This window comes from Actinomadura oligospora ATCC 43269 (genome assembly GCF_000518265.1).
Classification (GTDB): domain Bacteria; phylum Actinomycetota; class Actinomycetes; order Streptosporangiales; family Streptosporangiaceae; genus Spirillospora; species Spirillospora oligospora.
In genome coordinates this window covers 283,398-398,740 of sequence record NZ_JADG01000011.1, presented here as the reverse complement: position 1 = coordinate 398,740, position 115,343 = coordinate 283,398, and the positions used below count along the sequence as shown (strand labels likewise).

The following is a 115,343-nucleotide window of genomic DNA, read 5'->3' as shown; positions in this document are numbered from 1 at the left end:
CTGGCCGCGAACCCGACCGTCCTGGAGTGCCTCTGGTCGCCGCTGGTCGAGAAGGTCACCCCGCTCGGCCAGGAGCTCCTGGCCGCCCGCACGGCCTTCGTCTCGCTGCGCGCCCACCGGTCGTTCCTGGGCTACGCCGACTCCCAGTTCCGCAAGATGGAGAACCACGGGGCCCGCAACCCCAAACACGTCATGCACATGCTGCGGCTCCTGCTCAGCGGCCTCCACCTGCTGGAACACGGCGAGCCGCTGGTCCGGATGGACCAGCACCGGGACCGGCTGATGGCCGTCCGGGCCGGTGACTTGCCCCTGGAGGAGGTCGCCGCCTGGCGCGCGTCCCTCACCGCCCGCATGGACGAGGCGCTCGCCCGCACCCCCCTCCCCGCCGAGCCCGACCGCGCCCGCGTCGACGCCCTCCTCCACTCCGCCCGCCGCAAAAGCCTCACCGAACCCTGACCCGCCTTCGCCTGCGCCACTCCCGTGGGCGGGCGGTGCGTGGGGCGGGCGGCGCGCCGGTTTCGTGGAGGGCGGGGGGAACGTCGGTGGTGTCCCGTAGCGTGGGGCGCGTTCGTCACGTGTGTCACGGAGGGCTTCGCATGGCCTTGCCAGACCGTCCGCTCCTGCCCGGCCAGACCCGTGCGATCCCGCGCACGGTCAGCGCGGTCGCCGCCGCGCTCGAGCCGGGCAAGCGCGAACGCTTCCTGGCCGAGACGGGGAAGGCCGAGGGCCGCGCGCTGGACGCCGTCCTGGACCACTGGTGGATGGACGCCATGCTCGACCGCGTTCCCGGCCGCGAGCGGCGCGTGACCGACGCGCTCGCCGGGCGCGGCCTGCTCTCCCTCGAGGAACTGGCCGCCCGCAGGCCCCGGTGACCGACCCCGGGCGCGGGTGGACCGTCTTCTGCCAGGAGGAGGCCGCCGCCGATCTGCACGCCATGCCGCGCGTCCTCTTCGAGGACGTCCTGCGCTACTTCGTCCGGTTCGCCGCCGAGGCGGGCGACGCCGTCGACCTCGGCGCGCCCCCGCCCGGCTCCCCGCTGGACGGCACCGGCCTCCGCTTCGAGCTCTGCGTCCCCGGCCACCAGGTGATCGTCGAGTACCTCGTCGTCCACGACATCCGCGAGTTCCGCGTCACCGCCGTCCTCTGGCTCGGCTGAGAACGGGCCGATAAGTCCGTTTCGCGGACGCGGATGGTCGATCCACGCCACAATGTCGGCCGTTCGAGTCGATCATGAATGAGCGAGGAGGACAGTATGCGCAAGGTGTTTCCGCTGGTGGTGGCCGCTGTTGCGGTAGGCGCGGCCGCCTGCTCCTCAGGCGGGAGCGATGGCGCGCGGCTCAGTTCGTCGGACGCGAGCGACGCGGCGGCGACGAGTCCGTTCTATGTGGATCCGGGGACCCAGGCCGCGGCCTGGGTGAAGGCTCACCCGAGGGACGCGCGGGCGGCGAAGATCAAGTCGTCGATCGTCGCGCGGTCCAGCGCGAAATGGTTCGGGAACTGGAGCGGGGACATCACCCGCGCCGTTTCCGGATATGTGGGCGCGGCGAAGGCCAAGGGCAAGACGCCCATCCTCGTCGCCTACAACATCACCGACCGGGACTGCGGTGGGGCGTCGCACGGCGGGGCCGGTTCGTCGGCCGCCTACAGGACGTGGATCTCCAAGTTCGCGGGCGCGGTCGGCGCCCGTTCGGCGATCGTGGTGATCGAGCCGGACGCGGTCGCGCAGCTCGACTGCCTGAAGGGTGACGCGGCGAAGAATCGCACCGCATTGCTCAAGTACGCGACGCAGCAGTTCAAGAGCAGGGCGCCGAAGGCGAAGGTCTACCTGGACGGCGGAAACGCCCACTGGGTGGCCCCCGCGACCATGGCGAGCCGTTTGAACGCGGCCGGTGCGAAGAACGTCCGCGGCTTTTCGGTGAACGTCTCCAATTTCTTCACGACGGCCGAGTCGTCGGCGTACGCGCAGAAGATCAACGCGTCGTTGTCGTCGAAATACCATTACACCCGCGGCTTCGTCATCGACACCAGTCGCAACGGTCACGGCGGCACGCCCGGCAAGTGGTGCAACCCGGCGGGGGCCAAGCTCGGGACCGCGCCGCAGGCGGGCGGGTCCGGCTCGGACTACCTGCTCTGGGTCAAGGTCCCCGGTGAGTCGGACGGCCCGTGCGGCACCGGCCCCGGCGTCCAGGCGGGGACGTTCAGCCCCGACCTCGCGATGCGGCTGATCAACGGGCGCTAGCGCCGATGCCGAGGGCCCTGCTGGTCGAGGACGACCGCCGGTTCGCGGCGGCGCTGGTCAAGGCGCTGGAGCGGTGCGGGTACGACGTGGAGCACGCCGCCGACGCCGCGTCCGCGCTCGCCGCGCCGCCGTGCGACATCGTCCTGCTCGACCTCGGGCTTCCCGACCTGGACGGCCTGGAGGTCTGCCGGAGGCTGCGCGATCGCGGCGAGGTGGGGATCATCGTGCTGACCGCGCGCAGCACCGAGCGCGACCGGGTCACCGGCCTGCGCGCGGGGGCGGACGACTACCTCGTCAAGCCGTTCGGCATGGCGGAACTCCAGGCGCGCATGGAGGCGGTGCTGCGGCGGGCCCGGCCGCGGCACCACGACGGCGTGCGGGCGCTCGGGCGGCTCCTGGTCGACCCGGCCGCCCGCACGCTCACCCTGGACGGCGCGCCGGTCCGGCTGACGCCCAAGGAGTTCACGCTGCTCGCGCGGCTGATCCGCGAGCCCGGCGCGGTGGTGGAGCGCGAGACCCTGCTGCGCGAGGTGTGGGGGACGTCCTGGCAGGGACGGTCCCGCACCCTCGACGTGCACGTCTCGACGCTGCGCGCCAAGCTCGGCGACGCTGCGCGGATCGAGACCGCGCACGGCGTCGGGTACCGGCTCGCAGCGGGCGCAGCGGGCGGCGGGGACTGAGCGGGGATGCGGCGGCGGCTCTACCTGACCTACCTGCCCCTGCTCGCCGCGGCCCTGCTCGCCCTGGCCGTCCCGCTGGCGACCGGGACCGCCGCCCGCGACACCCAGGACATGTACATGGACCGCGCCGGGGACACCGCGCGGTTCGCCTCGCTCGCCGAGACCGCGCTGCGCACCGGGCGCACGTCCGCGCTGCACGGCGAGCTGGAGCAGTACGACGCGCTGTTCGGCATCCGGGCCGTGGTCGTGGACCGGGACGGCGCGGTCGCGATCAGCTCCCGTCCGGACCTGGACCTCGGCCCGGGGGACGTCCGGGAACGGGTGGCCGCTGCGCTGTCCGGCGAGGCCGCCCGCACCACCCCGACCGTCTGGCCCTGGCGGGACGCGCCGATGGTGGTCGTCGAGCCCGTCGTCAGCGGCGGCGAGGTCATCGGCGTCGCGGTGACCGTGTCGCCGACCGATCCGCTGCGGCGGGGCCTGCTGGACGCCTGGACGCGGCTGTGCGCGGGCCTGCTGCTGGTCGTCCTCGTCGGCGTCGTGGTGGTGGCGCTGGTCGCGCGGTGGGTGCTGCGTCCGGTCGCGGAGCTGGACCTCGCCGCGCACGCGCTCAGCGAGGGCCGGTTCGAGAAGCGCGTCGCGAGCGGCGCGGGACCGTCCGAGCTGCGCCGCCTCGCCGAGTCGTTCAACGCGATGGCCGGGCAGACCGCCGCGCTGGTGGAACGGCAGCGGTCGTTCGTGTCCTACGCCAGTCACCAGATGCGCACGCCGCTCGCCGCGCTGCGGCTGTGGCTGGAGAACCTCGAACCCGAGGTCGGCCCGGACGGCCGGACCGACCACGCGATGGCCCTCGAGGAGGTCGACCGGATGGCGCACCTCTACGACGCGCTGCTCGCCTACGCCTCCGCCGAGGCCGGCCCGGTGAAGGCGGACGACGTGGACCTCACCGCGCTGGCCCGCGCCCGCGCGGGCGGCTGGCGGGACGTCGCGGACCGTCGCGGCGTCCGGCTGCTCGGCCCCGGCCCCGCGTCCGCCGGGGTGCTCGCGCGCGCGGCGCCGGACGCGCTGGAGCAGGCGCTCGACGCCATCATCGACAACGCGGTGAAGTTCTCCGGGGACGGCGGCGAGGTGCGGATCGCGACCGAGGCCGTCCCGCCGGACCGCGCCGCCGTCATCGTCACCGACAGCGGCCCCGGCATGACCGAGGCGGAGGCCCGGGACGCCCTCCAGCCGTTCTGGCGACGCCCCGCCGACCAGAACATCGAGGGCTCCGGCCTCGGCCTCACCATCGCGAACGCCCTGGTCACAGCCTCGGGCGGCCGTCTCTCCCTGTCCGCCGCCGACCCGTGCGGCCTCCGCGTCCGCATCGAACTCCCGTCCGTCGCGGAGCCCGGCGCATGAGGCGAGCGCGCGTGGTGCGGCCGATGTTCGCGGAGCCCCGGCCTATGAGGCGGCGACTCGCGTACCGCGGGGGAGCGCACGTGGTGCGGCCGAAGTCCGCGGAGCCGGGCGCATGAGGCGGCGGGTGGTGCTGGCGGGGTTGCTCGCGGGGGTGCCGCTGGGGGCGTCCGGGTGCCGGTCGGACGAGACGGCGCTGCCGCCGGTGGTGATCGCGACCGGCGGGCGGGGCGGCGTGTACCACGCGCTCGGCGAGGCGTTCGCGGCCACGCTGCACGACCGGTGGAAGGTCCGCGCGACCGTGCTGACCACGGCCGCGTCCATCGAGAACCTGCGCCTGCTCGCCGCCGGACGCGCCGACCTCGCCTTCAGCACCGTGGACTCGGCGGACCTCGCCGCGCGCGGCGCCGGGCCGTTCGCGACCCCCTTCCCAGGCGGCGGCGTCGATGGCCGGGTCGCGGCGCTGTCGGGGTTGTACGACGACTACCTGCACGTCGTGGTGCGGGCGGACTCGCCGATCCGGAGGGTCGCCGACCTGCGCGGACGCCGGGTCTCGACGGGCGCGGCCGGGTCGGGGACGGAGGTCGTCGCGGGCCGGGTGCTGGCCGCGGCGGGGCTGCGCGGGCCCGACGCGATCGTCCGGTCCCGGCTGTCGGCGAGCGGTTCGGGGGACGCGCTGCGCGCCGGGCGCATCGACGCGTTCTTCTTCACCGGCGGCCTGCCGACGCCCGCCGTCGCCGACCTCGCCCGGACGGTCCGGGTGCGGTTGCTGCCGGTCGGGGCGCTGGTCACGGGCCTGCAGCGGTCCTTCGGGGAGGTGTACCTGGCCCGGTCGATCCCGGCCGGGACGTACGGCATGGGACGGGAGGTCCCGACGCTCGCGATCCCGAACGTGCTGGTCGTGCGGGCCGACATGCCGTCCGCGGTGGCCCGGGAGCTGACCGCGCTGCTGTTCGCGAGCAAGGCCCGGCTCGCCGCCGTCCACGCGCAGGCGCGCCGCCTGGACCGCCGGGCCGCCCTGGCCACCTACCCGCTGCCGCTGCATCCGGGCGCGGCCCGCTACTTCCGTGAGACCAAGGTCTGGGCGGCGTCCGGGCCCTGAACGTTCCCGGAGCGGGACGGCGAACGCGCCACGGCCGGGCGGGGCGAGAAGGAAGCCGGTGGCCGGGAGGCGTCCTGGGGGGAGACGCCTCCCGGCCGTCGGGCTCGTCGCGGGGGCGTGGACGGGCCCGTGGGGCGGGGGACGGCCGGGGGGATTGGCCGTTCCCGCCCGCCGGTGGCGCTTGACCGCTGTGCGCCGCCGGCTCAGGTCGGCACCGAACGAGAGTGTGCCGTAGCTGCACCCCAACGCTAGGAAGCACGGGCCGATCGGGCGAGCCTCCGCGGGTTTCCCTTACAAATCATTTACATGTTCGCGCCAGCTGATGCGGAAGTGAAATATCCACGTCGGCACGCCACCGCGCGCGGCGGCGTGATGTGGCGTGGCGTGGTGTGGCCTCGTCAGCGGGACGCGGCGAGGATGCGGACGGCCTCCACGACTGCGGCGCGGCGGCGCGCGAGGGCGGCCTTGTCGTCCGACTCGTCCAGGACCATGCGGCGCAGCTGCGGGACGGCGTAGTTCCACGCGACCAGGCCGAGCAGGGTGAACAGCCAGTCCTGCGCGGCGCGGACGCGGGACGCGTCGTCCGGGGCGTCCGCGGCGACGCCCGCGGCGACCAGGGCCTGGGCGTGGTCGCGGTAGGCCCCGCGGCGCTCGTCCTCGCCGGTGGCCTCCGCTGTGCAGGACTCCAGCGCCTCCCACATCAGCAGCCGGACGAACTCGGGGTGCTCCCCGTACCAGTCGAACAGGTGGCCCACGGTGTCGGCGACCGCGTTCGGGTCGAGCGGGCCCTGATGGCAGATCTCGTCCATCTTGCCCCGGATGACCGCTCCGAACAGCGCTTCCTTGTTGCCGAAGTAGAGGTAGATCGCCTGCTTGTTGGCCTGTGCGGCGACGGCGATCCGCTCGATCCGGGCGCCGGCGAGGCCGCGCTCGGTGAACTCGGCGGAGGCCGCCTCGAAGATCCGCTTCCGGGTGGCGGCGGCGTCGTAGCTCATGCCCGAAATTAAACCACCCGGTTGACAAGCCCCGCCGGGCGCGATCATGATCTAAAACAACCGGATGGTTTATTTCGAACGGGAGACCCCTCATGAACCACGTGTCCGACGCCCCCGCCCCGGTCCGCTCGCCGCTGCCCGGCGGCCTGGCCGGATCCACCGCGCTCGTCATCGGCGGCTCGTCCGGCATCGGTCTCGGCGCCGCCCGGCTGCTGCACGACCTGGGCGTCCGCGTCGTCCTCGCCGGACGCGACAAGGCCCGGCTGGACGCCGCGGTCGAGTCCGTCGCCACTGAGGGCGGCGCCGAGGTGCTTGGCGCGGTCGCCGACGCCGCCGACGAGGACGCCGTCCGCGCCGCGTTCGACCTGGCGGGCCCGGTGGAGCACGTGCTGCTCACCGCGGGCGGTTACACCGGGGCGGGCCCGCTGACCGAGATCACCTCCGAGGCCGTCCACGAGGCGTACGACCAGCGGGTCTGGGCCGCGCTGGTCGCCGCCCGCCTCGCCGCCGAGCGGCTGCCCGCCGGGGGCTCGCTCACCCTCACCTCCGGGACCCTCGTCCTGCGCCCGATGCCCGGCGCCGCCGGTGCGATGGCCCCGGTCGGCGGGGTCGAGGCGCTGACCCGCGCGCTCGCGGTCGAGCTCGCGCCGCGGCGGCTGCGCGTCAACGCCGTCCGCTACGGGATGTTCGACACCCCGCTGCTGCGCTCGGTCGGCGGGCTCCCCACGGACGAGGCCGTCCGGGACGCTGGGGCGGGCTTCCCGCTCGGACGGGTCGGAACCGCGGAGGAGGCGGGCGCGGCACCGGTGTTCCTCATGGCCAACACCTACATCACGGGCCAGGTCGTCACCGTGGACGGCGGCCAGATCCTCGCCTGACCATGTCGGCCCCATCTCGTTTACAAGCGGTTGTCATGGGAATGCAAAGCGTGATGACATGCCCGGCGGAAGGGGCCGACATGCTGACGCCGTCCGAGGTCGCCCGGAAGGTGTTCACCACCGTGCGGCTGCGGGAGGGGTACGACCTGGTCGAGGTGAACGACTTCCTCACCGACGTCGAGACCACCCTGACCGCGCTGCACCGGGAGCTCGACGCACTGCGGTCCCGGCCGCCCGAGTCGCCGGAGACCGCGGCGGGTGTCATGCGCCTCGCGCAGGAGACCTCCGACCGGCTGCTCGAGGCGGCCAGGCGTGAGGCGGGCGAGATCGTCGAGCGGGCGCGCGACCGCGCGTCCGCGCTGGAGAAGGAGGCCCGCGCGTCGGCGGCCGAACTGCTCCACGACGCGCGCGCCCGCCACACCGAGGCCGTCCACTCGGCCGAGGAGGTCGTCCGCTACGAGGCCGAGCTGCGCGTCGGGCTGGACGACCAGGTCAACGGCATCCGCGAGATCCTGCGCGGCCTGGAACGCCAGCGCCGGGCCCTCCCCGGGGGCAACGGCCGCCCGCGCCAGCTCCTGATCCCCGTCCCGCCGCCGCAGCCCGAGGCCGGGGACGAGCCCGTCCAGCCCCAGGCCCAACCCCCGGCTGTGGCTCCGGCGAAGCCGCAGCCACAGATGCACGGGCCGGTGGAGGTCAAGGTTCCGGGTGCCCTGGCCAAGGGGCTGAGCCCGGCCAAGCCCCCGGCTCAGCCGCAGCCACAGCCGCCGGGGCTGGACGTGGAAGCGGAACGGACCTCGGCCTAGATCCCTCTGGGGGCCAGGCGTCGGAGGGTCATGCCTTCCGGCGGGCCTTGACGGTGCAGTCGAGGCGGGTCACGACGGTGCCGTCCGGGGCGCTCTGCTGCCGGTCGTGCTCGGCGGCGCGCTGCACCTCCCACTCGGCGGGGTCCAGGTCCAGGGTGACGACGACCTCGGCGGCCGTCGGCAGGAAGTTGTGGGCGTCCGGGGCCCACGGCGGCGGGCCCGCGTGGCCTTCGACCAGCAGCGTCCCGCCGGGGGCCACGGCGTCGCGCGCAGCGCGCAGGATCCGCTCCGAGATCGGCTCGGCGGGGGAGTGCAGGAACTGCGAGGTCACCAGGTCGAAGACGCCCTCGGGGAACGACTCGGACAGGTCCCGGCGCTGGAACTCGATAGCGTCCGCCGTCCCGGTGTCGACGGCGTGCTGCTCGGCGCGTCCGATCGCGACGCCCGAGACGTCCACGGCCGTGACCTTCCAGCCCTGGCGGGCGAGCCAGACGGCGTCCGCGCCCTCGCCGCAGCCGAGGTCGAGCGCCGTCCCGGGAGTCAGGCCGGAGATCTCCTCGACCAGGGCGGCGTTGGGGTTGCCGCTCCAGATGTGCCCGTGGCCGTGCCCGTGTCCGTGGCCGCCGTAGCGCTCGTCCCAGAATTCTTCGTTGGTCAGTTCCTCTGCCATGCGCACAGCATCGCCAGCCACCGCTCAGAAGCGCAAACCCCGTTGCCGATTCAGCAACGGGGTTCGCGGACGAGCAGGTCAGGCCGTGGCCTCCTCGTCCACGTAGGCCATCGGGTCGGACCCGCTGGCCCGCATGACCGCGGCCCGGACGGTTCCGACGATGCGCTCGTGGTCCGGGCCGAGGCTCCACGTCCGGCACGTCCGGCCGGACGTGTCGCGCACGAGCAGCTTCGGCCACTGCGGTCCGAGTCCGCCGGGACGGTTCTCCTGGAGGAAGGCGATCTCGGCGAGCGGGAAGGTGTGCGTGCCGAACGTCCGGTGGACGGTCAGCTCGTCCGGGCCCAGCACGATCCGGCGGTGCAACGCCGCGCGCAAGGGGAGCCCGACCAGCAGCACCAGGCCGACGAGCGCCGGGACGAGCACGGCGGGCTCGGCCGCCCGGCCGGGGCTCCCGCCCACGGCCGCGCCCATCACGACGACGTACACCACCGGGAGCAGGAGCGGCGCGGACCGGAAGCCCTTCCAGGTCTCAGACACCGAGGTTCAGCTTCCGGTTGATCTCGCCGGGCGGCGGGACGTTGCTCTGGTCGTCCTCCTCGCTCTGACCCAGCCCCGTGCCGATCTTGGTGCCCGCGGCGACGGCGCCGTCCTTCGGATCGTAGGAGAACGGCGTCCGCGCGCCGTTGGCGCCGCCGAGGGCGGTGCGCGCGTCCCGGCCGTCCGAGACCAGGTCGCGGCCGAGGCCGCCGGGGCCGAGGCTGGTGTTGCCGCCCTTGCCGGTCAGCTTCCACACCGCCGAGTTCCGCAGCGCCTTGAGCTTGGTGATGACCTTGCGGACGACGTCGGCCATCTTCCTGAAGACGGCCAGCACCTTCTGGACGATCCGGGCCCCGCGGCCGGTCGCGATCGCGGCCTCGGCGGTGGTCGCGCCCGCGGCGGCGACCTCGCTGGCGCCGAGCGTCGGGATCGCGGCGGCCTGCGCGGCCAGCCAGGTGATGATCAGCCACTCGACGAACTGCGAGATCAGGTCCTTGATCAGGGACATCGCGGTGTCGCAGAGCGAGGCGGTGAGGGCGAGCAGCCCCTTGATGTCGCCGATCGCGTTGGCGGTGTCCCGGGTGCCCTGGATGAACTCGCTGATCCTGGTCTTCCCCGCCTCGCTGGCCGGGCCCGTCCAGGTCTCCAGGTCCTTGGCGAGGTCCTTCTCCATCTGGTCGGCGAGCGAGACGAGGTTCTTGGCGACGCCGTCCCACTCCCCGCGGTGCTCGCCGATCGCGCCGTCGTCGCCGGTGACCCAGGTCAGCATGTCGTGCAGCGGCTTGATCACGTCGACCAGGAAGCCGACGCCCGCGCCCACCAGCGCGCCGAGCGGGTCCATCCAGGCGGTGAACCCGGTGTAGCCGAGGTCGGCGATGTCACCGGCGATCGAGGTGTAGTCCTCGCTCTGGTAGTGCTGGACGCCCTTGGAGACCTGGCTCCAGCCGGGGACGTTGCCCTCGCCCGCCTTGTACGGGTCATCGAAGATCTCCACCATCGCGCGCTCAGTCCTTCCCCGCCGGGCCCGGCCTGATCTCCGGGCGGTCGGCCTCCAGCGCGGAGATCTTGGCGAGGATCGACTGGTTCGCGCCCGCGTAGTTGCGCGCGGTCTGCTCGATCCCGCTCTCGATGCCCTGCAGCGACTTGACCAGCAGGTCCAGGTGCTCGTTGACGTCCTTGGCCGCCTGGTCGTAGTGGACGCTGAAGGCGATCCCGACCGCGCCCCACTCGTGGCCGGAGACGTTGATGTCCTTCGCGGTGCTCTGGATGGACACGGCCGCGTCGCTCATCCGGTCGGCGCTCTCGGCGGCCGACAGCAGCTTGTCGACGTCGTGCGTGGTCTCGGTCATCGGCGTCCGCCCAGGTCGTCCCGCGGCGGGGCGGGGAGCCGGGAGTTCACGAGCGCCTCGACGTCCATCCCGGCCGGGGCGAGCGGCGCGACGGCCGCGGCCATCCGGCGGGAGACGTCGGCGCTGGCCGCCGCGATGGTGCTCATCAGCGTCGCCGAGAGCTGGGCCGCGCCCTGCCGGAGCGCGCGCTCGCTGAGGTTGATGTCGGTGATGGCGCCGCCGGGGGCGACGGTGACCGTGACGTTGCCGTCGGCGGACTGCGCGGTGCTGCGCATCGCGGCGATCTGCCGGCGCATCTCCGCGTAGCGTTCCAGCTTCTCGTTCGCGTCCTTGGTCAGGTTCTCCAAAGCCTTCTCCATGGCTTCGGGAGACTGATCGAGCACAGTTTCGCCCCCGTGACGAAATAAAGGGATGGGGCGTGAGAGCGTAAACGATGCGTTAAGCGCGCCGCAAGATCGCGCACAGGTCCGGGGGACGCCTGGACACAGGGGTTCCCGGCGTTCGGATTACGTCATTCTCCGCGTCGCCGGTCGCTATTTCGCGCCGGGCGCGAACGGGCCGGAATGCCCCAGGGAGTGGGTCGGGGGCCGTCAGCCGGAAGCCAGGACGGCGTCGATCGCCTCGGGCGCGAGCGTGTGGTCGAGGACCATCGCGGCGCAGCCGGTGAGGCCCGCCAGCTCGCCGAGGCGGCTCGGCTCGATCCGCAGGGTGCGGGTGGCGAGCGCGGTCGCGCGCCGGTAGACGACCTCGCGGACGCCCGCGACGAGCGGCTCGTACGCGGCGGTGAGGTCGCCGCCGAGGATCACGACGGCCGGGTTCAGGATGTTCACGGCGGCGGCGATGACCTCGCCGAGGCGGCGGCCCGCGTCCCGGACGATCAGGACGGCCTCGGCGTCCCCCTCCTGCGCGCGCGACACGAGCGTGGGCAGGTCGGGCGCGCTGGACAGGGCGACGAGGGCGGCGCCCCCGGCGACCGCCTCCACGCAGTCGAGGTTGCCGCAGCGGCACGTGATGCCCGGACCGTTCGCGACGGGGACGTGCCCGATCTCTCCGGCCGCGCCCTGCGCGCCGCGCTGGACACGTCCACCGGAGACCAGGCCCGCGCCGATGCCGGTGGAGACCTTCACGAACAGCAGGTCCGCGACGTCCGCGTGGTGGGCGCGGTGCTCGCCGAGCGCGGCGACGTTGACCTCGTTGTCCAGCAGGACGGGCGCGCCGAGGCGCTCGGCGACCGGGGCGGTGTCCCACAGGTCGAAGTCGGCCGGGTCGGGCGCGCCGATCCCCGCGCCGCGCACGGACGACGCGGGAAGGCCGCAGGCGTCGAGCAGGGCCGTCCACTGCCGGACGAGCGCGGGCAGCGCCACCTCGGGCAGCCGTCCGGGCGGCAGGTCGGCGTCGGCGCGGCGCAGGATCGTCCCGGCCAGGTCGCAGACCGCGAGCTGGCCGCGGGACTGGCCGAGGTTGGCGACCAGGATCGCGCCGCCCGCCGCGTCGAAGGCCAGCCGCGCGGGCGGCCGTCCGCCGGTGGACGGCCCGTCGGCGTGCTCGACCAGCAGCCCGTGCGCGATCAGCTCGGTCACCCGGGCGGCGACCGCGGGGCGGGACAGCCCGGTGACGCGGGCCAGCTCGGCGCGGGTGGCGACGCCGTCCTCGCGGACGAGTCGCAGCACGTCCCCGCAGGTGGCGGGGCGTCGCGCGGGCGGATAGACGGGCCGGTGGGGCATCGGATCATCCAAGCATGTGGACGGGGTGGCCGAAACTTATGTAAAGATTACTGCGTAAGTCTGATGACTTGTATGACTTATGTCCGCTAGGTTGCGTGTGTCGTTGTCCGTCCCCTTCGGCTTGGAGTGTCCGATGAGCGCCGTTCCGGTCTCCCCACACCCCGTCGTCGCACGGGTCACCGAGCGGATCGCCGCGCGCAGCGCCGACCGCCGCGCCGCCTACCTGGGCCGTATCGCCGACGCGCGCACGCGGGGACCCGCCCGCGGCGGGCTCGGCTGCGCCAACCTCGCGCACGGCTTCGCCGCCTGCGCGCCCGACGTGAAGCTCCAGCTCCGCGGGGCCGTCACGCCCAACATCGCGATCGTGTCGTCCTACAACGACATGCTGTCCGCGCACGCGCCGCTGAAGGACTACCCGGACGTGCTCAAGGCCGCCGTCGCCGAGGCGGGCGGCACCGCGCAGTTCGCCGGGGGCGTGCCCGCGATGTGCGACGGCATCACGCAGGGCCGCGCCGGGATGGAGCTGTCGCTGTTCAGCCGGGACGTCATCGCGATGGCCACGGCGGTCGCGCTGTCCCACGACATGTTCGACGGCGCGCTGCTGCTCGGCGTGTGCGACAAGATCGTCCCGGGCCTGGTGATCGGCGCGCTCGCGTTCGGGCACCTGCCCGCGATCCTGGTCCCGGCCGGGCCGATGGCCTCCGGGCTGCCGAACGCGCAGAAGGCCGCGATCCGCAAGCGGTTCGCCGCCGGGGAGATCGACCGGGACGAGCTGCTCGCCGCCGAGGCCGACTCCTACCACTCGTCCGGGACCTGCACGTTCTACGGCACGGCGAACTCCAACCAGCTGCTCATGGAGGTCATGGGCCTGCACCTGCCGGGCGCGAGCTTCGTCCCGCCGCACACCGAGCTGCGGGACGGGCTGACCCGCGCGGCCGGACGCCGCGTCGTCGAGATCACCGACCTGCGCGGCGAGGCGTACACGCCGGTCGGCGAGCTGCTGGACGAGCGCGCGTTCGTCAACGGCGTCGTCGCGCTGCTCGCGACGGGCGGCTCCACCAACCACACGCTGCACCTGGTCGCCATGGCCGCCGCCGCCGGGATCGAGCTGACCTGGGACGACTTCGACGAGCTGTCCCGCGTCACGCCGCTGCTGACCCGGCTGTACCCGAACGGCACCGCCGACGTGAACCACTTCCACGCGGCGGGCGGCACCGGCTTCCTCATCCGCGAGCTGATCGGCGCGGGCCTCGTGCACGGCGACGCCCGGACGGTCGGCGGCGCGTCCCTGGCCGAGTACGCCGTCGTCCCGGCGCTCGATGGCGGCGAGCTGACCTGGACGGACGCGCCCGCGACGTCCGGTGACGCCGAGGTGCTGCGTCCGGCCGCCGAGCCGTTCGACGAGCACGGCGGCCTCCACACCGTCGACGGCAACCTCGGCCGCGCGGTCGTGAAGGTGTCGGCGGTCCCGGCCGAGCGCCGCACGATCGAGGCACCCGCGCGGGTGTTCGGCTCGCAGGACGAGCTCCAGGCCGCGTTCGCCGCCGGGGAGCTGGACGGCCGGGACGTCGTCGCGGTCGTCCGGTTCCAGGGACCCGCCGCGAACGGGATGCCCGAACTGCACAAGCTCACCCCGCCGCTCGGCGTCCTCCAGGACCGCGGGCACCGTGTGGCTCTCGTCACGGACGGCCGGATGTCCGGCGCGTCCGGGGCCGTCCCCGCCGCGATCCACGTGTCTCCCGAGGCCGCGGCCGGTGGTCCGCTCGCGCGCGTGCGCGATGGGGACGTGGTACGGCTGGATGCGGACAAGGGGCTCCTGGAAGTGCTGGTCCCCGACGACGAGTTCGCCGCGCGCGAGCCCGTCGCGCCGCCCTCCGAGCTGACGGGCGGAGCGGTGTACGGGACCGGCCGCGAGCTGTTCGGGGCGTTCCGCCGGGCCGTCGGCCCGGCCGAGCGCGGCGCGGGCGTGTTCGGCGGCGTGGCCGGCTGAGCGTCCGCAGGCGAGGAGGAAAGACGACATGACGACGCCGTGGCTGGTCGCGGACGTGGGCGGCACCAACGCGCGGTTCGCGCTGGTGGACGGCCCGGGAGCCGCGCCCGAGCGGGTGGCCGCGCTGCCCACCCGGGACCACCGGGGCCTGGCCGAGGCCGCGGCCGCCTACCTCGCCGAGCACGGCGGGGGAGCGCGGCCCGCCGCGGCCTGCCTCGCGGTCGCCGGGCCGGTCGTGGACGGCCGGATCCGGCTGACCAACGCGGGCTGGGCGAACGACACGGTCGAGCGCACCCGCGCCCACCTCGGCATCGAGGACCTCACGGTCATCAACGACTTCGAGGCACTGGCCTGGTCGCTGCCCGGACTCGGGGCAGGCGACCTGATGACCGTCGGCGGGGCGCTTCCGCCCGCCGGCGGTCCGCGCGCGGTACTGGGACCCGGCACCGGCATGGGGGTGGCGGGCCTGGTCCCAGTACCGGACGGCGCGGGAGGCGGCTGGATCCCGGTCGCCGGCGAGGGCGGCCACGTGGACGTCCCTGCGGGCACCGACCGGGAGATCGAGGTCATGCGGCTGCTGCGCGCCGAGCTCGGCGTCGCCAACGCCGAGTACCTGCTCTCCGGTGACGGCCTCGCCCGGCTGTACCGGCTGCTGGCGATGCTGGACGGCGTCCGCGTGCAGCCGCTGACCGCCGCGATGATCGTCGACCGGCGGGACGAGCCCGCCTGCGCCGAGGCCCTCGAGGTCTTCTGCGGGCTGCTCGGCTCGTTCGCCGGGAACGTCGCGCTCACGATCGGCGCGACCGGCGGCGTGTACCTGGCGGGCGGCATCCTGCCGCGCGTCCCCGGCGTGCTCCAGGCGAGCGACTTCCGCCGCCGGTTCGAGGACAAGCCGCCGGTCACCGACTACCTCAAGGGCATCCCCACCGCCCTGATCGTCCACCCGCACCCGGCGCTGGTCGGCGCCGCCGTCCGGCTCACGAAGACGAACGCATGACCCTCCTGGAGCAGGCATGAACGCCCACGAACTGCTGGACCTCGCCCCGGTCGTCCCCGTCGTCGTGCTGGACGACGCGGAGGCCGCCGTCCCGCTCGCCCGCGCTCTGGTCGCGGGCGGGCTGCGCGCGATCGAGGTGACGCTGCGCACGGACGCGGCGATCGGCGCGATCGAGCGGATCGCGGCCGAGGTGCCGGACGCCGTGGTCGGCGCGGGCACGGTCGTCACGCCGTCCGACGCCGAGCGGTCGCTCGAGGCGGGCGCGACGTTCCTGGTCAGCCCCGGCTGCACGCCCGCGCTCCGGGACGCGATGACCGCGACCGGGCTGCCCTTCCTGCCCGGGGTGTCCAGCGCGTCCGAGGCGATGGCGCTGCTGGAGCACGGCGTCACCGCGATGAAGTTCTTCCCGGCCGAGGCGGCCGGGGGCGTGCCCTTCCTGAAGGCGCTCGGCGGGCCGCTGCCGCAGGTGCGGTTCTGCCCGACCGGCGGCATCACGCCCGAGTCGGCGCCGCGCTACCTCGCGCTTCCGAACGTCGGCTGCGTCGGCGGGAGCTGGCTCACCCCGGCGGATGCCGTCCGCGCGGGCGACTGGGACCGCGTCACTTCCCTCGCGAAGCAGGCCGCCGCACTGGCGTCCTGACCCAGGGCTCGCGGCCTCCCCGTCCCATGGGGGTGAGGACGGGGAGGCCGCGATATCACCCCGCGCGCCACACCGGGCCGGGCGTCACCGGACCGGACGTCGCGGGACCAGGCGTCACCGGGGCGGGTGTTGCCGGGCGGGGTGTCAGCGGGGCGCTCCGCGGTGTCGTCGCGCGTGGACGAGCAGCGCCAGCGCGCGGACGACCCACAGGACCAGCACGACCTGGAACACGGTCAGCAGGGCCGTGCCCACGCCCGCGCTCAGCGTGACCGCGACGAGCAGCACGGCGAGGACCGGGAAGATCGCGCGCCGCCGGTGGTGGCCGCGCCACGCCGGATGCCCGCCGTCCGCCCACGGGGGCGGACGTCCCGGCGCCCACATCGGCGCCTGCCCCGGCTCGCGCCACCCGCGCGGTCCGTGCGGACGCCGTCCGTACGGCCCGGGGCCGAAGGGCCCGAAGGGGGCGAGAACGGGCTCCCGCTCGGGGGCGGGGAGCCCGTTCGGCTCCGGCAGGTCGCGGACGACGCCGCGCAGGTCGCCGAGCGTTCTGGCGGCGAGCGCCGCGCCGAGCCGTTCGTCCAGCTCGGCCCGGTCGAGGCGGCCCGCCGCGAAGTGCTCGTGCAGCGCCAGCGCGACCGCGTCCCGCTCGGCGTCCCCCACGCGCAGGTCGTCGGGTGTGCCGGGGGCTCTGGGGTTCGTCATGGCTACTCCTCCCGTTCGGTTCGGCCCGCCTCGGCCCGGCCGCCCTGCGCGGCCCGGCCGCCCGCCTCGGGGGCGTCCTCGGCCAGGATGCGGTACAGGTCGCGGCGGGCGTCGGTGAGGATCGCGACCGCGCGCTCGACGCCGTCCGGGGTGCCGGAGCGCAGCACCTCCACGGCCGCCGCGCCGGTGCCCGCGATCGCCTTGAACAGCTCCGGGACGCCCTCGGGGACCCCTTCGTTCATCCGCGCCCACGGCTCGGCCAGCTCGTCGGCGTGCTCCTCGGCGTAGGCGCGGCCCTCGTCGGTGAGCCGGAAGACGCGGCGGCCCGCGTCCTCCTCGGACGCGACCAGGCCCTCGTCGGCCAGCTGCTGGAGCGCGGGGTAGACGGCGCCGGGGCTCGGCCGCCACGCGCCGCCGCTGCGCTCGGCGATCTCCTGGATCACCTGGTAGCCGTTGCGGGGCCGCTCGGCGAGCAGCGCAAGGATCGCGGCCCGGACGTCGCCCTTACGCGCCCGTCCGCCGGAACCGCCCCAGCGTCCTCGCTTCCACGGCGGCCCGCCCGGCCCGAAGGGGCCCGGTCCGCCCCAGGGACCGGCGTTGGCCCACGAGCGGGGATCGCCGAACGGCCAGCCGCCGTGACCGTGACCGTGGCCGCCGGGTCCGCCGTCCGTCCGGAAAGCGTGTCCCCATCCCATCTTCACCACCGCCTTCTGAGAGATCTCTTTGATCCCTCGCGATACGACAACGATATATCGAAGACGTACGGCGGTCCAGGGTGGTTCCCGTTCCGGGGGCCGTCCCGAGGTATGTTGATGTCGAGATAAATTCCAGATAGCTTGATGTCGAGAGAAAATCGGCGGAAGTTGGGTGGGGCCGGGTCCCGAGCAGCCAGCCGGGTGCGGGAGGATTCAGGTGGGGCGAGTGACAGCGTCCGCCCGGCCCTGACCGGCCCGGGTCGCACTCCACGACCGGCCGCCGCCGGGCGGGACGGCCCGCCTCGACAAGACGACCAGAGATTTCGCCGCGCAGTCGTGTCCCGGACCGGACGCGCGGCGGTGACGGAGGAGGAGTCCGTGTCCGCGAACAGCTTCGGCGCCCGCAGTGAGCTGCGGGTTGGCGAGAAGTCCTACGAGATCTACCGGCTGGACGCCGTCGAGGGCTCGGCCCGTCTCCCGTACAGCCTGAAGGTGCTGCTCGAGAACCTGCTGCGCACCGAGGACGGCGCGAACGTCACCGCCGACCACGTCCGCACCCTCGCCGGCTGGGACAGCAAGGCCCAGCCGAGCCACGAGATCCAGTTCACCCCGGCCCGCGTGATCATGCAGGACTTCACCGGCGTGCCCTGCGTGGTGGACCTGGCGACGATGCGCGAGGCCGTCCGCGACCTCGGCGGCGACCCGACCAGGATCAACCCGCTCGCGCCCGCCGAGATGGTCATCGACCACTCGGTCATCGTCGACTACTTCGGCAGCCCCGAGGCGTTCGAGCGCAACGTCCAGGTCGAGTACGAGCGCAACAAGGAGCGCTACCAGTTCCTGCGCTGGGGCCAGACCGCCTTCGACCAGTTCAAGGTCGTCCCGCCGGGCACCGGCATCGTGCACCAGGTGAACATCGAGCACCTGGCCCGCGTGGTGTTCGACAACGAGGGCGTCGCCTACCCCGACACCTGCGTCGGCACCGACTCGCACACCACGATGGAGAACGGCATCGGCGTCCTCGGCTGGGGCGTCGGCGGCATCGAGGCCGAGGCCGCGATGCTCGGCCAGCCGATCTCCATGCTGATCCCGCGGGTCGTCGGCTTCAAGCTGACCGGCCAGCTCCCGGCGGGCACCACCGCCACCGACCTGGTGCTGACCGTCACCGAGATGCTGCGCAAGCACGGCGTCGTCGGCAAGTTCGTGGAGTTCTACGGCGAGGGCGTGGCCGAGCTGCCGCTGGCCAACCGCGCCACGATCGGCAACATGAGCCCCGAGTTCGGCTCCACCTGCGCGATCTTCCCGATCGACGACCAGACCCTGTCCTACCTGCGCCTGACCGGCCGCTCCGAGGAGCAGATCGCGCTCGTCGAGACGTACGCCAAGGAGCAGGGCATGTGGCTCGACCCGTCGGTCGAGCCGGAGTTCTCCGAGTACCTCGAGCTGGACCTGTCGACGGTCGTCCCGTCGCTGGCCGGCCCGAAGCGCCCGCAGGACCGCATCTCCCTGTCCGACGCCAAGGACACCTGGCGCCGCGACGTCCAGAACTACGTCAAGGACGGCGACGAGGCGGGCATCGAGTCCTTCCCGGCGTCCGACGCCCCGGCCGAGCACGCCAACGGCGACCGTCCGCACCGTCCGACCGTCGTGAAGATGGACGACGGCAGCGAGTTCACGATCGACCACGGCGTCGTCGCGGTCGCGGCCATCACGTCCTGCACCAACACGTCCAACCCGTACGTGATGGTCGGCGCGGGCCTGCTCGCCAAGAAGGCCGTCGAGAAGGGCCTGACCCGCAAGCCGTGGGTCAAGACCTCCCTCGCCCCCGGCTCCCAGGCCGTCACCGACTACCTCGAGCGCGCGGGCCTGTCCGCCTACCTCGACAAGATCGGCTACAACCTGGTCGGCTACGGCTGCACCACCTGCATCGGCAACACCGGACCGCTGCAGCCGGAGATCTCCAAGGCGATCAACGACAACGACCTCGCGGTCACCGCGGTGCTGTCGGGCAACCGCAACTTCGAGGGCCGCATCAGCCCCGACGTGAAGATGAACTACCTGGCCTCGCCGCCGCTGGTCATCGCCTACGCGCTCGCGGGCACGATGGACATCGACATCCTCAACGACGCGATCGCCGAGGACGCCGAGGGCAACCCGGTCCACCTCAGGGACCTCTGGCCCTCGACCGAGGAGGTCGCCGAGATCGTCGAGTCGACCATCGGCCAGGAGATGTACCTGAGCACCTACGCCGACGTCTTCAAGGGCGACGAGCGCTGGCGCGGCCTGGACATCCCGACCGGCAACACCTTCGAGTGGGACGGCGACTCCACCTACGTCCGCAAGGCCCCGTACTTCGAGGGCATGGAGATGGAGCCCGCCCCGGTCTCCGACATCTCCGGCGCGCGCGTGCTCGCCAAGCTGGGCGACTCGGTCACCACCGACCACATCTCCCCGGCGGGCTCGATCAAGGTCGGCACCCCGGCCGCGCAGTACCTGCAGCAGAACGGCGTCGAGGTCCGCGACTTCAACAGCTACGGCTCGCGCCGCGGCAACCACGAGGTCATGATCCGCGGCACGTTCGCCAACATCCGGCTGCGCAACCAGCTGCTGGACGGCGTGGAGGGCGGCTACACCCGCGACTTCACCAAGGAGGACGCGCCGCAGTCCTTCATCTACGACGCCGCGCAGAACTACGCGGCGCAGGGCACCCCGCTCGTGGTCATCGCGGGCAAGGAGTACGGCTCCGGCTCGTCCCGCGACTGGGCCGCCAAGGGCACCGCGCTGCTCGGCGTCCGCGCCGTCATCGCCGAGTCCTACGAGCGCATCCACCGCTCGAACCTGATCGGCATGGGCGTCCTGCCCCTGCAGTTCAAGGACGGCGAGTCCGCCGCGTCCCTGGGCCTGACCGGCACCGAGACCTTCGCGATCACCGGTGTGGAGAAGCTCAACGAGGGCGGGACCCCGCGCGAGGTGACCGTGAAGGCCGACGGCAGGGAGTTCCAGGCCGTCGTCCGGATCGACACCCCCGGCGAGGCCGACTACTACCGCAACGGCGGCATCATGCAGTACGTCCTGCGCAACCTGCTCCGCAAGTAGGCAGGCCACGCGTCACAGGCGCACGGCACGACGGACGGGCCGTCCCCTTCACGGGGGCGGCCCGTTCCGCTTGTCACGGGGCAGCGTGCTCCCTCCCGCGCGGCGCGCCGGCTCGAGGGCCCGGCCGCGCAGCCCCAGGCGCACGTGGGACGGACGGTCCGAGCGACGCGCGCCGAGCAGGTGGCCGAGCCCCAGCGGCGCCGCGACACCACCACCACGCGTGCGGGGGCACGCGTCGGAGGGGCCGCCACTTACGGACGGAGGCGCGACAGGGTACTTTTCTTTTGAGGCCAAACGAGAACTATGTGGCCTCTCAGCATGTTTGCGGCCTTTGTAGGCAGTTGTTGTCAGCGTGTCAGCGTGTCAGCGTGTCAGCGATGGAGGTGGCATGGGCGGCGGTATGGACCAGGCCCTGGGTTCGCCGTGGGGCGACGAGACGGCCGTGGTGGACGCGCTCCTGGAGTGGGCGAAGCGCCGGGTGGTCCGGTCGGGCGACCCGAAGACCACGGCGCGGCCCGCGTCCGAGCTGCGGAACGAGGCCGGGAAGACCGTCACCCCGTCCGGGATCGGCGCCGCCGAGGCGATGCGCGTCTTCGAGGAGGTGCTGCTCCCCGCCACCCGCTCGATGGACGACCCGCTGAACCTGGCCTACATCGCGGCCGCGCCGTCCCGCACGTCCATGGCATTCGACTGCGTGGTCGGCGCCGCGAACGTGTTCGGCGGGCTCTGGGAGACCGGCGCGGGCGCGATCCACGCCGAGAACGAGGCCATCGCCTGGCTCGTCGAGCTGCTCGGCTGGCCGTCCGGCGCGGGCGGGACGTTCGTCTCCGGCGGCACGGTGGGCAACCTGTCCGCGCTCGCGACCGCCCGCGAGACCGCCCGGCACCGGCTCGGCGGACGTCCCGAGGGCGGCTGGCGGCTCGCCTGCACCGCCGAGGCGCACTCGTCGATCAAGTCGGCGGTCCGGCTGCTGGACGCCGACGTCGTCGAGGTCCCGGGCGTCCAGGGACGCCTCACCGGCGACGCCCTGCGCGCCGTCCTCGCGGCCGAGCGCGAGGCGGGACGCGCGGTCTTCGCCGTCGTCGCGACCGCCGGGACGACCAACGGCGGCCTGATCGACGACCTCGACGGCGTCGCCGAGGCGTGCCGCGAGTTCGGCGCCTGGATGCACGTGGACGGCGCGTACGGCGGAGCCGGGCTCGCCGCCCCCTCCGTCCGGGACCGGTACCGCGGCATCGAGAAGGCCGACAGCTTCATCGTGGACCCGCACAAGTGGCTGTTCTCCACCTACGACTGCTGCGCGCTGATCTACCGCGAGCCGCGCCTCGCCCGCGCCGCGCACACCCAGCACGCCGGGTACCTGGACGAGATCGACCGCGAGCAGTGGAACCCGGCCGACCTGGCCGTCCAGCTCACCCGCCGCACCCGCGGCCTGCCGTTCTGGTTCGGCCTCGCCACGCACGGCACCGCCCGGTACTCCGAGGCCGTCGAGACGACACTCGCCACCGCCCGCCGCGTCGCCGACCACATCCGGGCGTCCGGGCACCTGCGGCTGCTCCAGGAGCCGACCCTGTCGGTCCTGCTGTTCGAGCGGGTCGGCTGGACCGAGGAGCAGTACTCGGCCTGGTCGCGGCGGAACGCCGTGGACGGCGTGATCCTCTGCGTCCCCACCAAGTTCGAGGGACGCACCGTCCTGCGCCTGGCCTTCGTCAACCCGATGACCCGGGCCGACAAGGTCATCCCCATCCTGGACACCCTCGTCTGACCGCCGCGGCCCGCGGAGGGGTCAGCCTTCCCGGACGCCGCGTCCGCGGAAGGTCAGCCCTCCCGGACGCCGCCGCCCGGCAGGCCGGTCAGCCCCGTGCGGGACGCGGGGTTGCGGCGTCCGACGACGAAGTACAGCACGATCAGCCCGCTCAGCGTGAGCGCGCCGAGCGGGCTGACCAGGGCGACCAGGGCCGCGACGAGGTAGCCGACCGGGCCGACCAGCGACTGCCGCCGCGCCCGGGCGGCCGTCGCGCGCACCGCCTCGTGCATCAGCTCGGGGTGGCGCGTCAGGTGGTGCCAGAACAGCGTGAACCAGGCCGACGACATCGCCATGGACAGCGCGTAGAAGACCGCCGCGTCCGCCGCGTGCGGACGGGTCAGGTGCTCGCCCAGCGTGGCCGTCGGCAGCGGCAGGAAGCTGATCGTCGCGAGCAGCCCGAGGTTGAGGAACAGCAGCGTCCGGTCCACCCGGGCGACGCGGTGGAACAGGTTGTGGTGGTGGATCCAGGCGATCCCGATCACCAGGAACGTCACCGCGTAGGAGTCCAGCGCGGGCCACTCGTGCCGCAGGGCGGACCAGACCGGCTCGTCCCGGCCGGGCCGGTGCACGTCCAGGATCAGCAGCGTCGCGGCGATCGCGATCACGCCGTCGCTGAACGCCTGGAGCCGTCCGGGGCTGATCGCGAGGTCGGACACGGCCGGGTCGGTGAGGTCGGACACGGCCGGGGCGCCGAGGCCGGTGGCGGCCTGGCCTGGGGGAGGGGGCGGGGACTCGGGCATGGGGGGCTCCCGGAGACGATCAGGTTCGAGTGATTGGATCAAAATATGGCTGACACCAACAGAATCGGATCCCTGGACGTCTTCCCGCTGTCGCTCGGCGGCAACGTGTTCGGCTGGACGGCCGACCAGGACGCCTCGTACGCCGTGCTGGACGCCTTCACCGCGGGCGGCGGCAACTTCGTCGACACCGCCGACGGCTACTCGGCGTGGGTGCCGGGCAACCACGGCGGCGAGTCCGAGACGATCATCGGCGACTGGATGGCGTCCCGGCGCAACCGCGACGCCGTGGTCGTCGCGACCAAGGTCGGCGCGCACCCCGAGCGCAAGGGGCTGTCCGCCGCCAACATCCGAGCCGCGGCCGAGGACTCGCTGCGCCGCCTCCGCACCGACCACATCGACCTCTACTACACCCACTTCGACGACGAGTCGGTGCCGGTGGAGGAGATCATCGGCGCGATGGACGAGCTGAAGCGCGCGGGCAAGGTCCGCGAGATCGCCGTCTCCAACATCTCGCCCGAGCGGCTCGAGGCGTCCCTGGCCGTCAGCGACCGGGAGGGCCTGGCCAAGTACGTCGCGATCCAGCCGCACTACAACCTCGTCCACCGGGACGAGTACGAGGGCGAGCGGCTGGAGATCGCGCGGCGGCACGGCCTGGCGTCCGTGCCGTACTACGCGCTCGCGTCCGGGTTCCTGACCGGCAAGTACCGTCCCGGGCAGACCGTGGACAGCCCGCGCGCGGGGAGCGCGGGCAAGTACCTGGAGAGCGAGCGCGGGCGGCGGGTGCTCGACGCCCTGGACGCGATCGCCGTCGAGCGGGAGGTCCCGGTCGCCACGGTCGCGCTCGCCTGGCTCGCGGGCCGTCCGACCGTGGCCGCGCCGATCGCGAGCGCCCGTTCGGTCGACCAGCTCCCGGCCCTTCTCGCGGTCGGCGACCTCACCCTGACCGCCGCCGAGGAGGAGCGGCTCACCGAGGCCTCCGCGTAGCGGCCGGTCAGGCCTCGCACAGCGGATCTTGGTGGATGTAACGTTCCAGAACGTGCATTCGAGCGCGTTTCCCTCCACCATGTTCCTCCTCGTCGGCGGCCTCGCCGTGCTCGTGGGGGCCCTCGTGCAGAGCAGCATCGGGTTCGGGGTCGGCGTCGTCGCGACGCCCGTCGTCGCGCTGCTGTTCCCCGACCTGATGCCCGGCGCGCTGCTCATCGCGGCCACCGTGACGCCGATGTTCACGCTGGCCCGCGAGGTGCGGCACGCCGACCTGCGGGGCCTCGGCTGGGCCTTCGCCGGGCGGATCGCCGGGACGCCCCTCGGGGTGTGGGTCGTCGCCGTCCTGTCCGTGCGGGGCATGGGCCTGGCGGCGGGCGGCCTGGTGCTCGTCGCGCTCGCGGTCAGCGCCTACTCCGGGGTCGTCCCGCGCAACCGGACGACCCTCGCCGCCGCCGGGATGTTCGCCGGGCTCGGCGGCACCGCGACCGCCATCGGCGGCCCGCCGATCGCGCTGCTCTACCAGCGCGAGACGGGCCCGATGGTGCGCGCCACCCTCTCGATCTTCTTCACCCTCGGGACGCTGCTCTCGGCGCTCACCCTCGCCGTCCTGCACCAGTTCCCCGAGCGGCAGTTCGTCGCCGGGCTCGCGCTCACCCCGTTCGTCGCGGCCGGGTTCTTCGCCGCCGGGCCCCTGCGCAGCTACCTGGACGGCGGCCGGACGCGACTCGCCGTCCTCACACTCGTCGGCGTGTCCGCGACCGCCCTCATCGTGCGCAACCTGATCTGAACCCCGCGCAACCCGACCCGCCTCGTGCGCAACCTGCCCGCCTCGTGCGCAACCCTGCCCGGACCCTGCGCAACGCTGCGCGACCGGGTCGCGCGCGACCTGATCCGGATCGTGCGTAGCCTGGTCTGATGCCGATCCCTGCCCGCCCGACGAAGGCCGATCTGGAAGCCGCCCGGGACCGGCTCATCCCGGACGTCCTGCCGCCCGAGGACGTCCCGCTCCGCGTGCTGTTCACCGGCATCAACCCGGGCCTCTACTCGGGCGCGACCGGCCACCACTTCGCCCGCCCGGGCAACCGGTTCTGGCCCGCGCTGCACCGCTCCGGCTTCACCCCGCGCCTGCTGCACCCCTCCGAGCAGGACGAACTGGGCGCGCTCGGCCTCGGCATCACCAACCTCGCCGCCCGCACCACCGCCCGCGCCGACGAGCTCACCGCCGACGAGCTGCGCGAGGGTGGACGACGCCTCGCCGCACTGGTCGAGCGCCGCCGCCCGCGCTTCCTCGCCGTCCAGGGCGTCACCGCGTACCGCACCGCGTTCGGCCACCCGAAGGCCCGGATCGGCCTCCAGGACGACATGCTCGGCCCGGCCCGGATCTGGGTGCTGCCGAACCCCAGCGGCCTCAACGCGAGCTGGCCCCTCGACCGCATCGCCGCCGAACTGACCCGCCTCCGCGAGGCCGCCGAATCCTGAGCCCCGCCCCGGCGCCAGCCCAGGCCCGCGCGTGGCCGTCCTGCGCGCGCCTCAGCCCGTGCTGGACGCGGCGGACGCCAGCATCGTCCGGACCTCGGTGACGAGCGTCGCGGACGGCTCCCACAGCCCGACCTTGCCGAGCGCCACCACCGGGCGGGGCAGCGGCGTCACGTTCGCCAGCCGCCAGTGGTGCGCCTCGGCCTCGGCCCAGGGCCCGCAGTCGCACGACCCGTCCAGCACCGCGCCGGAGCAGACGTCCTCGATGTCGGCGAGCGCGATCACCGCGCCGACGGTCGCGAGCGGGTCGCCCGGATCCCAGCCCGCCTCGAGGACGAGCGGGGAGTCGCACGCGCCGAGGTCCACGCGCAGCGAGGCGTACACGAGCACCGGGCCCCGGTACCCGGTCGGCGCGGGCTGGTTGAACACGCCCTTGCCGCCCCGCGCCATCGCGAACGCCCACGGCTGCTGGACGCTGATCGCCCTCACCCGGTCACCTCCTGTGCTGGTCCCCGCTCCATCCTGTCCGGTGGAGGCGGCGGACGTCGTGCGGTCTCGGTGAGAACCCGGCCATGCCGGACGTATCCGCACCGTCGGGAAAGACGCCGGTGTCCGGCGGGACAGCCGTCCCTGCTGCCCGGACGGGCGTCCCCGATGCCCGGACAACGAATCACGGGCCCGGATGGTTCACTTCCGCACCAGATCGGATCAGTCCCGCACCAGACGCGTGTACGCGATGACGTTGTCGACGTAGTGGCCGGTGCCGCGGTCGAAGTCACCGCCGCAGGTCACCAGCCGCAGGGCCGCGTAGTCCAGGTCCTCGGCGTAGATCCGCTCACCCGGGAAGGCCGTCTTGGCGACCCGCTCGACCCGCTGCACGGCGAAGGTCGCGGTGCGCCCGTCCTTCCGGACGACCATGACGCGGTCGCCTTCCCGCAGGTCCTTGAGCCGGTTGAACACGGCCGCCCTCCCGCGCGCGTCCACGTGCCCGAGGATGACCGACGGCCCCTCCTCGCCGGGCGTCGCGCCCTCCTTCCACCAGCCCGCGAGGTTGGGACGGTCGAGGGACGGCACCTCGATCGTCCCGTCCGGCCTGAGCCCGAGGTCGGTGACCGGCGCGGTCACCCCCAACCGCGGAATCCTGATGGTGACGGGCTCCGACCGTCCCAGCGAGGACGTCGCGTACCGAACCGTCCCGGCCGCGCCCGTGCTCTTCGTCGCGCCCGGATCCGTCGGCCCGTCCGCATAGGGCCCGTCGTTCCCGCACCCGCTCAGCAACCCGGCCGCCAGCCCAACCGCGGCAAGCCAGCCGGGAAGGCGGCGGGACGGCGAGGTCAGGACCGCCCCCTCGCAACGCGACGACGGCGCAGCACGAGCCCGGTGCCCGCGAGCGCGAAGGCAGCCGCGCCCGCGCCGACGTAGGGCGCACGCGCGCCTCGCGACCCGGCAACGGCACCGCTGCCGCCGGAGGCGGTGCTGCCGTCGCCGGTGTCGGGCGCGCCGCGCGGGATCGTCGGCCCGGGGGACACCTCGTCCCGACCCGGACGGGTGGTGAACACGACGGTCCCGTGCTCGGCGCACCCGATCGTCACGCGGACGACCGAGGGCAGCGACCGCCCGAACCTCCCGGTGGCCTCCCAGGTGTCCTCGCCGGTCTCCTCGAACCGCGGGTCCTCGACGAAGGACGACGAGGTCGCGCTCGCCTCGGTCGGGCAGTGCACCTTCATCCCGAGTCGCCCGCCGGGGACGACCGTCCGCGTCGACAGGTCCACGTCGTCGAAGCCGAAGTGGAACCGCTTCCCGCCTCCGCCGCCTCCGCCGTGCCCGTCGCCCGGCGGGGGAGGCGGCGTGGTGTGCTTCTCCGGGAGGGTCGCGAACAGCGTGAGCGTCCGCGGCCCGGACGCCGTCATGCAGGTGAACTTGGTGATGTAGGAGTTGCCCGGCTTGAGCCCCGGCAGGGTCGAGCCGATGCCCGACCAGGACGTCTCCCCGTTCCGGTCGAAGCCCGACGGGTCGCCCTGGACGAACACCTCGTTCTGGCCGCCCACGGACGGCTCGCTCGTGCACCCGCCGATCCGCACCGTGACGTTCTCGCCCGGCGTGAACCGCTTCGGCGCGATCGAGACCGTCGGCGCTCCGGCCGCCGCCCCGGCCCCGGCGGACGGATCGGCCAGCGCGGGCGAGGCCCCCGCCGCGAGCGCCCCCACGAGGACGGCCCCGGACGCGCTCCCCGCGGCCGCGATGCGTCGGACGGAACTGCTGCCCATGGGACCCCCTGCGAAAAGAGCGTGCTGTCGAACGGACGTGCCGTGCATCGGAAGCGGCACACCGCGGACGTACGCCGAATCGAGCGCCTGCCGTTACGGCGGCAGTGTAGAGACCGGGATCACTCCTGTGCACTCGGTCACAGAAGTGATCACTTATTGTCGGACGTTGCCCGGTTTCTTGTCAGATTCAGCCCTTGAGGGCGCCCGCCATCAGCCCACGCATGAAGAACCGTCCGAGCAGCAGGTAGACGAGCAGCGTCGGCAGGGACGCGAGCAGCGCCTCGGCCATCTGCTGGCTGTAGTTCACCGCCGCCGCGCCCGACCCGGCCGTGTTGTTCAGCAGGACGGTCACCGGCCAGCTGTCCGGCGCCCCGAGGAACACCGCGAACAGGAAGTCGTTCCACATGGAGGTGAACTGCCAGATCAGCACGACCGCGAACGCGGGCCCGGACACCGGCCGCACGACCGACCAGTAGGTGCGGAGCATGCCCGCGCCGTCCACCCGGGCCGCCTCGATCAGCTCGTTCGGGATCGTCACGTAGTAGTTCCGGAAGATCAGCGTGCAGATCGGGATGCCGTACACGACGTGCGCGAGCACCAGGCCCCGGATCGTCCCGACCAGCTCCATGTTGGTGAGCAGCCCGGCGAGCGGGATCATCACCGCCTGGTACGGGATGAACATCCCGAAGAGGAACAGCGTGAACACCGCGTCCGCGCCCGGGAAGCGCCACTTGCTCAGCACGTAACCGTTGAGCGACCCCAGCACCGCCGAGATCAGCGACCCCGACACCGCGATCTTGACGCTGTTCTCCAGCCCCGGCCGCAGCGACGACCACGCCGCCTTCCAGCCGTCCACGCCCCAGTGCTCCGGCAGGTTCCACGCCGTGGACGGATCGGCCTCCTGCAACGACTTGAAACTGGTCACCACCAGCACGTACACCGGGATCAGGAACACCAGGACGAACGCCAGCAGCACCGCGAACCGCAGCACCCGCATCGCCCGCGCCCCGCCCGTCCGCGCCCTCGGCGCCCGGCTGACCGTCCCCGACGCCGCGCTCACAGCCCCGCCCCCGCCCTCACCGCGTCCGCCATGCCCATGACACTCACCGCGTAGGCCGTGCTCACCGTGTCGGCCGTGCTCACCGCGTCCGCCGTGCTCACCGCGTCCGCTCCGTCCGCACCGACCAGACCAGGTAGGGGATGACCAGCACCGCGACCGCCAGCAGCAGGTACGTCGCGATCGTCGCGCCGTTCGCGGGGTCGTGCCGGTCGAACACCTCGACGTAGGTCGCGATCGCCGGGACGTAGGTGATGATCTGCTTGCCCGCGATCGCCATGATCAGGTCGAACACCTTCAGCGAGATGTGCCCGAGGATGATCAGCGCGGACAGCGTCACCGGCCGCAGCTGCGGGAACACCACGTACCGGTAGACCTGCCACTCGGACGCGCCGTCCACCCGGGCCGCCTCCCGCAGGTCGTCCGGGACGCTGCGGAACCCGGCCAGGTACAGCGCCATCACGTACCCGGACATCTGCCAGATCGCGGGGATCGCCATCGCGGCCATGCCCCACGTGCGGTCCTGCCACCAGGAGTTCGCCAGGTCGCCGAGCCCGGCCTTGTGGAACAGCTGGTTCAGCCCGACCGCCCGGTCGGCGGGCGCCGGGTTCATCAGCCACCGCCATACCACCCCGGACGCGATGAACGAGATCGCCATCGGGAACAGGTAGATGATCCGGAACCCGGCCTCGCCCCGGATGCCCTTCTCCATCAGGAACGCCAGGAACGCGCCGAGCAGCAGCGCCCCGCCCACGAACACGACGGTGAAGACCAGCGCGTGCCGCACCGCCCCAGGCCAGGACGGCTCGTGCCAGAGGTCGACGAAGTTCTTGCCCTTGTCGAACTTGTACGGCGACACCTCGTCGTGCTTGCCGCTCACCGCGACCCGCACGTTCCAGAAGATCAGCCCGTACACGAACAGGCCGATCGCGACGATGGACGGCGTGACCAGCAGCAGCCCGGGCAGCCAGCCCGCCCGGCCGAGCCGCCGCAGCCGCCCGGACGGGCCGCCTGCCGGCCGTGTCCGCCCGGACGAGCCGCGCGCGGTGGGGACTCGGGTCACTGCGCGTCGTTCTTGGCCGCGTCCGCCAGCGCCTTCTGGAGCTTCGAGGCGTCCTTGCTCTGGAGGAACAGGCCGACGGCCGTGTCGATGTCGGTGTGCCACTTGTTGTTGGCGACCACGCCGTGCCACATCGACCCGGCCAGCTTGGTCGACGGGTTGCCCCACTGCGCGAGCGCGTAGGCCAGGTAACCGGTGTACAGGCTCTTGTCGGCGTCCGTGCGCGCGGGGATGGAACCCTTCTTCGGGTTGAAGAGGTCCTGGCCCTGCTTGCTGCCCGCCTCCTTCAGCCACGCCTCCGCGCCCGCGTGGTGCGGAGCGCCCTTGGGCAGGGTGAAGCTGTCCGACAGCCACAGGTACGTGCCGTCCGTGCCCGGCGAGGGCGCGTAGTTGAAGTCCGTGCCGAGCTTCTTGCCGAGCCCGTTCGGGGCGCTGCCGGTGAAGTAGCCGTAGGCCCAGTCGCCCATGATGTTGAACGCGGCCTTGCCGTCCACCACGGCCTTGGCCGCGCCCTGCCAGTCGGTGGACGCCGCCTCGACCGAGGTGTACTTCACGATCTCGGCGTAGTCGCCCAGCGCCTTGGTCATCTGCGGGCCGGACCAGTCCGCGCCCGGCTTCCACAGCGCGTTGTAGCCGTCCGTGCCGAGATCGCCGAGCAGGACGCTCTCCAGCAGGTGGTCCGCGGTCCACTGCGCGCCGAGCGACAGCGGCACCTTCTTGGTCTTGGACTGCACGAGCTTCAGGTCGGCGACGAACTCCGCGACCGTCTTCGGCGGCGCGGCGATGCCCGCCTCCTTCAGCACGGCCGGGTTGTACCAGAGCATGTTCGACCGGTGGATGTTCACCGGCACCGAGTAGATCTTGCCCTGGTAGCTGATCTGGTCGAGCAGCTGCCTGGGATAGACCTTGGTCATCCCGTTCGCGTCGTAGAACGAGTTGAGCGGCTCGATCTGCCCGGCCTTGATGTAGTCCAGCAGCTCCGCGCCCGCGTGGCCCTGGAAGGAGTCCGGCGGCTTGCGGTTCTGGAGGCGGCTGGCCAGCACGGCCTTCGCCTGGGTGCCCGAGCCGCCCGCGATGGCCGCGTTCTCGAACGTGGTGCCGGGGTTGTTCTTCTCGAAGTCGGCCTTCATCGCGGCCAGGCCGTCGGCCTCGCCGGGACCGGTCCACCAGGAGAAGACCTCGACCTTGGACTTGTCCGACGACTTCTTGTCACCGCCGCCGCCGCAGCCGGCGAGGACCAGTGCCCCGCCGAGCGCGACGGCCGTCAACGCGGTGAGACCGCCGCGCCCGCGAATCCGGTGCGCACGCACCCTTGATCCCAGCATCGCTCGTCCCTTCGGTTACCCGAGAAACAAGCGTCCGTTCAAGCGGTGGTCAGGTCAACACCACACCACGAATAGTGATCTTCCGGTGATCTGAGTCACCGAAACCTCCCCGGTGCCGGTCCGGCACTCGCGCCACGCCCGTCCGGCCGTCACCAGGCGAGCGCCGGGGGCAGCCCGTCCGGGCCCGCGTCCGGCCAGTCGAGGGGTTCGCCGAGGGGCACGAGCTCGGCCATCTGGAGCCGGTACCAGGGGGACGCCTCGGGCCGTCCCACGAGCTCCAGGCACTCCTTCCACGTCCACCACTCGGCGTTCTCGACCTCGCCCGGGGCGGGGGAGGGCGTGGTGTCGGTCACGGTCGCGCGGACGACCGGGCAGCGCTCGTACTCGACCACACCGTCGTCGGCGACCGCCCGGTACCGGAAACCGGGCAGAACGGACGTGATCGTGTCCGCGGTGAGCCCCAGCTCGGTCGAGAGGCGCCGCCGGACGGCGTCCCGCAGCCCCTCTCCGGGCGCCGGATGGCCGCAGCAGCTGCCCGTCCAGACGCCGGGGAAGGTCTTCTTGTCCAGCGCTCGGCGGGTGATCAGCACCCGGCCGTCAGGGCCGGCCACGTAACAGGAGAACGCCAGGTGGTAGGGGGTGTCCCAGTGGTGGCTGGCCAGCTTCGGAGCCGTCCCGATCGCCTCGTCGGCGGCGTTCAGCAGCACGATCTCCTCGGTGTGAACGGACACGCTGTTCCTTTCGTCGGAAATGGTGACCCCGGCCTGCGGCCGTGGGCCGGAGATGGTGGTCCGATAGGTGGTTGTGGCGATTCGGTGCGGAAATCGTCCCAGGCCCCGGGGCGGGGCACCGGGTCGGTCAAGCCGCACTAAACTCGGAACGGCCCGACGACCGGGGGCCCCCGAAAGCCCCTGATGGAGGAGTTGACAAGCGTGACCCTGCTGGAGTCGATCACGGGTCCTGAAGACCTCAGGCGACTGGACGCCACGCTGCTGCCCCGCCTGGCCGGGGAGGTCCGTGAGTTCCTGGTGGACGCGGTCTCCAAGACCGGCGGGCACCTCGGGCCGAACCTGGGCGCCGTCGAGCTCACCATCGCCCTGCACCGCGTCTTCGACTCGCCTCGCGACCGGATCCTGTTCGACACCGGCCACCAGGCGTACGTCCACAAGCTGCTGACCGGACGCCGTGACTTCTCGGCCCTCCGGCAGCGCGGCGGCCTCTCCGGGTACCCGAGCCAGGCCGAGTCCGAGCACGACGTGATCGAGAACTCGCACGCCTCGACCGCGCTCTCCTACGCCGACGGCATCGCCAAGGCGTTCCAGCTGCGCGGCGAGTCCGAGCGGGCCGTGGTCGCGGTCGTCGGCGACGGCGCGCTCACCGGCGGCATGTGCTGGGAGGCCCTCAACAACATCGCGGGCGGCCAGGACCGTCCGGTGATCATCGTCGTCAACGACAACGGCCGGTCCTACTCGCCGACGATCGGCGGCCTGGCCAGCCACCTCGCCGACCTGCGCGTCACCCAGGGCTACGAGCGCGCGCTCGACCTGATCAAGCGGACGGTGCCGAAGGCCCCCGTGGTCGGCGCGGTCGCCTACGAGGCGCTGCACGGCATGAAGAAGGGCATCAAGGACGTCCTCCAGCCGCAGGCCATGTTCGAGGACCTCGGCATGAAGTACGTCGGCCCGATCGACGGCCACGACACCGAGGCGATGGAGCACGCGCTGCGCAAGGCCCGCTCGTACGGCCGCCCGGTGATCGTCCACGCGCTGACCCGCAAGGGCCAGGGCTACGAGCCCGCCCTCGCCAACGACGAGGACCACATGCACGGCGCGCCCGTGTTCGACCCCGCCACCGGCAAGGCCCCCGCCAAGCCCGGTGCCGCCCCCGGCTGGACGAAGGTGTTCGGCGAGGAGATGGTCGCGATCGGCGGCGAGCGCCCCGACGTGGTCGCGATCACCGCCGCGATGCTGCACCCGACCGGGCTCGCCCCGTTCGCCGAGGCGTTCCCGGACCGCATCTACGACGTCGGCATCGCCGAGCAGCACGCCGCGACCTCGGCCGCCGGGCTCGCGATCGGCGGCATGCACCCGGTCTTCGCGGTCTACGCGACCTTCCTGAACCGCGCGTTCGACCAGGTCCTGATGGACGTGGCGCTCCACCGGCTGCCCGTGACGTTCGCGCTCGACCGGTCCGGCGTGACCGGCGACGACGGCGCGTCCCACAACGGCATGTGGGACCTGTCGATCCTGTCGCTGGTGCCGGGCATGCGCGTCGCCGTCCCGCGCGACGGCACGCGCCTGCGCGAGCTGCTCCGCGAGTGCGTCGCCATCGAGGACGGCCCGTCCGCGATCCGGTACCCGAAGGGCTCGGTCGCCGCCGACGTCCCGGCCGTCGGCAAGATCGGCGAGATGGACGTCCTGGCCCGGCACGACGGCGCGAACGGCACCCGCGTGCTGCTCGTGGTCGCCGGATCCCTGGCCGCCACGGCGCTGGAGGCCGCCGAGCTGATCGCCGCACAGGGCATCGGCGTCACGGTCGTCGACCCCCGCTGGGTCAAGCCGCTCGACCCGGCGCTGGTCGGGCTCGCCGCCGAGCACACCCTGGTCGCGGTCGTGGAGGACAACGGCCGCACCGGCGCGGTCGGCGACGCCGTCGCCCGTGAGCTGCGCGACCACGCCGTGGACGTCCCCGTCCGCACCTACGGCATCGCGCAGGAGTTCCTCGACCACGCCTCGCGCGCGCAGATCCTCGCCGACCTCGGCCTCACCCCGCAGGACCTGGCCCGCGAGATCACCTCCGCGACGGCGCACCTCACCGGGCACGGCAACGCGTCCCACGCCGAACAGCACGCCGAGCACGCAGGGCGGCACGCCGAGGCCGCCACCGACTGACGCCCCGCGCCCCGTCCGGCCGGGGGTGCCCACGCGCCCTCGGCCGGCGCGCCGCTCAGGACCACCGATCACACACGCACGGTAACCCCTCGCTCACACGTCCGTCCCCGGTTCTCCGCCGCCCGCCCGGACGGCGCGCCCGGATCGTCCGGCTCGTCCCGGAGCGTCATCGGAGTCGGGGCCCGGCGGGCGGGGCGGGCGTCAGACGCCCCGGCAGGCGGTGCGCATGGCCTCCCAGCGGGCCAGCTTCACGCGTTCGCCGCGGCTCAGGGAACGGGCGAGGGCGATCTCCGCGGCGTCGAGCCTGAGCCAGTCCTCGTAGCGGACGGCGGGCTGCTCGCCGCGTTCCAGCAGGTCCTCGATGGTCCGGACGGGCTCGGTGCGGGCGTCCCCGAGGTCGGCGAGCAGGTTCCGGACGGTCTCGGCGGCGTCGGACTTGTTCGTCCCGACGACGCCGGTCGGGCCGCGCTTGACCCAGCCCGCCACGTACTCGCGGGGGAGCGGGGACCCGTCCGGCCCGAGGACGCGTCCGCCGTCGTTCGGCACGACCTTGCTCCGCTCGTCGAACGGCAGCCCGGCCAGCGGGACGCTCTGGTACCCGACCGACCGCAGCACCATCCCGACGGGCAGCTCCTCGAACTCGCCGGTGCCGGTGACGCGTCCCGTGCCGTCCAGGCGGGTGCGCTCCAGCCGCAGCCCCTCGACGCGTCCGCCGCCGAGGATCTCGGCGGGCGCGCGCCAGAACCGGACGTCGATGCGGCGCGGCAGGTCGCGGTGCGCGTCCGTCCAGCCGTTGAGGACCTTGATGTTCCCGCGCACGTGCCGGTCGGCCTCGGCGAGCGCGGCGGCGGCCTCGTCCAGGTCCAGGTCGGCCGGGGGGACGTGCACGGACGCCTCGGCGAGCGTGCCGAGCTCGCGCAGCTCCTTGGTGGTGAACTTGGCGTGCGCCGGGCCGCGCCGCCCGATCATGTGGACGCGCCGCACCCGGCTCCGCGACAGCGCGTCCAGGACCTGCTCGGGCACGTCGGTCGGTCGCAGCTCGTCCACCGTCCGGGCGAGGATGCGGACGACGTCGACGGCGACGTTCCCGACGCCGATGACGGCGACCTCCTCGGCGTCCAGCGCGAAGCTGTGGTCGGCGGCGTCGGGGTGGCCGCAGTACCAGTTGACGAAGTCGGTGGCGGCGAAGCTGCCGGGCAGGTCCTCGCCGGGGATGTCCAGGTGGCGGTCGACCATCGCGCCGGTCGAGTAGATCACGGCGTCGTAGCAGTCGAGCAGCTCGGCGCGCGTCACGTCCCGGCCGAGCTCCACGCAGCCGAAGAACCGCACCCCGGGACGTTCCAGGACGCCCTGGAGGTAGTTCGCGATCGACTTGATGGACGGGTGGTCCGGCGCGACGCCGTACCGCACCAGGCCGTAGGGGGACGGGAGCCGGTCGAACACGTCCACACGGACCCCCGCACCGGCCTGCTTCAGCAGGGCCTCGGCCGAGTACAGCCCGGCAGGACCGGAACCGACGACCGCGACCCGCAGGTGTCCCGTCATGGAGGCCATTGTGCCCACGCGGCCGGCGAAAGTGACAGCGTGAGCGACGTCACACCTCGTCCCGGGCTGGCTGGAGCCGGGAGTGGGCGCGGCCGTAGGCGAAGTAGACGATCACGCCGACCACCATCCAGGCGAAGAACCGGTACCAGGTCTCGAGCGGCAGGTTCAGCATGACGAACAGGCAGGCCAGGATGGACAGCACCGGGATGAGCGGGACGAGCGGCGTCCGGAACGCGCGCGGCAGGTCCGGCCGGGTGCGGCGCAGCACCATCACGCCCGCCGACACGACCAGGAACGCGAACAGCGTGCCGATGTTCACCAGCTCGGCGAGCTTGGCGAGCGGGATCAGCCCGGCGAGGACGGCGACGATGCAGCCCATGATCACCGTCGACCGGTAGGGCGTCCGGAACCGCGGGTGGACGGCCGAGAGCCAGCCGGGGAGCAGGCCGTCCCGGCTCATCGCGAAGAACACTCGGCTCTGCCCGAGCAGCATGATCAGCACGACCGTGGTGAGGCCCGCGACAGCGCCGACGCTGATGACCGTCGCGAACCCCGGGTGGCCGACGGCCTTGAACGCGTCCGCGAGCGGCGCCTGGACGCTGAGCTCGGTGTAGTGCTGCATGCCGACCACGACGACCGAGACCGCCACGTACAGGACGGCCGTGATGATCAGCGAGCCGATCAGCCCGATCGGCAGGTCCCGCTGCGGCTGCCGCGCCTCCTCGGCGGCCGTGGCGACGATGTCGAAGCCGATGTAGGCGAAGAAGACGATGGAGACCGCCGCGAAGATGCCGAGCCAGCCGAACGACACCGGGTTGATGCCGAACAGCACCTGGATGAGCGGCGCGGCGGCGCCCGAGACCGACTCGTTCGCCTGCGACGGCGGGATGAACGGGTGGTAGTTGGCGCCCTTGACGAAGAACAGCCCCGCGAAGATCACCAGCAGCACGATCGTCACCTTGACCGCCACGACCACCTCGTTCACCCGGGCGGAGAGCTTGACGCCCGTGACGAGCAGCGCCGTCACCACGAGGACGATCAGCACCGCCGGGACGTTCAGCACCCCGCCGTTCTGCCCCGGCGGATTCAGGATCGCCGCGGGCAGGCCGATCCCGGCGCTGGCCAGCAGCGAGTCCATGTACCCGGACCAGCCGACCGACACCACGGCCGCGCCGAGCGCCAGTTCCAGGATCAGGTCCCAGCCGATGATCCAGGCCGGGAGCTCGCCGAGCGTGGCGTAGGAGAAGGTGTAGGCCGACCCCGCCACCGGGACGGTCGAGGAGAACTCGGCATAGCAGAGCGCCGCCAGGCCGCACACCACGGCGGCCAGCACGAACGAGATCGCCACCGCGGGCCCGGCCTTGTCCCGGGCGACCTGGCCGGTGAGCACGAAGATGCCCGTCCCGATGATGACGCCGACGCCGAACACGACCAGGTCCAGCGCGCCCAGTTCCCGGCTCAGCCGGTGCTCCTTGACCTCGGTGTCGTTGATCGACTGCTCGACCGACTTCGTCCGGAACAGGTCCACCTGGCGTCCTTTCGGCTGGTGACGGCGCGCGCCCGTGGGGCGATACAGAGGTTTTAGGCGGGATCACGGCCCGCCAAAACTCCGGCCCGTCCGGGATGCCCAAAGAAAACGCGAAAATGCCGTCCCGATGGTTCGGGACGGCATTTCCGTCACGCCGGCGCGGTTGGCGCGACGCGAACGCGCTCGCGCTGTTGACGCGTGCGTCGTCTTTCAGGCGCGCCCTTTCAGGCGGCCTTTTTCAGGCGGGCCGGGTTCAGGCGGGCAGGGACGCCACGCCGGGCTCCAGGAAGCGGCGGCCGGTCACCTGCTCGGCGATGCCGCTGCGGTCCAGGTACGGGGTGATCCCGCCCAGGTGGAACGGCCAGCCGGCGCCGAGGATCATGCACAGGTCGATGTCCTCGGGCGCGGCCACGACGCCCTCGTCCAGCATGAGCCGGATCTCCTCGGCGAGGGCCTTCAGCGCCCGCTCCAGGACCTGCTCCTCGGTGGACGGCCTGTCGCCGCCGCCGAACAGCTCCACGGCCTCGGGGTCGACGGTGAAGTCGGGCAGGTAGACGCCCCGCTTCCCCGCCGCCACGAACTTGCCGAACTTCTCCGACAGCGGGAACCGCTCCGGGAACGCGCCGTGCAGCGTCTCGTTGACGTGCAGCGCGATCGCCGGGCCGACCAGGCCCATGAGGACGAACGGCGGCATCGGCAGGCCCAGCGGGTTCGCGGCGCGCTCGGCGACCTCGATCGGGGTGCCCTCGTCCACGGTCTGGATGATCTCCGCCATCAGGCGCAGCAGGATCCGGTTGACCACGAACGCCGGGGCGTCCTTGACCAGCACGCAGGACTTCTTCAGCGTCTTGCCGACCGCGAACGCGGTCGCGAGCGCCGCGTCGTCGGTCCTCTCGCCGCGGACGATCTCCAGCAGCGGCAGGATCGCGACCGGGTTGAAGAAGTGGAAGCCGACGACCCGCTCGGGGTGCTTCAGCTTGCTCGCCATCTCCGTCACCGACAGCGAGGAGGTGTTGGTCGCGAGGATCGCCTCGGGGGAGACGTGCTCCTCCACCTCGGCGAACACCTTCTGCTTGACCGACATCTCCTCGAACACGGCCTCGATGACCAGGTCCGCGTCGGCGAAGGCGTCCTTGGTCAGCGAGCCGCTGATCAGGCCCTTGAGCCGGTTGGCCTTGTCGGCCGAGATCCGGCCCTTGCCGAGCAGCTTGTCGATCTCGCCGTGCGCGTAGCCGACGCCCTTGTCCAGGCGCTCCTGGTCGAGGTCGGTCAGCACGACCGGGACCTCCAGGCGGCGGGCGAACAGCAGCGCAAGCTGCGAGGCCATCAGGCCCGCGCCGACGACGCCGACCTTGGTGACCTTGCGGGCCAGGGCCTTGTCCGGCGCGCCCGCGGGACGCTTGGCGCGCTTCTGCACCAGGTCGAACGCGTACAGGCCGGCGCGCAGCTCGTCGCTCATGATGAGGTCGGCGAGCGCCTCGTCCTCGGCGGCGAAGCCCTCGTCACGGCTGCGGTCCTTGGCGGCGGCGACCAGGTCGAGCGCGCGGACGTAGGACGGGGCCGCGCCGTGCAGCTTGCCCTCCAGCGTCCAGCGGGCCATGTTGACCGCGTCGTCCCACGCCTTGCCCTTGTCGACCTCGGCGCGCCTGACCTCGATCTCGCCCTTGAGGACGCGGGCGGTCCACGACAGCGACTCCTCGAGGAAGTCGGCGGCGTCGAAGATCGCGTCGGCGATGCCGAGGTCGTACGCCTGCTGGCCCTTGAGCTGCTTGTTCTGGGCGAGCGGGTTGTCGATGACGACCTTGAGGGCCTTCTCGGCGCCGATCAGGTTCGGCAGCAGGTAGGTGCCGCCCCAGCCCGGCACCAGGCCGAGGAACGCCTCGGGCAGGCTCATCGCCGGGACGTTGCGGGAGACCGTCCGGTAGGTGCAGTGCAGGCCGATCTCGACGCCGCCGCCCATCGCCGCGCCGTTGTAGTACGCGAACGACGGGACGTTCAGCTCGCCGAGGCGGCGGAACACGTCGTGGCCGAGCTTGCCGATGGCGAGCGCGTCCTCACGCCTCTCGACCAGCGGGACGCCCTTGAGGTCCGCGCCGACCGCGAAGATGAACGGCTTGCCGGTCACACCGACGGCGACGATGTCGTCGCGTCCGGCGATCGTGTCGATCGCGGCGTTCAGCTCGGTCAGGCCGCCCGGCCCGAACGTGCTCGGCTTGGTGTGGTCGAAGCCGTTGTCCAGGGTGATCAGCGCGAGCGTGCCCGCGCCGAACGGAAGCTGGACGTCGCGGACGCGGGCGTGCGTGACGACCTCGCCCTTGAAGATCTCGGTGATTCCGGCGCTCACTTGTCGCCCTCCCAGTTCACGTTCTCCCAGAGGACGGTGCCGCCCATGCCCATGCCGACGCACATCGTGGTCAGGCCGTAGCGGACGTCGGTCCGCTCCTCGAACAGCCGCGAGAGCTGGGTCATCAGGCGGACGCCGGACGAGGCCAGCGGGTGGCCGAAGGCGATCGCGCCGCCCCACGGGTTCACGCGCGGGTCGTCGTCGGCGATCTTGAAGTGCTCCAGGAACGCCAGCACCTGGACGGCGAACGCCTCGTTGATCTCGATGAGGCCGATGTCGTCCATGGTGAGCGCGTTGCGGGCGAGCAGCTTCTCGGTCGCGGGGACCGGGCCGACGCCCATGACCTCGGGCTCGACGCCCGCGAAGGCGAAGTCGACCAGCCGCATGCGCGGGGTGAGGCCGAGCTCGCGGGCCACGTCCTCGGCGGCGAGCAGGCAGGCCGTCGCGCCGTCGTTCAGGCCCGCGGCGTTCCCGGCGGTGACGTTGCCGTGCACCCGGAACGGGGTCTTGAGCTTGGCGAGGTCCTCCATGGAGGTGCCCGGCCGCGGCGGCTCGTCCTCGGTGGCGAGGCCCCAGCCCTTCTCGGCGGAGCGGATCGCGGTCGGCACCAGGTCGGGCTGGATCTTCCCGGCCTGGTAGGCGGCGGCGACCTTCTCCTGGCTGCGGACGGCGTAGGCGTCCGCGCGCTCCTTGGTGATCTGCGGGAACCGGTCGTGCAGGTTCTCCGCCGTCGTGCCCATGACCAGCGCGGACGGGTCGACGAGCCGGTCGGCCAGGAAGCGCGGGTTCGGGTCGACGCCCTCGCCCATCGGGTGCCGGCCCATGTGCTCGACGCCGCCCGCGAGGACGACGTCGTAGGAGCCGAAGGAGATTCCGGCGGCGGTCGTGGTGACCGCCGTCATCCCGCCCGCGCACATCCGGTCGATGGCGTAGCCGGGGACGGTCTTGGGCAGGCCCGCGAGCACGGCCGCGCTGCGGCCGATGGTCAGGCCCTGGTCGCCGGTCTGCGTGGTGGCGGCGACGGCGACCTCGTCCACCCGCTCCGGCGGCAGGGACGGGTTGCGGCGCATCAGCTCGCGGAGGGCCCGGACGACCATGTCGTCCGCACGGGTCTCCGCGTACAGGCCCTTGGGGCCCGCCTTGCCGAACGGCGTCCGGACGCCGTCCACGAACACGACGTCACGTGCGGTACGAGGCACGGGTCGTCCTCCCTCGGAAGGTGGTTACTCACTGGTAACTCGCCATCCTACTCGTCGGTAACGCCCCTCCGCGTCATCGACACCGCGCCCCGGCCCGAATCGTGGCCCGAATCTCAGTGGGGACGGGCCGGACGGCCGCTCCCGGAGATCATTTCGAGGGTAGGCCCACGGCGCGGGGCGGGACGATCCGGTCCAGGATCCGGGCCAGGAGCAGGGCGCCCGCGGCGGAGACCAGCGCGCCCGCCAGGAGCCCGACGGCCACGTCATGCGGGTAGTGGACGCCGATGTACACGCGCGAGGCGGCGATGACCAGGGCGTTGACCACGGCGATCGCGGCGAGGAGCCGTCCGGCGGCGAAGCAGACGGCGACCGCCGCGGCCCCGGCCAGGACGGCGTGGTTGCTCGGGAAGGAGTAGTCGGACGTGCCGGGGCACGGGACCGCGATGTGTACCGTGGGCATGGCGCGGCACGGCCGCTGCTCCTGGATCATCAACTTCAGAACGCTGCTCACCGCGAAGGCGGTGACCATCGCGCCGGGCACCCACAGGGCGATCACGGCGTCGCGGAGGCCCCTGTCGCGGGCCCGCCACCAGGCCAGCCCCGCGAGGACGACGAACAGCGCCAGTCCGTAGTCGCTCCACCATCCGACCAGGCCGTTCAGCCCGCCCGTGTGGTGGGAGACGCCGACCACCGCGCGGTACAGCCCCGCGTCGAACGCGTCGCGCCCGGCGAGCGTCGCCGCCGCTGCCCTCTCGATCACCCGGACCCCGTTTCCCGTGAACTCGCCCCGAACTGAAATCTACATCTATGTAGATTTTAGGGGACGCGGACGTCAGGGGAGACCGGATACCGGATTCCGGAGACCGGTGGTCGGGGAGGGCTAGGCGGCGGCCTGGGCGTGCTCGATCAGCTCGTGCAGGTCGAACGCGGCGTCCTGGGCGGCCAGCAGCGACACCAGGACCAGCCCGAGCAGCGCGGCGATCAGCAGCGGACGCCGGGCCGGAGGCGGCTCCAGCAGGGCCGCGACCCGCCGGGGCAGCGGTCCGGGCCGCCGGGCGAACCGCCGCGCGGCCCGTCCGACGCCGACGCCCAGGTCCCGGCCGAAACCGACGCCGATGCCGATGCCGAGGGCGGCGGCGTGGCCGAGCCGGGGACGCCGGTTGTGGGCGAGCGCGGCGCGTCCGATCGCCTGCGCGGTCTGCTCGCGGTCGTCGATGGACGCCGCCGCCCGCTCGTCCGCCCAGCGCTCGGTGGCGAAGACGACCGCCGCGCGCAGCGGCCAGAGCAGCGGGTTCGCCGCGACGGCGACGGTGGTGAGGGCCCGGAACAGGTGGTGCCGGTCGGCCAGGTGCGCCCGCTCGTGCGCGATCAGCGCGGCGCGCTGCGCCGAGGTCAGGACGTCCAGCATGCCGGTGGTGACGACGACGCGTCCGGGCCGTCCGGGCAGGGCGAACGCCTCGGCCTCCGGATCGTCCACGATCGCGACCAGGCCGTCGCCGGGCAGGGAGCGGGCCGTCCGCGCGGACGCCACCAGCCGATACCCCTGCCGGACGGCCACGCAGGCCACCGCGACCAGGCACAGCGTCAGCAGGACGGCCGCCGCGGTCCCGTACACCGGGTCGGTCCGGGGCGCGCGCCGCAGCACCGCCTCGGACATGTGCCCGAGCGCCGCGATCGGCGCCAGCCGCAGCGCGCTGCCCAGCGCCGAGACCGCCAGCGTCGCCAGGCTCGCCACGGCCAGCGCGACGGCCGTCCCGGTCAGCAGCCACGTCGCCGTGCGCGGGGCCAGCCGTCCGGACAGCGGCCGGGCCGCCAGGGCCGCGACCGCCGGAAGCAGCAGCGCGAGGTAGGTGTCCGGGTCGGTCATCAGGCCCCCCGCCGCCCGGCGTCCCGCCGTCCCGACGCCGTGGCGATCATTCCGGGCGTCCTTCGAGGAGCGCGCGGAGGAGACGTTCGTCCTGGTCGGAGAGGGTGTCGACGAAGCGGGCCAGCACCATGTGCCGGTCCGGACGCTCCTCGAGGGCCTGGTGCATGCGCCGCGCCACGAGCCCCGGCTCGTCGCTGACCGGCGCGTACTGGAACGCGCGCCCGGCCTTCGCGCGCACGAGCAGGCCCTTGTCGTGCATGCGGGTCAGGATCGTGACGACCGTGGAGTAGGCGAGCTCGTCGGGGAGCAGCCCCTGGACCTCGGCCGTGGAGAGCGGTCGCCCGGCCCTCTGGAGCACCGACATGATCTCGGTCTCCAGCGCGCCCGAAGCCCGCCGTCCGTCCGCACTCGCCACGCGGCACCTCCCGGGAACCGGTCCGCCGATCCTGCCGATCAGTCCCGTCCAGTCTGCCACGCGGTCCCGGACGCCCGGCCTCGGAGAACCGGACGTTCCGGACGCGAGGCCGCCCCGGACGTCCCTTGTTCCCCTCCGTCCCGCCGGTTACCTTGACGGTGACGCACCGAGGAGGACGCCGGTGACGCACGCGAGGCCCGCCTACCGCCCCGGTCTGCGCCGCAGGCTCGGGCACGCGCGTGACCTCACCGGCATGCTGCTCCGCACCGGCCTCGTCGCGGGCCCGCCGCACCGTGTCCTGTCCCAGATGGGCGCGCTCCGCACCTGGGGCACCACCCTCGCCGGGCTCCTGGTGGCCGCCGCCGCCCGCGTCCCCGACCGCCTAGCCCTGGCCGACGACCACGGCGAACTCACCTTCGCCGAGCTGGACGACCGGTCCGCGAGGCTCGCCGACGGCCTGCCCCTGGCCGGGCCCCGCCCGCGCGTCGGGCTGCTCTGCCGCAACCACCGCGGCCTGGTGCTGTCCCTGGTCGCGTGCAGCCGCCGCGGCGCCGAGGTCGTCCCGCTGAACACCGGCTTCGGCGCGGGACGGCTGCGCGCCGTCCTGTCCGAGCTGCGCATGGACCTGATCATCGCGGACGCCGAGTTCGAGCCGCTGCTGTCGGCCGTCCCGGTCGCGCTCCGCCGCCGCGTCCTGTGGGCCGACCACGCCCCGTCCACCCCCCTGAGCGGCAACCGCCTCCGCCCGGCCCTCCCTGACCCGCCCGCGCCGGACGCGAACGCGGCGGGCACGGGAGGGCTGCCGCGCGGGGTCGCGCCCCTGCCCGCCCCGGTCCCGGAGGACGCCGCGGCGTCGAACCCCTCCCTGCGGGCCGGGGCGCTCGCGACGACCCCGGCGGCGACGATCGGGCGGATCATCGAGGCGACGCCGTCCCGGCCGTCCGGGCCGCCGCAGGTGCAGAGCCGGACGATCATGCTCAGCTCCGGCACCATGGGACGGCCCCGGGGAGCGCGCCGCCCGCCCCGGCCGGGGCTGTGGCCGCTGGCGTCGATGGCGTCCCGGATCCCGCTGCGGTCCCGGCAGACCATGGTCGTCGAGGCCCCGCTGTTCCACATGTGGGGATACGCGGCGCTCCAGATGGCGTGGGCGCTGCACGCCCCGGTCGTCCTGCACCGCCGGTTCGACCCCCAGCGGACGCTCGCCGCCGTCGCCGCGCGGCCCGACGCCGTCCTGTTCGCCGTCCCGGTCATGCTCCAGCGCATCCTGGACCTGCCCGAGGCGACGCGCGCCCGGCACGACACCGCGTCCACGCTCCGGATCGTCGCCGTCAGCGGATCCGCCCTGCCGGGCGACCTCGCCGTCCGGTTCATGGACGCGTTCGGCGACCGCCTCTACAACGTGTACGGCTCGACCGAGACGTCCTGGGTGTCCATCGCGACCCCGCGCGACCTGCGGCTCGACCCCCGCACGGCGGGCCGTCCCCCCGCCGGGACGTCGCTGTCGATCCTGGACTCCGGCGGCCGGACGGTCCCGCGCGGCGAGATCGGCCACATCCACGCGGCCAACGAGCTGCTCTTCGAGGGGTACACGGGTGGCGAGCCGCTGCCCGTCCGGGACGGCCTGCTCGCCACCGGCGATCTCGGCCGCGTCGACCGCCGCGGCCTGCTGTTCGTCGCCGGACGCGCCGACGGCGTGATCGTCTCCGGCGGCGAGAACATCGTTCCGCGCGACGTCGAGGACGCCCTGCTGCGGATGCCCGAGATCCACGAGGTCGCCGTCGTCGGCGTCCCGGACGCCGACTGGGGCCAGCGCGTCGCCGCCTACATCGTCCCCCGGCCGGGTGCCCGGATCGACCCGGTGGCCGTCCGCGCCCACGTCCACGCCGAGGTCGCCCGGTACGCCGTTCCGCGCGACGTCCACCTCGTCCGGGGGCTGCCGCGCAACGCGACCGGCAAGGTCGTCCCGGACCGCCTGAGCCCGCCGGAATCGCCGTCCCGGGCGTGAGCCACGGGCTCGCGCGACGTGGTGGTCAGGCGGCGCGGAGGGCGGGCATGATGGGGATGGCCGGGCAGCCCGGCCGTCCCCAGGAGTGCGAAGGGTCGGACGTCGTCATGCCGCTGCCGGGTCCGCTGCGCCGGCGCTGCCGGGAGTTCCTCGGCGGCGAGGTGGAGATCCGCTACGTGTTCCCCGCGCTGAGCCACGGCGGCGGCGCGGGCTTCCTGTTCGTGGTGACCGACGAGCGGATCACCGTGCTCTGCACCGGCGCCTTCAGCCGGACGCGTCCGAGCAGCGTGTGGGGCAGCTACCCGCGCGAGCGCCGGATCGGGCCGGTCGAGACGGGCGCGGGCGCGTGCTTCGAGTTCGCCGGGGCGTTCTTCGAGGTGGACGACGAGTACGTGCCGGTGATCAACGCGGCGGATGCCGAGGCGTTCGACCCCGGCATCCTCCCGCGCGACCCGCTCCCCGACCTCTAGCCGGGGGCGGGGCCGAAAAGCGCCTCAGGCGGACGCGGCGGGCTCCGAGGCGGGCTTGGCCGGGGCGCTCTTCGGGCCGGGACCGCCCTGCGGGCGCAGGAAGAAGCCCATCACCACGACCAGGTACAGCGCCCACGTGATCAGCTGGAGCGCGGTGATCTGCGGCGTGACGTTCAGGACGCCCTGGAAGGCGGTCTGCAGCCAGTCGCCCGCCGAGCCGAACTTGGCGAAGAACTCGTGCGGCTCCAGCCAGACGGTGTGCAGGCCGGGCAGGACGTCCGCCTCCTGGAGGTCCTTGAAGCCGTAGCCGAAGACCCCGGCGGCGACGACGATCAGCGCGCCGCCCGTCCAGGCGAAGAAGCGCTTGAGGTTCAGCTTCAGCCCGCCCCGGTACAGCAGGTAGCCGAGGGCGACCGCGCAGGCCAGGCCGAGCAGCGCGCCGACGATCGGCTGCGTCGATCCCTCGGACGAGCTGGTGATGTTGGTCCACAGGAACAGCGCGGTCTCCAGGCCCTCGCGGCCGACGGCGAGGAACGCGACCGTCCCGAGCGCGACCGGCCCGACGTTCAGGGCGCTGTCGAGCTTGCCCTCGAGCTCCTTCTTCATGAACCGGGACGTGCGGCGCATCCAGAACACCATCCAGGTGACCAGGCCGACCGCGATGAGCGACAGGATCCCGCCGAACAGCTCCTGGGTCTTGAACTGCATCTCCGAGGACGCCGCGGACAGCGCCAGCCCGAACCCGACCGACACCGCGATCGCCGTGCCGATGCCGATCCACACCGGCAGCAGCGCCTCCCGCCGCCCGGTCTTCACCAGGTAGGCGATCAGGATGCTGACCACGAGGGCCGCCTCGAGCCCCTCCCGCAGTCCGATGAGGAAGTTGCCCAGTAGCATCGCCACGCTCCTCGGGGGTCGGGCCACGGGACGGGTTCCCTGCGGCGAACCAGGATGCTTAGGCAAAGCTAACCTAAATCGCCCCCTGTCCCAACAGGGGGTCCCTGTGATCTGACCCGACGGCGAGGTCCGGCGGTGCCAGCGCGGTGCTGGCGCGGTGCCCGTTCGGGGGCCGGTGCGGTGCCAGCGCGGCGGCGAGGCCCGCCTAGAGCTCGCTCCAGGCCCTCGTCAGCGGCGGCACCACCAGCCCGATCTGCCACTCGCGCGCGCCGAGGCCGCGCAGGGCGTCGGCGAGCGGCTCGGCGGCGACCGGGCCGGGCGGCGGCGACCACGACAGGCGGCGCACCGCGTCCGGCTGCATCAGGTTCTCGGCCGGGACGGTGTACTGCTCCGACAGGGTCGTGACGACGGCGCGGGCGGCGGTGAGCCGCGCGGCGGCGGCCGGGTCGCGCTCGGCCCAGCGGTGCGCGGGGGGCGGGCCGTCGCCGGGGAGGTTCGCCTCGGGCAGGCCGCGCTCGGGCAGGCCCCGCGCCCGGGACACCGCGCGCAGCCACGCCGACTGGTGGCGGCGGGCGCCACGGCCCTTCATGGTCGGCAGGGCGAGCAGTTCGGCGGGGGTCTTCGGCGCCTTCATCGCGAGCTCGACGATCGCGGCGTCCTGCAGGACGCGGCCGGGCGACAGGTCCCGCTCCTGCGCGATCCGGTCGCGGGTCTCCCAGACCTCGCGGACGATCCCCAGCGCGCGCCGGTTCCGCACCCGGTGGATGCCGGACGTCCGGCGCCACGGGTCGGCGCGCGGCGTCTTCGGCGGCGTCGCCAGGATCGCGGCGAACTCCTCCAGCGCCCACGGCAGCTTGCCGGTGCGCTCGAGCTCCTCGTGCAGCGCGTCGCGCAGCTCCACCAGCAGCTCGACGTCCAGCGCCGCGTACTTCAGCCAGTCCTCCGGCAGGGGACGGGTCGACCAGTCCGCAGCCGAGTGGCCCTTCTCCAGGGCGAACCCGAGGACGTTCTCGACGATCGAGCCGAGCCCGACCCGGGGGTAGCCGAGCAGCCGCCCGGCCAGCTCGGTGTCGAACAGCGTCGCCGGCTTCAGCCCGACCTCGGCGAGGCAGGGCAGATCCTGGTTGGCGGCGTGCAGCACCATCTCGGTGTCGGCCAGCGCCGCGTTCAGCCCGGTCAGGTCGGGGCACTCGATCGGGTCGATCAGCGCCGTCCCCGCGCCCGCGCGGCGCAGCTGGATCAGGTACGCCCGCTGCCCGTACCGGTAGCCGGACGCGCGCTCGGCGTCCACCGCCACCGGCCCGGCCCCGCGCGCGAACGCCTCGACGACCCGGGCCAGCCCGGACGCGTCGCCCAGCACCGGCGGCACGCCCTCCCGGGGTTCCAGCAGCGGCGTCGCGACCCGCTCCTCGGTGTCCACCTCGGCGCGGACGCCGCCGGACGGCGAGCCGGGGCCCGCGTGCCCGGCGGCCCGGGCGGGCGGACCCGTCGCGGCTCCGGCGGATCCGGCGTCGTCCGCGCCCGCGGGCCCGGTCGTGCCCGTCCGCGCGGCGGTCTGCGGTGTCTCGGACGCTCCCACGGTCTCGGTGTTCTCCCCGGCGGTCTCGGTGCCCGGCGCTCTGCTTCCCACGCCCCTACCGTACGTCGCTCAGCGGCCCGTGCCGCCGGAGCCGTCCGGCAGCGCGGTGACCCCGGCGGGCGGCAGGCCCGCCGTCGTGCTCATGACCTCGCACCATGCGGCCACGTGTCCGGCCATGTCGATGCCCGAACCGGAGTCGGTCGGGGACCAGGACGCGCGCAGCTCCAGCTCGGTCGCGGACGGCTCGTCGCTCTTGTCGCCGAAACTCTCCGACACCGCGCGGGTGATCGTTCCCGACACCGCGGTGTACCCGGCGGGCTCGAGCGCCTCCAGCAGCCAGCTCCACGCGACCGAGCCGATCAGCTCGTCGGCGGCGAACTCCGGCTCGAGGTCGGCGCGGATGTAGGCGACGATCCGGAAGCTGCCCTCCCAGCCGTCCCGGCCCGCGGGGTCGTACAGGACGATCAGCCGCCCGGAGGCGACCTCGGTGTCGTCGTCGCGGTAGACGGAGCCGGACAGCGCGGCCGCGTAGGGGGCCAGGCGCTGCGGGGCGGGCATGTCCTCGAGATCGAGTTCGGGGCGCGGCGACGGGCCGTCCAGCACGGCCCGGAGCGCGTCGCGGGCGCGCTCGAACGGGGGCGGCAGCAGCTCGGCGGCCGGATCGTCGCTGGTCACGGGCACACCGGGAGGACCGCCGGTCGCGCTGAGCGGCGGGGAGAGCGGGGTTGGGGGCACAGCACAGGTCTCGTCTTCAGTGGCGTCGGGGTCAGGCCACGGCCCGCGCGGAGGCGCGTTCCGTTCGGCTCGGCTCGTGGGACGCGGGGTCGGAAGGGGCGGAGGTGGGGTTGGGGATGGACACGGGCGAGGCGGGAGTGGGAGAGGTGGGGGTGGAGGCCGAGGGGAGGGGGCCGGGGATCACCGGCAGGGAGGGGCGGGACGTTCCGCCGTCACTCTGAGTGACGTCCACCTGGTCGCCGGACGTGACGACCGCGTGGTCGCCGAGTGTGGAGTCCGGTCCGACGAGCACGGCCGCGCCGCACTCGACGCAGGCCCGCTCGGGACAGTCGGCTCCGTGCCCGTCGAGGCACGGCGTCCGCTCGAACCGGCGCTCGTCGCCGCAGGTGGAGCAGTACACGGGGGACCTCCTCGGCTATGACGCGAATCACGTTCGCACGTGGCGGGGACAGAATGCGGGACTTCGCTCGGCGTGTCCGGAACTTCGTCCCACCCTGGAACGTTCCGTGTCCGCGTGAGGACGCAGCGCACCGGGCCGGACGGCCTGCCGCCACGCCCGGCCACGCGCCCCCGGAACGCCTGGTGCCGGGGCGTGATGTCCGGCCGCGTTCGGGCGGGCCGCCGAGCACGCCGTCCCGGCCCGTCGGGTGCGGGTGTCAGTGTGCACTGTCCTGGGTGATGCTCTGGATTGCGGACCTGCGGCCGTGATGGTGACCCTGCGTACGGGGTCGGGGGGATCCGTGGGACCATCGGCGGGTGGCTGAAGACGCTGTCCAACCGAACGCTGCCGTCCGACCGAACGCCGAGGCGGGGTCCGCCTCCGGGCCGGCGGAGAGTCCCTTCCTCCTGGCGTGCCGCCGGGAGCCGGTGCCGCACACGCCCGTGTGGTTCATGCGGCAGGCGGGACGGTCGCTGCCCGAGTACCTGCGCGTCCGCGAGGGCGTGCCGATGCTGGAGGCGTGCACCCGGCCGGACATGATCCACGAGATCACCATGCAGCCGGTGCGCCGGTACGCGATCGACGCGGCGATCTTCTTCAGCGACATCATGGTGCCGCTCAAGGCGATCGGCGTCGACCTGGACATCAAGCCGGGCGTCGGCCCGGTGATCGCCGACCCGATCCGGGACGCGTCCGGCCTGGACGCGATCCGCGAGCTCACCCCCGACGACGTGCCTTATGTGTCCGAGGCCGTCCGCGGCCTGGTGGACGAGCTGGGGAGCACCCCGCTGATCGGGTTCGCGGGCGCGCCGTTCACCCTCGCGTCCTACCTGATCGAGGGCGGGCCGTCGAAGAACCACGACCACACCAAGGCCATGATGTACGGCGAGCCGGAGCTGTGGAACCGGCTCATGGAGCGGCTCGCCGACCTGACCATCGCCTACCTGAAGGTGCAGGTCGAGGCGGGCGCGAGCGCGATCCAGCTGTTCGACTCGTGGGTCGGCGCGGTCGCGCCGGAGGACTACCGCGAGTCGGTCTTCCCGCACACCAGCCGGATCTTCCGCGAGGTCGAGGCGCTCGGCGTCCCGCGCATCCACTTCGGCGTCGGCACCGGCGAGCTGCTGAGCCTGATGGGCGAGGCCGGGGCGGACGTCGTGGGCGTCGACTGGCGCGTCCCGCTGGACGAGGCCGCCCGGCGCGTCCCGGCGGGCAAGGCGCTCCAGGGCAACCTCGACCCGGCGGTCCTGTTCGCCCCGTGGGAGGTCGTCGAGCGCCGCGCGAAGGACGTCGTCGACCGCGGCCGGACGGCCGAGGGCCACGTCTTCAACCTTGGGCACGGCGTCATGCCGACGACGGACCCGGACGTCCTGACGCGGCTCGCCGAGTTCGTCCACGAGTACTCCGCCCGGTAGCCATAGCAGCGGCCTGACCTGCGCCGACCGGTGACGTTCTCGCCGGTCGGCCTTCGGCTGCCCGGACGCCGTCCGCGGCTTAAGATCTCACGCGTCACGCGCCGCCCGGCCCTGGTCGTCCGTGCGAGGCATCTCATAATGCGAGATGGCGACCCCTTGCGCGGATTTCGGGAGGCATCTGGGAAGGTGGAGGCATGAGCGCCAAACCCACCCCGCATGTGGCGGTCGTCGGTGGCGGCGTCGCGGGACTGGTGGCCGCGTGGCGGCTGGTCGGCGGCGGCGTCAGGGTCACCCTCCTGGAGGGTTCGCCGAAGATCGGCGGCAAGCTCCAGGTCTCCGAGATCGCCGGGCTGCCGGTGGACGAGGGCGCCGAGGCGATCCTCGCCCGACGCCCCGAGGCGGTCGACCTGGTCCGCGAGCTCGGCCACGGCGACGACCTGGTGCACCCGGGCACCACCTCGGCCTCGATCCTCAGCTTCGGCGCGCTGCGCCCGCTGCCCGCCGGGCAGGTCATGGGCGTCCCGTCCGACCTGCGCTCGCTCGCCGCCTCGCAGGTGCTGTCGCCCGCCGGGCTCGCCCGCGTGCCGCTGGACCTCGTCCTGCCGGAGACGCCGCGCGGGGACGACGTGTCGGTCGCCGACTTCATCGGCGCGCGAATGGGCCACGAGGTCGTGGACCGCCTCGTCGAGCCGCTGCTCGGCGGCGTCTACGCCGGACGCGCCGACCGCCTGTCGTTCGAGTCCACGCTGCCCGCCGTCGCCGCCGCCGCGCGCGGCCACCGCTCGCTGATCAACGCGGTGAAGGGCGTCCGCGAGCACGCGCCCAAGGACCCCGGCCCGCTCTTCGCGACCCTGGACGGCGGTCTCGGCCGGTTCCCGCACCTCATCGCGGACGCGGTGACGAAGGCGGGCGGCGAGATCCGCACCGGCGCGACCGTCCGGGAGCTGCGCCGCACGCCGGACGGCTGGCGCCTCACGGTCGGCTCCGCCCACGCCCCCGAGGCCCTGGACGTGGACGCCGTCGTGGTCGCCTGCCCGGCCCCGCCCGCCGCGCGGCTGCTCGCCGAGGACGTCCCGGCCGCCGCCCGCGAGCTGGAGCGGATCGAGACCGCGTCGATGGCGCTGATCACGCTCGCCTACCCGGCCTCGGCGTTCCGGCGCGCCCCGCACGGCAGCGGCTACCTCGTCCCGTCCGTGGAGGACCGGCAGGTCAAGGCCGTGACGTTCAGCTCGGTCAAGTGGCCGCACCTGCGCGAACGCGACCCGGGCATCATCGTGGCGCGCGCGTCGATCGGCCGCGTCGGCGAGGAGCACACGCTCCAGCGCTCCGACGAGGAGCTCAAGGCCGCCGCGATGACCGAACTGTCGGTGACCTGCGGGGTCGCCGAACTGCCCGTCGAGACGCGGGTGACCCGCTGGGGCGGGGCCCTGCCGCAGTACGACGTGGGACACGCCGACCGGATCGCACGGGTCCGGTCCGCGGTGGCCGCGCAGCCGGGGCTCGCCGTCGCGGGCGCCGCCTACGACGGGGTCGGCGTCCCGGCGGTGATCGCGAACGCCCGGTCCGCGGCCGGACGCATACTGGAGTATCTGGAGAGTCGGGGAGACGAGAATGACGGACAAGCCCGCGAAGCCGAAGGCGCGCGACCTTAACCAGGTGATCCGGTACACCATGTGGTCGGTGTTCCGGGTGTCCCGGCCGGGCGCGGTGACCGAGAAGGACGCCGCCGAGGTGCAGGACCTGCTGGACCAGGCCGCCGAGAAGGACGTGGTGACCCGCGGCCTGTACGACGTGGCCGGCCTGCGCGCCGACGCCGACTACATGTTCTGGTGGCACGCGCCGTCCTCCGACGACCTGCAGGAGGTCTACTCCCGGTTCCGGCGCACCGCCCTCGGCCGCGCCAGCGAGCCGGTCTGGTCGCAGATGGCGCTGCACCGGCCCGCCGAGTTCAACAAGAGCCACATCCCGGCGTTCCTCGCCGAGGAGGAGGCCCGGGCGTACGTGTGCGTGTATCCCTTCGTCCGGTCGTACGAGTGGTACCTGCTGCCGGACGAGGAGCGCCGCGCCATGCTCGCCGAGCACGGCAAGATGGCGCGCGGCTACCCGGACGTCCGCGCCAACACGGTGTCGTCGTTCGCGCTCGGCGACTACGAGTGGATGCTGGCGTTCGAGGCCGACGAGCTGCACCGCATCGTGGACCTCATGCGCCACCTGCGTGGAGCCGAGGCTCGGCGCCACACCCGCGAGGAGGTCCCGTTCTACACCGGCCGCCGCAAGCCGGTCACGGAACTGATCGCCTCCCTTCCGTAACGCGTGAACGCCTCCGGCCCGTCCTCTCTGGTTTCTGGGGACGGGCCGGAGGCGTTTTCTGTTGTTGAACCGGGTCCGGCGTGAGACATGGTCTCAGCGGTAGGTCGTGAATGGCCTCGCCCCCGGCCGGAAGGGCCGTCCCACAGATGGACAGGTCAGCATGGGGACGCTCTGCTAGCGTTTCGACATGTTGATCGAGCATTCAGACACGAGCCGACGCGTTTTCCTCTGGCTCACCGCTCTGGGCGGCTGGGGCAGCGTGCCATTCATGATGGTCCTGGCATTCACAGGATGGTCTCGTCGGCTTTCGTTAACCAATGATGGCACGAACTTCGATGCCGGAGGCAGTGGATCGGCCTGGCTCGCGGCAACGCTGGTGATGGCGGCCGTGGTCGGCGGAATGTCGGTGATGGCCACGGTCGACGCCGCACGCGTTCTCCGCGATGGCCGCTCGACACCGGGGTGGGACGAGAACTTCAGCCATGTGTTCGGCGTCGTGCTGGGCGTGCTCATGTGGTTCTTCGGCGCAATAGCCAACGTCATCATGGTAATCGTCGAACGTGACTGCGGCGAGGGTGTCGCGACACCATGCCTGGACCATCCCGGCCCTGTTCTCAATGCGCTTTTCCTGATGTGCATGGTGGCGCCGACGTTTCTCCTGCTGATCGGACTCTGGCTCGGCACACATTCGCGGGTCTTCGCATTGCTCATGCCTCCCCTCATCGCGGGGATGTACCTCCTGGGGATTCACCTCCACCTGCCGCACGTGGGCTTCGGCGATGTGACCGGTTAGCTTCGATCTTTCGTGATGTCGTGATCGCCTCCCTGCCGTAGCGGCATCGAAACGCCTCCGGCCCGTCCCTTTCTCGTCTTGGGGACGGGCCGGAGGCGTTCTCTGGCGCCTTACTCGGCGGGTTCGAGTGTGAGGCTGACCGAGTTGATGCAGTAGCGGTCGTCGGTCGGGGTGTCGTATCCCTCGCCGTGGAAGACGTGCCCGAGGTGCGAGTCGCACGTCGCGCAGCGCACCTCGACCCGGACCATGCCGAGCGACCGGTCCTCGATCAGGGTGACGGCGTCGGACTTCGACGGCTCGAAGAACGAGGGCCACCCGCAGTGCGAGTCGAACTTGGTCTCGGACCGGAACAGCTCGGCGCCGCAGGCGCGGCAGCGGTAGACCCCGACGGTCTTGGTGTCGGTGTACTCGCCGGTGAAGGGCGCCTCGGTGCCCGCCTCGCGGAGCACCCGGAACTCCTCCGGCCTGAGGACGGCCCGCCACTCGTCCTCGGTCTTGCGGATCTTCTCCATACCGTCGAAGGTACCTCGCGGCCCAGCGGTTCTGTCCGTGGGCCCGGCTAGGGTGCGGCCGTAGGACTCACGACCGAGGGGGCGTTCCGCGATGGTCACGTACGTGCTGATCCCGGGAGGCGGGGCCGACCCGTGGTACTGGCACCCGCTTGTGGACGAGCTGCGCGGCCGGGGCCATGACGTCGTGCCCGTCGACCTGCCCTCCGAGGACGATTCGGCGGGCCTGTCCGAGTACGCCGACGCCGTCGTCGAAGCCATCGGCGATCGTACGGACCTGATCGTGGTGGCGCATTCGCTGGGCGGCTTCACGGGCCCGCTGGTCTGCGACCGGCTTCCGGTGGACCTGCTGGTCATGCTCCAGGCGATGGTCCCGAAGCCGGGGGAGAGCCCGGGCGAGTGGTGGGCCGCCACCGGGTACGAGCAGGCCCGGCGCGAGCAGGACGCTCTCGACGGCCGCGCGCCCGACGACGAGGAGACGCTGTTCTACTCCGACACGCCACCGGCCCTGATCGCCGAGGCCGCGAAGCACCCGCGCGGCCAGTCCGGGACTCCGATGATGAAGCCCTGGCCCCTGCCCGCCTGGCCGGACGTCCCGACGCGCTTCCTCCTGGCCCGCGACGACAAGTTCTTCCCGGCGGAGTTCCTACGCCGCGTCGTCCGCGAGCGCCTGGGAATCGTCCCGGACGAGATGCCAGGCGACCACATGCCCATGCTCAGCCACCCCAAGGAACTGGCCACCCGCCTGGAGACCTACAGGGCCGAGCTCCCCGGCTCCTAGCCGCGCCCTTCGGGGGGCCGGACGAGCGGAAGGCGTCCGCCGCGCCGAGGATGTGGGCCGGAGACGTCATCGCGGCGTCGTCCCTTCCGGGCCGCCGGGGATGAGGGCGCCGACCCACTTGCCATGGGGTTCGGTCGAGTGGATCTCCTGCGCGATGGAGAGCGACTCGACGATGCCGAGCCCCCACCCGCCGATGAGCTCGTCGCAGGCGAGTTCGTCCAGGTCACCGAGGGTCTCGATGGTGATGCGCGGAACCGGCTCGGCGTCCTGGTCGTCCCACACCTCGACCCAGACGCCGTCCCGCGCGCCCGTGACCCGCACCCGGATCGGCTCCTCCACGGCCGCGCGGACGGCGTTGGAGGCGAGCTCGGTCACTACCGTCCCGGCGTTGTCGATGACGTCCTCGGAGTACCCGGCCGCCCGAAGAACGTCCCAGATCCCCTTCCGCGCAACCCCGACCGACACCTCCTCAGTAACCAACGTCTTGTCCAACAGGGACGTGCGGACTCTCATGGCGGGGGTCATGCGCTCTCCTGACGACGGAGTGTGTGCTTTCGGTCACAGACTGACCCCGCTGTGTGTACGTTGCTTAGGAATTCCAGAGTTTCAAGGAGCTCCCCGGTCGCGGAGGACGCATGCCGAACAGCACGAAGGTTCTCAACCCCGAAGCCGATCCGTTCCACTGGGCAGCTGTTGAGCTGCGAAATCTCCGTGGTGAGCGTGGGCTCACGATCGCGGATGTCGCGAAGGTCATCGGCAAAACGAGTTCGCTGATCTCCAAGGTTGAAAACGGCGTCACCCCGCTTCAGCTCAAGGACGCCGACAAGATCGACAAGGCATGTGAGACAGGCGGGACGCTCGGGCGAATCATCCGTATCGCGAAGTCGCGCCATTCCTCCCAGTGGAGTGAGGAGGTTGACGCGATCGCAGCCGAGGCGACCCAGGCCCATATCTGGTCGCTCGGGTGGGTGCCCGCGCTGCTTCAGACTCCGGAGTACGCCCGCGCGATGTTCCAGGCGGCCCAGCGGGCTGATGTGGAGCAGGCGGTGCAGCGGCGCATCAGGCTTCAGGAGTCCGTCCTCGGCCGGACCCCCGCGCCGATCGTGAGGGCGATCATCGATGAGGGCGCTCTGATGCTGCCGGTCGGGTCTCCGGAGGTGACCCTCGGCCAGCTGGACCACCTCATCGTGATGACGGAGACCGTCACTATTCGCCTGGTGGAACTGTCGGCGGGGGCGCACATCGGTCGAGACGGCTCCTTTGTGGTCTACACAGGACCGGATGGCCGGGATCACCCATTCACAAGCACCTTGGGGCCTGGCAGGCTGGTGGGTGATCCCGGCGAGGTCGCGACCTATCGCGTCGCTCTCGACCGGATCAGCGACATCGCCCTGAATGTGGGGGAATCGCTCGACCGGCTTCGTCGAATGAGGGAGCACGCGAATGGCCAGGTGGCGTAAGTCCAGCTACAGCAATGATCACCAGGGGGCCTGCATCGAGCTCGCTGGTCTCGGAGGTGGGCTGGTGGGCGTCCGTGACAGCAAGGCCCCCGGTGCCGGGCACTTCACCCTTCCGGTGGCCGAGTTGGCGTTGTTGATGGGCCGCGTCCGCAATGAGACGTTGGGCGTCGCCAGCAACTGACGACGGGTGGCCAGTGATGCCCATGTGGCGTAAGTCCAGCTACAGCAACGACTATGAGGGGTCCTGCGTCGAGCTCGCGGCGCTGGGGGCGGGTGAGGTCGGTATCCGGGACAGTAAGCGTCCGGAAGGCGACCGCTTGTCCGTGAGGCCGCCCGAGTTGGCCCTCTTGTTGGCCCGCATCCGACGTGAGACGTCGGGCGTCGCGGACAGTTGACGATGAGAGGCCCGCTGATGTCGTCGTGGCGGAAGAGTAGTTACAGCGATGCCGCTGGTCAGAACTGCGTTGAGCTTGCCCGGTTGGAGTCGGACAAGATCGGCATTCGGGACAGCAAGCATCTGGGTGACGGCCCCTTGTCCGTGCGTTCGTCCGAGTTGGCGCAGGTGGTGGCGCGGATCCGTCAGGGCAGCTGAGCCCGGGAAGCGTTCCGTCCACCGGAGGGCTTGTGCGGGCGTCCGAGCTTGGGGCGTTGGGGGTGCGGGGTTCGGCGTTGGCTCCGGGGCTGCCGCCTTGTGAGTCAGTGGGGTGCTGAGAGGCTGTTGCTCGGCAGGGCGGGGATCGTCCGCTCCTCGGCTCGGATCTTCTCCAGGTGTGAGGCCAGAAGCTTCGAGAGGGCTTCCAAGGCGGACATCGCGTCCTTCATACGATGAACCACGCCAGGGCCGTCGCCGAACTCGGCCGCGTACACCCACTCTCCCTTCCAGCACCCCGCCGCAGCTCTGACGCTGCTCACCTGCTGTCGAAGTTCGCGCCGCTCACAACCGCCGTTCCGCTGCGGGCCGGTGGCCACGGTGTGGGTCTGGGCGGTTGGGAAAAGCGAGGCGGGCCCCGGCCGTGGCCGGGGGCCGCCGGGGGCGTGTTGGCGGCGGGGCGGACGTCGGCGGGTGGCGGTGGGGACTCGGGGACGGGGAGTGTCGGTGGGGTGGGTTAGCGTGCCGGTATGGCTTCGCCTTACATCGAGATCCCGGTCGGGGAACGGCTCGTCAAGGTATCCAATCCGGACAAGCCGTACTTTCCGGAATGCGGGTACAGCAAGCGGCAGCTGGTCGAGTACTTCATCGCGGTCGGGGACGGCATCCTGCGCGCCACGCGCGACCGTCCCACCACGCTCGAACGCTGGCCGGGGGGCGTGTTCGAGGGCGCGAAGATGGCCACCCGCGAGGACTACGCGCGCGGCCAGGCCGGGGGCGGCGCGGGCAAGTCCGACGCGTTCTACCAGAAGCGCATCCCGAAGGGCGCGCCCGACTGGGTGCGGACGTCCCGGATCGCGTTCCCGAGCGGGCGGACGGCCGACGAGGTCATGCCGACCGAGGTCGCGACCATCGCGTGGGCGGCCAACCTCGGCACGCTGACCTTCCACCCGTGGCCGGTGCGCGGCGACGACGTCGACCACCCCGACGAGCTGCGCATCGACTTCGACCCGCAGCCCGGCACCGACTTCTCCGACGCCGTCCGGGTCGCGCTCGGCCCCGCCCGCGAGCTGCTCGACGAGCTCGGCTACACCGGCTACGTCAAGACGTCCGGCAAGGGCGGTGTGCACGTCTACGTCCGGATCGAGCCGCGCTGGACGTTCACCGAGGTCCGCCGCGCGGCGCTCGCGTTCGGCCGCGAGGTCGAGCGGCGCGCCCCCGCCGAGGTCACCACCAGGTGGTGGAAGGAGGAGCGCGGCGAGCAGGTCTTCATCGACTTCAACCAGAACGCCCGCGACCGGACGATCGCGTCCGCCTACAGCGTCCGGCCGCTTCCGTACGCGCCCGTGTCGGCCCCGCTGACCTGGGACGAGCTGCCCGACGCCGACCCGCACGACTTCACGATCGCGACCATGCCCGCCCGGTTCGCGAAGATCGGCGACCCGCACGCCTCGATCGACGACCGCGCGTTCTCGCTGGAGCCGCTCCTGGAGATGGCCGACCGCGACGAGAACGACCACAACCTCGGCGACGCGCCCTACCCGCCGAACTACCCGAAGATGGAGGGCGAGCCCAAGCGCGTCCAGCCCAGCAAGGCCCGCCACGACGACTGAGCCCGCGTCGCCGCCGGGAGGCCAGGCGTCGCGGCCCGTCCTCCCGGCGGACTCCGCCGGCTAGTGGGCTCCGGCGGTGCGGAGGAGGGCGGCGATCTCCCGCTGGTTCCTGCGTTCGGCGTTCTGGAGTGGGGTCACGCCCTCGCCGTCGGCGAGGTTCACGTCCGCGCCCGCGTCGATCAGGAGTCGGACGATCTGTTGGTATGGGGTTGTTCCGTCGCCTAGGACGACGGCCTCGAGGAGGCCCGTCCAGCCGAGGTTGTTGACGTGGTCGACCTTGATGCCGGTCTTGAGCACCTCGCGGACGTAGTCGACGTGGCCGCGTTCGCAGGCGGGGATGAGGGCGACGCCGCCGTGGCGGTTGGTCAGGGTGAGGTCCGGCCCGGCCGGGAGCAGGGCGTTCAGCATCGCGACGCTGCCGGTCACGCCGGTGACCAGGAACGCGCTGTCGCGCTGGTTGTCCTGGGCGTTCGGGTCGGCTCCGGCGGCGACCAGGACCTTCGCGGCCTCCACGTGGTCGGCGGCGGACGCCAGCAGGAGCGGGGTGCGGCGGCTCGCGTCGCGGGTCTCGGTGTCGGCGCCGTTGGTCAGGGCGTCCCGGACGGCGGACGCGTCGCCCTGGTCGGCGGCCTTCAGCAGGTTCTCGTCAGCGGACATGGTTCCGGCCTTCGGGGTTCGGGTGCAGGCGGTGGCGGTGGCCAGGGCGCCGAGCGCGAGCGCGCCCAGCGCCCCTCGGCGCGAGATCATCATGCCCGGGTCAGCGCTGGTGGTAGCCCTGAAGCCGTCCCGCTGAGGCGGATTTGTGCCGTGCTGGCCGGGTGATCCGCTGATTCGCAGGTAAGCGGGGCTTGACATGGACGTTAACGCTTTCCTAGCATCCGGGCATTGTTTGACAGGCACAGACGAAGACCACCTGTCGGTGGCTTCGCCGTGCCCTGAAAGCGCTGACGTACCCCCCGACGGGCAGTTACCCCGAAGGCAGGTCGTATGGCGCACCACCCCCTCGTCCGCGGCGTCAAAGACGTCGCAGCGCTCATCGACGGACACGGCAGGATCACCGGTCGCGCGCGGCTGGTCTGGCTCCTGGTGTTCGGCGGCCTTTTCCTGGACGCCTACTCCAACGCCGCGCTGAGCGCGGGCCTGGCCCCGATGACCAAGCAGATGCACCTGAGCACCGACCAGGTGTCGATCCTCACGGCCACCGCCCCCGCGCTCGCCATCGTGTTCAACCCGGTCGGCGGCTGGCTCGCCAGCCGGATCGGCCGCGTCCCCCCGCTGCTGATCGCCAAGCTGTTCGCCCTGGGCGGCGCGCTGCTCGCCGCGTTTGCGGGCGACTTCACCATGGTCTGGCTGGGCCGCGTCCTGGTCGGCGTCGCCTACGGCATCGACTTCGCGGTCGCGATGGCGCTGCTGGCCGAGTACACCCCGGCCAAGCTCGGCGGGCGGCTCAACCTCTGGCAGGGCGTCTGGTACATCGCGACCACCGGCAACCTCGCCCTGACCCTGCTGTTCTTCAACCTCGACGCGGGCGCGGACATCTGGCGCTGGTCGGTCGGGTCCGCGGGCGTGTTCGCCCTCGTGCTCTTCCTCGGCCAGCTGAAGTTCCTGATCGAGAGCCCGTCCTGGCTGGCCAGCCGCGGACGGCTCGCCGACGCGGCCCGCAACCTCGGACGCCTCTACGGGATCAAGGCCGAGGCCGGGAGGCCCGAGGACCCGGCGGACGCCGCCGGAGCCCGTCCGGCGGTCGGGTTCCGGCAGGCGGGCGTGCTGTTCCGCGGCAAGTACCTTCCCCGGACCGTGCTGTCCTCGGTGATCTCGCTCGACCAGGCCATGCAGTACTTCGCGGTCGGTTGGTACCTGCCGGTGATCAGCCTGGCGATCTTCGGTGAGAGCTTCGAGAAGGCCACGATCGGCTCAATGGTCTTCAACGCGTTCGGCATCGCGGGCGGTCTGCTGTCGGCCTACGTGGGACGCCGGATGGGGCTGCGGCTGAGCTCGGCGGCCGGGTTCGCGATCGTGGCGGTCGTGCTCGTCGTCATGGGCCTGACCTTCGGGCACGTCCCGACCTGGTTCGCGTTCATCCTGCCGGTGCTGTTCATCTTCGCGCACTCCTCCGGACCCGGCGCGAACGGCAAGTCGATCGCCGCGCTGTCCTACCGCAGCGAGGTGCGCGCGCTCGGCACCGGCGTCACCGGCATGATCGGCAGCTTCGGCAGCGTCGTGGGCCTCTACCTGTTCCCGCAGATCAAGGACGGTCTCGGGCTCGGGCACACCTTCCTGGTCCTCGCGATCGTGCCGCTCACCGGGCTCATCACCTGCCTGCTGATCAAGTGGGACCCGACCCGGGCCCCCGCCGAGGACGAGGAGACCGTCCCCGGCCAGACCGCTCCCGCCCCCGCCGCGGGCTGATCCGGCGGCGCCCGCGCCGGCGCAGCCCGTCCGGCGGCTCGCCGGACCGCCCGCGCGGGCGCCCCGGATCACCCGTACACCGGCCTGCCGGGCCGTGTTCCCGGCCGTATCCGCGGGCTGAGGTGGGTAGTGCCCGGTTCGTGAGCGCGTCCCACCCGCACAGCCCTGTCATGTCAGCCCCGCCGGCCCGTCCGGGCCGGCGGGCCCACCCCACGAAGGAGGGGTCCGCACGATGACGCCGAGCACCACCCCCGTTCGGGGCCGCACGCCGCGGCGCCCCGGCGTGCTGGCGGTCGACGAGGGCACCACCGGGACCCGGGCGGGCGTCGTCCGGCAGGACGGCTCGGTGGCGCACGTCGTCTACCGGCCGATCGGCGTGGACCATCCCGACCACGACTCGGTCGAGCAGGACGCCGCCGAGATCTGGACCGCCACGCTGGCGGTGTGCCGGGAGGCCCTGGCCGCCGCCGAGGCGGGCGGCGTCGAGGTCACGGCCGTCGCCCTGTCCTCGCAGCGCGCCACCGCCGTCCTCTGGGACCGGGCGTCCGGCGCCCCGCTCGCCCCGGCCGTCGTCTGGCAGGACCGCCGGTACGCCGGTGAGCTGCTGGCCCTGGAGGCCGACTGGGACGCCGACCTGCTCGCCCGGACGGGCCGTCCGGTCGGGTCCCGCTCGCCGTTCCTGTGGGCGGCGCGGCAGATCGCCGCGAACCCGCGCGTCCGCGACGCCGCCGAGGACGGCCGCCTGCTGTTCGGCACGGTCGACACCTGGCTCGCCTGGAACCTCACCGGCGGGACGACCTACGCCACCACCCCCACCAACGCCTGCTCCACCGGCGGCTACCTGCTCCGCGAGCACGCCTGGCACACCGACTGGATCGAGCGGCTCGGCTTCCCCGCCGACCTGCTGCCCGAGCTGCGCTCCGACGACGAGGGCATGGGCGTGACCGACGCGTCCGTCCTCGGGATGGCCGTGCCGATCGCCGCGTCGATGGGCGACCAGCACGCCGCGCTGATCGCGCTCGGCGGCCTGGACGCGGGCGACGCCATGTGCATGTACGGCACCGGCACCTTCGCCGACGCCGCGACCGGCACCGAGATCTACCCGCCCGTCCCGGGCGCGGACGGCGTCCTCGCCCAGGTCGGACGGCGCGAGGGCGACACCACGCAGTTCAGCCTGGAGGCGTACTGCTCCACGACCGGCTCGGCGCTGCGCTGGTTCTGCGAGGACCTCGGGTTCTTCCAGACGCCGGCGGAGATCAGCGAGCTGGCCGCGAAGGCGGACTCGTCCGGCGGGGCGTGGTTCGTGCCCGCCCTCGCCGGGGTCCGCACCCCGGAGTGGCGTCCGCGCGCGACGGCCGCGCTGTCCGGGCTGACCCTCGCGACCGGACGCGCCCAGCTCGCGCGCTCGGTCCTGGAGGGCATCGCGCACTCGGTGTGCGACCTGGTGGACGGCGTGACCGCCACCACCGGGGCGCCGCTGCGCCGCATCCGGGTCGGCGGCGGCGTCGCGGGCAGCGACACGCTGATGCAGATCCAGTCCGACCTGATCGGGCTGCCGCTGGAACGCGTCGCCGACTCGGCGACCGCGAGCCTGCGCGGCACCGCCTACCTGGCCGGGGCCCGGCAGGGCCTCTGGCCGTCCCTGCAGACCATCGTGGAGGCGCAGCCGATCGGCCGCGTCTTCCTACCGGCGCTCGGCCCGGCGGAGCGCGACGGGAGGCGGGCCGAGTGGCGGACCGTCCTCGCGCCGCACCTCGCCGGGGCCGCCGGCGAGCACCAGACCGGCTGACGCGCCTCCCGAGCGTCCCGGCACCCGTGAACCACCCAGGAGTTGATGTCGTTGATCACCATGCCCGCCCGCAGGCCGAGCCGGAAGGCGGCGGCCACCCGCGGCCGTCCGCTGGCGCTGGACCGGGCGTCCACACGCCGGCGGCTGGCCGGCGAGCGCTTCGACCTGCTGGTCGTCGGCGGCGGCGTGACCGGCGCCTACACCGCGCTGGACGCGGCGTCGCGAGGGCTGAGGGTGGCGCTGGTCGAGAAGGACGACTTCGCCTCCGGGACGTCCTCGAAGTCCTCCAAGATGGTGCACGGCGGACTTCGCTACATCGAGCAGGGCAACCTCGGACTCGTCCGGCACTCGCTGCTGGAGCGGCAGCGGTTCCGGAAGAACGCGCCGCACCTGGTGCACCGGCTGCCGTTCCTGTTCCCGCTGCTCAAGGCGGACGGCGTGTTCGACCCCCGGCTGGCCAAGGCGTTCGAGGGCCTGCTGTGGACCTATGACCTGCTCGGCGGCTGGCGGATCGGCAGGCTGCACCAGCGCCTCACCGTGAACGAGGTGCTCGCGCACGCGCCGACCCTGCGCTCGGGGCAGCTCACCGGCGGCCTGCTGTACTTCGACAGCCGCGCCGACGACGCCCGGCTGACGCTGACGATCGTCCGGACGGCGGCGGCGCTCGGCGCGACCGTCCTGAACGGGACGAGGGTCGAGAACGTCACGACCGACGCGGGCGGCCGGGTGACCGGCGCGCGGGTCGTGTCGGACGGCGAGGAGTTCGACGTCCGCGCCGCGGCCGTGGTGAACGCGACCGGCGTGTGGGCCGACGCGCTCGACTCGATGGCCGAGTCCGGGCACTCTCCGCAGGTCAGGCCCGCCAAGGGCGTCCACATCGTGGTGCCGTGGAGCAAGCTTCGCATCGACTGCACCGTGACCGTCCCGATCCCCGGACGGGCCCGCCGCGCGACCTGCACCCGCTGGGGCGACGCGGTCGTCCTCGGCACGACCGACGAGGACTACCAGGGGTCGCTGGAGGACGTCCTGTGCACCAAGGAGGAGATGGACTTCCTCCTGGAGGGCGCGAACACCGCCTTCGACGTGAACCTCACCCCGGACGACGTCCTCGGCAGCATCGCCGGGTTGCGCCCGCTGGCCGGTGGCAAGGAGGGCGCGACGCTCGACATGAGCCGCGACCACCGGATCACCGTCGGCGCGGGCGGCATGGTCACCGTCACCGGCGGCAAGCTCACCACGAGCCGCCACATGGGCGAGCTGGTCGTGGACAAGGTCATGGAGGTGCTCGGCCGCAAGGGCCGCAGCCGCACCGTGAACCTGCCGCTGCTCGGCGGCGCGGGCTACGACGCCGAGGCGGTCGCCGCGTCCGGCGGGATCGCCGCGCACCTGGGCGAGCGGTACGGGACCGAGGCCCGGTTCGTCCACGACCTGATCGCCGAGGACGCCTCCCTCGCCGAGCCCGTCATCCCCGGGATGCCCTACACCAAGGCCGAGGTCGTCTACGCGGCCCGCTGCGAGCTGGCCCGGTCGGTGGACGACGTCCTGTCCCGCCGCACCCGCGCCCGGCTGTTCGGCCGGGACGCGTCCGCCGAGGCCGCGCAGGTCGTCGGCGAGCTGCTCGGCGCCGAGCTCGGCCTCACCCCCCAGCAGATCGACGCGCAGGTCGCGGAGTACCGCGCCGCCGTCGCCCACGAGAAGTCCGTCCTGCTCGAAGGAGTCTCCGCATGATCAGCCGCCAGACCATCACCCACCCGTTCAACCGGGGCGACTACGTCGTGGGCGCGCCGTCCCCGTCCCGCTGGGCGAAGAACACCGGGATCGGGGACGGCCCGGCGGCGCTCCAGGGCGAGGTCGTGACCGTCCCGGACGCGGTGGTCGAGGCCCTGCGCGGCGCGGCGAAGGCCGTCCACACCGCGCGGGACGAGGTCGTCGCCCGCACCCGCGACTGGTGGGCCGGGTCCATGATCGGCGAGACCGAGGGGCGTCCCGCCACCCCGGACGCCGTGGTCGTGGAGGCCGCCGACGCCGACCAGGTCGCGGCCGTCCTGCGGATCTGCCACGAGAACGGCGTCCCGGTCACGCCGTCCGCCGGGCGCAGCAACGTCACCGGCGCGGCCCTGCCGGTGTTCGGCGGCGTCGTCCTGGACCTGTGCGCCCTGAACCAGATCACCTCCTTCGACAAGGAGTCGCTGATCGTCGACGTCCAGGCGGGCATGTTCGGCGACCTGTTCGAGAAGCGGCTCCAGGAGGAGTTCGGCGCGACGACCGGGCACTGGCCGTCGGCGTTCGCGATCTCCACGGTCGGCGGCTGGATCGCCTGCCGCGGGGCCGGGCAGCTGTCCACCCGCTACGGCAAGATCGAGGACATGGTCCTCGGCGTGGACGTCGTGCACGCCGACGGCACCCGCGCCACCTACGGCGACTACCCGCGCGCCGCGATCGGCCCGGACCTGCGGCAGCTGTTCGTCGGGTCCGAGGGCACGCTCGGCGTGATCGTCTCGGCGCGGCTGCGCGTCCACCCGCTGCCCGAGTACGCCAACGCGCTGGCCTTCGGGTTCGAGACGTTCGCCGAGGGCCTGGACGCCTGCCGCAAGATCCTCCAGCGCGGCGCGACCCCGGCCGTCCTGCGGCTGTACGACAAGCTGGAGAGCGGCGTCCACTTCGGCCACCCGGACACCAACCTCCTGCTCATCGCGGACGAGGGCGACCCCGAGCTGATCGACGCCGGGCTGCGGGTCGGCGACGAGGTCTGCCGCGCGACCGGCGGCACCGAGCTGGACGGCAAGGCCGTGTTCGAGCGCTGGCTGGACGAGCGGATGCTGGTCGGCAAGTCCGCCGACGGCTTCAAGCCGGGGCCGGGCTTCGTCGCCGACACCCTGGAGATGGCCGCGACCTGGACGGCCCTCCCGGCCGTGTACGACGACGTGGTCGCCGCGATCCAGGGCGTCCCGGGCACCCTCGCCGCGTCCGCGCACCAGTCGCACGCCTACACCGACGGCGCCTGCGTGTACTTCTCGCTGCGCGGCGACGTCGACCCGGACAAGCGCCGCGACTGGTACCGCGCGGTCTGGGACGCCGCCAACGGCGTCCTGATCCGGCACGGCAGCGCGATCAGCCACCACCACGGCTGCGGCCTCCTGCGCGGCCCCTACATGGAGGACGCGCTGGGCGCCGGTTTCGCGACGTTCCGGGCCGTCAAGGACGCCCTGGACCCCGCCGGGATCCTCAACCCTGGCAAGCTGGGACTTCCCAGCCGTTTCGGCACGTCACCGCTGTCCTGACGATGTGCCGACCCTGACCCGCCACGGGGGCGAAAGATCATGAACTCCAGCAGGCCGTCCGCCGCGTCCGCCGTCAACCGGATGCTGCCGCGCCTCGCCGCCGCGCTGCGCGAGGTCCCGGTGATCGGCTCCGTCGTCGGCACCCAGCGGGTGCGCGGCTTCGTCGACTCCCCGGCCCACGTGTGCATCCTCGCGAACGTGGCCGTCGGGCAGATCGGCGGCGTCCTCGCCACCCTGCGCGGCGCGGACAAGACGGTGTTCGTCAACGTGGACAGCTGCCCCGGTCTCGCCCAGGACCGGGGCGCGCTGGAGTTCCTGCGCGACAACGGCGCGCAGGGCGCGGTGAGCACCCGGCTCTCGCTGGTCGAGAAGGGCCACTCGCTCGACCTGCTCACCATGATGAAGGTGTTCGTCACCGACCGGTCCAACCTGCGGCGCAGCCTGGACGCGGTGTCCCGCGGCCGTCCGGACCTGGTCGAGGTCATGCCCGCGCCGATCGTGGCGCGGCTCGAACCCGAGGCCAAGCGCCTGCTCAGCCCCTACGTCGCCGCCGGTTTCGTCGAGACCGAGCGCGACGCCGCCGCCATGCTCGCCCTCGGCGCGGCGGCCGTGGCCACCTCCGACCCCCGGCTCTGGCGCCTGCGCCGCGAGGACCTCGTCAGCGCGGCGGGCGCGGCCGGAGCCCCCACAGTGAAAGGCACGTCATGAGCTTCGTCGTCGTCGCCCGCTACCTCGCCTCGCCGGGTGAGCGGGACGGTCTGCTCCCGCTCCTGGACGAGATGGCCCGCGAGTCCCGCAAGGAGCCCGGCAACCTGGTCTACCGCGCCCACCTCGGCGCCGAGGACGACCGGCTCGTCGTCCTGTACGAGGAGTACGAGTCGGAGGACGCCTTCAAGGCGCACTGCGAGACCGAGCACTTCCGGCGGATCGTCCTCGGGCAGATCGTCCCGAGGCTGGAGAGCCGCGAGGTGCACCGGCTGAACCCGCGCGGGGAGCTCTGATGCGGACGACCGCGGCGGTCCTCCGCGACATCGCCCGCCCGCGCCCCTACTCCGAGAGTTCGCCCCTCGGCATCGAGGAGATCGAACTCGGCGCGCCGCGCGGGGGAGAGGTCCTCGTCCGGATCGCCGCGGCGGGGCTGTGCCACTCCGACCTGTCGGTCGTGAACGGCGACCGGGTCCGTCCGCTGCCGATGGCCCTCGGGCACGAGGCGGTCGGCGTCGTCGAGCAGGTCGGGCCGGGCGTGCGGGGGCTGACCGAGGGGCAACACGTCTGCCTGGTGTTCGTGCCGAGCTGCGGGCGTTGCAAGCGGTGCGACGAGGGCCGTCCGGCGCTGTGCGCGAACGCGGCGGCGGCGAACGGCGCGGGCGCGCTGCTGCACGGCCCGTCCCTGCTGCGGGACGCGTCGGGGGAGCTCGTCCACCACCACCTGGGCGTCTCGGCGTTCGCGCGGCACGCGGTCATCGCCGAGGAGTCGGCCGTGCCGATCCCGGACGACGTCCCGTTCGAGGTGGCGGCGCTGTTCGGCTGCGCCGTCCTGACGGGGGCGGGCGCGGTCGTGAACACGGCGGCCGTCCGTCCCGGGCAGTCGGTCGCGGTGTACGGGCTCGGCGGCGTCGGCCTGTCGGCGGTGCTCGGCGCGGTCGCGGCCGGGGCCTTCCCGATCATCGCGGTGGACCCGGTGCCCGCCAAGCGCGAGCTCGCCCTGCGGCTCGGCGCGCACCACGCGTTCGCCCCGGACGAGGCGGAGACCGCGATCCGCGACCTCACCGGCGGCGGCGCGGACGTCGCGGTCGAGGCCGTCGGCGCGGCCCCCGTCATGGCGGACGCCCTCCGCGCCGTCGACCGCGGCGGCCGGGTCGTGTCCGTCGGCCTGCCCGCCCCGGACCGCACGCTGGACGCCGTCCAGGCGCTCGCGTTCGCCGGGGAGGGCAAGTCGCTGCTCGGCTCCTACATGGGCGACGCCGTCCCGCGCCGCGACATCCCGCGCTTCATCGACCTGTGGCGCGCGGGCCGGATGCCGGTCGACCTGCTGCACAGCGGCACCCTGCCGCTGGCCGACCTGAACCACGCGCTGGAGTCGCTGGCCGCCGGGCACGCCGTCCGGCAGCTCGTCCTTCCGTAGAAGGGACGGCGCCGGACCTGGGGGACGGGTCCGGCGCCGTCCGGCTTATGACGCTTTCGTCCTTCGCTTCGCGAAGAGCGCGGCGGTGACGCACGCGGCGGCGAGCAGGATGCCGAACGCGATCGTCAGCGCGTGGGTGTAGCCGTGCACGGACGCGGCCCGCGGCTCGTTCCGGTGGCTCGCGAGGTACGCGGCGGCGGCGCTGGACGCGAGCGTGTTGAGCAGCGCCGTGCCCAGCGCGGCCCCCAGTTGCTGGGCCGCGTTGTAGGCGGCGGCCCCCGCGCCGATGTCGTGTCCTTCCATGCCCGCCGTGGCGAGGCTCGCGGTCGGCGGCAGGACGCAGCCGAGCCCGAACCCGGTGAGGACGAGCGCGGGCAGCAGGTAGAGCGTGAACACGTGCTCGCCGTCCACGCTCAGGCGGGTCAGGACCAGCACCCCGGCCGCCGCCGCGAGCAGCCCCGGCACGACGAGCAGCGCGGGCGGGACGCGGCCGTGCAGCCGCCCGGCGACCAGCATCGACCCGGCCAGCGCGGCGACCGCGTTGACCAGCAACGTCAGCCCCGCCTTGACGGGCGAGTACCCGAGCGCCGCCTGCGTGTAGTAGCTCATGAACAGGTAGAACCCGAACATCGCCACGAACAGCAGCGTGATCGCCACGAACGCCCCGGCGCGCACCCGGTGCCGCAGCACCCGGGGCGGCAGCAGCGGCTGCGCCGCCCGGGACTCGACCGCGGCGAACGCGGCGAGCAGCACGACGCCGCCCGCCAGGAGGCCGCTGACCTCGGCCGAGCCCCAGCCGCGGGTCTCGGCCCGCGCGAAGCCGTAGACCAGCGCGGCGAACCCGGCCAGGCTGAGCAGCGCTCCGGCGACGTCCAGGCGTCCTCGTCCCGCGCCGAGCGGACGGTCCCTCGGGACGACCGCGACACCGGCGGCGGCCGACAGGGCGAGCGGGACGTTCACGTACAGGCACCAGCGCCAGCTCGCGTACTCGGTCAGCAGGCCGCCCGCGATCAGGCCGACCGCCGACCCGGCCGCGCCGACCGCCGCGAACACCCCGAACGCCCGTCCGCGGTCCCTCGCCTCGGTGAACGTCGTGGTCAGCAGGGCCAGTCCGGCCGGGGCCAGCAGCGCGGCGAACCCGCCCTGGACGGCCCGCGCCGCGAACAGCGTCTCCGGGTTCGGCGCGGCACCGCCGAGGGCCGAGGCGGCGGCGAAGCCGAGCAGCCCGGCCAGGAAGGCGCGCCGGTGGCCGAGCGCGCCGCTGACGCGCCCGCCGACCAGGAGGAGCCCGCCGAACGCGAGCGCGTACGCGGTGACGGCCCACTGGCGGTCGCCGTCCGACATGGCGAGGGCGCGCTGCGCCGAGGGCAGCGCGATGTTCACGATCGTCCCGTCCAGCACCACCAGGAGCTGCGCGGCGCTGACCACCGCGAGCGTCCACCACACCCGCCGGGACGCCGTGACGGGGGGTTCCACCTGCGTTCTCTCGTCTTCGACATGCATGACTTCCATCGTCACGCTGAACGCGCCCCGGAGACTTCGGCCGTCCCGGCGGGCGCCGACCTGCCGGTCGCGGGCGGCGACCCTCAACGCGCGGGGGAGGCGGCGTCCGGGGAAGTCGGCATACGAGGAGATGCCGGACGGCGTCCGGCGGCACACCATGAGGGCACGGGACCCGGGCGGAGGGAGAGGCGATCGTGCCGGTCATCGGTTCGTTGCGCAGGCTCGTGTTGGCGCCGTCGCTGGAGAGGGTGAGCTTCGCCGGGAGGGGATTCCCGGTGACGCCCTCGGAGGCGACCGAACGGCTCGAGGCCATTCCGCAGGCGGTGGTCTGCGGCTTCGAGTGGGGGATCGACACGCGGAGCCAGTGGGAGCTGGAACGGCGGCTCGCGCTGGTCGATCCCGAACAGCGCGGGTTCGCCTACGAGGGGGCGACGATGGCCTGCGCCGTCCTCGACGCGATGGGCCCGCGGCGCGGGCACCGCACCCAGGACCTGCTCCTCGGGCCCGGACGCCCGCACATCTTCCTCGCCTACATCGGCATCGGGTTCGCGATGGCGCGGCTGCCGCGCGTCCTCTGGCGCAAGGTGACGCCGGACCTGCCGAAGGACGGCGGCTACTACCCCGAGATGTCCTGGCTCGCCGTGGACGGCTACGGCTTCGACCTCGCCTACTTCCACACCGAACGCTGGGTCGACCGGCGGGAACGGCCCGCCGCCTACCCCTGGGAGGGCGACGCGGGCTACTTCCCGCGTGCGGTCGACCAGGGGATCGGACGGGCGCTCTGGTTCATCGGGGGCGGGAACCCGGACCACGTCGCGGCGGCGGTCCGCGGGTTCGCGGCCGAGCGGCGGGCCGACCTGTGGGCGGGCGTCGGGCTCGCCGCCACCTTCGCCGGAGGCACCGGTGACGCGGGGTACGAGACGCTGCGCCGCGAGGCGGGCGAGCACGTGCCCGAGCTCGCGCAGGGCTCGGTGTTCGCGGTCAAGGCCCGGCACTACTCCGGATTCGTCCCCGAGCACACCGAGGCCGCCGCCCGGCGGCTCACGGGGCTGACGGTCGAGCGGGCCGTCCTGCTCGCCGACGACACGGCGGTGACGGGGGACACCGGACCGGTGCCCGCCTACGAACAGTGGCGGCGGAACGTCCGCGAGGGATGGGAAAAGGCGCGCGCGTCCAGCTGAGTCCATTTATTGATAACCGTTTTCTTTGAGAGTGCCGGGGCGGCCCGGAAGCGGCTTTCGCCGTTTCCGGGCCATTTTCCGTCCAGGGGCCCTCGGAGCACACGCGAAGTAGCCGCAGGGCCTGTGTCACGGGCAGATTCGTAGCAGAGAAAGGCCCGACCGGGCACCGAAGCGGGGAGCACATCTTGGCGAATCAGTGGCGCAGGCTCCGCAGCCGGATTCTCACGCCGAAGAAATCTGAGACGCGGATGGACGTCCGTGGTTTCCATGTGAAGAATCCTGAGGCGCGCGGCCTGCTGGAGACGATAGGCGCGACCTTCGTGGACGCCTACGCGGACGCGATGGAGGCCCCCTCGGCGGCGGCCACGAAGGAACGGCTCGACCAGGTGCCGACGCGCTTTCGCGGGTTCGCCTACGAGGGCGCGGCGATGGGCCTCGCCGTCCTGGACGGGCTGCCCGGCGGCGGCCGTGGCCGGACCGAGGAGTTCCTCGCGGGCCCCGGCGCCCCCCACGTCTACATGGCCTATGTGGGGATCGGCTGGGCGATGGCCCGGCTGCCCCGGTTCCGGTGGCGGACGCTGCACGCGCCCGACCCGTTGCTGCGGTGGCTCGTCCTGGACGGCTACGGCTTCCACCAGGCGTACTTCCACACCGACCGGTACGTCCGGGAGCGGTTCCGCGAGGCGTCCTTCCCCTGGCCCGGCGGCTCGGGGCCGGACGGCTACCCGCTTCGGGTGATCGACCAGGGCATCGGCCGCGCGCTGTGGTTCGTGTGCGGCACCGACGCCGAACTCGTCGCCGACACCGTCGACGGCTTCCCCGAGCACCGCCATTCCGACCTGTACGGCGGCGTCGGCCTGGCCGCCACCTACGCGGGCGGCGTCGAGGAGAAGGAACTGGTCCGGCTGCGCGAGCGCGCCGGGGCGCACCGGCCGATCCTCGCGCAGGGCAGCGCGTTCGGCGCCGAGGCCCGGCTGCGCGCCGGCCTGATGGTGCCGCACGTGGGCCTGGCCACCCAGGTGTTCTGCGGGACGACCCCGGAGCGCGCCGCCATGGTCTGCGCGGAGCAGCTGCCGGAGGACGCCGACCATCCGCCCCAGGGCAGGAGCGGCCTCGTGCCCGCCTACGAGACGTGGCGGCAGCGCATCGCCGCCGAGTTCGCGTGAGCGCCGCAGGGACCAGCGCCCCCGGGACGGGCGCCGCCGAGACGAGCGGCGTCCGCGCGGGCGGCGTCTCGGTCGCGGGACACGACGTGCCGGACGAGCAGGGAGAACAGGGATTTCGCATGAGCAGGATCGCCGTTGTCGGCCTGGCGTGCCGGTACCCCGACGCCGCCTCGCCGCGCGAGCTGTGGGAGAACGTCCTCGCCGGGAGGCGCGCCTTCCGGCGGCTTCCGGACGAGCGGATGCGGCTGGAGGACTACTGGGACCCCGACCCCGCCGCGCCCGACCGCTTCTACGCCCGCAACGCCGCCGTCATCGAGGGCTACGAGTTCGACCGCGTCGGACACCGGATCGCGGGCAGCACCTACCGCTCCACCGACCTGACCCACTGGCTGGCGCTGGACGTGGCGGGCCGGGCGCTCGCCGACGCGGGATTCCAGGACGGTGAGGGCCTCCCGCGCGAGCGGACCGGCGTCGTCGTCGGCAACACCCTCACCGGCGAGTTCGCCCGCGCGAACCTGATGCGGCTGCGCTGGCCGTACGTCCGCCGGACCCTGGCCGCCGCGCTGCGCGACCAGGGCTGGGAGGACGACCGGCTCGGGCCGTTCATGGCCGAGCTGGAGGAACGGTACAAGGAGCCCTTCCCGGCCATCGACGAGGACAGCCTCGCGGGCGGCCTGTCCAACACGATCGCGGGCCGCGTCTGCAACTACTTCGACCTCAAGGGCGGCGGCTACACCGTCGACGGGGCCTGCTCGTCCTCGCTGCTGTCGGTGGCGACCGGCTGCCGGGCGCTGCTGGAGGGCGAGCTGGACGTCGTGGTCGCGGGCGGCGTGGACCTGTCCATCGACCCGTTCGAGATCATCGGTTTCGCCAAGACCGGCGCGCTCGCCCGCCGCGAGATGCGGGTGTACGACCGCGACTCCAACGGCTTCTGGCCCGGCGAGGGCTGCGGCATGGTCGTCCTCATGCGCGAGGACGAGGCCCGCGCGCAGGGCCGCCGCGTCTACGCGACCGTCGCCGGGTGGGGCATCTCGTCCGACGGCAAGGGCGGCATCACCCGTCCCGAGGTGAGCGGCTACCGGCTGGCGCTCCGGCGCGCCTACGAGAAGGCCGGGTTCGGCGTCGACACCGTCGCGCTGTTCGAGGGGCACGGCACCGGCACCGCCGTCGGCGACACCACCGAGCTGACCGCGCTCTCCGAAGCCCGCGCCGAGGGGGGCGGGGGCCCGGAGCGCGCGGCGATCGGCTCGATCAAGGGGATGATCGGCCACACCAAGGCGGCGGCCGGGGTCGCCGGGTTCATCAAGGCCGTCCTCGCCGTGGACGCCCAGGTGCTGCCGCCGAGCACGGGATGCGTGGACCCGCATCCGGTGCTGACCGACGACGGCGCGACGCTGCGGATGCTCCGCAAGGCCGAGCCGTGGCCCGAGGGCGTGCCGGTGCGCGCCGGGGTCACCGCGATGGGCTTCGGCGGCATCAACACCCACATCGTCGTGGAGGGCGCGCCCACCCGCCGGTCCGGCCTGGACGCCACGACCCGCGCGCTCGCCGCGTCCCCGCAGGACGCCGAGCTGCTGCTGCTCGACGCCGGGTCCCCGGGCGAGCTGCGCGCCCGCGTCGCCGAGCTCGCCGACTGGGTGCCGTCGCTGTCGTACGCGCAGCTCGCCGACGTCGCGGACGCCGCGCGCCGGCGGCTGTCCGACCGCCCCTACCGGGCGGCGGTGGTCGCGCCGTCGCCCGCCGAGGCCGAACGCGGCCTGCGGCGGCTGCTGGAGACCCTCGACGCGGGCGAGACCTCGCTGCTCGCCCCGAACGGCTCGGCGTTCCTCGGCCACGTCACCCGTCCCGCCCGGGTCGGGTACCTGTTCCCCGGCCAGGGCTCGGGCCGCTCCACGACCGGCGGCGCGCTCCGCCGCCGGTTCACCGAGGCGGACGCGGTGTACTCCCGCGTCCGGCTTCCGGAGACCGGCGACATGACCGCGACCGAGGTCGCGCAGCCGCGCATCGCGACCGGCTCGCTCGCCGGGCTGCGCGTCCTGGAAGCCCTCGGCCTGCGCGCGGACGTCGCGGTCGGGCACAGCCTCGGCGAGATCACCGCGCTGCACTGGGCGGGCGCGGTCGGCGCGGACGCTCTGCCCGAGCTCGCCGCCGCGCGCGGCCGGGCCATGGCCGAGCACAGCACCGGCGACGGGGCCATGGCGGGCATCGCCGCCCCGGCGGACGTGGTCACCCCGCTCCTCGCCGACTCCCCGGTCGTCATCGCCGGGTACAACGGCCCGAACCAGACCGTCGTCGCCGGACCGGCGGCGGCCGTGGACTCGGTCGTCCTCGGCGCGGAGCGCGCCGGGATCGGCTGCACCCGGCTGGCCGTCTCGCACGCCTTCCACTCGCCGCTGGTCGCCCCGGCCGCCGACGCCTTCGAGGCGTGGCTGGACGGGCGGGAGTTCGGCGCGGTCGAGGGCCGCGTGGTGTCCACGGTGACCGGCGAGCCGCTGAGCCCCGGCACCGACCTGCGCGCGCTGCTGCGCCGCCAGATCGCGGACCCGGTCCGGTTCAGCCAGGCGCTGGAGCTGGCGGGCAAGGACGTGGACCTGTTCGTCGAGGTCGGCCCCGGCCGGACGCTCAGCACGCTCGCGGGGACCGTCCTGGACGTCCCGGCCGTCGCCCTGGACACCGACGACGAATCGCTGACCTCGCTGCTGCGCGTGGTCGGGACCGCCTTCGTCCGCGGCGTCCCGGTGGACCACGGCGCGCTGTTCGTGGGCCGGTTCGTCCGGCCGCTGGAGATCGGCGCGGAGTTCTCGTTCCTCGCCAGCCCCTGCGAGCGCGCCCCCGAGGTCACCCTGGAGCACGTCGCCCGGCCCGCCGGGGACGCCACGCCGGACGTCGCGCCCGTCGAGCCCGGCGAGGGCGGCGGCCTCGCGATCCTGCGGCGGCTCGCCGCCGAGCGCGCCGAGCTGCCGCCCGAGACGGTCCGCGACGACAGCCGGTTCCTGGACGACCTGCACCTCAGCTCCATCACGGTCGGCCAGATCATGAACCAGGCCGCGCTCAGCCTCGGCGTCCGGCCGGGCAGCGCGCCCACCAACTTCGCCACCGCCACCCTCGCCGAGCTCGCCGAGGTCCTCGACACCCTCGCCGAGTCGGGCGGAGGCGCGGCGGAGACCCCGGTCGTCGCGGGCGCGGCGTCCTGGGTCCGCGCGTTCTCGATCGACCTCGATGAGACGCCCAAGCCCGTCCCGGACGCGTCGTCCGAGACCGAGGCGGGGGAGTGGCGGGTGTTCGCCCCGGAAGGCCACCCGCTCGCCGCTCCGCTCGCGAGCGCGCTGCGGGAGGCGCGGATCGGCGGCGGCGTGCTGGTCTGCCTGCCGCCCGACTGCGCGGAGGAGGACCTCGGAACGGTCCTCGCCGGGGCCAAGGCGGCCCTCGGCGGGCCGCGTCTGGTGCTCGTCCAGCACGACCGCGGCGCGGGCGCGATCGCCAAGACGCTGCGGCTGGAGGACCCGCGGGTCAAGGTCACCGTCGTGACCGTCCCGCACGACCTCGCGGCGGTGCCGTGGATCGTCGCCGAGGCGGCGGCGACCACCGCGTTCAGCGAGGCGCGGTACGACGCGGCGGGGGTCCGGCGGGTGCCGACCCTGCGGGCGATGCCCGTCCGGGCCGCCCGGACCGTCGCCCCGCTCGGCCCGGAGGACGTCGTCCTGGTCACCGGCGGCGGCAAGGGCATCACCGCCGAGTGCGCGCTGGCGCTCGCCGAGGACTCCGGCGCGGCGCTGGCCCTGCTCGGCCGCTCCGCCCCGGACGCCGACGCCGAGCTGGCCGGGAACCTCTCCCGGATGGCCGAGCGCGGCGTCCGGGTCCGGTACCTGCGCGCGGACGTCACCGACGCCGACCAGGTGCGCGCGGCGGTCGAGGAGGCCGAACGCGAGCTCGGCCCGGTGACCGGCGTCCTGCACGGGGCCGGGCGCAACGAGCCGGTCGGGCTGGCCGGACTGGACGAGGCGGCCCTGCGGGGCGCGCTCGCCCCCAAGATCGACGGGCTCCAGGCCGTCCTGGACGCGGTGGACACCGGCCGGCTGCGCCTGCTGGTCACCTTCGGCAGCATCATCGGACGCGCCGGACTGGCGGGCGAGGCGCACTACGCGCTGGCCAACCAGTGGCTCGCCGACCTCACCGAGACCGTCGCCGGACGGCATCCCGACTGCCGCTGCCTCTGCCTGGAGTGGTCGGTCTGGTCCGGCGTCGGGATGGGCGAGCGGCTGTCGGTCGTCGAGTCCCTCAGCCGGGACGGGATCACCCCGATCCCGCCGGACCAGGGCGTCGACATCATGCGGCGGCTGCTCGCCGACCCCGACGCCCCCGAGGTGGTCGTGGTCAGCGGGCGCACCGGACGCGTCGACACCGTCCGGCGCGCGGAGGAGGACCTGCCGCTGCTGCGGTTCCTCGGCCGCCCGCTCGTCCACTACCCGGGCGTCGAGCTGGTCACCGAGGTGGAGCTGAACGCGGGCACCGACCGCTACCTGGCCGACCACCTCCTCGACGGGAACCTGCTGCTGCCCGCCGTGTTCGGGATGGAGGCGATGGTCCAGGCCGGGACCGCCGCCGCCGGACGCGCCGACGTCCCGGTCATCGAGGCCGCCGAGTTCGAGCGCCCGGTCGTCGTCCCGCCGGAGGGCACCACGGTCGTCCGCGTCGCGGCGGCCGTCACCGGCGACGACACCGTCGAGGTCGCGCTGCGCAGCGCCGAGACCGGCTACGCCACCGACCACTTCCGCGCCCGCCTCCGCTTCGGCGCCACCGGGGACCAGGCCGTCCCCACGGTGCCGGACGGGCCGCCGGAGCAGGTGGGCGACGGCCTGCCCGTGGTCCCGCTGGACCCGGCCGAGGAGCTGTACGGCGGGGTGCTGTTCCAGGGCGGGCGCTTCCACCGGCTGCGCGCCTACCACCGCGCGGCGGCCCGCCACGTGGACGCGGACGTCGCGACCGAGCCGACCGACTGGTTCGCCGGATTCCTCCCCGACCGCCTGCTGCTCGGCGACCCTGGCATGCGGGACGCCCTGATGCACGGCAACCAGGTCTGCGTCCCCGACGCGACCCTGCTGCCGACCGGCATCGAGCGGCTGTACCCGGCGGGCGACCGGGCGTCCGGGCAGGGCGTCCTGCGGTACTGCGCGACCGAGCGGGAGCGCGACGGCGACACCTACGTCTACGACATCGTCGTCCGGGACGCGGACGGCAACGCCGTCGAACGCTGGGAGGGGCTGCGCCTGCAGGCCGTCCGGCGCACCGACGGCCGGGGCCCCTGGGTCCCGCCGCTGCTCGGCTCCTACCTGGAGCGGACCGTCGAGGACGTGCTCGGCCTGAAGGCCGCCGTCGCCGTGGAACCGGACGAACCTGATGCCCCGGGCGGGGACGTGGCGGCGCGGCGGGCGCGGACGGCACGGGCCGCCGGGCGGGCCCTCGGACGCCCGGTCGAGGTCCGGTACCGCGCGGACGGACGGCCCGAGACCGACGAGGCGGGCACGCTGTCGGCCGCGCACGGGGCCGGGCTCACGCTCTGCGTCGCGTCCGACACGACCGTGAGCTGCGACGTCGAGGCCGTGGCCACCCGTCCGCAGGACGAGTGGGCCGGGCTGCTCGGCGCCCACCACGGGCTCGCCGGGGTCCTCGCCCGCGACCTCGACGAGGAGCCCGACGTCGCGGCGACCCGGGTCTGGGCCGCCGCCGAGTGCCTGCGCAAGGCGGGCCTGCCCGACGACGCGCCGCTGACCGCCGCCGGGCGGCCCCGGCAGGGCTGGGCGGTGCTCGCGTCCGGCGGCCTCCGGGTCGCCACGTTCGCCACGACCCTGCGGGACCGTCCCGGATCGGTCGTGTTCGCCGTCCTGACCGGAGGCAGCCAGTGAGCGACTACTTCGAGTACCGGCACATCGTCGGCTTCGAGGAGACCAACCTCGTCGGCAACGTCTACTACGTGAACTACCTGCGCTGGCAGGGCCGGTGCAGGGAGATGTTCCTCAAGGACCTCGCCCCCGAGGTGCTGGCCGAGCTCTACGAGGACCTGAAGCTCTTCACCCTCAAGGTGGACTGCGAGTTCTTCGCCGAGATCACCGCGTTCGACGAGCTGTCGGTCCGGATGCGGCTGGTCGAGCTCGCGCAGACCCAGCTGGAGTTCGGCTTCGACTACGTCCGGCTGGACCCGGGCGGGGGCGAGACCCTCATCGCCCGGGGACGGCAGCGGGTCGCGTGCATGCGCGGCCCGAACACCCGGACCGTCCCGTCCCGGGTGCCGGAGGCGCTGGTCCGCGCGCTGCGGCCGTTCCAGCCGGCCGCCCTCACCGACGCGGGGCGGACGGCATGACCGCCGCATCCGACCCGTCCCCGCCCGTGCCCGGTCCGGCGGACGCCGAGCCGGACGGGCGGCTCGTGGCGGGGGCCGAGGCGGGGCTCGACTCGGGGCTCGACGCAGGGCTCGACGCGCGGTTCGACACCAAGGAGCTGCGCCGGATGTTCGGCGCGTTCGCGACCGGCGTCACCATCGTGACCTGCGGCGGCGCCCGGCCGCACGGGATGACGGCGAACTCGTTCAGCTCGGTGTCGCTCGACCCGCCGCTCGTCCTGGTGTGCGTGGACCTCGAGGCGGTGATGCACGCGGCGCTGCTCGACACCGAGTACTTCGGCGTCTCGGTGCTCGCGGCCGACCAGGAGAAGGTCGCGCGGCACTTCGCCGACCGGCGGCGTCCGCTCGGCATGGCCCAGTTCGACGCGATCGACTGGGAGCCCGGCGAGCGCACCGGCGTGCCGCTCGTCACCGACGCGCTGGCGTCCTTCGAGTGCCGCAGGTGGCGCGGCTACGACGGCGGCGACCACACCATCTTCGTCGGCCGCCTGCTGGCGGCGAGCCGCCGCGACCCCGACGCCCTGGTGTTCCACGACGGGCGGTTCCGCAGGCTCAGCCCCGAGCCCACGCAGGTGCCGCTGTGACCGGCGACGCCGCGGCCCGCGCCGGGACCGGCGCCTCGCACGGCGCCCTGACCCGCGTCGTGCGAGGCGCCGTGACCGGCCCGGAGTTCGGCAGGAGGAAGGAACCCCGATGACCGTGCACCAGGAGCGGCCCGCCGCCGGGACCGGACGGGTGCCGCCCGGCCCGCCCCGGCGCGCGATGCCGGGGGTGCTGGCCCGGCTCGTCCGGGACCGGCTCGCGCTGATGACCGAGGCGGTGACCGAGTACGGGGACGCGGTGCGGGTCGCCGCGGGCCCCCGCACGATGTACATCTTCAACCACCCCGACCACGCCAAGCACGTCCTCGCCGACAACGCGGCCAACTACCACAAGGGCCTCGGCCTCCAGCAGGCCCGCCGCGCCCTCGGCGACGGGCTGCTGACGAGCGAGGGCGAGCTGTGGCGCAAGCAGCGCCGCACGATCCAGCCCGCCTTCCAGAGCGCGCGGATCGCCGCGCAGGCCGGGGTCGTGGCCGAGGAGGCGGCGGGCCTGGTGGAACGGCTGCGGGCCCACCGCGGCGGCGGGCCGGTGGACGTGACGGGCGAGCTGACCGGGCTGACCCTCGGCGTGCTCGGCCGCACCCTGCTGGACGCCGACCTCGGCGGGGCCGACGCGTCGGTCGGGCACGCCTTCGAGGCCGTCCAGGACCAGGCGATGTTCGAGATGGTCTCGCTGAGCAAGGTGCCGACCTGGGTGCCGCTGCCCAAGCAGCTGCGGTTCCGCCGGGCCAGGGCCGAGCTGCGCGACGTCGTGGACCGGCTGGTCGCCGAGCGCGGCCCCGGCTGGTCGCCCGAGGCCGACGACGTGGTGTCCCGGCTGGTGGCGTCCACGCGGGCCGAGCCCGACCCGGCCGTGGGCGCGCGGCGGCTGCACGACGAGCTGGTCACGCTGCTGCTCGCCGGGCACGAGACCACCGCCAGCACGCTCGGCTGGTCGCTGTACCTGGTGGACCGGCATCCCGAGGTGGCGCGGCGGCTGCGCGAGGAGGCCCGCACGGTGCTCGGCGACCGGCCGCCCGTCCACGACGACCTGCACGGGCTGACGTACACGGCCATGGTCGTCCAGGAGGCGATGCGCCTGTACCCGCCGGTGTGGATCCTCACCCGGCAGGCGCTCCAGGACGACGTGGTCGGCGGCTACCACGTCCCGGCGGGCTCGGACGTCCTGGTCAGCCCGTACACCCTGCACCGCAACGCCGAGTACTGGGACGATCCCGAGCGGTTCGACCCCGAGCGGTTCGACCCGGCGCGCCCGAACGAGCGGCCCCGCTACGCCTACATCCCGTTCGGCGCGGGACCGCGGTTCTGCGTCGGCAACAACCTCGGGATGCTGGAGGCCGTGTTCGTCCTCGCGCTGATCTCCCGCGACCTGCGCCTCAAGGCGGTGCCGGAGCGCCCGGTCCAACCCGAGCCGATGCTGTCCCTGCGCATCCGCGGCGGCCTCCACATGACCGTCCACGACGCCTGACCCACCCGGTGGACCGTCCCCCGCGCGCCGTCCAACCAGGACGGCCCGCGCGGGGCGGCCCGTTCAAGGCGGGCCACAGAGGCGCGGGCGAGGCGGGCGGGGACGCGCGTGGCGTGGTGACGCGCATCGGGCGGTGACGCGCATGGTGTGGGGACGCGCCTGGGGCGGGGGCGCGCGAGCGGGCGGGGGTGTGCGGGGCGGGCTCGTCGCGGGGTGGGGAGTGCGGGGCGGGGGGCGGGTGGTCCGCGGGGGGTGGGTCAGTCCGCGTCGAGGGCGGAGGCGAAGCGCTGCCAGGCCATGGCGCTCTGGCGGGCGAGGCCCGCGACGGCCTCGCGGGCGTGGCTCGGGACGGCCTCGGCCAGGCCGGTCCAGTCGTCGGCGGCGAGCGCCTGGGCGTTGAGCACGCGCAGCAGCTCGCGGCCGGGGTCGGTCAGCCGCAGCGCCGGGTCCTTCATCAGCCGGAGCAGGACCTCCCGCACCTGGGCGGGCCCGACCGGCCGCTGGGCCGCGCCGTCCGGCGCCGCGGATCTGGCCGGGCGGGACGGGGTATCAGGCGGGGCGGGTCTGGACGGGCCGGACGCGGTGGACGCGGCGGCGGACGGCCCGCCGGACGGCGCGGTCCCGCCCCGGCGGGAGCCCGCGCCCGCCCGGACGGGTTCGGCGGGCTGGGGCGCGCCGCCGTCGGGCACCGGGTCCCGGCCCTCGCGCAGCCGCCTGCGGACGTCGTGCGCGGTGGACAGCGAGATGCCCGCCGTGCGGGCGACCTCGCGCAGCGACGCCTCCGGCCGGTCACTGATGATCTGCGCGGCCAGCCGCCGTCCGAGGGCGCCGCTCACCGGCCGCGCCCGGCCGTCCGCGCCGACCCGGGTGTTCGACTGCGGGATGCGCGCGGTCGAACGCCGCACCGCCGCGACCGTCCGGGCCGACAGGCCGGTCCGGGCCGCGACCATCCGGTCGGACGCCTGCGGCTCGGCGGCCAGGAGGCGCGCGGCGGCGGCGCGCCGCTCGGTGAGGGTCAGCGGGAGGCCGTGCGCGATGTTGAGCTCCACCGCGCGGGCGAACGCCTCGGCGGCGCTGCCGTCGAAGAAGAAGGCCTCGATCTCGGTGTCGCCGCGCAGCTTCGCCGCGCGCAGCCGGTGCATCCCGTCGATCACCCGCATCGTCGGGCGGTGCACCAGGATCGGCGGCAGCGGCGCGTCGACGCCCGCCATGCGGAGCACGTGCTCGTGGTCCACCCCCCGCAGCCGCGGGGAGTCGGCGGGCTGCAGCGAGGCGATCGGGACGCGGACGGCCTCGCTCTCGCCGGGGCCTGCGGAGACATCGGCCGGACGCGTTTCGGTCGTCTTCGGTTCGGTCCAACGCGCGGTGCCGCGTGCCATGGATTTCCTCCACGCTTCCGGAACGGAACATGCCCCGAGTCGCCGCACTCGGACAACGGCCGTTGTCCCGAGTGGGGGGTGCACGCCATTACAAACCGATTCGTCGCTTTTGCGCAACCCTGCGTCCCACATCCCGGTCCCTGTCACAGAAAGTGAGAGTTACCGATCGGTTGGTCTTTTCGAATCGTCCGGCATTCCCGCAGATGGCGTGCAGGGGCATCGCGGAAATGGCAGGGAAAGTGACGCTGGGTAGCAGGGCTCCGAGTCCAGAACAATGGCGCTGAGTTTTGACAATGGCGTGGCGTGTGATATGGATCACCGCCGTCCGGGTGAGGTCCAGAGGTTTGGTCCGGCCGCCGCAATGAGGGCCATTCAGTCTTTCTTATCCATGTGGCGGGCGGATAAAACCGCCGACACGCCGGTTCGATGACGGGGGGCCGGATCGGCCCGGGACGGCCCGGCGGGGCGCCGGTCCCGCGGCGCGCAGGCGAGAGCGCTCCCAACATGATCGACATCGTCGCGAGGGGGACCCGGGGCGCCGCGCGCGCGGGCCCGCCGGCGGGCCCGCGCGGACTTCCCCGGCCGGACGGCGCGCGCCGCGGCGCGGAAGTGTCGAAAATCCGCGCGTCGCACCTAATGCGCTTCGCCCGCCGCCGACGTAATATCTGGCGCATTGTCGCCGGATCTCGGTACCACGTTTCCCCGTCTGTGAGAGGGAGCTTGGCATGTATTCCCAGCGAAATCTCGGTTCGAGGGTGCTCGCGGGCGCCCGCAGGCTCCGCATTGCCGTCGGCGCGTTTGTCGCCGTCGCGGCCCTGCTCATCGGTTCGACCGTCACGGCGGGCGCGGCGCCCACGCCGTCGAGTGCCCTTTCGGGCCTGACCGGCTTCCGCGAGGGATTCGTCAAAGTCGACGGCGGGTCCCTGCACTATGTGAGGGGCGGCAGCGGGCCCGCCCTGGTGCTCCTGCACGGCTGGCCGAACACCTGGTACGAATGGCACTCGGTCATGCCCGAGCTGGCGAAGACGCACACGGTGATCGCGTTCGACCTGCCGGGTCTCGGCGGCTCCGCCGTCTCCACCGACGGGAAGTACGACACGATCAGCGTCGCGTCGAAGGTCCACCAGGGCGTGACCGGGCTCGGGTACCAGAGCGTCGCCATCCTCGCCCACGACGTCGGCTCGCTGGTCGCCTACCCGTACGCGCGGAACTTCCCCGGCGAGGTGTCCCGGATGGCCGTCCTCGAGGCCCCGCTCAACGGGTTCGGCCTGGAGGGCGCCTACGGCCTGAGCTGGCACTTCATGTTCAACATGACCGGCAACCCGGTGCCCGAGCAGCTCATCAACGACCGGGCGCACGTCGCGACCTACCTGGGGTGGCTGTTCAGCTCGGCCAAGTACCCCAACTCGATCGCCCAGTCCACCTACATCGACGCCTACTCCGACGCCGCCCACCGCAGCGCGGGCTTCGACTACTACCGCGCCTACCCGACCAACGCCGCCGACAACAAGCGGCTCGCCGAGCAGAAGCTGACGATCCCGGTCATGGCGATGGGCGCGTCGGACGTCTTCGGCCCGGCGGTCGGCCAGTCCTTCGCCAACGTCGCGTCGGACGTCCGGACCGTCGTCGCCCCTGACAGCGGTCACTGGATCCCCGAGGAGAACCCGACCTTCCTCAAGCAGTGCGCCGGCCTGTTCTTCGGCCCCGCCGGCGTCCCGGCCCCCTCGTCCGACCTGGCGAACTGCGTGTCCTGACCCTCGCGGACGCATCCCCGGGCGGCCGGCCGTTCCCCGCGACCGGCCGCCCTCGGACGTCCCGGGGCCGGTGGCGGAGCCGGCCGCGGGCCGGTCCGGAGCGCATTCCGGAGGATGCCGGGCATCGGACGCGTCGCGAGGCTGGGCGCATGGGTGCGCGCGCGGCGCGCCAGGTCCGTCGAGCTCCGGGAGCGCCGATGAGAGAAGCCCTCCGTACCTGTCCCATCTGCGACGCGGTCTGCGGACTGAGCATGACCCTCGACGACGGCGGCCGGGTGCTGTCGGTGAGGGGGGACGCCGACGATCCGTTCTCCGGCGGCTACGTGTGCCCCAAGGGCGCCAGCCTCGGGAAGCTGGACGAGGACCCGGACCGGCTGCGGAACCCCATGGTCCGCACCGGCGACGAGTGGCGCGAGGTGAGCTGGGACGAGGCGTTCCAGGCCGTCGAGCGCGGCCTGACGGGCGTGATCGAGCGCCACGGCCGGGACGCGGTCGCCGCGTACTTCGGCAACCCCACCTTCCACACCATGGGCGGGATCTTCTACCGGGGCCCGCTGGCCGAGGCCCTCGGCACCACCAACCTCTACAGCGCGAGCAGCATCGACCAGATCCCGAAGCACGTCGCGGTCGGCCTGATGTTCGGCAACTCGCTCGCGATCTCGGTGCCGGACCTGGACCGCACCGACATGCTCCTCGTCATCGGCGCCAACCCCGCCGAGTCGCACGGGTCGCTGTGCGCGGCGCCCGACTTCCCCGGCCGCCTGCGGGCGCTGCGCGAGCGCGGCGGCAGGCTCGTGGTGGTCGACCCCCGGCGCACCCGCACCGCCCGCGTCGCCGACGAGCACCACTTCATCCGGCCGAGCACGGACGCCTACCTGCTGTTCGCCATCGTCCACACGCTGCTGGAGGAGGACCTGACCTCCATCCGGTGCGACGTGTCCGGCCTGGCGGAGCTGCGGGAGATGGCGTCCGCCTTCTCGCCGGAGGCGGTGTCGCCGGTGTGCGGGATCCCGGTCGAGGACATCGTCCGGCTGGCCTGGCAGCTCGCCACGGCCGAGAGCGCCGCCGTGTACACCCGGGTCGGCACGTGCACGTCCGACTTCGGCACCGTGACGCAGTGGCTCGTGGACGTCGTCAACGTGCTGACCGGCAACCTCGACCGTCCCGGCGGGGTGATGTTCACCAGGCCGGCGACGCTGGAGGTCCCGTGGGGGCCCAAGCCGTTCGAGTACGGGCGCTGGCGCAGCCGGGTCCGCGGGCTGCCGGAGGTGCTCGGCGAGTTCCCGGTCGGGACGCTCGCCGACGAGATCGAGACGCCCGGGGAGGGGCAGGTCCGGGCGCTGGTGACGGTCGCGGGCAACCTGGTGCTCTCGGCGCCGGACGGGCCCCGGCTCGGCCGCGCGCTGGACGACCTGGACTTCATGGTCTGCGTCGACCCGTACCTGAACGAGACGACGCGGCTCGCCGACGTCATCCTCCCGCCGCCGCGGATGCTCCAGATGCCGCACTACGACCTGCTGCTGCTCATGGTCACCGTGCGCAACTACACCCGGTTCTCCCCGGCCGTCCTGCCGCTGGAGCCGGACCAGCTCTCCGAGGCCGACATCCTGGCCAAGCTGGCGCTGATCGCGTCCGGCCAGGGCGCGCAGGCCGACCCGCGCGCGTTCGACGAGCAGCTCCTGGCGGGACTGCTGGGCGCGGGCGTCCAGATCCCCGGGTCGCCGTTCGAGGGGCTCGACGTGGCGACGGCGCGGGCGAAGCTGGAGGGCGACAGCGGGCCGGAGCTGATGCTGGACGCGCTGCTCCGGCTCGGCCCGTACGGGCTGTCCCTGGCCGACCTGCGCGCCAACCCGCACGGCATCGACCTCGGCGCCCTCGAACCGCGGCTCGAGGAGATCGTCTGCACCGACGACGGACGGGTCCGCCTGGCGCCCGCCGAGCTCGCCGAGGAGGTCGGGCGGCTGCGCGGCCTGCTGGACGGGCCGCGTCCCGACACCCTGCTCATCGGACGGCGGCAGCTGCGCTCCAACAACAGCTGGCTGCACAACGTCCCGTCCCTGGTGGGCGGCAGCAACCGGTGCACGCTGCACGTCCACCCGGCCGACGTCGAGCGGCTCGGGCTCGGTGAGCGGGCCCGGGTGCGGTCGGCCGTCGGCGAGGTCGTGGTCCCGGTGGAGCCCACCGACGCGATCATGCCGGGCGTGGTGAGCCTGCCGCACGGCTGGGGGCACGAGGGCTCGGCCCAGAAGGTCGCGGCCGAGAACGCCGGGGCCAACGCCAACGCCCTGACGGACGCGGCGGTGCTCGACCGCCTGTCCGGCAACGCGGTCTTCAACGGGGTGCCGGTCACGGTCGTCCCGGCCGAGGGCTGACGCGCCCGGATCCGCCCGTCCCGGCCGACCGGGCCGGGACGGGCGGATCCGGTGGCCGGGGCGGCGGGCCCGGGCGGCGGGCCGGAAACCGCAATCTGGGAGCGGGGAGTCACGGCCTGGCTGGCTAGCGTATGAGACGAATCATCCCTTATGTGGCGTTTGGGAGTATTTGTCATGAATTGCCGGAGCGCTGTCCGCCGGACCGGATCGTGAGCCCACGCCGCGCCGACCCCAGCGTCCGCCCCGCGCTGGTCGACGTCGGCGCGCGGCTGCTGGCGGAGGAGGGCCCCAAGGCGCTGTCCGCGCGCCGCGTCGCGTCCGAGGTCGGCTGCTCGACCATGGCGGTCTACACCCACTTCGGCGGGATGAGCGGGCTGGTGCGGGAGATGGTCCACGTCGGCTTCACCCGGCTGAAGGACTGCCTGGGCCGGGTCGCCGACACCGGCGACCCGGTCGCCGACACGGCCCTGCTGGGCCGCGCCTACCGGCACAACGGGCTCGAGAACCCGCACCTGTACGCCGTGATGTTCGGCGCGTCCTCCCTGGCCAGCTTCTCGCTGTCGGAGAACGACCGGCAGCACGGCCGCTACACCCTGGCGGGCGTCGCCCGGTGCGCCGAGCGCTGCATCGGCGCCGGACGCTTCCAGGACGACGACCCCATGCTGGTGGCGAACCAGATGTGGATCGCCGTGCACGGCATGGTCGCCCTCGAGCTCGGCGGCTACCTCGTCGAGCCGTACGACGCCGACCAGTGCTTCGAGACCCAGCTCACCGGGCTGATGATCAGCGCCGGGGACGACCGGGAGGCCGCCGAGAGGTCCGTGCGCGTCTCCCGCGAGCGGTTCGCCCGGGAGGTGGAGGAGCCCCTCAGGGTGCCGTGAGCGCCGGGGACGTCAGGTGGCGGCCTTCCGCTGCTTCGCGAGCTTGGCCCGGCCCATGAGGTCCTTGCGCTGCGCGGCGTCCATGTGCTCGATGGCGAAGCGCAGCGTGACGCGCGGCATGGTCTCCGCGTGCCGCTCCAGGAACTCGACCAGCCGGGCGCGGTCGCGCTTCCCCGCCTCCCGCAGGGTGCTGCCGACCACGGTGTTGACGAAGTGCTCGTCGTCGTGGACGAGGATCTCGGCGATCCGGTAGGTGTCGTCCAGGTCGCCGCGCGCGATGAACGGGATCGTGGCGAACATGGCGATGCGCCGCTCGTAGAAGTGGGGGGAACGGGCCAGTTCGTACAGCACGTCGCGGGGACGGTCGACCAGGTACCCGCCGACCACCTTGTGGGCGCTGACGTCGACCAGGCCCCAGTCGTTGATCCGGTCGGTGCGCCGCAGGTAGAGCTCGTACAGCTCCCGGCGCCGCTCGTCGGTGGTGCGCTTGCGGACGGCCTGGTGGCCCATGACGCTGACCGCGCCGATCCGCAGGTCGTGCACGGTGCTCTCCAGCAGCCGCTCGATCTCCGCCGGGGGCAGGTCGACGAACTCCTTCGCCAGGGCGAACATCTTCCCCATCCGGGCCCCGGCCCAGATGTCCTCGTCGCCCTCGTCCCGGCGCACCAGCGCGTTGCGCTCGGCGAGCGCGCGGTTCTCCTCCGGGACGAGGGTCAGGAACTTCGCCACGAACTGGTCGGCGGTCGGCTCGTCGGGCATTCCGGGAATCCTTTCCTTGGACGGACGACTCGGCGGGTAGCCGCGCCGAGCGTAGGCGCCCGCGGAGCCCCGGGTCGAGGGGACACGGCGAGGGGACACGGCGAGGGGACGCGGCGAGGGGACACGGCGTGACGGCCCGCCGCGGTGCGGGCCGTCACGGTCATGCCCGGGTCTGGACGCGCCCCGGCGCGCGGGTCGTCAGGTGCGGCGGCGGCGCGTCACCAGGAAGGCGACGAACCCCGCGACGGCCAGGACGGCCAGGCCGACCCCGGTCACCTCGGCGGCGGTCGAGGAGCCGCCCGAGTCGTCCTTGCTGCTGGCGGCGGCGGGCGCGGCGGCCGGGGCCTTGGCGGTCACGCCCACCGGGACCGGCGTCATCGCGACGGGCTTGACCGAGGCGTTGCCCAGCTGGCCGGTGGCGTTCAGGCCCCAGCAGCTCATCGCGCCGTCGGAGTAGGCCGCGCAGGTGTGCAGGCCCCCGCCGACGACGAGCGTGGGGTTGGGCCGGAGCCCCTTCACCTGGACGGGCTTGGACGCGTTCTTGTTCGTCCCGTCGCCCACCTGGCCGAAGTTGTTCTGGCCCCAGCACCACACGGTGCCGTCGGCGAAGGTCGCGCAGGTGTGGTAGCCGCCCGTGATGATGCGGGTGGGGATGCCGGGCAGCCCGTTGACGGGCTGGGGCTTGGTCACGATCTTGGCGGTGCCGGTGCCGAGCTGCCCGTACTTGTTCTCGCCCCAGCACCACGTCGAACCGTCGTTCTCCACCGCGCAGGTGTGGAAGTTCCCGGCCTCCATCTGGACGGGCGTCGAGGGCAGGCCCTTCACCTGGACCGGCTTGGGGGAGCCCAGGTGCTTGGTGCCGACGCCGAGCTCGCCCTCCTCGTTGTGCCCCCAGCACCAGGTGGAGCCGTTCTTGAGGATGGCGCAGGTGTGCCACACCCCGGTGGCGAACTTCACCGGCGGGGAGGGCAGGCCCTTGACCTCGACGGGCTTCTCGGACCCGGGCGTCAGCTTCCCGTCGCCCAGCTCGCCGTACTTGTTCTGGCCCCAGCACCAGGTGCTGTCGTCCTTCTGGTACACGACGCAGGTGTGGTCGCCGCCGACCGCGAGGAGGCGGACGGGGCCGGTCAGCGCCTTGACGGTGAGGGGGTTCTTGGAGTTGGTGAGGGTGCCGTCCCCGAGCTGGCCGTACTTGTTCATGCCCCAGCACTGGACGGTCGCGTCGCTCATGAGCGAGCAGTTGTGGACGGCGCGGGAGAGCGTGACCGTCGGGGTGGCGGAGAGGCCCTGGACGTCGCCGGGCTGCGGCGTGGGGGCGTTGCTCCCGTTGCCGAGCTCGCCGTACTGGTTGTCACCCCAGCAGCGCAGGGTCTTGCCGTCGTACAGCGCGCAGGTGTGCGCCGCGCCCGCGGTCAGCTCGGTGACCTGCCTGCCGGGCGCCGCGGCGCGGGCCGCCGGGGCCGCGGGGGCCTGGGCGGACGCCGCGCCCGCCGGGGCGAACGTCGTCGAGGCCAGCAGGACCAGCACGAGGGCCGGCCATGCGAGAAAGCGCTTCACTTGTCCTCCGGAGATCGTCGGGGTTGGGGTGCTCCAGGAACCGGGGAGGGCAGGTCTCCGGCGGGCGCGGCGGGGCGCCTGCGGCGGCTGAGGCCGACGCCGACCGCCGTCGCCGCCGCGACGGCCGCCGCGATCCCCAGCCAGCCCGGCCAGCCCATGCCGCCGGACCCGTCGTCGTGGTGGGGGAGGGCGGCCGAGGAGGTCGGGGCGGGGGTCGGGGCCGGCGCCGAGGCGGGGGCGGAACCGGACAGCGAGGTGTACTGCCGTTCGAAGTGGAAGGTCCCGTCCGCGGGCGCCGCGTCCACCCAGGTGAAGGTCACGACGTACCACTCGCCGACGAGCTTGCCGTTCGCGTCGAGGGTGTAGACGTGGCGGCCGCGGTCCTGCTTGGCGCACAGCGCGCCCAGCAGGTAGGTGCCCGACCGCAGTCCGGTCCCGGTGATGGGGATGGCGCGCCGGCCGTCCTGCGTCCACTCCTTGTCGAGCATCATGGTCCCGCCCGACTTGGTGCTGCCCAGGGCGCGGTACCAGAGCGCCGAGTCGTCCATCATGTTCTTGACGTCGGCGGGGTCGATGGTCCCGTTCGGCGCGCCCTCCGGGACGACCATCTCGATCGGCACGATCATCGGCGACCAGGTCGTCACCCCGGCGGGGCAGTGCAGGGCCGCGCCGTCCACCATCTTCAGGCCCATCTCCGGGACCTTCCCGAACGTGGTCACCGGCTGCACCGCGGGCGACGCCAGGGCCGGGGGCGCGGCGCCCACCAGCACCGCGAGGCCCGCGAGGGCGCTCGCCGCGACGCCTCGGACGACCCGTCCGGCGGCGTGCGGACGGTACGGGCCCGGGGAGGCCGGTGGCTCGACGGGCGGTTCCGCGTTCTCGGTCATGGACACCCCTCAGCTCGGGTCCGTCGGCGGGCGGCGCCGGTCGTCCGGCGCGTGCGCGGGCCGACGCGCGTTCGGTCCTCATGGTCGTGGCGGACCCCGCGGCCGCGCTTCTCCCGGAGTGCGACCCCGGCGACGGGGGCGGCGGGGAGGCGGTGCGGGGCGGACGCCGGGACGGTGACGCGGCGGCGTGTGAGGCCCTCCCGGAGGGCGATCCGGGGTGGAGTGGGGTGGTTGCGCCGGAGTGGGTGTTCCTGAGACAGCCGCCGGGGTCGACGTGGTTTGCTGGGCCGGGCGCCGGTCCGGATCCGGGCCGGCGCGCGGACGTCACGCGTCGCAACCGCTCAGCGCATCGTCAAGTGAAAGGGCATTCCGGCCATGGAACTCAAGCTCGAACTGGTGCCGATCCCCGTGTCCGACACGGACCGCTCGATCGCCTTCTACGAGAAGGTCGGCTTCCACCTGGACCACGACGTCAACCCGGGCGGCGGCTTCCGGATCGTGCAGATGACGCCGCCCGGCTCCGGCTGCTCGATCGGCTTCGGCATGGGATGGGTCGACACCCCGCCCGGCGCGATCCAGAACCTGCACCTGGTGGTCAAGGACATCCACGCGGTGCGGGACGAGCTCGCCGGACGAGGCGTGGAGGTCAGCGAGGTCAGCGTCATGGGCGCCCCGGAGAAGCCGAGCGTCTCCTACGCCTACTTCCAGGACCCGGACGGCAACGGCTGGGCGCTCCAGCAGATGGGCGGCTGACCCGCGCGGCCCCGCCGTCCTCGCGGGCCGTTCTCGGGCCGTTCTCCCGGGCCGTCCCGCGAAGTGCGCGGGACGGCCCGGGGTGGCGGCGGGCCCTCGGCCGGGGCGATCCGGCCGGGGCGCCGCGTCCGTGAGCGGCCTCAGTCGCGTGTGTCAGTCGCGTGTGTCAGTCGCGCTGGCGACGGTGCTCGACGGCCAGCCGCTCCAGGATGGGCACGACGTCGCTCGGGCTGGGCGTCGCGAGCCACTGCTCGTGGACGGACTCCGCGCCCTTGCGGTAGGCCTCCGAGGTCGTGACCTCGAGGATCAGCGCGCGCATCTCCTCGACGGTCTGGGCGCGGTGGTCCAGGCGGGCGCCGGACCCCTGCGCGATCACGAACTCCGAGACCGGGGTGGCCTCGACCTTCTTGGCGGGCAGCTCGAAGACCGGCGGCGGGCCGTCCGCCTCCCGCTCCTCGCGCTTGCCGATCTCCAGGCCCGGCAGCAGGGTGCCGGTCCGCGAGGCGTCGGTGTCCTGGACGGGCTGCAGCATGAGGGACTCGCCCTCGATGTCGCACACCAGGTGCGGCACCTTCGCCGGGACCGCGGCCGAGTAGGTGCCGATGCCGCCGTGGTGGATCATCGCCGAGCAGGTCGGCAGCAGGTGGGTGAGGTTCACCCACTCGATCACCCGGACGTTGTCGGGGATCTTCTCCACGTCGTCCAGCTGGAGGCTGTTCAGGGTCGCGACGACCTCGATGTCCAGGCCCTCCAGCGCCTTCATGATCTTGGGGGCGCGGTCCCAGTCGCCGCGGATGAAGCGGCGCGTCGACTCGCCGAGCGACAGCGCGACCCGGGGCCGCTCGGGCTTGTCGTGCAGCCACTTCGGGAAGGTCTGGGCGCCCGCGAACGGGATGTGGCGCATGTGCACCCGGTTGACCCGGACGGGCAGCTGCAGGCCGTCCGGGATGGCGTCCACGGTGAAGTCGCCGAGCAGCAGTTCCCGGTCGATCTCGACGCCGTACTTGTCGGCCAGCGGGCGCAGCATGGTCGCGAGGGGGTTCTCGTCCAGGCCCGCCGCCCTGAGCTCGTCGGCGTGCTCGGCGAGCCTGTCCAGGCTGAACGCGAAGACGTCCTCGCCGTTCACCAGCCGCGCCTGCGCCGCGCCGCACGCCCGCGCGGCGACCGCGCCGCTCGGCACGGTGACGTCCCACAGGACCAGGTCCGGCTGCCAGGCGCGGGCGAACTCGACCATGTCGGACGCCTCGGAGCGGTCGACCCGGATGTAGTCCGACATCGGGACGAACAGGTACTGGAAGTAGGTGATCCAGTACTCGCGCTCCTTCTCGGTGAGCCCCAGGACGCGCGCGTAGCGGTCGACCTCCTCGGGCGTCTTCGGCGGCTTGGCCTCGTCGGTCAGCCGCACCTCCGGGGTGTCCGGGTCGCCGAGCGCCACGGGGGACAGGCCGGTGGTGATGATCTGCTCCGCGGCGCTGTGGTGCGCCGCGATCCGGACCTCGTGCCCGGCGCTCTGCAGCGCCCACGCGAGCGGCACGACCGGGTAGAGGTGCGCGAGCGAGTTGGGATAGATCGTGAACAGAACGCGCATCGGATCTCCTTCGGGGACGGAGCATTCCCGGACATCGTCCAGCGGGTCGTTCGCCCTGCGCACCTCGTGGATTGCTGTGCCGCCCACGGCCCGCCGCACGGTCCGCTCCGCGGCCCGCCACGCGGATCGCCGCCCGTGCTCACCTGCGGATCGTCCCTTGGAACGGGCCAGGCGGACGGGCCCGTGATCGGACGGTGCGACGGCGGTGAGTTTCCGGGGGGCGTGCCGTCATACAGGTACCCAACCCCCCGATGTGAGCCCTCCGGATGGAGCATGCATGGACAGAGAGAACGGGGTCACCCGGTTCGTCTGCGGCAGATGGAGCAAATGGGTCGTCCTGGTCGTCTGGCTGCTGCTGACGATGATGGTGGCCGGGCCGCTGGCCGGGAAGCTCACGAGCGCCGAGAACAACGACTACTCGCAGTGGCTTCCGGGCAAGGCCGAGGCCACCCGGGTCCTGGACCTCCAGAAGCGGTTCCAGACCGGCGACGACGTGCCGTCGGTCGTGGTCTACGAGCGGACGTCCGGCATCACCCCGGCGGACCGGGCCAAGGCCGAGGCGGACGCCAGGGCGCTGGCCGGGGCCGAGGGCGTGGTCGGCAAGGTCGCCGGGCCCATCGCCTCGTCCGACGGGAAGGCGCTGCAGACCGTCGTGCCGATCAAGATGGGCAAGGACGGCACGTCCAAGATCGTCAAGCGGGTGGACGGGGTCAAGAAGATCACCGGCACCGGCGGCGCGGGCATGTCGGTGCACCTCGCGGGCATGGGCACCTACCTGGCCGACACCACCGACGCGTACTCGGGCCTCAACTCCACGCAGCTGCTGTTCACGGTCCTCGTGGTCGTCGTCATCCTGCTGTTCGCCTACCGCAGCCCGGTGCTGTGGATCCTGCCCTTCCTGTGCGCGATGCTCGCGCTGACCGGCTCGCAGGGCTTCATCTACCTCCTGGCCAAGCACGCCGGGCTGACGGTCAACGCCCAGGACACCGGCTTCCTGCTGGTGCTCGTGTTCGGCGCGGGGACCGACTACGCGCTGCTGCTGCTGTCGCGCTACCGCGAGGAGCTGCGGCGGCACGAGGACCGGCACACGGCGATGGCCGTCGCGCTGCGGCGCGCCGCGCCGCCGATCGTCGCGAGCGCCGCCACCGTCTCGGTCGCCCTGCTGTGCCTGCAGTTCGCGCAGATGAACAACACCGCGGGCCTCGGCCCGGTGCTGGCGATCGGCATCGCCGTCGGCCTGGTCATCTCGCTGACGCTGATGCCCGCCCTGCTGGTCATCTTCGGCCGGTGGATCTTCTGGCCGAGGAAGCCGAAGGTCGGGTCCTCCGAGGTCACCAGCGCCCGGCTGTGGGCGCGGGCCGGGACCCGCATCGCGCGGCGGCCCCGGGCGATCTGGATCGGCACCGCCGTCGTGCTCGGCTTCCTGTCCTTCGGCATCTTCCAGATGCACGCGACCGGCCTGGCCTCGCAGGACGCCTTCCTCGACAAGCCGCAGTCGGTCGTCGGCCAGGAGGTCATCGCCCGGCACTTCGCGGCGGGGCAGAACGGCCAGCCCGTCGTGGTGATCGGCAACGCCGGGGCGGCGCCGCAGCTGCGGCAGGCGCTGAGCGGCGACCAGGGGATCGTGTCGGTGACCGACCCCGTCCAGAAGGACGGGCTGGTCTACCTCGAGGGCACGCTCCGGGCCCAGCCCGACACCCAGGCGGCGTTCGACACGGTCTCCCGGCTGCGCACGTCCGTGCACGGGGTCAGTGGCGCGGACGCGAAGGTCGGCGGGCAGACCGCGCTCACCAAGGACACCAACAGCGCCTACCACCACGACACGTGGCTGCTGATCCCGCTCGTCCTGGTCGCGGTCATGGTGATCCTCACGCTGCTGCTGCGCGCGCTGGTCGCGCCCCTGCTGCTGATCGGCACGGTCGTCCTGTCGTACCTGGCCGCGCTCGGGATCAGCTCGGTGCTGTTCCACGACGTGTTCGGGTTCAAGGCGACCGACACCTCGTTCCCGCTGCTGGTGTTCGTGTTCCTGGTCTCCCTCGGCGTGGACTACAACATCTTCCTCATGACGCGGGTGCGGGAGGACGCCCAGCGCCTCGGCACCCGGCGGGCGGCCCTGTCCGGCCTGACCGCGACCGGCGGCGTCATCACCTCGGCGGGCCTGGTGCTCGCGGGCACCTTCGCGGTGCTCACCACCGTCCCGGTGATCTCGTTCATCGAGATCGGCGCGGCGGTCTCGATCGGCATCCTGCTGGACACCTTCGTCGTCCGGTCGGTGCTGGTGACGGCGCTGACGCTCGACATGGGCCGGTTCGTCTGGCTGCCGGGCCGCCTCGCCAAACGTGAGGACGTCCCGGTCGCCGATGCCGGTGACATCGGTGAGATGGACCTGGAGCCCGCCCCCGGCGGCTAGCCGGCGAGCGGGCTCCACACGAGCACCCGGGGCGGCCGTACCCCGCGCGGCCGCCCCGGGAGTTCTCCTCCCGGGGATCCCTCCCTCCCCGGGAGGCCTGCTCTTTCGATCGGTCCTGGTCGCTTCGGCGGCTCCGGTGTCCGCCGTTTCGGTGGCGCTTCGTGGGCTACGCGGCGGTTCCCTGGTCGCCGGGACGGTCGTCCGGACGGTCCAGGAGGACGCGCAGGGCGTTCTTGTCGGGCTTGCCCAGCGGCGTGTGCGGCAGGTCGGCGAGGACCTCCAGCCGGTCCGGGTGCTTGAACCCGGCGATCCCCCGGGTGGTCAGGGCGGCGCGGACGCCCGCCAGGGTCAGCGAGTGGCCCGGGTGGAGGCGGACGACCAGGCACACCCGTTCGCCGAGCGCCGGATCGGGGAGCCCGAGGACGGCGGCCTCGGCCACCGCCGGGATCTCCTGCACGAGCACCTCGACCTCGCCCGGCGCGATCTTCTCGCCGCCCCGGTTGACGAGGTCCTTGACCCGGCCGCAGACCACGACCATGCCCTCCGGGGTGATCCGGACGAGGTCGCCGGTGCGGTACCAGCCGTCCGGGGTGAAGGAGACGGCGTTCTGCTCCGGGGCCGCGTAGTACCCGCGCGGCGTGTAGGGCCCGCGGGTCAGCAGCTCGCCGACGCCGCCCGGCGGCACCGGGGTCCCGTCCCGTCCGACGACCTTGAGCTCGTCGTACGGGCTGATGGGAGCGCCCTGGGCCGTGTGCGCGACGTCGCCCGGCGCGTCGACCGGCATGCAGCAGATCAGGCCCTCGGCCATGCCGTACATCTGCTGCAGGCCGCAGCCGAGCGCGGGCCCGATTTCGGCGGCGACCTCGGGCGAGAGCATGGACCCGCCCACCTGGACGTACCGGAGGCTGGACAGGTCGCGTCCGCTGCCCGCCGCCTCCTCCATCCAGCGCAGCGCGATCGCCGGGGTGGCCGAGGTGACCGTCACCCGCTCCCTCTCGATCGCCTCGAACACCGCCGCGGGCCTCGGCGAGGGCAGCAGGACGACCCGCCCGCCCGCCATCAGCGTGCCGAGGATGCCCGGGTTGGCCAGCGGGAAGTTGTGCCCCGCGGGCAGGACGGCGAGGTACACGGTGTCCTCGCCGACCCGGCAGATCTCGGTGATGCGGCGGATGTTGTACTCGTAGTCGTCGTGCGTCCGGCTGATCAGCTTGGGCAGGCCGGTCGTCCCGCCGGACAGCAGGAACAGCGCGGGCTCGGACGGCGCGGGGGCCCGCGCGTCCAGCCGGGCCCGGCGCTCGGCCTCGCCGCCCCGCCCGTCCATGAGCGGCCGGAGCCCGACGCTTCCCGGACCGGCCGGGGCCCCCGCCGTCAGCACCAGCGGCGGCGAGGACAGCCGCCCCGCGACCCGGTGCGCGAGCGCCTCGTGGTCGAAGTCGCGCCACCGGGACGGCACGAACAGGGCCTTCGCCCGGACGTGCTCGGCGATCGAGGTCAGCTCGTACTCGCGGTGCGGCAGCAGCATCATGACCGGGACGAGTCCCAGCCGGAAGCAGGCCATCGCCACGACGACGAACTCCCACGAGTTCGGCAGCTGCACGAGCACGCGGTCGCCCCGCGCGAGCCCGAGACCGGCCAGCCCCTCCGCCAGCCGGTCCGCGCGCTCGGCCACCTCGCGGTGGGTCAGCCGGACGCCGCCGTCGACCACGGCGGTCGCGTCCGGCAGGCGGTCGGCCGTGTCCCACAGGTAGGCGCCCAGGGGGCGTCCGCGCCAGCATCCCGCCTCGCGGTAGGACGCGGCCACGTCGGCGGGCCAGGGAACCATCGGCTCGTACATCACTGCGTCCCTTCCGGCGTCACCGCGCACCTTCGCGCCCGCCCGAGCGCCCGCCCGCGCGCCTTCGACCTCGCCGCGCGGCATCACTGCGTTCCTTCCGGAGCCGGGCCGAGGAGTTCGGCCAGGAGTCCCGCGACGGCGTCGACCGTCGGCCGGTCCCAGAAGAGGGTCGCGGGCAGCGGGACCCGGAACCGGCGTTCGATCCCGCGCCTGATCCGTACGGTCATGACCGAGTCGACCCCCATCTCCGCCACCGGCCGGGCGGCGTCCACGTCGGCGGCCGACAGGCGCGTCTCCTCCGCGACCTGCCGCCGCACCTCCTCGACCAGGAACGCGTGCAGCGCGTCCGGGTCCAGCCCGCGCCAGGGCTCCTCGCCCGCGGACGGCCCGGACGGTTCGGGCGGCGCGTCGTGCAGCTCGCTCAGCAGCGGCGGCCTGAGGTCGCCCGGCCCGAGCGGGACGGTCCGGAGCACGGCCGCGTAGGACAGCGCGTGCCGGTCCGCGAGCCACCACGCGCTGAACGCCTCGGTGGCGCTGATGTCGGAGGTGCCGCGGGCGGCGAGCTCGGCGTCGATGACGGCCGACGAGGTGGACATGCCCATGCCCCGCCAGGACGTCCAGCCGAGGCTGGTCGTGGCGGTGTCCCCGGCGGCCCGGCGGTGCGCGGCGAGCGCGTCGAGGAAGGCGTTGCCCGCGGCGTAGGCGGCCTGTCCCGGCAGGCCGAGGAGCTGCCCGCACGAGGAGAACAGGACGAAGTGGTCGAGCGTCCCGGGCGGGAACAGCTCGTGCAGGACGAGCGCCCCCTTCACCTTGGGCCGCATGACGGTGCGCAGCGACTCCTCGTCGAGCGTCCGGAGCGTGCGGTCGTCCAGCACGCCCGCCGCGTGCACGACCCCGCGGATCGGCGGCAGGCCGAGCGCGGCGGGCGACAGCAGCTTCCGCGCGGCCTCGGCGTCGGCGATGTCGAGGGCGACGGTGGCGACGGTGACGCCGAGGCGTTCCATCTCGCGGATCGCCTCGACGCGCGCGACCTCGGCGGGGTCGGTCAGGTCCGTCCAGGTGTCGCGGGGCGGCAGCGAGCGCCGTCCGACCAGGACGAGCCGCCGCGCGCCCCGGTCGGCCAGCCACCGGGCGACCTCCAGGCCGAGCGTGCCGAGCCCGCCGGTGATCAGGTACGTGCCGTCCGGGCGGCAGCTCAGCGGCGGCCGGACGGGGTCGCCCTCCAGCAGCGTCAGCCGGGCGACCGACGGTTCGCCGTCGCGGACCACGACGACGTCGTCGTCGCCGGGCGCCGCCGCGACGATCTCCACCAGGGCCGGGACGTCCCGGGGCGAGCCGCCGATGTCCACGACGCCGCCCCAGAACTCCGGATGCTCGCCGCCGATGATCCGGCCGAGCCCCCACAGGGCGCTGTGGCCGAGCGAGCGCTCCTCGTCGCACTCCCTGACCCCCTGCGTCGCGCACCACAGGCGGGCGGGCGCGGCCAGGCCGGAGTCGGCGAGCCGCCGCGCCGTCCGGGCCAGCAGCCAGGCGGCGTCGACCGCCGACTCGTCCGGGTCGGAGGACGGTCCGAGCGGCGGGACGACCACGACCGTGTGCCCGCCCGCGAGTTCGGGTTCCCGCAGGTCGTCGGGGGTGGCCGCCACCCGGAAGGGGACGTTCGCCGCGCCCAGCCGCTCGCTGATCCGGCCGAGCAGCGCGGTGTCGGGGCCGACGAGGACCACCCGCGTCCGCCCGGCGGCCTCGGGCAGGGGCAGCGGTCGCCAGACGAGCTCGTGGACCAGGCGGCGCGGGCTGGTCAGGACGGCGGTGTCGCCCTCCAGCACGCCGTAGCGCAGCCGGTCGAGCCGTCCGACCACCGTGCCGCCGAGGTCGCGGATCTCGACGTCGACCGTGTCCTCGCCCGTCACCCGGACGACGACCAGGGCCCGCGCGGGACTCGGCCCGTCGAGCGCGACCCGGTGGACGTGCGCGGGCATCCGCAGGACGGGGTCGCCGGCGAAGGCCACCGAGGCGGCCGACAGCGCCGCGTCGAGCAGCGGAGCCCAGGTGGACGGCGCGTCCTCGCCGTCCCCGACCTGGACGGTCACGGTGAGCAGCCCGTCGTCCCGCCGGACGCGCGGCAGCTCCCAGTGGAACCCCATCGCCGCCACGCCCAGCGTGGCGAGCCGGTCGACCACGTACGCGGGCGGCAGCTCCTCCCCGGGTTCGGGCGCGGGCCCGGCCTCGGGAAGCGGCTCGGAGCGGGTCTCGACGGTGGCCGTGGTGTGGGTGACCCAGGCCCGGTCGTCCGGGGTGCTGTCGACGATCCGCGACGACAGCCGGAGCATCCCGTCCTGGAGGACGATCTGCACCTCGCGGGGCCGGGTGACGGTGACGGGCACGTGCAGCGCGACGCCGGTCAGGTCCGGGCGCGCGCCCCCGGACGACGCGGCGGTGAGGAAGGTGTTGAGCAGCACCGCGGCGGGGATGATCTCGACCTCGCGGACCGGGTGGTCGCCGGGGTACGGCCGCGTCTCGCGGTCCAGCGAGGTCAGCCAGACCGTGGCGGGCGTGGAGCCGTGGATGCCGGTGCGTCCGCCGAGCAGGGTGTGGCCGCGCGGGTCGTGCCGCTCGACCACCGGCGTGACACCGGCGGTCGTGTCCTCGACCCAGTACGGGCGGTGGCGCCACGGCGCCGGAGGCAGGTCGGCCGGACGGCCCTCGGGCCACAGCGCCGTCCAGTCGACCTCCGCGCCGTTGCAGTACAGGACGGCGAGGTTCTCCAGCAGGATGCTCCGCTCGGGACGGCCGCGCCGCATGGTGTGGGCCGTGCAGAGGCCGTCCGTCCCGTCCAGGGTCTCAAGGACGGAGTGCTCCACGACCGGGTGCGGCGCGACCTCCAGGAACATCCGGTACCCGTCCTCGCCCGCGGCGGCCACGGCCTGCGCGAACCGGACGGTGCCGCGCAGGTTGGCGGCCCAGTAGGCGCCGTCGCGCGGCGCGTCGGAGCGGGGGTCCTCCAGGGCGGTCGAGTACAGCGGGATCTCCGGCGGGCGCGGCGTCAGGTCGGACGCCGCCGCCGCGAGGTCGGCCAGCAGGGGGTCCATGAACGGGCTGTGGAAGGCGACGTCGGAGTCGACCTCGCGGACGGCCACGCCGTCCCCCCGCAGGCGCCCGGCCAGCGCGGCCACCGCCTCCGGGTCCCCGGACACGACGGTCGAGCGGGGCGCCGCCGCGACGGCGACGGCCAGGTCCGGCCGGTCGCCGAGCAGCTCCTCCACGTCCCCGGGCGGCAGCGCGACCATGATCATGGCGCCCTTCCCGGCCACCCGGCGCAGCAGCAGCGAGCGGCGGCAGACCAGCCGCGCGCCCTGCTCGGCCGTGAGGACCCCGGCGGTGACGGCGGCGGCGATCTCGCCCACCGAGTGCCCGACGACCGCGTCCGGACGGAGCCCGGCCGCCCGGCAGGACGCGGCCAGCGAGACCTGCACGGCGAAGATCATCGGCTGTGCGACGTCCACCGGCAGCGGTAGCGCCCGCTCGACGACCTCGGTCGGGGCGAAGCCGATCTCCTCCTGGAAGACGGGGTCGAGGGCGCGCATGACCTCGGCGAAGGCCGGGTCGTTCGCCAGGGACCACGCGGCCATGCCCAGCCACTGCGAGCCGTGGCCGGAGAACACCCACACGAGGCCCCGCCCGGGGGATCCGGCGGTCCCGGTGATGGCGGGCGCGCGCAGGCCCTCGGCGAGGTCGGCGCGGCCGGACGCGACCACGGCCGCCCGGTGCGCGAGGTGGGTGCGGCGGACGGCGAGGGTGTGGCCGAGGTCGCGGAGCGACGTCGGCGACCCGCTCTCGACGTGCTCGGCGAGCTCCGCCGTGCGGCGTTCCAGCGTCTCGGCCGACGCGGCCGAGACGGGCAGCACCCGCAGTTCCCCGGCGTCGGTAGCGGTGTCGGTGTCGTCGGCCGCGTCGGGCTGCTCGCCTGCTTCCTCGAGGATGACGTGCGCGATCGTGCCGCCGTATCCGTAGCCCGAGACGCCCGCGCGCCGGGGTCCGTCCTCGGACGGCCAGGGCGTCGGCTCGTCCACGACCCGCAGCCCGGCGGTGTCCCAGGGGATGGCCGGGTTGGGGTCGGAGAACCCGGGGTTCGGCGGGATCTCACGATGGCGGAGCGCCAGGACGGCCTTGATCAGGCCCGCCATGCCCGCGCCCGCCTCCAGGTGGCCGACGTTGGCCTTGGCCGACCCGATGAGCAGGGGCCGCCCGTCCGGACGGCCCGCGCCGAAGACCTCGGCGAGCGCCGACGCCTCCAGGGGGTCCCCGACGCGGGTGCCGGTGCCGTGGGCCTCCACGAAGCCGACCGAGGCGGGGTCGACGCCCGCGTTCGCGTACGTCCGGCGCAGCAGGTGCGCCTGGGCCGCCGCGTCGGGGGCCATGATGCCGTTCGTCCGGCCGTCCTGGTGGACGGCGCTGCCGCGGATGACGGCGAGGATCCGGTCGCCGTCGCGCTCGGCGTCACTCAGCCGCTTGAGGACGACGACGCCGCCGCCCTCGCCCCGGCCGTAGCCGTCGGCGTTCGCCTGGAAGGACTTGCTGCGCCCGTCCGGGGAGATCGCGCCCGCCGCGTCCAGGACCCGTGACAGGCCCGGCGCGGCGACCACCAGGACGCCGCCGGCGAGCGCGACCGGGCATTCGCCCGCGCGCAGCGCCTGCGCCGCCAGGTGCACCGCCACCAGCGAGGACGAGCAGGCGGTGTCGATCGCCATGCTCGAACCGCGCAGGTCGAGCACGTGGGAGACGCGGTTGGCGACGGCGCAGTACGCGCCGCCGATGCCCGACCATGCCTCGATGTTCGGCAGGTCCTCCAGGAGGCGGCGGCCGTAGTCGTCCGAGCCCACCCCCATGAAGACGCCGGTGTCGGTGCCCGCCAGGGAGTGCGGCGGGACGCCCGCGTGCTCCAGCGCCTCCCAGGACAGTTCCAGGATGATCCGCTGCTGGGGGTCCATCAGGGCCGCCTCGCGGGGCGTGATGCCGAAGAAGTCGGCGTCGAAGCCCGACACGTCGTCGAGGTAGGACCCCCGTCCGGGGGTGTCCCGGACCGCGGCGGCGTGGTCCGGGCCCTGGGCGGCGTACCAGTCCCAGCGTCCTTCGGGGAGGTCTCCGGCGGTGGTCCCGCCCTCGCGGAGGAGCGTCCAGAACCCGTCGGGCGAGCTCACCCCTCCCGCGAGGCGACAGGCCATCCCGATGATGGCGACGGGTTCGCGTGAGTCCATCAGCCGACAGCCTTTCCGGACGCTCTCCGGGTGGGCCCGGGGGCGGCCTGAGCACGTACCGATAGGGGACGATCCCCATGGTCAGTCGGCGGTTCGGCCCCGGCACCTCGAGAAGTGCGGTGCTCCGGCGGTTCCGGTCTCCGCGCACGGTACGGATCATTGGGCGGGAGACGACACGGGAGGCGACATGGGAGCGGGCGGAGACGCCATGCCCGGACGTGCCGGGCCGGACGTGCGGCGGGTGGCGATCGTGGGAGCCGGGCCCGCGGGGCTCTTCGCGGCGCGGATGGCGGGCCTGCTGCTGCCCGGCGCCGAGGTCGAGGTGCACGAGCGCGGCGCGCCGGGGGAGGCGTCCGGCTTCGGCGTCACCCTCTCCGCGCGGACGCTCGGCGGGATCGGCGAGGCCGACCCGGACACGCACCGGCGGATCGTCGCGGCGAGCAGGCCCCTGTCGGGCATCGAGATCGTGCTGCCCGGGGCCAGGCTGCGCTACGACGGTTTCGAGGTTGCGAGCATCTCCCGGCACACGCTGCTGGCGATCCTGCGGGAGCAGGCCGAGGCGGTCGGCGCGCGCATCCGCTACGGCGACGCCGTGGCGCCGGACGCGCTGCCCGACGCGGACGTCGTCGTGCTCGCGGACGGCGCGTCCTCCGCCTGCCGGGCCGTCCGCGCGGACGGGTTCGGGACCACGACCCTGACCGGGACGGCGCGCTTCGTGTGGCTGGGCACGGACGCGCCCTTCGGGGACCGCACGTCCTTCGCCTTCGTCCGGACCCCGCACGGCCCGATGGCGGCGCACTGCTACCCGCACGCCGACGCGGGCGGCACGGTGGTGGCGGAGATGGACGAGGCGACCTGGCGCGCGGCCGGGTTCGGCGACACCGGCGGGGACGCGGGTGAGGGCGGGGCGTCCGGGCCGCTCGGCGACGACGCGCTCGGGAGGCTCAGCGAGGTGTTCGCCGAGCACCTGAACGGCCGGAAGCTGGTCGGCGACCGGGCCCGGTGGAGCCGCTTCACCGTGGTCACCAACCGGCGCTGGTCGGACGGGAACACGGTGCTGCTGGGCGACGCCGCGCACACCGCGCACTTCACGGTCGGGTCGGGGACGAAACTGGCGCTGGAGGACGCGATCGCGCTGGCCTCGGCGCTCGCCGCGCATCCGGACCGGACGGAGGCGTTCGCCGCCTACGAGCGGGCGCGGCGCGGTCCCGTGGAGCGCACCCAGCGGCTCGCGTTCCCGAGCATGCGCTGGTGGGAGAGCTTCGGACGGCGGCTCGACCTGCCTCCGGAGGAGTTCGGCCTGCACTTCCTGACGCGCACGGCGGCCATGACCCACGCCGCGCTGCGCCGCCGCTGCCCGGACCGCCTCGCCGAAGCGGAGGCGGCCTACCGCCGCGCGGCGGGCGACGACCGTCCGGGGGACGCTCGTCCAGGACACGCCCGGCACGCCGTGGACACGCCCCTCCGCCTCGGCTCGACCACCCTCCCGGACCGCGTCGTCCCCCTGCCCGCGACGGGACCGCGCCTGCACGAGCTGTGGTGCCCCGAGGACCCGGACTGGAGCGAGAACGACGTCCCCGCGTCCCTCCCGGACGCCGACGCCGACGCCGACGGGATCCTGGTCAGGACGCAGGGACCTGCCTGGGAGCGGTGGCACGAGACGGTCCGGTACGCGGCCGCGATCCGGGCCGCGCATCGGCTGCCGGTCGCGGTGCAGGTGCCCGCCGACTGGCGGGAAGGCCCCGGCCTGGACGCCGACGAGGACACCTGGTCCGCCCGCATCCACCTCGCCCTCCTCGCGGGCCGGATCGACCTGATCGCCGTCACCGCCGGACTGTGACCGCCTGACGAGCACACCGCCTGGCCCTGAGGGCCAGGCGGTGTGCTCATCAGAGGGTGGGTGTCAGGGGACGAGGAGCACCTTGCCCGCCGCTTCGCGCGACTCGACGGCGCGGTGCGCGGCGGCGGCGTCCGTGAGCGGGTGGACGCCGTGGATCCGCGGACGCAGCGTGCCCTCGCCCACCATCCCGAGGACGGCGGCGGCGCGGCGGCGCGCCAGGTCCGGGGTGGGGTCGTACCGTCCGAGCGAGGGCTTGGTGAGGAACAGCGTGCCCCGGAGCGCGCCGAGGTCCACCGGCTCCACGGGCCCGCCGGTCTGCCCGTACGACACGAAGGTGCCGCGCGGGCGCAGGCAGGCCAGGCCCTGCTCGAAGGTGTCGCGGCCGACGGCGTCGTAGACCACGTCCACGCCCCGTCCGCCGGTGAGCTCCAGGACGCGGTCGGCGAACCGGCCGTCGGAGTAGTCGATGACGTGGTCGGCGCCCGACTCCCCGGCCGCCTTCGCCTTGGCCGGGGAGGACGCCGTGCCGATCACCCGCGCTCCGCGCCGGACGGCGAGCTGGCAGAGCAGCCCGCCCACCCCGCCGCCCGCCGCGTGCACGAGGCAGGTGTCGCCCTCCACCGGCAGGAAGACGTCGGTCGCGAGCATGTGCGCGGTCATCCCGTGAAGGAGCGCGGCGACGGCGTCCTCGTCCGCGATGCCGTCCGGAAGGGGGACCAGGCGCTCGGCCGCGACGGTGCAGTGCGTGGCGTAGGAGGCCGAGGGCACGGCCCACGCGACGCGGAGGCCCGGGCGCACGTCCGTGACGCCCGGGCCGGTGCGCACGACCACGCCCGCGCCCTCCATGCCCGGGGTGAAGGGGAGCGTGACGCGGTAGGCGCCCGACCGCTGGAAGAGGTCGACGACGTTGACCCCGGCGGCCGTCACCCGCACCAGGACCTCGCCGGCGCCCGGCTCGGGCTCGGCGGCCTCGGCGACGCGCAGGACGTCCGGCGGGCCCTGCCGTTCCAGGACGACCCGCCGCACCTCAGCCTCCCGCCATCGGCGCGAGGATGGTGACCGTGCTCCCGGCCGCGACGACCGCGGCGTCCCGTTGGCGCCGGGGGACCAGCTCGTCGTCCACGACCAGGTTGACGTGCAGCAGGGGCGCGCCGTCCGGGCCGAACAGGCGTCCCCTGATCCAGGGGTTGTCGTCGGCGAACCGCCGGACGACGTCGGGCAGCGGCCCCTCGGAGGCCTCGAAGGCGGTGCGGCCGTCGGGGCTCCACACCGAGGGGATCAGGATCCTGATCATCGTTTCCTCGTCTCGCGGTCGTGCGAACAGCGCTGGGGGTCAGGCGTCCTTCGCGCAGCGGAAGCCGTGCGCGAAGGACGACCATCCGGTCGGGTCGCCGTGCATGCGTTCGCTGCACCGGGTCTGGTGGCGGAAGTTCATCCAGGACCCCCCGCGGATGACCCGGTAGCGGCCCATGGCCGCCCGGACGCTGGGGTCGCACTCGGTGGAGTCGGAGTAGAGGTGGGAGAGCGTCGAGGTCCACTCGTAGACGTTGCCGCCCATGTCGGCGCAGCCGAAGGGGCTGTCGCCCTGCTTGGAGAAGGCCCCGACGGGGGTCGTGCGGGGGATCGGGCCGTCGGCGGCGCAGGCCGCCTCCCACCACGCCTTCCAGCCGCCGAGCGCGTTGAGCTCGCCCGCGTGGAACTCGGCGGTGTTGGCGTTGCGGACGTCCCACTCGTCGCCCCACGGCCAGATCCGGAACTCCGGGCCGCCGCGCGCCGCGAACTCCCACTCGGCCTCGGTCGGCAGGCGTTTGCCCGCCCACTCCGCGTAGCCCACGCAGTCCCGCCAGGAGACGTGCACGACCGGGTGGTCGGCCATGTCCGCGGACGAGGTGCCGGGGCCGCCGGGCGCGCGCCAGGACACGCCGTCCAGCTCCCGCCAGCCCCGCTCGGTGTAGACCAGGCCGAACCCGCGCTCCTCGGCGTCGGTGACGTGGCCGGTCGCGCCCGCGAACTCGGCGAACTCGGCGACCGTGACCGGGTGCCGGTCGATCCAGTACGGCTCGACGGTCACGGTGTGCGCGGGCGTCTCGTCGGCGAACCAGATGCGGGGGAGCGGCTGGTCGCTCGCCTCCAGCAGGTCCAGCACCCACGGGGGAGACCCCTGCTGGAACGTCCCTCCGGGGACGGGCACCATTTCCCCCACCGAACTCTCCCTTCCGGTCTCCACGTCTCCAGGTCCCCGCGTCCACACGTCCGGCGGCGGTCAGGCCGCGCCGCTGTCGGACTGCGCCAGCCACCACGGGTTGGCGCGGGCCCACTCGACGGTCTTGGCCAGGCCCTCCGCCAGCGTGGTGGAGCAGTCCCAGCCGAGGACCTTGCGCGCCTTGGTGTTGTCGGGGATGCGGCGCGGCAGGTCCTCGTAGGCCGAGCCGAGGGCGGTGGCCGTGTCCACCGGGACGGGCGCCGCGCTCCCGGTGAGGGACGCGATCAGCCGCACGGCCTCGGCGATGGTCGTCTCGGTCATGCTGCCGATGTTGAAGACGTCGCCGACGGCGTCCGGGTGCGTCCCCGCGAGGACGGTGCCCGCGACGACGTCGGCGACGTAGGTGAAGCAGCGGGTCTGCCGGCCCTGGTCGTACACCACCGGCGGCAGGTCGTTGAGCGCCCGGTGCAGGCTGCGGCTGACGAGGTAGGCGGGCCGCTGGCGCGGGCCGTACACGTTGAAGTAGCGGACCACGCTGGCGTCCAGCCCGTGAGTGCGGGCGAAGGCGAAGGTCAGGTGCTCCGAGAGCGCCTTGCTGGAGGAGTAGGTCCAGCGGTCGGCGGTGGTCGGTCCGAGGACCCGGTCGCCGTCCTCGCGCCAGGGGACGTCGGGGTTCTTGCCGAACACCTCGCTGGTGCTCGCCACCACGACCCGGGCCCCGGCCTTCGCCGAGAGCTCCAGGACGTTGCGGGTCCCGCCGAAGTTGACGTCGATGACCTCCAGCGGCTTGGCCAGGTACTGGTCCACCCCGACCATCGCCGCCAGGTGGTAGACGACGTCCACGCCGGGACGGACCGCCCTCGCCAGCGCCTCGGTGTCCCGCACGTCCCCGCGGACGTGCTCGACCAGGCCGCCCGCGCCGTCCGGCGGGGCCTCGGCCCCGTCGAAGACGGTCACCTCGTGGCCCCGGGCGAGCAGGCTCTCGACCAGGTGGCTTCCGACGAACCCCGAACCCCCGGTGACGACGACGCGCGACCCGCTCATCGGCCGATCCCCCGGTAGCGGTAGCCCAGCCCGCGCAGCATCGCGATCTTCTCCTTCGGGTAGTAGGCGCGCCCGTCCAGCACCAGGCACGACTCGGCGACGGGCAGCGCGGCGAAGTCGATGTCCTCGAACTCCTTGTGGAGGGCGAGGACCGCGACGCAGTCGGCGTCCCGCACGGTCTCGGTCAGGGAGTCGCCCGGACGCAGGCCGAACAGCGCCTCGGCCTGGTCGGGCTCCACCATCGGGTCGTAGGCGCGCAGCCGCACCCCGGCCGCGGCCAGCTCGTCGACCACGCCCTTCACCGGGGTCTCCCGCAGGTCGCCGGTGTTGTTCTTGAACGCCAGGCCGAGCACCGCGACGGTCGACGAGCGCGGTTCCAGGCCCCGCGCGGCGAGGTCCTCGAGGACGAGCCGCGCGGTGTAGGCCGGCATCTCGTCGTTGGACAGCCGTCCGACCTGGGGCGTGCGGACCTCCAGGCCGTGCCGCGCGGCGGTCTGCCAGACCATCCACGGGTCCTTGGTCAGGCAGGACCCGCCGACCCCGACGCTCGGCAGCAGGATGTTGACGCTGCCGTTGCCCTTCTTGATGGAGTTGGCCGCGGAGATCACGTCCAGCACGTCCACCTGGAACAGCGAGCAGAACCGGGCCAGCTCGTTGGCCAGCGCGATGTTCAGGTCGATCCACCAGTTGTCGGCCAGCTTGACGATCTCGGCGGCCTCCAGGGTGTCCTGCGGGATGGCCGGGACGTTCATCGACTCCTGCCAGAACGCCGCGGCCTTGGCGGTGCTGGCCTCGTCGAGCCCGCCGACCACGATCGGCAGGGCGCGCAGGTCGGCGAGCGCCGTGCCCTCGGCCAGCCGCTCGGGGCAGAAGGCCAGCGAGAAGTCGCGGCCGCCGGTGAGGCCGCCGCGCTCCAGCAGCGGCAGGACCAGGTCCCGGGTCGTCCCGGGCGGGACGGTGCTCTTGCAGATCACCAGCTGCCCGGGACGCAGGTGCCGGGACAGCTCCGTGCACGCCCCGCGCAGCTGGTCCTCGGCCAGCTTCAGCTCGTCGGTGACCGGGGTCCCGACGGTGATGACGATGACCTCGGCGTCCGCGACGGCCGCGTAGTCCGTCGTGGCGCGCAGGCGTCCCTCCGCGAGCGCGCGGCGCGCGGTCTCCGCGACGCCGGGCTCCCGGGAGCGGACCACGCCCTGGTCCAGGTCGGTGACCAGGGCGGCGGCGTTGTCGACGCCGACGACGTCGTATCCGGACTCGGCGAGCGCCGCGGCGACGCACAGGCCCACGTATCCGAGCCCGATCACCGCGATCGGTTGACGGTGCTGCATGACGCTCCTCACCAGGTGACCGGGAACGCCAGCAGCTTCTGCACGGTGGCGTCGTTGAAGGCCGGGATCTCGGCGACCGGGACGGCGGGTCGCAGGCCCGGGAGCCGCTCGGTCAGCGAGCGGAAGACGATCTCCAGTTCCAGCCGGGCCAGGTTGTGGCCGATGCAGCGGTGCAGCCCGTAGCCGAAGGCGAAGTGGTGGTCCGGCGGGCGGGTGACGTCGAACTCGCCCGGGTGGGACGTCACGCTGCGGTCCAGGTTGGCCGCGGCGAAGCTCACCAGCAGGCCGTCTCCCGCCTTCACGACCTGCCCGGCGACCTCGACGTCCTCGGTGGCGACCCGGGCCAGCTGCTCGACCAGCGAGGCGTGCCGGAGGATCTCGTCGACCGCCCCGGGGATCAGGTCCGGGTCGTTCCGCAGCGCCTCGTACTGCCCCGGGGTGTCGAGCAGGGCCAGCGTGCCGAGCGCGATGGCGCTGGTGGACGTCACGGTCCCGGCGACCAGGATCGCGAAGGCGAACTGGATCGCCTCGTCGACGGCCATGGCGCCGCCCGCCACCCGGTCGTCCAGCAGGTCGGCCAGCAGGCCCCCGCGCAGCGCGGACCGGCGCTCGCCGACCAGGCGGCTCAGGTAGCCCGACAGCTCCTCCATCGCCGCGTCCGCCCGGCCGGGGTCGAACAGGTCCCGGGCGGGCTTCTCGAAGTGCTCCCGCTCCTCGTACGGGACGCCGAGGAAGGCGCAGACCACCATCATCGGGATCGGCGCGGCGAAGGCGGGCATCAGGTCGGCGGGCGGGCCCTCGGCGAGCATCGCGTCGATCCGCTCGTCCACGATGCGCTGGATCTCCGGGCCGTGGACGGCGACCCGGCGGGCCGTGAAGTGCGGGATCAGCAGCTGCCGCTGGCGCGTGTGCTCGGGCGGGTCGACGCCGAACAGGGCTCCGGCGAAGCCGCCCTCCTCCTCCTTGGCCATCTCCCGGGTGCCGCGCATGTGCAGGTGGCGCTCGTCCAGCACCGGGTAGTCGGGGAAGTCCGACCTGCTGGACATGCGCTTGTCCGACAGCAGCGCGCGCACCTCGGCGGGGCCGGTGGCGAGCCAGGTCGTCCGCCCGTCGTACAGGCGGACGCGCTGCAGCGGCCCGGAGGCGTGCAGGCCCGCGGTGCCGTCGGGCGCGCGGTAGGGACACTCGCGCGTGAGCGGGTAGTCCGGCGGTTCGCCGGTGCTCACGGACTCGCCGGTGCTCACGGACTCGCCGGTGTTCGGGGACGCGCCGGTGTTCGGGGGTTCGGTGTTCACGGGGTCGACGGGCGAAGCCGCCATGGGATCCTCCTGGCGGATGTCAGCGCAGCGCTTCCTGGAAACCGACGTGGGCGTAGTGGTCCGCGATCGCGTGGAACGACTCCTTCGGCTCCAGCCGGTAGTCCGAGCCGGGGTCGGTGAAGTCGTCGCGGATGGTCTTGACGATGCACATGCTGGCGGTGTCGAGGTCCAGGCTCGGGTCGTCGGCGTGCGGGTGGGTCGGGTGCACCAGCTCCGACACCGTCACGCCCCTGACCCGGGCCTGCTCGAAGACGCCGAACATCTTCAGGTGGTAGGCGGCCTGGGCGCTCTCGTCCCGCGTGTGGTCGGGCAGGACGCGCGGGGGGTCGACGTGGCGGTCGACGATGTCGTAGAAGCGGAACGCCATCTCCTCCGCGCCCCGGTAGGTCGCGGTGCCGAACTCGGCGATGTCGACCGGCTTGCCCCACTCGTGGTAGCGCGCGATCTCGGCCACGTGCTCCGCCGCCGTGGGCAGGTGCACCGGAAGGTACTGGTACATCAGCCCGATGCTGTCGAAGAGCGACCAGTCGACGTCCTCGAACAGCGCGGCCGAGTAACTGAGCGGCCCCTGGAAGATCCCGCGGGCGGTCGCGGCGGCCCGTCCGAGGAAGTCGTTCAGGCGCGGCGCGGCCTCCTTGAAGTCGATCCGGCCGTCCGGCTCGAGGAGGTAGTGGTCGAGGTCGGCGTAGGCGTTGGCCATGCGCTGGTGGTAGGGCTCGCCGGGCGCGATGCCGGGGGTGAAGATCAGGTGGACGGCCCCGACGGTGAGCTCGACGTCCGCGCCGTCCGCGCGCAGCGACTCGGCCAGCCGCGCGCCCTCGGCGAGGTGGTCCAGGATCTCCTGCTGGGGGTGGTCGACCAGCCGCGGCTGCAACCGCACCCGCAGGTCCAGGTCGGCCGCGGCGCGCGCGGCGGCCTCCAGCCTGCCGTGGTCGCTGCCGTAGACGGTCAGGGCGTTGCAGTTCAGCTGGTCGGCGATGAGGGAGATCTCCTCCCTCATGTGCCGCTCGGTCCACACGAGGCGCGACAGGTCGCCCTGGCCCGTCGAGAAGTTCGTCCCGGTGTCGTAGGCCACGCCCCGGAGGGCCGCGCCCGCGGGTTCCCGCTCGGACATGCCGTTCTCCCTTCGCTGCTCAGATCCGGTCGAGACGCACGTCCGGGTCGGTGAGGACCCGGCTCAGCACCCGCTGGAAGCCGATGACCAGGTCGGTCATCGTGGTGTCGGTGAAGAGGTTGGTGAGGTGGCCCGCGCTCCCGACGATGCCGGGGGCGTTGAGCTCCAGGTTCCACAGCGCGCCGTCGGGCAGCGCGGAGCCGACCTGCTGCGGCAGCGTGCGCCGCCGCATCGCGGTCCAGCGGAGGTCGCCCACCGGCTGGTCGGCCATGATCAGCGGCGACTGGACGACCTGGAAGGCCAGGTCGGCGGCCCGGTCGGCGCTCGCGTCGGCCAGCAGGTCCGGCGCCTCGGCGAGGATGTCGTTGAACGGCAGCTCGTGCGTGTAGGCGTCCACGCAGGTGCGGCGGACCGCGTCCACGACGTCCCGGAACGTGCGGCACCCGGAGAGCGCCACCCGCAGCGGGATGAAGTTGTAGAACGACCCGACGGTGTCGAGCATCCGCGACTGCATCCGGCCCGGGGTGAAGGTCGGCGCGACGATGTCGTCGCGCTCGCTGAGATCGCGCAGCAGCAGGACGTAGGCGGCCAGCAGCACCATGAAGGGCGTGCCGCGCGTCGTCCGGGCCACGCGCAGCGTCCCGGTGCGGAAGGACTCGGGCAGCAGGAACCGCTGCCAGGCCGTGGTCGCGGGCAGGCCCGCGTCCCGCGAGTGGTCGGTGCGGATCGGCGTGAGCCGCGCGTCCCGCAGGTTGTCCCGCCAGAAGGCGCGCGCCTTGTCGGCCGCCGGGCCGCGCTCGTACTCCTGCTGCCAGGCCACGAACTCGCGGTACTGCCCCGGCGGGGGCAGCACCGCGGGACGGCCCTCCCGCCGCGCCGCGTAGAGCTCGGCCAGGTCCCGGACGACCAGCTGCATCGACCATCCGTCGACGGCCGTGTGGTGCGCGGTGAGCGCGAGGACCGCGTCCCGCTCGTCGAACCGGCCGAGGACGGCGCCGACGAGCGGCGTCCGGTCCATCCCGAACGGGGTGGCCTCGACCTCGTTGACCAGCTCCTCCGCCTGGAGGTCGCGCGAGCCCTCCCGCTGGGGGAGGTCGTGGACGTCCAGGTGCGGCGAGCTCGGGCCGGTCACCTCCTGGCAGGCGTCCTCGCCCTCGCGGACGAGCGAGGTGCGCAGCGACTCGTGCCGGACGACCAGGTCGTCCAGGGCGTCCTGGAGCGTGTCGACGTCCAGGGGGCCGGTGAGACGCCAGCCGCCCACGATCGTGTACCAGGGGCCGAACGGCCCGGAGTCCTCGCCGGAGTCGATGACCCGCAGGAACTCCTGCTGGAGGGAGAGCGGGAACCGGCCCGGCGGCGCGGCGACGCTTCCATGCTGGTGTGCCATGCCGATCCTCCGTGCTACCAGGTCACCGGGAAGGAGTAGAGACGCTGCAGCGTCCCGTCGTTGTTGTTGCTCTCCATCTCGGAGATCGGCACGGCGGGCCTCAGGTTCGGGAACCGCTGCACCAGCGTCCGGAACGAGATCTCCAGCTCCAGCCGCGCGAGGTTGTCGCCGGGGCAGCGGTGGATGCCGTGGCTGAAGGAGAAGCTCGGCCGGGCCGGGCGCCGGATGTCGAACGCGTCGGGGTTGGCCGCCCACGCCTCGTCGAAGTTGACGCCCGCGCAGCTGATGAGGATGCCCTCACCGGCGCGGATCGTCTCGCCGCCGATCTCGATGTCCTCGATCGCGACCCGGGCGAACGCCTCGACCAGCGACACGTAGCGCAGGATCTCCTCGACCGCGCCGGGGATCAGGTCGATGTCGGAGCGCAGGGCCTCCCACTGCCCGGGGGTGTCCAGCAGCGCCAGCGTGCCGAGGGAGATGACGTTGGTCGTGGTGTCGGTCCCGGCCACCAGCATCGACATCGCGATGTGGACCAGCTCGTCCCGGCCCAGCTCGCCCTCGTGCAGGTGCTTGGTGATCAGGTCGTCCAGCAGCCCGGTGCGGCCCTGGCCGGGGGCGGCCTCCTTGCGGCCGATCAGCCCGTCGAGGTACCGGCCGAGCTCCTCGGTCGCCTCCTCGGCGAGCTCGGGCACGAACAGCTTGTGCGCCGGGACCTCGAACTGCTCGTTCTCCTCGTAGGGGACGCCGAGCAGGAAGCTCATCACCATCGAGGGCACCGGCTGGGCGAACATCGTCACCAGGTCGGCCGGCTGGCCGTGCGCCTCCATCGCGTCCAGCTTCTCGTCCACGATCTGCTGGATGTCGGCGCGGAGCCGGGCGGTGCGGCGCAGGGTGAACGGCGGCATGATCATCTGCCGCTGCCGGGTGTGCTCGGGCGGGTCCACGCCGAACAGGACGTCCGCGTAGCCGCTGTCGACGACCTTCTCCATCTCCTTGTTCAGCAGCGGGTAGCCCGGCCCGCGGTTGCGGATGGAGACGCGGCGGTAGTCCGACAGGAGCGCGCGCGCCTCGGCGACTCCGGTCACCAGCCAGGCGGTGCGGTCGTTGTAGAGCCGGACCCGGGTGAGCGGTCCGGACGCCATCAGCGGGTCGTGCCCCGTGGACGGCCGGTAGGGACACTCCCGGGAGATCGGGTAGGTCGGCAGGCTCGCCAGTTCGGCGGGTGTCAGGGTCATGGTCGCTACCCCTTGCTCAGCGGCGGGAGGGCTTCCCCCGGAATCCTGGGCCGGGCCCGCCACCAGCGTCATCCTCCAGAATGCGGCCCGGCCGAGCGCCCTCGTCGCGCCCGTCGTGGCGCCCCACGCCGCGCCGCGGGCGGCCTCGGGCGGGGGCGTGTACGACATACGTGTCCCGGTCTGTCAAGGCCCCGCCAGCGGACTGTCACTCCAGGGCCAGAAGCTTTTAGTTTCCCGGAGAATGGCGATCTGGCGCGCTTGCGGAAAGGCGGAGACATCGATGTATCTTGTGATCGAAAAATGGCCTGAGGGAGTGCCCGTCACTACCGTGCCCTGGTCATGAATAACCCGTATATATCACACTGTAATATTACGATGTGATGTTACGAATAGTGAGGTGGCGATTACCGGTGTTCCCTGCCTCTGATTGCCGACCATTCTTCTCCTTCGCCGCCGACGCGCCCCGGCGGGGCATCGTCCGGTGGCGTTCGAATGCCGATGTCCCGCGGTCGAACACGTCCCCTGCCAGGGGTTTCACCCCTGTTCGCCGGGACGTGCCGAGCGGCGCGTCCGGCCCTCCGCCCTCGTAGGCGCACAGCGCCGACCGGCTCAGGCGGCCGGCCGGCGGCCCAGACCGTTCGGTTCCGGATACGGGTGCACCGCTGCCGTATTCATCGCATTGACCGCCCCGGGTTCCGGGTGTTCGTCGTGCGGCCAGTTCGAGTTCGCTTGATCTCCGAAGGGGGAGTGGTGTGGAAGACGCGCTGGAAAACGTGATGGATCCGCGCTGGGTCCAGGCAGGTGACGATCCGGTCAACGCCGCGCTGGAACAGGCCGTCGTCCGCGTTATCGAGACCATGCGGGAGAAACTTGGTGAGCGCTTGACCGTCGACGACATGGCCAGGGCGGCCATGTTCAGCAAGTTCCATTTCTCGCGGGTCTTCCAGCGGATCACCGGGGTGTCACCCGGGCGGTTCCTCTCGGCCATGCGGCTGCAGGAGGCCAAGCGCCTGCTGCTGACCACGTCGCTCAGCATCACCGAGATCACCTACCTGGTCGGGTACTCGAGCGTCGGCACGTTCAGCACCCGCTTCAAGGAGGCCGTCGGCCTCTCCCCGACCGAGTACCGCAGGCTGGACGGGTTCACCAGCACCATCCCCCGTGACCGCAGGCGCCGGGGGCCGGTCGCGCCGTGCGCGACGGTCGCGGGCCACGTGCGGCCACCCGAGGAGGGCTCGGTCGGCCCGGTCTTCATCGGCCTGTTCCCGGACTGGATCCCGCAGGGGGCGCCGGTCAGCTGCACCGTCCTGCGCAGTCCGGGGCCCTACGAGCTGGACCGGGTCCCGCCGGGCACCTGGCACGTCCTGGCCCACGCGATGCCGCCGGGCCTCGAGCGGGCCGTGGACCCCGGTGAGGAGCCGCTCATCGTCGGGGCCAACGGTCCCATCACCATCCGGTCCGGGACCGGCCTGCGCCGGGCCGACCTGCGCCTGCGGCCGATGCGGGTGCTGGACCCGCCCGTCCTGATGGCGCTGTACGACGTCCGCGTCGAGGCCCTGGACGGCTGATCCGCCGCCCGTTCCCCGGAAACCGCCACCGCTCCTTGAGAACCCGCTCCCGCCCCGAGCAGCGCCCCTCCGACCCTTCTGCCCCTTCTGAGTCTTCCGCCCCCTACGAGTCTTCCGCCCCCCTCCGGATGTCCTGTCCCTCCGATCCTCCGAACCCTCCCGCCTGAACACGCGTGCGGCCGGGCCGATGGTCGGCCCGGCCGCACGTCTTAGTCGGCTTTAGTCGTTACGGGGTCACGCGAAGGAGATCAACGCACCGGCGCCGGTGCCGCTGCTGGTGCCGGTGTCGGAGATGCCGATGAAGCACTGCACGACGCCGCAGTCGACATTGCCGTAGACGGTGCCTCCCACGGTGGCGGTGAAGGT

Annotated in this window: 99 protein-coding genes (2 of these 99 cut by a window edge); 50 read left to right on the top strand and 49 right to left on the bottom strand. The window is 73.4% G+C overall.

The window, feature by feature from the left end; all coding sequences use genetic code 11:
• From P696_RS0119970 to P696_RS46830, 7 genes are all read left to right on the top strand, one after another.
• Positions 1-456, top strand: partial view of a nucleotidyltransferase domain-containing protein gene (locus P696_RS0119970; RefSeq protein WP_084337825.1) — the 3' portion only. Its footprint begins 219 nt before the window's first position; the window shows 456 of its 675 coding nt (coding positions 220-675); the start codon falls outside the window, past its left edge; the stop codon is at positions 454-456.
• Between the two features lie 140 nt (positions 457-596).
• Complete coding sequence (locus P696_RS0119965) at positions 597-872, top strand: hypothetical protein (protein ID WP_034485784.1); 276 nt, start codon at positions 597-599, stop codon at positions 870-872.
• Positions 869-1,156, top strand: a complete 288-nt coding sequence (locus P696_RS0119960) for a hypothetical protein (RefSeq protein WP_051467901.1) — start codon at positions 869-871, stop codon at positions 1,154-1,156. Before P696_RS0119965 ends, P696_RS0119960 begins: the two co-directional genes overlap by 4 nt.
• Before the next feature lie 96 nt (positions 1,157-1,252).
• Positions 1,253-2,239, top strand: coding sequence for a glycoside hydrolase family 6 protein (locus tag P696_RS0119955; protein WP_034485782.1), 987 nt, complete (start codon positions 1,253-1,255; stop codon positions 2,237-2,239).
• Positions 2,240-2,244: 5 nt separating this feature from the next.
• Positions 2,245-2,919: a response regulator transcription factor gene (locus P696_RS0119950; protein WP_026413706.1), complete on the top strand. Its 675-nt coding sequence runs from the start codon at positions 2,245-2,247 to the stop codon at positions 2,917-2,919.
• A gap of 6 nt (positions 2,920-2,925) precedes the next feature.
• The gene (locus P696_RS0119945) at positions 2,926-4,317 is read left to right on the top strand and encodes a sensor histidine kinase (RefSeq protein ID WP_026413705.1); all 1,392 of its coding nucleotides are present in this window, start codon (positions 2,926-2,928) and stop codon (positions 4,315-4,317) included.
• 112 nt (positions 4,318-4,429) lie between these two features.
• On the top strand, positions 4,430-5,416 hold the full coding sequence (locus P696_RS46830; protein WP_034485780.1) for a TAXI family TRAP transporter solute-binding subunit: 987 nt from the start codon (positions 4,430-4,432) through the stop codon (positions 5,414-5,416).
• Between the two features lie 398 nt (positions 5,417-5,814).
• Here P696_RS46830 and P696_RS0119935 read toward each other — a convergent pair whose 3' ends face one another.
• The gene (locus P696_RS0119935; RefSeq protein WP_026413704.1) at positions 5,815-6,411 is read right to left on the bottom strand and encodes a TetR/AcrR family transcriptional regulator; all 597 of its coding nucleotides are present in this window, start codon (positions 6,409-6,411) and stop codon (positions 5,815-5,817) included.
• A 92-nt stretch (positions 6,412-6,503) separates the two neighbouring features.
• Here P696_RS0119935 and P696_RS0119930 point away from each other — a divergent pair, with 92 nt between their 5' ends.
• A complete protein-coding gene (locus tag P696_RS0119930) occupies positions 6,504-7,289 on the top strand; it encodes an SDR family oxidoreductase (RefSeq protein ID WP_026413703.1) in 786 nt (261 codons plus the stop codon).
• Between the two features lie 80 nt (positions 7,290-7,369).
• Complete coding sequence (locus P696_RS52665; protein ID WP_051467899.1) at positions 7,370-8,092, top strand: DivIVA domain-containing protein; 723 nt, start codon at positions 7,370-7,372, stop codon at positions 8,090-8,092.
• Between the two features lie 28 nt (positions 8,093-8,120).
• On the opposite strand, the gene P696_RS0119920 is transcribed toward P696_RS52665, so the two are convergent.
• From P696_RS0119920 to P696_RS0119895, 6 genes are all read right to left on the bottom strand, one after another.
• Positions 8,121-8,762 (bottom strand): class I SAM-dependent methyltransferase, encoded by a 642-nt coding sequence (locus P696_RS0119920; RefSeq protein WP_026413702.1) that lies wholly within the window; start codon positions 8,760-8,762, stop codon positions 8,121-8,123.
• A gap of 78 nt (positions 8,763-8,840) precedes the next feature.
• Positions 8,841-9,299: a hypothetical protein gene (locus tag P696_RS0119915; RefSeq protein WP_026413701.1), complete on the bottom strand. Its 459-nt coding sequence runs from the start codon at positions 9,297-9,299 to the stop codon at positions 8,841-8,843.
• Positions 9,292-10,296 (bottom strand): WXG100 family type VII secretion target, encoded by a 1,005-nt coding sequence (locus P696_RS0119910; protein ID WP_026413700.1) that lies wholly within the window; start codon positions 10,294-10,296, stop codon positions 9,292-9,294. The genes P696_RS0119915 and P696_RS0119910 overlap by 8 nt, the downstream gene beginning before the upstream one ends.
• Positions 10,297-10,303: 7 nt before the next feature.
• Complete coding sequence (locus tag P696_RS0119905) at positions 10,304-10,648, bottom strand: hypothetical protein (RefSeq protein WP_026413699.1); 345 nt, start codon at positions 10,646-10,648, stop codon at positions 10,304-10,306.
• Positions 10,645-11,007 carry a YbaB/EbfC family nucleoid-associated protein gene (locus P696_RS46820; RefSeq protein ID WP_084337821.1) on the bottom strand — a complete coding sequence of 121 codons (363 nt, stop codon included), beginning with the start codon at positions 11,005-11,007 and terminating at the stop codon, positions 10,645-10,647. The genes P696_RS0119905 and P696_RS46820 overlap by 4 nt, the downstream gene beginning before the upstream one ends.
• 231 nt (positions 11,008-11,238) lie before the next feature.
• Positions 11,239-12,372: an ROK family transcriptional regulator gene (locus tag P696_RS0119895; RefSeq protein ID WP_026413698.1), complete on the bottom strand. Its 1,134-nt coding sequence runs from the start codon at positions 12,370-12,372 to the stop codon at positions 11,239-11,241.
• Positions 12,373-12,505: 133 nt separating this feature from the next.
• Between P696_RS0119895 and edd the strand changes: the two genes are divergently transcribed.
• Genes edd through eda form a run of 3 tightly spaced genes read left to right on the top strand, consistent with a single transcriptional unit; the run spans position 12,506 to position 15,999 of the window.
• Complete coding sequence (gene edd, locus P696_RS0119890; RefSeq protein ID WP_026413697.1) at positions 12,506-14,362, top strand: phosphogluconate dehydratase; 1,857 nt, start codon at positions 12,506-12,508, stop codon at positions 14,360-14,362.
• A gap of 28 nt (positions 14,363-14,390) precedes the next feature.
• Positions 14,391-15,359, top strand: a complete 969-nt coding sequence (glk, locus tag P696_RS0119885; protein WP_026413696.1) for a glucokinase — start codon at positions 14,391-14,393, stop codon at positions 15,357-15,359.
• Between the two features lie 16 nt (positions 15,360-15,375).
• On the top strand, positions 15,376-15,999 hold the full coding sequence (gene eda / locus P696_RS0119880) for a bifunctional 4-hydroxy-2-oxoglutarate aldolase/2-dehydro-3-deoxy-phosphogluconate aldolase (protein ID WP_026413695.1): 624 nt from the start codon (positions 15,376-15,378) through the stop codon (positions 15,997-15,999).
• A gap of 144 nt (positions 16,000-16,143) precedes the next feature.
• Here eda and P696_RS57485 read toward each other — a convergent pair whose 3' ends face one another.
• Together P696_RS57485 and P696_RS46810 are read right to left on the bottom strand one after the other, a co-directional pair.
• Positions 16,144-16,701, bottom strand: coding sequence for a DUF1707 SHOCT-like domain-containing protein (locus P696_RS57485; RefSeq protein ID WP_026413694.1), 558 nt, complete (start codon positions 16,699-16,701; stop codon positions 16,144-16,146).
• A 2-nt stretch (positions 16,702-16,703) separates the two neighbouring features.
• A complete protein-coding gene (locus P696_RS46810) occupies positions 16,704-17,396 on the bottom strand; it encodes a PadR family transcriptional regulator (RefSeq protein ID WP_084337849.1) in 693 nt (230 codons plus the stop codon).
• Between the two features lie 378 nt (positions 17,397-17,774).
• On the opposite strand from P696_RS46810, the gene acnA reads away from it, so the two are divergent.
• Both acnA and P696_RS0119860 read left to right on the top strand, forming a co-directional pair.
• Positions 17,775-20,492: an aconitate hydratase AcnA gene (acnA, locus tag P696_RS0119865; RefSeq protein WP_026413693.1), complete on the top strand. Its 2,718-nt coding sequence runs from the start codon at positions 17,775-17,777 to the stop codon at positions 20,490-20,492.
• A gap of 388 nt (positions 20,493-20,880) precedes the next feature.
• Entirely contained in the window at positions 20,881-22,257 is a 1,377-nt protein-coding gene (locus P696_RS0119860) for a pyridoxal phosphate-dependent decarboxylase family protein (RefSeq protein ID WP_084337819.1), read from the top strand.
• A 53-nt stretch (positions 22,258-22,310) separates the two neighbouring features.
• Here the strand turns inward: P696_RS0119860 and P696_RS46805 are convergent, their stop codons facing one another.
• Complete coding sequence (locus P696_RS46805) at positions 22,311-23,039, bottom strand: TMEM175 family protein (RefSeq protein ID WP_051467896.1); 729 nt, start codon at positions 23,037-23,039, stop codon at positions 22,311-22,313.
• Between the two features lie 45 nt (positions 23,040-23,084).
• Between P696_RS46805 and P696_RS0119850 the strand changes: the two genes are divergently transcribed.
• The 3 genes from P696_RS0119850 (at position 23,085) to mug (ending at position 25,502) form a co-directional block, all read left to right on the top strand.
• On the top strand, positions 23,085-24,023 hold the full coding sequence (locus tag P696_RS0119850; RefSeq protein ID WP_026413691.1) for an aldo/keto reductase: 939 nt from the start codon (positions 23,085-23,087) through the stop codon (positions 24,021-24,023).
• Positions 24,024-24,075: 52 nt separating this feature from the next.
• On the top strand, positions 24,076-24,810 hold the full coding sequence (locus tag P696_RS0119845) for a sulfite exporter TauE/SafE family protein (RefSeq protein ID WP_245627732.1): 735 nt from the start codon (positions 24,076-24,078) through the stop codon (positions 24,808-24,810).
• Positions 24,811-24,938: 128 nt separating this feature from the next.
• Positions 24,939-25,502, top strand: coding sequence for a G/U mismatch-specific DNA glycosylase (mug, locus tag P696_RS0119840; RefSeq protein WP_026413689.1), 564 nt, complete (start codon positions 24,939-24,941; stop codon positions 25,500-25,502).
• A gap of 51 nt (positions 25,503-25,553) precedes the next feature.
• Here mug and P696_RS0119835 read toward each other — a convergent pair whose 3' ends face one another.
• The 7 genes from P696_RS0119835 to idi form a co-directional block, all read right to left on the bottom strand.
• On the bottom strand, positions 25,554-25,988 hold the full coding sequence (locus P696_RS0119835; protein WP_026413688.1) for an ASCH domain-containing protein: 435 nt from the start codon (positions 25,986-25,988) through the stop codon (positions 25,554-25,556).
• A 219-nt stretch (positions 25,989-26,207) separates the two neighbouring features.
• A complete protein-coding gene (locus tag P696_RS0119830; RefSeq protein ID WP_245627739.1) occupies positions 26,208-26,624 on the bottom strand; it encodes a class F sortase in 417 nt (138 codons plus the stop codon).
• A 209-nt stretch (positions 26,625-26,833) separates the two neighbouring features.
• Complete coding sequence (locus tag P696_RS0119825; protein WP_026413686.1) at positions 26,834-27,766, bottom strand: hypothetical protein; 933 nt, start codon at positions 27,764-27,766, stop codon at positions 26,834-26,836.
• 187 nt (positions 27,767-27,953) lie between these two features.
• On the bottom strand, positions 27,954-28,763 hold the full coding sequence (locus tag P696_RS0119820) for a carbohydrate ABC transporter permease (protein ID WP_084337817.1): 810 nt from the start codon (positions 28,761-28,763) through the stop codon (positions 27,954-27,956).
• A 160-nt stretch (positions 28,764-28,923) separates the two neighbouring features.
• Positions 28,924-29,886, bottom strand: a complete 963-nt coding sequence (locus P696_RS0119810) for an ABC transporter permease subunit (RefSeq protein WP_026413684.1) — start codon at positions 29,884-29,886, stop codon at positions 28,924-28,926.
• Positions 29,883-31,208: an ABC transporter substrate-binding protein gene (locus P696_RS0119805; RefSeq protein ID WP_034485776.1), complete on the bottom strand. Its 1,326-nt coding sequence runs from the start codon at positions 31,206-31,208 to the stop codon at positions 29,883-29,885. The genes P696_RS0119810 and P696_RS0119805 overlap by 4 nt, the downstream gene beginning before the upstream one ends.
• Positions 31,209-31,357: 149 nt before the next feature.
• A complete protein-coding gene (gene idi / locus P696_RS0119800; protein WP_026413682.1) occupies positions 31,358-31,939 on the bottom strand; it encodes an isopentenyl-diphosphate Delta-isomerase in 582 nt (193 codons plus the stop codon).
• Positions 31,940-32,140: 201 nt separating this feature from the next.
• Here idi and dxs point away from each other — a divergent pair, with 201 nt between their 5' ends.
• A complete protein-coding gene (dxs, locus tag P696_RS46800) occupies positions 32,141-34,099 on the top strand; it encodes a 1-deoxy-D-xylulose-5-phosphate synthase (protein WP_051467895.1) in 1,959 nt (652 codons plus the stop codon).
• Between the two features lie 201 nt (positions 34,100-34,300).
• Here dxs and P696_RS0119790 read toward each other — a convergent pair whose 3' ends face one another.
• From P696_RS0119790 to P696_RS0119760, 7 genes are all read right to left on the bottom strand, one after another.
• Positions 34,301-35,644, bottom strand: a complete 1,344-nt coding sequence (locus P696_RS0119790) for an FAD-dependent oxidoreductase (protein ID WP_026413681.1) — start codon at positions 35,642-35,644, stop codon at positions 34,301-34,303.
• 49 nt (positions 35,645-35,693) lie between these two features.
• The gene (locus tag P696_RS0119785) at positions 35,694-37,172 is read right to left on the bottom strand and encodes an amino acid permease (RefSeq protein ID WP_026413680.1); all 1,479 of its coding nucleotides are present in this window, start codon (positions 37,170-37,172) and stop codon (positions 35,694-35,696) included.
• A 253-nt stretch (positions 37,173-37,425) separates the two neighbouring features.
• Entirely contained in the window at positions 37,426-39,516 is a 2,091-nt protein-coding gene (locus tag P696_RS0119780) for a 3-hydroxyacyl-CoA dehydrogenase NAD-binding domain-containing protein (protein WP_026413679.1), read from the bottom strand.
• Positions 39,513-40,715 (bottom strand): thiolase family protein, encoded by a 1,203-nt coding sequence (locus P696_RS0119775; RefSeq protein ID WP_026413678.1) that lies wholly within the window; start codon positions 40,713-40,715, stop codon positions 39,513-39,515. The genes P696_RS0119780 and P696_RS0119775 overlap by 4 nt, the downstream gene beginning before the upstream one ends.
• Positions 40,716-40,863: 148 nt before the next feature.
• Positions 40,864-41,475 (bottom strand): phosphatase PAP2 family protein, encoded by a 612-nt coding sequence (locus tag P696_RS46795; protein ID WP_084337815.1) that lies wholly within the window; start codon positions 41,473-41,475, stop codon positions 40,864-40,866.
• Positions 41,476-41,595: 120 nt separating this feature from the next.
• On the bottom strand, positions 41,596-42,582 hold the full coding sequence (locus P696_RS0119765) for a M56 family metallopeptidase (RefSeq protein ID WP_026413677.1): 987 nt from the start codon (positions 42,580-42,582) through the stop codon (positions 41,596-41,598).
• A gap of 46 nt (positions 42,583-42,628) precedes the next feature.
• A complete protein-coding gene (locus tag P696_RS0119760) occupies positions 42,629-42,997 on the bottom strand; it encodes a BlaI/MecI/CopY family transcriptional regulator (RefSeq protein ID WP_026413676.1) in 369 nt (122 codons plus the stop codon).
• Between the two features lie 181 nt (positions 42,998-43,178).
• Between P696_RS0119760 and P696_RS54600 the strand changes: the two genes are divergently transcribed.
• Together P696_RS54600 and P696_RS0119750 are read left to right on the top strand one after the other, a co-directional pair.
• A complete protein-coding gene (locus P696_RS54600; RefSeq protein ID WP_034485773.1) occupies positions 43,179-45,002 on the top strand; it encodes an AMP-binding protein in 1,824 nt (607 codons plus the stop codon).
• Between the two features lie 47 nt (positions 45,003-45,049).
• Positions 45,050-45,472, top strand: a complete 423-nt coding sequence (locus tag P696_RS0119750) for a hypothetical protein (RefSeq protein WP_342669026.1) — start codon at positions 45,050-45,052, stop codon at positions 45,470-45,472.
• A 24-nt stretch (positions 45,473-45,496) separates the two neighbouring features.
• Here P696_RS0119750 and efeU read toward each other — a convergent pair whose 3' ends face one another.
• The 4 genes from efeU to P696_RS57480 form a co-directional block, all read right to left on the bottom strand.
• Positions 45,497-46,369 (bottom strand): iron uptake transporter permease EfeU, encoded by an 873-nt coding sequence (gene efeU / locus P696_RS0119745; protein ID WP_034485770.1) that lies wholly within the window; start codon positions 46,367-46,369, stop codon positions 45,497-45,499.
• A gap of 205 nt (positions 46,370-46,574) precedes the next feature.
• On the bottom strand, positions 46,575-47,789 hold the full coding sequence (locus P696_RS46790; RefSeq protein ID WP_034485938.1) for a ribonuclease D: 1,215 nt from the start codon (positions 47,787-47,789) through the stop codon (positions 46,575-46,577).
• A 228-nt stretch (positions 47,790-48,017) separates the two neighbouring features.
• Positions 48,018-48,623 (bottom strand): DUF3000 domain-containing protein, encoded by a 606-nt coding sequence (locus tag P696_RS0119735; RefSeq protein WP_084337845.1) that lies wholly within the window; start codon positions 48,621-48,623, stop codon positions 48,018-48,020.
• A 91-nt stretch (positions 48,624-48,714) separates the two neighbouring features.
• On the bottom strand, positions 48,715-49,083 hold the full coding sequence (locus tag P696_RS57480) for a hypothetical protein (RefSeq protein WP_051467894.1): 369 nt from the start codon (positions 49,081-49,083) through the stop codon (positions 48,715-48,717).
• A 446-nt stretch (positions 49,084-49,529) separates the two neighbouring features.
• Between P696_RS57480 and hemE the strand changes: the two genes are divergently transcribed.
• The 4 genes from hemE (at position 49,530) to P696_RS0119710 (ending at position 53,637) form a co-directional block, all read left to right on the top strand.
• Positions 49,530-50,534 carry a uroporphyrinogen decarboxylase gene (gene hemE / locus P696_RS0119725; protein WP_281174966.1) on the top strand — a complete coding sequence of 335 codons (1,005 nt, stop codon included), beginning with the start codon at positions 49,530-49,532 and terminating at the stop codon, positions 50,532-50,534.
• 194 nt (positions 50,535-50,728) lie between these two features.
• A complete protein-coding gene (hemG, locus tag P696_RS0119720) occupies positions 50,729-52,186 on the top strand; it encodes a protoporphyrinogen oxidase (RefSeq protein ID WP_026413670.1) in 1,458 nt (485 codons plus the stop codon).
• A complete protein-coding gene (hemQ, locus tag P696_RS0119715; protein ID WP_026413669.1) occupies positions 52,146-52,844 on the top strand; it encodes a hydrogen peroxide-dependent heme synthase in 699 nt (232 codons plus the stop codon). The genes hemG and hemQ overlap by 41 nt, the downstream gene beginning before the upstream one ends.
• A gap of 187 nt (positions 52,845-53,031) precedes the next feature.
• The gene (locus P696_RS0119710; RefSeq protein WP_157429810.1) at positions 53,032-53,637 is read left to right on the top strand and encodes a hypothetical protein; all 606 of its coding nucleotides are present in this window, start codon (positions 53,032-53,034) and stop codon (positions 53,635-53,637) included.
• Positions 53,638-53,747: 110 nt separating this feature from the next.
• On the opposite strand, the gene msrB is transcribed toward P696_RS0119710, so the two are convergent.
• The gene (gene msrB / locus P696_RS0119705; RefSeq protein WP_026413667.1) at positions 53,748-54,149 is read right to left on the bottom strand and encodes a peptide-methionine (R)-S-oxide reductase MsrB; all 402 of its coding nucleotides are present in this window, start codon (positions 54,147-54,149) and stop codon (positions 53,748-53,750) included.
• A 103-nt stretch (positions 54,150-54,252) separates the two neighbouring features.
• Here msrB and P696_RS0119700 point away from each other — a divergent pair, with 103 nt between their 5' ends.
• A complete protein-coding gene (locus P696_RS0119700) occupies positions 54,253-54,927 on the top strand; it encodes an alpha/beta hydrolase (RefSeq protein WP_245627731.1) in 675 nt (224 codons plus the stop codon).
• A gap of 66 nt (positions 54,928-54,993) precedes the next feature.
• Here P696_RS0119700 and P696_RS0119695 read toward each other — a convergent pair whose 3' ends face one another.
• Positions 54,994-55,452 (bottom strand): ATP-binding protein, encoded by a 459-nt coding sequence (locus P696_RS0119695; RefSeq protein ID WP_084337809.1) that lies wholly within the window; start codon positions 55,450-55,452, stop codon positions 54,994-54,996.
• A gap of 110 nt (positions 55,453-55,562) precedes the next feature.
• Between P696_RS0119695 and P696_RS0119690 the strand changes: the two genes are divergently transcribed.
• The 5 genes from P696_RS0119690 to P696_RS0119665 all read left to right on the top strand — a co-directional run bounded on the left by P696_RS0119690 (position 55,563) and on the right by P696_RS0119665 (position 58,589).
• Positions 55,563-56,387, top strand: a complete 825-nt coding sequence (locus tag P696_RS0119690) for a helix-turn-helix domain-containing protein (protein ID WP_026413664.1) — start codon at positions 55,563-55,565, stop codon at positions 56,385-56,387.
• Entirely contained in the window at positions 56,371-56,568 is a 198-nt protein-coding gene (locus P696_RS46780) for a DUF397 domain-containing protein (RefSeq protein WP_034485766.1), read from the top strand. The genes P696_RS0119690 and P696_RS46780 overlap by 17 nt, the downstream gene beginning before the upstream one ends.
• Positions 56,540-56,782 carry a DUF397 domain-containing protein gene (locus P696_RS0119680; protein ID WP_034485764.1) on the top strand — a complete coding sequence of 81 codons (243 nt, stop codon included), beginning with the start codon at positions 56,540-56,542 and terminating at the stop codon, positions 56,780-56,782. Before P696_RS46780 ends, P696_RS0119680 begins: the two co-directional genes overlap by 29 nt.
• A gap of 2 nt (positions 56,783-56,784) precedes the next feature.
• Positions 56,785-56,979 (top strand): DUF397 domain-containing protein, encoded by a 195-nt coding sequence (locus P696_RS0119675; RefSeq protein ID WP_084337807.1) that lies wholly within the window; start codon positions 56,785-56,787, stop codon positions 56,977-56,979.
• A gap of 527 nt (positions 56,980-57,506) precedes the next feature.
• Positions 57,507-58,589, top strand: a complete 1,083-nt coding sequence (locus P696_RS0119665; RefSeq protein WP_026413661.1) for a DNA polymerase domain-containing protein — start codon at positions 57,507-57,509, stop codon at positions 58,587-58,589.
• Between the two features lie 60 nt (positions 58,590-58,649).
• Here P696_RS0119665 and P696_RS0119660 read toward each other — a convergent pair whose 3' ends face one another.
• A complete protein-coding gene (locus P696_RS0119660; protein ID WP_245627730.1) occupies positions 58,650-59,339 on the bottom strand; it encodes an ankyrin repeat domain-containing protein in 690 nt (229 codons plus the stop codon).
• A gap of 237 nt (positions 59,340-59,576) precedes the next feature.
• Here P696_RS0119660 and P696_RS46775 point away from each other — a divergent pair, with 237 nt between their 5' ends.
• From P696_RS46775 to P696_RS0119625, 7 genes are all read left to right on the top strand, one after another.
• Positions 59,577-60,998, top strand: coding sequence for an MFS transporter (locus P696_RS46775; RefSeq protein WP_034485763.1), 1,422 nt, complete (start codon positions 59,577-59,579; stop codon positions 60,996-60,998).
• Between the two features lie 232 nt (positions 60,999-61,230).
• Positions 61,231-62,787, top strand: a complete 1,557-nt coding sequence (locus tag P696_RS0119650) for an FGGY family carbohydrate kinase (RefSeq protein WP_051467893.1) — start codon at positions 61,231-61,233, stop codon at positions 62,785-62,787.
• A gap of 45 nt (positions 62,788-62,832) precedes the next feature.
• Positions 62,833-64,515 (top strand): glycerol-3-phosphate dehydrogenase/oxidase, encoded by a 1,683-nt coding sequence (locus tag P696_RS0119645; protein ID WP_245627729.1) that lies wholly within the window; start codon positions 62,833-62,835, stop codon positions 64,513-64,515.
• Positions 64,512-66,068 carry an FAD-binding oxidoreductase gene (locus P696_RS0119640; protein ID WP_026413657.1) on the top strand — a complete coding sequence of 519 codons (1,557 nt, stop codon included), beginning with the start codon at positions 64,512-64,514 and terminating at the stop codon, positions 66,066-66,068. Before P696_RS0119645 ends, P696_RS0119640 begins: the two co-directional genes overlap by 4 nt.
• Positions 66,069-66,107: 39 nt before the next feature.
• Entirely contained in the window at positions 66,108-66,776 is a 669-nt protein-coding gene (locus tag P696_RS46770; protein ID WP_084337805.1) for a glycerol-3-phosphate responsive antiterminator, read from the top strand.
• Positions 66,773-67,069: a putative quinol monooxygenase gene (locus P696_RS0119630; protein ID WP_026413656.1), complete on the top strand. Its 297-nt coding sequence runs from the start codon at positions 66,773-66,775 to the stop codon at positions 67,067-67,069. The genes P696_RS46770 and P696_RS0119630 overlap by 4 nt, the downstream gene beginning before the upstream one ends.
• Entirely contained in the window at positions 67,069-68,193 is a 1,125-nt protein-coding gene (locus tag P696_RS0119625) for a zinc-binding dehydrogenase (protein ID WP_026413655.1), read from the top strand. The genes P696_RS0119630 and P696_RS0119625 overlap by 1 nt, the downstream gene beginning before the upstream one ends.
• A 45-nt stretch (positions 68,194-68,238) precedes the next feature.
• On the opposite strand, the gene P696_RS46765 is transcribed toward P696_RS0119625, so the two are convergent.
• The gene (locus P696_RS46765) at positions 68,239-69,855 is read right to left on the bottom strand and encodes an MFS transporter (protein WP_211245801.1); all 1,617 of its coding nucleotides are present in this window, start codon (positions 69,853-69,855) and stop codon (positions 68,239-68,241) included.
• Between the two features lie 35 nt (positions 69,856-69,890).
• On the opposite strand from P696_RS46765, the gene P696_RS0119615 reads away from it, so the two are divergent.
• The 6 genes from P696_RS0119615 (at position 69,891) to P696_RS0119585 (ending at position 80,510) form a co-directional block, all read left to right on the top strand.
• On the top strand, positions 69,891-70,877 hold the full coding sequence (locus P696_RS0119615; RefSeq protein WP_245627728.1) for a DUF1702 family protein: 987 nt from the start codon (positions 69,891-69,893) through the stop codon (positions 70,875-70,877).
• A 185-nt stretch (positions 70,878-71,062) separates the two neighbouring features.
• Complete coding sequence (locus tag P696_RS0119610) at positions 71,063-72,043, top strand: DUF1702 family protein (RefSeq protein WP_084337803.1); 981 nt, start codon at positions 71,063-71,065, stop codon at positions 72,041-72,043.
• Positions 72,040-77,946: a type I polyketide synthase gene (locus tag P696_RS0119605; protein WP_245627726.1), complete on the top strand. Its 5,907-nt coding sequence runs from the start codon at positions 72,040-72,042 to the stop codon at positions 77,944-77,946. The genes P696_RS0119610 and P696_RS0119605 overlap by 4 nt, the downstream gene beginning before the upstream one ends.
• On the top strand, positions 77,943-78,401 hold the full coding sequence (locus tag P696_RS0119600; RefSeq protein ID WP_026413651.1) for an acyl-CoA thioesterase: 459 nt from the start codon (positions 77,943-77,945) through the stop codon (positions 78,399-78,401). Before P696_RS0119605 ends, P696_RS0119600 begins: the two co-directional genes overlap by 4 nt.
• Complete coding sequence (locus P696_RS46760) at positions 78,398-79,024, top strand: flavin reductase family protein (protein WP_084337801.1); 627 nt, start codon at positions 78,398-78,400, stop codon at positions 79,022-79,024. The genes P696_RS0119600 and P696_RS46760 overlap by 4 nt, the downstream gene beginning before the upstream one ends.
• A 109-nt stretch (positions 79,025-79,133) precedes the next feature.
• Positions 79,134-80,510: a cytochrome P450 gene (locus P696_RS0119585; RefSeq protein ID WP_026413650.1), complete on the top strand. Its 1,377-nt coding sequence runs from the start codon at positions 79,134-79,136 to the stop codon at positions 80,508-80,510.
• 257 nt (positions 80,511-80,767) lie between these two features.
• On the opposite strand, the gene P696_RS46755 is transcribed toward P696_RS0119585, so the two are convergent.
• Entirely contained in the window at positions 80,768-81,889 is a 1,122-nt protein-coding gene (locus P696_RS46755) for a ParB N-terminal domain-containing protein (RefSeq protein WP_051467892.1), read from the bottom strand.
• A 725-nt stretch (positions 81,890-82,614) separates the two neighbouring features.
• Between P696_RS46755 and P696_RS0119575 the strand changes: the two genes are divergently transcribed.
• The 3 genes from P696_RS0119575 to P696_RS46750 all read left to right on the top strand — a co-directional run bounded on the left by P696_RS0119575 (position 82,615) and on the right by P696_RS46750 (position 86,896).
• Entirely contained in the window at positions 82,615-83,643 is a 1,029-nt protein-coding gene (locus P696_RS0119575; RefSeq protein ID WP_084337799.1) for an alpha/beta fold hydrolase, read from the top strand.
• Positions 83,644-83,792: 149 nt separating this feature from the next.
• Positions 83,793-86,015 (top strand): molybdopterin-dependent oxidoreductase, encoded by a 2,223-nt coding sequence (locus tag P696_RS0119570; RefSeq protein ID WP_342669025.1) that lies wholly within the window; start codon positions 83,793-83,795, stop codon positions 86,013-86,015.
• A 209-nt stretch (positions 86,016-86,224) separates the two neighbouring features.
• A complete protein-coding gene (locus tag P696_RS46750; RefSeq protein ID WP_034485920.1) occupies positions 86,225-86,896 on the top strand; it encodes a TetR/AcrR family transcriptional regulator in 672 nt (223 codons plus the stop codon).
• A 12-nt stretch (positions 86,897-86,908) separates the two neighbouring features.
• Here the strand turns inward: P696_RS46750 and P696_RS0119560 are convergent, their stop codons facing one another.
• The 3 genes from P696_RS0119560 to P696_RS56980 all read right to left on the bottom strand — a co-directional run bounded on the left by P696_RS0119560 (position 86,909) and on the right by P696_RS56980 (position 90,099).
• Positions 86,909-87,655 (bottom strand): DNA alkylation repair protein, encoded by a 747-nt coding sequence (locus P696_RS0119560; protein WP_026413647.1) that lies wholly within the window; start codon positions 87,653-87,655, stop codon positions 86,909-86,911.
• 198 nt (positions 87,656-87,853) lie between these two features.
• Positions 87,854-89,212 carry an RCC1 domain-containing protein gene (locus P696_RS46745; protein WP_170026522.1) on the bottom strand — a complete coding sequence of 453 codons (1,359 nt, stop codon included), beginning with the start codon at positions 89,210-89,212 and terminating at the stop codon, positions 87,854-87,856.
• Positions 89,209-90,099 (bottom strand): hypothetical protein, encoded by an 891-nt coding sequence (locus P696_RS56980; protein WP_170026502.1) that lies wholly within the window; start codon positions 90,097-90,099, stop codon positions 89,209-89,211. Before P696_RS56980 ends, P696_RS46745 begins: the two co-directional genes overlap by 4 nt.
• Positions 90,100-90,474: 375 nt before the next feature.
• Between P696_RS56980 and P696_RS0119545 the strand changes: the two genes are divergently transcribed.
• A complete protein-coding gene (locus tag P696_RS0119545; RefSeq protein ID WP_026413645.1) occupies positions 90,475-90,852 on the top strand; it encodes a VOC family protein in 378 nt (125 codons plus the stop codon).
• Positions 90,853-91,018: 166 nt separating this feature from the next.
• On the opposite strand, the gene P696_RS0119540 is transcribed toward P696_RS0119545, so the two are convergent.
• Positions 91,019-92,440 (bottom strand): nucleotide disphospho-sugar-binding domain-containing protein, encoded by a 1,422-nt coding sequence (locus tag P696_RS0119540; protein WP_026413644.1) that lies wholly within the window; start codon positions 92,438-92,440, stop codon positions 91,019-91,021.
• A 277-nt stretch (positions 92,441-92,717) separates the two neighbouring features.
• Between P696_RS0119540 and P696_RS0119535 the strand changes: the two genes are divergently transcribed.
• On the top strand, positions 92,718-94,850 hold the full coding sequence (locus P696_RS0119535; protein WP_026413643.1) for an MMPL family transporter: 2,133 nt from the start codon (positions 92,718-92,720) through the stop codon (positions 94,848-94,850).
• A 166-nt stretch (positions 94,851-95,016) separates the two neighbouring features.
• Here the strand turns inward: P696_RS0119535 and P696_RS0119530 are convergent, their stop codons facing one another.
• On the bottom strand, positions 95,017-96,768 hold the full coding sequence (locus tag P696_RS0119530) for a (2,3-dihydroxybenzoyl)adenylate synthase (RefSeq protein ID WP_245627725.1): 1,752 nt from the start codon (positions 96,766-96,768) through the stop codon (positions 95,017-95,019).
• Complete coding sequence (locus P696_RS0119525; RefSeq protein ID WP_034485759.1) at positions 96,768-101,939, bottom strand: type I polyketide synthase; 5,172 nt, start codon at positions 101,937-101,939, stop codon at positions 96,768-96,770. Before P696_RS0119525 ends, P696_RS0119530 begins: the two co-directional genes overlap by 1 nt.
• A 187-nt stretch (positions 101,940-102,126) precedes the next feature.
• Here P696_RS0119525 and P696_RS0119520 point away from each other — a divergent pair, with 187 nt between their 5' ends.
• Entirely contained in the window at positions 102,127-103,779 is a 1,653-nt protein-coding gene (locus P696_RS0119520) for an FAD-dependent monooxygenase (protein WP_170026520.1), read from the top strand.
• Between the two features lie 63 nt (positions 103,780-103,842).
• Here the strand turns inward: P696_RS0119520 and P696_RS0119515 are convergent, their stop codons facing one another.
• The 9 genes from P696_RS0119515 to P696_RS0119475 all read right to left on the bottom strand — a co-directional run bounded on the left by P696_RS0119515 (position 103,843) and on the right by P696_RS0119475 (position 113,409).
• On the bottom strand, positions 103,843-104,805 hold the full coding sequence (locus tag P696_RS0119515; RefSeq protein ID WP_026413639.1) for a quinone oxidoreductase family protein: 963 nt from the start codon (positions 104,803-104,805) through the stop codon (positions 103,843-103,845).
• A gap of 1 nt (position 104,806) precedes the next feature.
• Positions 104,807-105,073: a MoaD/ThiS family protein gene (locus P696_RS0119510; protein ID WP_211245800.1), complete on the bottom strand. Its 267-nt coding sequence runs from the start codon at positions 105,071-105,073 to the stop codon at positions 104,807-104,809.
• Positions 105,074-105,112: 39 nt separating this feature from the next.
• Complete coding sequence (locus tag P696_RS0119505) at positions 105,113-105,973, bottom strand: formylglycine-generating enzyme family protein (protein WP_245627736.1); 861 nt, start codon at positions 105,971-105,973, stop codon at positions 105,113-105,115.
• A 69-nt stretch (positions 105,974-106,042) separates the two neighbouring features.
• Entirely contained in the window at positions 106,043-107,026 is a 984-nt protein-coding gene (locus P696_RS0119500) for an NAD-dependent epimerase/dehydratase family protein (protein WP_026413636.1), read from the bottom strand.
• Positions 107,023-108,354 carry a nucleotide sugar dehydrogenase gene (locus tag P696_RS0119495; protein WP_026413635.1) on the bottom strand — a complete coding sequence of 444 codons (1,332 nt, stop codon included), beginning with the start codon at positions 108,352-108,354 and terminating at the stop codon, positions 107,023-107,025. Before P696_RS0119495 ends, P696_RS0119500 begins: the two co-directional genes overlap by 4 nt.
• A gap of 8 nt (positions 108,355-108,362) precedes the next feature.
• Positions 108,363-109,673, bottom strand: a complete 1,311-nt coding sequence (locus P696_RS0119490; RefSeq protein WP_084337793.1) for a cytochrome P450 — start codon at positions 109,671-109,673, stop codon at positions 108,363-108,365.
• A 19-nt stretch (positions 109,674-109,692) separates the two neighbouring features.
• The gene (locus P696_RS0119485; RefSeq protein ID WP_026413633.1) at positions 109,693-110,787 is read right to left on the bottom strand and encodes a glycoside hydrolase family 113 protein; all 1,095 of its coding nucleotides are present in this window, start codon (positions 110,785-110,787) and stop codon (positions 109,693-109,695) included.
• A 19-nt stretch (positions 110,788-110,806) separates the two neighbouring features.
• Positions 110,807-112,174 (bottom strand): condensation domain-containing protein, encoded by a 1,368-nt coding sequence (locus P696_RS0119480; RefSeq protein WP_034485755.1) that lies wholly within the window; start codon positions 112,172-112,174, stop codon positions 110,807-110,809.
• A gap of 14 nt (positions 112,175-112,188) precedes the next feature.
• Positions 112,189-113,409: a cytochrome P450 gene (locus P696_RS0119475; RefSeq protein WP_034485753.1), complete on the bottom strand. Its 1,221-nt coding sequence runs from the start codon at positions 113,407-113,409 to the stop codon at positions 112,189-112,191.
• A gap of 776 nt (positions 113,410-114,185) precedes the next feature.
• On the opposite strand from P696_RS0119475, the gene P696_RS0119470 reads away from it, so the two are divergent.
• On the top strand, positions 114,186-114,977 hold the full coding sequence (locus P696_RS0119470; protein WP_051467920.1) for a helix-turn-helix domain-containing protein: 792 nt from the start codon (positions 114,186-114,188) through the stop codon (positions 114,975-114,977).
• 234 nt (positions 114,978-115,211) lie between these two features.
• Here P696_RS0119470 and P696_RS0119465 read toward each other — a convergent pair whose 3' ends face one another.
• Positions 115,212-115,343 carry the final stretch of an enediyne antibiotic chromoprotein gene (locus tag P696_RS0119465; RefSeq protein ID WP_051467889.1) on the bottom strand. 336 nt of this gene lie beyond the right edge of the window, so only the last 132 of its 468 coding nucleotides appear in the window; its start codon lies off the right edge, out of view; it ends in the stop codon at positions 115,212-115,214.

Coding starts and splice junctions, on each gene's coding strand:
- P696_RS0119965 (WP_034485784.1), top strand. CDS start 597: ATGGCCTTGCCAGACCGTCCGCTCCTGCCCGGCCAGACCCGTGCGATC.
- P696_RS0119955 (WP_034485782.1), top strand. CDS start 1,253: ATGCGCAAGGTGTTTCCGCTGGTGGTGGCCGCTGTTGCGGTAGGCGCG.
- P696_RS0119950 (WP_026413706.1), top strand. CDS start 2,245: ATGCCGAGGGCCCTGCTGGTCGAGGACGACCGCCGGTTCGCGGCGGCG.
- P696_RS0119945 (WP_026413705.1), top strand. CDS start 2,926: ATGCGGCGGCGGCTCTACCTGACCTACCTGCCCCTGCTCGCCGCGGCC.
- P696_RS46830 (WP_034485780.1), top strand. CDS start 4,430: ATGAGGCGGCGGGTGGTGCTGGCGGGGTTGCTCGCGGGGGTGCCGCTG.
- P696_RS0119935 (WP_026413704.1), bottom strand. CDS start 6,411: ATGAGCTACGACGCCGCCGCCACCCGGAAGCGGATCTTCGAGGCGGCC.
- P696_RS0119930 (WP_026413703.1), top strand. CDS start 6,504: ATGAACCACGTGTCCGACGCCCCCGCCCCGGTCCGCTCGCCGCTGCCC.
- P696_RS52665 (WP_051467899.1), top strand. CDS start 7,370: ATGCTGACGCCGTCCGAGGTCGCCCGGAAGGTGTTCACCACCGTGCGG.
- P696_RS0119920 (WP_026413702.1), bottom strand. CDS start 8,762: ATGGCAGAGGAACTGACCAACGAAGAATTCTGGGACGAGCGCTACGGC.
- P696_RS0119910 (WP_026413700.1), bottom strand. CDS start 10,296: ATGGTGGAGATCTTCGATGACCCGTACAAGGCGGGCGAGGGCAACGTC.
- P696_RS0119905 (WP_026413699.1), bottom strand. CDS start 10,648: ATGACCGAGACCACGCACGACGTCGACAAGCTGCTGTCGGCCGCCGAG.
- P696_RS46820 (WP_084337821.1), bottom strand. CDS start 11,007: ATGGAGAAGGCTTTGGAGAACCTGACCAAGGACGCGAACGAGAAGCTG.
- P696_RS0119895 (WP_026413698.1), bottom strand. CDS start 12,372: ATGCCCCACCGGCCCGTCTATCCGCCCGCGCGACGCCCCGCCACCTGC.
- edd (WP_026413697.1), top strand. CDS start 12,506: ATGAGCGCCGTTCCGGTCTCCCCACACCCCGTCGTCGCACGGGTCACC.
- glk (WP_026413696.1), top strand. CDS start 14,391: ATGACGACGCCGTGGCTGGTCGCGGACGTGGGCGGCACCAACGCGCGG.
- eda (WP_026413695.1), top strand. CDS start 15,376: ATGAACGCCCACGAACTGCTGGACCTCGCCCCGGTCGTCCCCGTCGTC.
- P696_RS57485 (WP_026413694.1), bottom strand. CDS start 16,701: ATGACGAACCCCAGAGCCCCCGGCACACCCGACGACCTGCGCGTGGGG.
- P696_RS46810 (WP_084337849.1), bottom strand. CDS start 17,396: ATGGGATGGGGACACGCTTTCCGGACGGACGGCGGACCCGGCGGCCAC.
- P696_RS0119860 (WP_084337819.1), top strand. CDS start 20,881: ATGGGCGGCGGTATGGACCAGGCCCTGGGTTCGCCGTGGGGCGACGAG.
- P696_RS46805 (WP_051467896.1), bottom strand. CDS start 23,039: ATGCCCGAGTCCCCGCCCCCTCCCCCAGGCCAGGCCGCCACCGGCCTC.
- P696_RS0119850 (WP_026413691.1), top strand. CDS start 23,085: ATGGCTGACACCAACAGAATCGGATCCCTGGACGTCTTCCCGCTGTCG.
- mug (WP_026413689.1), top strand. CDS start 24,939: ATGCCGATCCCTGCCCGCCCGACGAAGGCCGATCTGGAAGCCGCCCGG.
- P696_RS0119825 (WP_026413686.1), bottom strand. CDS start 27,766: ATGGGCAGCAGTTCCGTCCGACGCATCGCGGCCGCGGGGAGCGCGTCC.
- P696_RS0119820 (WP_084337817.1), bottom strand. CDS start 28,763: ATGCGGGTGCTGCGGTTCGCGGTGCTGCTGGCGTTCGTCCTGGTGTTC.
- P696_RS0119805 (WP_034485776.1), bottom strand. CDS start 31,208: ATGCTGGGATCAAGGGTGCGTGCGCACCGGATTCGCGGGCGCGGCGGT.
- P696_RS0119790 (WP_026413681.1), bottom strand. CDS start 35,644: ATGACGGGACACCTGCGGGTCGCGGTCGTCGGTTCCGGTCCTGCCGGG.
- P696_RS0119765 (WP_026413677.1), bottom strand. CDS start 42,582: ATGACCGACCCGGACACCTACCTCGCGCTGCTGCTTCCGGCGGTCGCG.
- P696_RS0119750 (WP_342669026.1), top strand. CDS start 45,050: ATGATGGGGATGGCCGGGCAGCCCGGCCGTCCCCAGGAGTGCGAAGGG.
- efeU (WP_034485770.1), bottom strand. CDS start 46,369: ATGCTACTGGGCAACTTCCTCATCGGACTGCGGGAGGGGCTCGAGGCG.
- hemG (WP_026413670.1), top strand. CDS start 50,729: ATGAGCGCCAAACCCACCCCGCATGTGGCGGTCGTCGGTGGCGGCGTC.
- hemQ (WP_026413669.1), top strand. CDS start 52,146: ATGACGGACAAGCCCGCGAAGCCGAAGGCGCGCGACCTTAACCAGGTG.
- P696_RS0119710 (WP_157429810.1), top strand. CDS start 53,032: ATGTTGATCGAGCATTCAGACACGAGCCGACGCGTTTTCCTCTGGCTC.
- msrB (WP_026413667.1), bottom strand. CDS start 54,149: ATGGAGAAGATCCGCAAGACCGAGGACGAGTGGCGGGCCGTCCTCAGG.
- P696_RS0119695 (WP_084337809.1), bottom strand. CDS start 55,452: ATGACCCCCGCCATGAGAGTCCGCACGTCCCTGTTGGACAAGACGTTG.
- P696_RS0119690 (WP_026413664.1), top strand. CDS start 55,563: ATGCCGAACAGCACGAAGGTTCTCAACCCCGAAGCCGATCCGTTCCAC.
- P696_RS46780 (WP_034485766.1), top strand. CDS start 56,371: ATGGCCAGGTGGCGTAAGTCCAGCTACAGCAATGATCACCAGGGGGCC.
- P696_RS0119680 (WP_034485764.1), top strand. CDS start 56,540: ATGAGACGTTGGGCGTCGCCAGCAACTGACGACGGGTGGCCAGTGATG.
- P696_RS0119675 (WP_084337807.1), top strand. CDS start 56,785: ATGAGAGGCCCGCTGATGTCGTCGTGGCGGAAGAGTAGTTACAGCGAT.
- P696_RS0119665 (WP_026413661.1), top strand. CDS start 57,507: ATGGCTTCGCCTTACATCGAGATCCCGGTCGGGGAACGGCTCGTCAAG.
- P696_RS0119660 (WP_245627730.1), bottom strand. CDS start 59,339: ATGATGATCTCGCGCCGAGGGGCGCTGGGCGCGCTCGCGCTCGGCGCC.
- P696_RS46775 (WP_034485763.1), top strand. CDS start 59,577: ATGGCGCACCACCCCCTCGTCCGCGGCGTCAAAGACGTCGCAGCGCTC.
- P696_RS0119650 (WP_051467893.1), top strand. CDS start 61,231: ATGACGCCGAGCACCACCCCCGTTCGGGGCCGCACGCCGCGGCGCCCC.
- P696_RS0119645 (WP_245627729.1), top strand. CDS start 62,833: ATGTCGTTGATCACCATGCCCGCCCGCAGGCCGAGCCGGAAGGCGGCG.
- P696_RS0119640 (WP_026413657.1), top strand. CDS start 64,512: ATGATCAGCCGCCAGACCATCACCCACCCGTTCAACCGGGGCGACTAC.
- P696_RS46770 (WP_084337805.1), top strand. CDS start 66,108: ATGAACTCCAGCAGGCCGTCCGCCGCGTCCGCCGTCAACCGGATGCTG.
- P696_RS0119630 (WP_026413656.1), top strand. CDS start 66,773: ATGAGCTTCGTCGTCGTCGCCCGCTACCTCGCCTCGCCGGGTGAGCGG.
- P696_RS0119625 (WP_026413655.1), top strand. CDS start 67,069: ATGCGGACGACCGCGGCGGTCCTCCGCGACATCGCCCGCCCGCGCCCC.
- P696_RS46765 (WP_211245801.1), bottom strand. CDS start 69,855: ATGGTGTGCCGCCGGACGCCGTCCGGCATCTCCTCGTATGCCGACTTC.
- P696_RS46760 (WP_084337801.1), top strand. CDS start 78,398: ATGACCGCCGCATCCGACCCGTCCCCGCCCGTGCCCGGTCCGGCGGAC.
- P696_RS0119585 (WP_026413650.1), top strand. CDS start 79,134: ATGACCGTGCACCAGGAGCGGCCCGCCGCCGGGACCGGACGGGTGCCG.
- P696_RS46755 (WP_051467892.1), bottom strand. CDS start 81,889: ATGGCACGCGGCACCGCGCGTTGGACCGAACCGAAGACGACCGAAACG.
- P696_RS0119575 (WP_084337799.1), top strand. CDS start 82,615: ATGTATTCCCAGCGAAATCTCGGTTCGAGGGTGCTCGCGGGCGCCCGC.
- P696_RS0119570 (WP_342669025.1), top strand. CDS start 83,793: ATGGGTGCGCGCGCGGCGCGCCAGGTCCGTCGAGCTCCGGGAGCGCCG.
- P696_RS0119560 (WP_026413647.1), bottom strand. CDS start 87,655: ATGCCCGACGAGCCGACCGCCGACCAGTTCGTGGCGAAGTTCCTGACC.
- P696_RS56980 (WP_170026502.1), bottom strand. CDS start 90,099: ATGACCGAGAACGCGGAACCGCCCGTCGAGCCACCGGCCTCCCCGGGC.
- P696_RS0119545 (WP_026413645.1), top strand. CDS start 90,475: ATGGAACTCAAGCTCGAACTGGTGCCGATCCCCGTGTCCGACACGGAC.
- P696_RS0119540 (WP_026413644.1), bottom strand. CDS start 92,440: ATGCGCGTTCTGTTCACGATCTATCCCAACTCGCTCGCGCACCTCTAC.
- P696_RS0119535 (WP_026413643.1), top strand. CDS start 92,718: ATGGACAGAGAGAACGGGGTCACCCGGTTCGTCTGCGGCAGATGGAGC.
- P696_RS0119530 (WP_245627725.1), bottom strand. CDS start 96,768: ATGCCGCGCGGCGAGGTCGAAGGCGCGCGGGCGGGCGCTCGGGCGGGC.
- P696_RS0119525 (WP_034485759.1), bottom strand. CDS start 101,939: ATGGACTCACGCGAACCCGTCGCCATCATCGGGATGGCCTGTCGCCTC.
- P696_RS0119520 (WP_170026520.1), top strand. CDS start 102,127: ATGGGAGCGGGCGGAGACGCCATGCCCGGACGTGCCGGGCCGGACGTG.
- P696_RS0119510 (WP_211245800.1), bottom strand. CDS start 105,073: ATGATCAGGATCCTGATCCCCTCGGTGTGGAGCCCCGACGGCCGCACC.
- P696_RS0119505 (WP_245627736.1), bottom strand. CDS start 105,973: ATGGTGCCCGTCCCCGGAGGGACGTTCCAGCAGGGGTCTCCCCCGTGG.
- P696_RS0119500 (WP_026413636.1), bottom strand. CDS start 107,026: ATGAGCGGGTCGCGCGTCGTCGTCACCGGGGGTTCGGGGTTCGTCGGA.
- P696_RS0119495 (WP_026413635.1), bottom strand. CDS start 108,354: ATGCAGCACCGTCAACCGATCGCGGTGATCGGGCTCGGATACGTGGGC.
- P696_RS0119490 (WP_084337793.1), bottom strand. CDS start 109,673: ATGGCGGCTTCGCCCGTCGACCCCGTGAACACCGAACCCCCGAACACC.
- P696_RS0119485 (WP_026413633.1), bottom strand. CDS start 110,787: ATGTCCGAGCGGGAACCCGCGGGCGCGGCCCTCCGGGGCGTGGCCTAC.
- P696_RS0119480 (WP_034485755.1), bottom strand. CDS start 112,174: ATGGCACACCAGCATGGAAGCGTCGCCGCGCCGCCGGGCCGGTTCCCG.
- P696_RS0119475 (WP_034485753.1), bottom strand. CDS start 113,409: ATGACCCTGACACCCGCCGAACTGGCGAGCCTGCCGACCTACCCGATC.
- P696_RS0119470 (WP_051467920.1), top strand. CDS start 114,186: ATGGATCCGCGCTGGGTCCAGGCAGGTGACGATCCGGTCAACGCCGCG.